General features: G+C 63.3%; 102 protein-coding genes and 1 riboswitch (2 of these 103 running past the window's edge). Of the genes, 62 read left to right on the top strand and 40 right to left on the bottom strand.

Translation table 11 applies throughout. The annotated features are described in order from the left end of the window. Positions 1-42, top strand: the final stretch of a protein-coding gene (locus P0D68_RS16105) for an efflux RND transporter permease subunit (RefSeq protein ID WP_408297615.1). It extends 3,189 nt beyond the left edge of the window; the window shows 42 of its 3,231 coding nt (coding positions 3,190-3,231); its start codon lies beyond the left edge, outside the window; it ends in the stop codon at positions 40-42. 1 nt (position 43) lies between these two features. Beyond that, positions 44-1,504, top strand: coding sequence for an efflux transporter outer membrane subunit (locus P0D68_RS16100; RefSeq protein ID WP_408297617.1), 1,461 nt, complete (start codon positions 44-46; stop codon positions 1,502-1,504). Positions 1,505-1,655: 151 nt separating this feature from the next. Here P0D68_RS16100 and P0D68_RS16095 read toward each other — a convergent pair whose 3' ends face one another. Next, positions 1,656-3,614, bottom strand: a complete 1,959-nt coding sequence (locus P0D68_RS16095; protein WP_408297619.1) for an AI-2E family transporter — start codon at positions 3,612-3,614, stop codon at positions 1,656-1,658. Between the two features lie 137 nt (positions 3,615-3,751). After that, the gene (locus P0D68_RS16090; RefSeq protein WP_408297621.1) at positions 3,752-5,032 is read right to left on the bottom strand and encodes a DUF445 domain-containing protein; all 1,281 of its coding nucleotides are present in this window, start codon (positions 5,030-5,032) and stop codon (positions 3,752-3,754) included. 204 nt (positions 5,033-5,236) lie between these two features. Between P0D68_RS16090 and P0D68_RS16085 the strand changes: the two genes are divergently transcribed. The 5 genes from P0D68_RS16085 to P0D68_RS16065 all read left to right on the top strand — a co-directional run bounded on the left by P0D68_RS16085 (position 5,237) and on the right by P0D68_RS16065 (position 10,846). Beyond that, positions 5,237-6,379 (top strand): metallophosphoesterase family protein, encoded by a 1,143-nt coding sequence (locus P0D68_RS16085; protein WP_408297623.1) that lies wholly within the window; start codon positions 5,237-5,239, stop codon positions 6,377-6,379. Beyond that, positions 6,376-9,000, top strand: coding sequence for an AAA family ATPase (locus P0D68_RS16080; protein ID WP_408297625.1), 2,625 nt, complete (start codon positions 6,376-6,378; stop codon positions 8,998-9,000). Before P0D68_RS16085 ends, P0D68_RS16080 begins: the two co-directional genes overlap by 4 nt. Positions 9,001-9,259: 259 nt before the next feature. Further along, positions 9,260-9,736: an Hcp family type VI secretion system effector gene (locus P0D68_RS16075; RefSeq protein ID WP_408186265.1), complete on the top strand. Its 477-nt coding sequence runs from the start codon at positions 9,260-9,262 to the stop codon at positions 9,734-9,736. A gap of 19 nt (positions 9,737-9,755) precedes the next feature. Then, positions 9,756-10,238: a DUF2778 domain-containing protein gene (locus P0D68_RS16070; protein ID WP_408186266.1), complete on the top strand. Its 483-nt coding sequence runs from the start codon at positions 9,756-9,758 to the stop codon at positions 10,236-10,238. Beyond that, positions 10,235-10,846 (top strand): hypothetical protein, encoded by a 612-nt coding sequence (locus P0D68_RS16065; protein ID WP_408297629.1) that lies wholly within the window; start codon positions 10,235-10,237, stop codon positions 10,844-10,846. Before P0D68_RS16070 ends, P0D68_RS16065 begins: the two co-directional genes overlap by 4 nt. A gap of 9 nt (positions 10,847-10,855) precedes the next feature. Here the strand turns inward: P0D68_RS16065 and cobJ are convergent, their stop codons facing one another. Genes cobJ through cobG form a run of 4 tightly spaced genes read right to left on the bottom strand, consistent with a single transcriptional unit; the run spans position 10,856 to position 15,496 of the window. After that, positions 10,856-12,637 carry a precorrin-3B C(17)-methyltransferase gene (gene cobJ, locus P0D68_RS16060; protein WP_408468699.1) on the bottom strand — a complete coding sequence of 594 codons (1,782 nt, stop codon included), beginning with the start codon at positions 12,635-12,637 and terminating at the stop codon, positions 10,856-10,858. Continuing rightward, positions 12,634-13,365, bottom strand: coding sequence for a precorrin-2 C(20)-methyltransferase (locus tag P0D68_RS16055; RefSeq protein WP_091808162.1), 732 nt, complete (start codon positions 13,363-13,365; stop codon positions 12,634-12,636). Before P0D68_RS16055 ends, cobJ begins: the two co-directional genes overlap by 4 nt. Then, positions 13,366-13,992 (bottom strand): precorrin-8X methylmutase, encoded by a 627-nt coding sequence (locus P0D68_RS16050; protein ID WP_408297631.1) that lies wholly within the window; start codon positions 13,990-13,992, stop codon positions 13,366-13,368. Beyond that, entirely contained in the window at positions 13,985-15,496 is a 1,512-nt protein-coding gene (gene cobG / locus P0D68_RS16045; protein WP_408297898.1) for a precorrin-3B synthase, read from the bottom strand. Before cobG ends, P0D68_RS16050 begins: the two co-directional genes overlap by 8 nt. A gap of 52 nt (positions 15,497-15,548) precedes the next feature. Next, positions 15,549-15,727: riboswitch (cobalamin riboswitch) on the bottom strand. A gap of 84 nt (positions 15,728-15,811) precedes the next feature. Here cobG and cbiE point away from each other — a divergent pair. The 4 genes from cbiE to cobM are packed head-to-tail and all read left to right on the top strand — an operon-like array spanning position 15,812 to position 19,659. Next, on the top strand, positions 15,812-17,056 hold the full coding sequence (cbiE, locus tag P0D68_RS16040; protein ID WP_408297633.1) for a precorrin-6y C5,15-methyltransferase (decarboxylating) subunit CbiE: 1,245 nt from the start codon (positions 15,812-15,814) through the stop codon (positions 17,054-17,056). After that, positions 17,056-18,153, top strand: coding sequence for a cobalt-precorrin-5B (C(1))-methyltransferase (locus tag P0D68_RS16035; RefSeq protein ID WP_408297635.1), 1,098 nt, complete (start codon positions 17,056-17,058; stop codon positions 18,151-18,153). The genes cbiE and P0D68_RS16035 overlap by 1 nt, the downstream gene beginning before the upstream one ends. Next, positions 18,150-18,875, top strand: a complete 726-nt coding sequence (locus P0D68_RS16030) for a cobalt-precorrin-6A reductase (protein ID WP_408297637.1) — start codon at positions 18,150-18,152, stop codon at positions 18,873-18,875. Before P0D68_RS16035 ends, P0D68_RS16030 begins: the two co-directional genes overlap by 4 nt. A gap of 58 nt (positions 18,876-18,933) precedes the next feature. After that, positions 18,934-19,659 carry a precorrin-4 C(11)-methyltransferase gene (cobM, locus tag P0D68_RS16025; RefSeq protein ID WP_408187426.1) on the top strand — a complete coding sequence of 242 codons (726 nt, stop codon included), beginning with the start codon at positions 18,934-18,936 and terminating at the stop codon, positions 19,657-19,659. Positions 19,660-19,743: 84 nt separating this feature from the next. Here the strand turns inward: cobM and metE are convergent, their stop codons facing one another. Continuing rightward, a complete protein-coding gene (metE, locus tag P0D68_RS16020; protein ID WP_408297640.1) occupies positions 19,744-22,041 on the bottom strand; it encodes a 5-methyltetrahydropteroyltriglutamate--homocysteine S-methyltransferase in 2,298 nt (765 codons plus the stop codon). A 135-nt stretch (positions 22,042-22,176) separates the two neighbouring features. Here metE and P0D68_RS16015 point away from each other — a divergent pair, with 135 nt between their 5' ends. Next, a complete protein-coding gene (locus P0D68_RS16015; protein WP_408297642.1) occupies positions 22,177-23,109 on the top strand; it encodes a LysR family transcriptional regulator in 933 nt (310 codons plus the stop codon). A gap of 56 nt (positions 23,110-23,165) precedes the next feature. Here the strand turns inward: P0D68_RS16015 and P0D68_RS16010 are convergent, their stop codons facing one another. After that, entirely contained in the window at positions 23,166-24,659 is a 1,494-nt protein-coding gene (locus P0D68_RS16010; protein ID WP_091808183.1) for an MDR family MFS transporter, read from the bottom strand. A 231-nt stretch (positions 24,660-24,890) separates the two neighbouring features. On the opposite strand from P0D68_RS16010, the gene P0D68_RS16005 reads away from it, so the two are divergent. The 3 genes from P0D68_RS16005 (at position 24,891) to P0D68_RS15995 (ending at position 27,170) form a co-directional block, all read left to right on the top strand. After that, entirely contained in the window at positions 24,891-25,151 is a 261-nt protein-coding gene (locus P0D68_RS16005; protein WP_091808185.1) for a DUF1488 family protein, read from the top strand. 354 nt (positions 25,152-25,505) lie between these two features. Further along, positions 25,506-26,657, top strand: coding sequence for a porin (locus P0D68_RS16000; RefSeq protein WP_091808187.1), 1,152 nt, complete (start codon positions 25,506-25,508; stop codon positions 26,655-26,657). A gap of 204 nt (positions 26,658-26,861) precedes the next feature. Further along, positions 26,862-27,170 (top strand): DUF4148 domain-containing protein, encoded by a 309-nt coding sequence (locus P0D68_RS15995; protein ID WP_408187422.1) that lies wholly within the window; start codon positions 26,862-26,864, stop codon positions 27,168-27,170. A 49-nt stretch (positions 27,171-27,219) separates the two neighbouring features. Here P0D68_RS15995 and P0D68_RS15990 read toward each other — a convergent pair whose 3' ends face one another. Further along, positions 27,220-27,390: a hypothetical protein gene (locus tag P0D68_RS15990; RefSeq protein WP_408297645.1), complete on the bottom strand. Its 171-nt coding sequence runs from the start codon at positions 27,388-27,390 to the stop codon at positions 27,220-27,222. Between the two features lie 231 nt (positions 27,391-27,621). Between P0D68_RS15990 and P0D68_RS15985 the strand changes: the two genes are divergently transcribed. The 3 genes from P0D68_RS15985 (at position 27,622) to P0D68_RS15975 (ending at position 30,373) form a co-directional block, all read left to right on the top strand. Then, positions 27,622-28,257 carry a carbonic anhydrase gene (locus P0D68_RS15985; RefSeq protein ID WP_091808191.1) on the top strand — a complete coding sequence of 212 codons (636 nt, stop codon included), beginning with the start codon at positions 27,622-27,624 and terminating at the stop codon, positions 28,255-28,257. Positions 28,258-28,375: 118 nt separating this feature from the next. Then, positions 28,376-29,095 carry a carbonic anhydrase gene (locus tag P0D68_RS15980; protein ID WP_408297647.1) on the top strand — a complete coding sequence of 240 codons (720 nt, stop codon included), beginning with the start codon at positions 28,376-28,378 and terminating at the stop codon, positions 29,093-29,095. A 162-nt stretch (positions 29,096-29,257) separates the two neighbouring features. Continuing rightward, the gene (locus tag P0D68_RS15975) at positions 29,258-30,373 is read left to right on the top strand and encodes an alkene reductase (protein WP_408297649.1); all 1,116 of its coding nucleotides are present in this window, start codon (positions 29,258-29,260) and stop codon (positions 30,371-30,373) included. Between the two features lie 40 nt (positions 30,374-30,413). On the opposite strand, the gene P0D68_RS15970 is transcribed toward P0D68_RS15975, so the two are convergent. Together P0D68_RS15970 and P0D68_RS15965 are read right to left on the bottom strand one after the other, a co-directional pair. Beyond that, entirely contained in the window at positions 30,414-30,995 is a 582-nt protein-coding gene (locus P0D68_RS15970) for an alpha-ketoglutarate-dependent dioxygenase AlkB family protein (protein ID WP_408297651.1), read from the bottom strand. Positions 30,996-31,228: 233 nt separating this feature from the next. Continuing rightward, positions 31,229-33,562, bottom strand: coding sequence for a PA14 domain-containing protein (locus P0D68_RS15965; protein ID WP_408297653.1), 2,334 nt, complete (start codon positions 33,560-33,562; stop codon positions 31,229-31,231). Between the two features lie 804 nt (positions 33,563-34,366). Between P0D68_RS15965 and P0D68_RS15960 the strand changes: the two genes are divergently transcribed. Next, positions 34,367-35,359, top strand: a complete 993-nt coding sequence (locus P0D68_RS15960; protein WP_408297655.1) for a DUF4148 domain-containing protein — start codon at positions 34,367-34,369, stop codon at positions 35,357-35,359. Between the two features lie 63 nt (positions 35,360-35,422). Here the strand turns inward: P0D68_RS15960 and surE are convergent, their stop codons facing one another. From surE to P0D68_RS15945, 3 genes are all read right to left on the bottom strand, one after another. Then, positions 35,423-36,202, bottom strand: a complete 780-nt coding sequence (surE, locus tag P0D68_RS15955) for a 5'/3'-nucleotidase SurE (RefSeq protein WP_408297657.1) — start codon at positions 36,200-36,202, stop codon at positions 35,423-35,425. Positions 36,203-36,350: 148 nt separating this feature from the next. Then, positions 36,351-37,091 carry an LrgB family protein gene (locus P0D68_RS15950; RefSeq protein ID WP_091808206.1) on the bottom strand — a complete coding sequence of 247 codons (741 nt, stop codon included), beginning with the start codon at positions 37,089-37,091 and terminating at the stop codon, positions 36,351-36,353. Beyond that, positions 37,091-37,459 (bottom strand): CidA/LrgA family protein, encoded by a 369-nt coding sequence (locus tag P0D68_RS15945; RefSeq protein ID WP_091809278.1) that lies wholly within the window; start codon positions 37,457-37,459, stop codon positions 37,091-37,093. The genes P0D68_RS15950 and P0D68_RS15945 overlap by 1 nt, the downstream gene beginning before the upstream one ends. Before the next feature lie 196 nt (positions 37,460-37,655). Between P0D68_RS15945 and P0D68_RS15940 the strand changes: the two genes are divergently transcribed. Together P0D68_RS15940 and P0D68_RS15935 are read left to right on the top strand one after the other, a co-directional pair. Next, positions 37,656-38,822, top strand: coding sequence for an epoxide hydrolase family protein (locus tag P0D68_RS15940; protein ID WP_408297659.1), 1,167 nt, complete (start codon positions 37,656-37,658; stop codon positions 38,820-38,822). Between the two features lie 558 nt (positions 38,823-39,380). Then, positions 39,381-40,355, top strand: coding sequence for a hypothetical protein (locus tag P0D68_RS15935; protein WP_408187934.1), 975 nt, complete (start codon positions 39,381-39,383; stop codon positions 40,353-40,355). A gap of 49 nt (positions 40,356-40,404) precedes the next feature. On the opposite strand, the gene P0D68_RS15930 is transcribed toward P0D68_RS15935, so the two are convergent. Further along, positions 40,405-41,490, bottom strand: coding sequence for a TIGR03118 family protein (locus P0D68_RS15930; RefSeq protein ID WP_408297661.1), 1,086 nt, complete (start codon positions 41,488-41,490; stop codon positions 40,405-40,407). A 223-nt stretch (positions 41,491-41,713) separates the two neighbouring features. On the opposite strand from P0D68_RS15930, the gene P0D68_RS15925 reads away from it, so the two are divergent. The 12 genes from P0D68_RS15925 to P0D68_RS15870 all read left to right on the top strand — a co-directional run bounded on the left by P0D68_RS15925 (position 41,714) and on the right by P0D68_RS15870 (position 53,083). Next, positions 41,714-42,328, top strand: a complete 615-nt coding sequence (locus P0D68_RS15925; RefSeq protein ID WP_408297663.1) for an HAD family hydrolase — start codon at positions 41,714-41,716, stop codon at positions 42,326-42,328. A 46-nt stretch (positions 42,329-42,374) separates the two neighbouring features. Further along, positions 42,375-42,710 carry an ArsR/SmtB family transcription factor gene (locus P0D68_RS15920; protein ID WP_408187937.1) on the top strand — a complete coding sequence of 112 codons (336 nt, stop codon included), beginning with the start codon at positions 42,375-42,377 and terminating at the stop codon, positions 42,708-42,710. After that, positions 42,707-43,159, top strand: coding sequence for an SRPBCC family protein (locus P0D68_RS15915; RefSeq protein ID WP_408297665.1), 453 nt, complete (start codon positions 42,707-42,709; stop codon positions 43,157-43,159). The genes P0D68_RS15920 and P0D68_RS15915 overlap by 4 nt, the downstream gene beginning before the upstream one ends. Before the next feature lie 39 nt (positions 43,160-43,198). Then, positions 43,199-43,837 (top strand): glutathione S-transferase family protein, encoded by a 639-nt coding sequence (locus P0D68_RS15910; protein ID WP_408297667.1) that lies wholly within the window; start codon positions 43,199-43,201, stop codon positions 43,835-43,837. Between the two features lie 36 nt (positions 43,838-43,873). Then, on the top strand, positions 43,874-44,083 hold the full coding sequence (locus tag P0D68_RS15905; protein ID WP_408297669.1) for a hypothetical protein: 210 nt from the start codon (positions 43,874-43,876) through the stop codon (positions 44,081-44,083). Positions 44,084-44,213: 130 nt separating this feature from the next. Next, positions 44,214-45,203 (top strand): aldo/keto reductase, encoded by a 990-nt coding sequence (locus tag P0D68_RS15900; RefSeq protein WP_408297671.1) that lies wholly within the window; start codon positions 44,214-44,216, stop codon positions 45,201-45,203. Positions 45,204-45,799: 596 nt separating this feature from the next. Continuing rightward, complete coding sequence (locus tag P0D68_RS15895) at positions 45,800-47,983, top strand: M1 family metallopeptidase (protein WP_408297673.1); 2,184 nt, start codon at positions 45,800-45,802, stop codon at positions 47,981-47,983. A 212-nt stretch (positions 47,984-48,195) separates the two neighbouring features. Continuing rightward, positions 48,196-49,140, top strand: a complete 945-nt coding sequence (locus P0D68_RS15890; protein WP_408297675.1) for a metallophosphoesterase family protein — start codon at positions 48,196-48,198, stop codon at positions 49,138-49,140. 30 nt (positions 49,141-49,170) lie between these two features. Next, positions 49,171-49,515 carry a cupredoxin domain-containing protein gene (locus P0D68_RS15885; protein WP_091808224.1) on the top strand — a complete coding sequence of 115 codons (345 nt, stop codon included), beginning with the start codon at positions 49,171-49,173 and terminating at the stop codon, positions 49,513-49,515. A gap of 690 nt (positions 49,516-50,205) precedes the next feature. Continuing rightward, complete coding sequence (locus P0D68_RS15880; protein ID WP_408468656.1) at positions 50,206-50,880, top strand: hypothetical protein; 675 nt, start codon at positions 50,206-50,208, stop codon at positions 50,878-50,880. Positions 50,881-50,920: 40 nt separating this feature from the next. Continuing rightward, on the top strand, positions 50,921-51,985 hold the full coding sequence (locus tag P0D68_RS15875) for a diguanylate cyclase domain-containing protein (RefSeq protein WP_408297680.1): 1,065 nt from the start codon (positions 50,921-50,923) through the stop codon (positions 51,983-51,985). 231 nt (positions 51,986-52,216) lie between these two features. Then, positions 52,217-53,083, top strand: coding sequence for a phytochelatin synthase family protein (locus tag P0D68_RS15870; RefSeq protein WP_408297682.1), 867 nt, complete (start codon positions 52,217-52,219; stop codon positions 53,081-53,083). Positions 53,084-53,218: 135 nt separating this feature from the next. On the opposite strand, the gene P0D68_RS15865 is transcribed toward P0D68_RS15870, so the two are convergent. The 5 genes from P0D68_RS15865 to P0D68_RS15845 all read right to left on the bottom strand — a co-directional run bounded on the left by P0D68_RS15865 (position 53,219) and on the right by P0D68_RS15845 (position 59,005). Beyond that, complete coding sequence (locus P0D68_RS15865; protein WP_408297684.1) at positions 53,219-54,643, bottom strand: DUF1254 domain-containing protein; 1,425 nt, start codon at positions 54,641-54,643, stop codon at positions 53,219-53,221. Between the two features lie 203 nt (positions 54,644-54,846). After that, positions 54,847-55,290: a VOC family protein gene (locus P0D68_RS15860; RefSeq protein ID WP_091808230.1), complete on the bottom strand. Its 444-nt coding sequence runs from the start codon at positions 55,288-55,290 to the stop codon at positions 54,847-54,849. 126 nt (positions 55,291-55,416) lie between these two features. Then, the gene (glgA, locus tag P0D68_RS15855; RefSeq protein ID WP_408297686.1) at positions 55,417-57,006 is read right to left on the bottom strand and encodes a glycogen synthase GlgA; all 1,590 of its coding nucleotides are present in this window, start codon (positions 57,004-57,006) and stop codon (positions 55,417-55,419) included. Between the two features lie 314 nt (positions 57,007-57,320). Further along, positions 57,321-58,793: a sodium:solute symporter family protein gene (locus P0D68_RS15850; RefSeq protein ID WP_091808232.1), complete on the bottom strand. Its 1,473-nt coding sequence runs from the start codon at positions 58,791-58,793 to the stop codon at positions 57,321-57,323. Further along, positions 58,790-59,005, bottom strand: coding sequence for a DUF3311 domain-containing protein (locus P0D68_RS15845; protein ID WP_091808235.1), 216 nt, complete (start codon positions 59,003-59,005; stop codon positions 58,790-58,792). Before P0D68_RS15845 ends, P0D68_RS15850 begins: the two co-directional genes overlap by 4 nt. A 365-nt stretch (positions 59,006-59,370) precedes the next feature. Here P0D68_RS15845 and P0D68_RS15840 point away from each other — a divergent pair, with 365 nt between their 5' ends. The 3 genes from P0D68_RS15840 to P0D68_RS15830 all read left to right on the top strand — a co-directional run bounded on the left by P0D68_RS15840 (position 59,371) and on the right by P0D68_RS15830 (position 61,830). Next, positions 59,371-60,048 (top strand): MarC family protein, encoded by a 678-nt coding sequence (locus P0D68_RS15840; protein ID WP_091809292.1) that lies wholly within the window; start codon positions 59,371-59,373, stop codon positions 60,046-60,048. Between the two features lie 70 nt (positions 60,049-60,118). Continuing rightward, positions 60,119-60,952, top strand: coding sequence for a class II glutamine amidotransferase (locus P0D68_RS15835; protein ID WP_408297689.1), 834 nt, complete (start codon positions 60,119-60,121; stop codon positions 60,950-60,952). A 17-nt stretch (positions 60,953-60,969) separates the two neighbouring features. Beyond that, positions 60,970-61,830 carry an MBL fold metallo-hydrolase gene (locus P0D68_RS15830; protein ID WP_408297691.1) on the top strand — a complete coding sequence of 287 codons (861 nt, stop codon included), beginning with the start codon at positions 60,970-60,972 and terminating at the stop codon, positions 61,828-61,830. An 18-nt stretch (positions 61,831-61,848) separates the two neighbouring features. Here P0D68_RS15830 and P0D68_RS15825 read toward each other — a convergent pair whose 3' ends face one another. Together P0D68_RS15825 and P0D68_RS15820 are read right to left on the bottom strand one after the other, a co-directional pair. Continuing rightward, a complete protein-coding gene (locus tag P0D68_RS15825; protein ID WP_408297900.1) occupies positions 61,849-63,603 on the bottom strand; it encodes a cobaltochelatase CobT-related protein in 1,755 nt (584 codons plus the stop codon). Between the two features lie 5 nt (positions 63,604-63,608). Further along, the gene (locus P0D68_RS15820) at positions 63,609-64,838 is read right to left on the bottom strand and encodes an AAA family ATPase (RefSeq protein WP_408297693.1); all 1,230 of its coding nucleotides are present in this window, start codon (positions 64,836-64,838) and stop codon (positions 63,609-63,611) included. Between the two features lie 181 nt (positions 64,839-65,019). Here P0D68_RS15820 and P0D68_RS15815 point away from each other — a divergent pair, with 181 nt between their 5' ends. Beyond that, positions 65,020-66,126: a porin gene (locus P0D68_RS15815; RefSeq protein ID WP_494471293.1), complete on the top strand. Its 1,107-nt coding sequence runs from the start codon at positions 65,020-65,022 to the stop codon at positions 66,124-66,126. Between the two features lie 21 nt (positions 66,127-66,147). On the opposite strand, the gene P0D68_RS15810 is transcribed toward P0D68_RS15815, so the two are convergent. Then, complete coding sequence (locus P0D68_RS15810) at positions 66,148-68,511, bottom strand: FdhF/YdeP family oxidoreductase (protein WP_408297695.1); 2,364 nt, start codon at positions 68,509-68,511, stop codon at positions 66,148-66,150. A 79-nt stretch (positions 68,512-68,590) separates the two neighbouring features. Beyond that, a complete protein-coding gene (locus tag P0D68_RS15805) occupies positions 68,591-68,893 on the bottom strand; it encodes a hypothetical protein (protein ID WP_408297697.1) in 303 nt (100 codons plus the stop codon). A 163-nt stretch (positions 68,894-69,056) separates the two neighbouring features. Here P0D68_RS15805 and P0D68_RS15800 point away from each other — a divergent pair, with 163 nt between their 5' ends. Beyond that, positions 69,057-69,302 carry a DUF6723 family protein gene (locus P0D68_RS15800; protein WP_091808250.1) on the top strand — a complete coding sequence of 82 codons (246 nt, stop codon included), beginning with the start codon at positions 69,057-69,059 and terminating at the stop codon, positions 69,300-69,302. A 40-nt stretch (positions 69,303-69,342) separates the two neighbouring features. On the opposite strand, the gene P0D68_RS15795 is transcribed toward P0D68_RS15800, so the two are convergent. Further along, positions 69,343-69,579, bottom strand: coding sequence for a hypothetical protein (locus P0D68_RS15795; protein WP_408297699.1), 237 nt, complete (start codon positions 69,577-69,579; stop codon positions 69,343-69,345). A gap of 156 nt (positions 69,580-69,735) precedes the next feature. Between P0D68_RS15795 and P0D68_RS15790 the strand changes: the two genes are divergently transcribed. The 3 genes from P0D68_RS15790 to tkt all read left to right on the top strand — a co-directional run bounded on the left by P0D68_RS15790 (position 69,736) and on the right by tkt (position 73,135). Beyond that, a complete protein-coding gene (locus tag P0D68_RS15790) occupies positions 69,736-69,996 on the top strand; it encodes a hypothetical protein (RefSeq protein WP_408183951.1) in 261 nt (86 codons plus the stop codon). 239 nt (positions 69,997-70,235) lie between these two features. Continuing rightward, entirely contained in the window at positions 70,236-70,781 is a 546-nt protein-coding gene (locus tag P0D68_RS15785) for a cupin domain-containing protein (protein ID WP_408297701.1), read from the top strand. Between the two features lie 269 nt (positions 70,782-71,050). Then, positions 71,051-73,135 (top strand): transketolase, encoded by a 2,085-nt coding sequence (gene tkt, locus P0D68_RS15780; protein ID WP_408297703.1) that lies wholly within the window; start codon positions 71,051-71,053, stop codon positions 73,133-73,135. Positions 73,136-73,309: 174 nt separating this feature from the next. Here the strand turns inward: tkt and P0D68_RS15775 are convergent, their stop codons facing one another. The 6 genes from P0D68_RS15775 to P0D68_RS15750 all read right to left on the bottom strand — a co-directional run bounded on the left by P0D68_RS15775 (position 73,310) and on the right by P0D68_RS15750 (position 80,310). Beyond that, positions 73,310-74,395: a hypothetical protein gene (locus P0D68_RS15775; RefSeq protein ID WP_091808258.1), complete on the bottom strand. Its 1,086-nt coding sequence runs from the start codon at positions 74,393-74,395 to the stop codon at positions 73,310-73,312. Between the two features lie 234 nt (positions 74,396-74,629). After that, positions 74,630-75,736 carry a cell division protein ZapE gene (gene zapE / locus P0D68_RS15770; protein ID WP_408297707.1) on the bottom strand — a complete coding sequence of 369 codons (1,107 nt, stop codon included), beginning with the start codon at positions 75,734-75,736 and terminating at the stop codon, positions 74,630-74,632. A gap of 127 nt (positions 75,737-75,863) precedes the next feature. Further along, positions 75,864-78,194 carry a PAS domain S-box protein gene (locus tag P0D68_RS15765; protein WP_408297709.1) on the bottom strand — a complete coding sequence of 777 codons (2,331 nt, stop codon included), beginning with the start codon at positions 78,192-78,194 and terminating at the stop codon, positions 75,864-75,866. A 4-nt stretch (positions 78,195-78,198) separates the two neighbouring features. Continuing rightward, positions 78,199-79,002 carry an alpha/beta fold hydrolase gene (locus tag P0D68_RS15760; RefSeq protein ID WP_091808265.1) on the bottom strand — a complete coding sequence of 268 codons (804 nt, stop codon included), beginning with the start codon at positions 79,000-79,002 and terminating at the stop codon, positions 78,199-78,201. 219 nt (positions 79,003-79,221) lie between these two features. Further along, a complete protein-coding gene (locus P0D68_RS15755) occupies positions 79,222-79,380 on the bottom strand; it encodes a hypothetical protein (protein ID WP_408468649.1) in 159 nt (52 codons plus the stop codon). Positions 79,381-79,407: 27 nt separating this feature from the next. Further along, positions 79,408-80,310, bottom strand: a complete 903-nt coding sequence (locus P0D68_RS15750; RefSeq protein WP_408183946.1) for a YihY/virulence factor BrkB family protein — start codon at positions 80,308-80,310, stop codon at positions 79,408-79,410. A gap of 195 nt (positions 80,311-80,505) precedes the next feature. Here P0D68_RS15750 and P0D68_RS15745 point away from each other — a divergent pair, with 195 nt between their 5' ends. The 7 genes from P0D68_RS15745 to P0D68_RS15715 all read left to right on the top strand — a co-directional run bounded on the left by P0D68_RS15745 (position 80,506) and on the right by P0D68_RS15715 (position 89,185). Continuing rightward, positions 80,506-81,666 (top strand): ligase-associated DNA damage response exonuclease, encoded by a 1,161-nt coding sequence (locus P0D68_RS15745; protein WP_408297712.1) that lies wholly within the window; start codon positions 80,506-80,508, stop codon positions 81,664-81,666. After that, on the top strand, positions 81,663-83,339 hold the full coding sequence (locus tag P0D68_RS15740) for an ATP-dependent DNA ligase (RefSeq protein WP_408297714.1): 1,677 nt from the start codon (positions 81,663-81,665) through the stop codon (positions 83,337-83,339). Before P0D68_RS15745 ends, P0D68_RS15740 begins: the two co-directional genes overlap by 4 nt. A 339-nt stretch (positions 83,340-83,678) precedes the next feature. Continuing rightward, positions 83,679-84,137, top strand: a complete 459-nt coding sequence (locus P0D68_RS15735; RefSeq protein WP_091808275.1) for a response regulator — start codon at positions 83,679-83,681, stop codon at positions 84,135-84,137. 212 nt (positions 84,138-84,349) lie between these two features. After that, on the top strand, positions 84,350-85,216 hold the full coding sequence (locus P0D68_RS15730) for an SDR family oxidoreductase (RefSeq protein WP_408297716.1): 867 nt from the start codon (positions 84,350-84,352) through the stop codon (positions 85,214-85,216). A gap of 170 nt (positions 85,217-85,386) precedes the next feature. Continuing rightward, positions 85,387-85,935 carry a (2Fe-2S)-binding protein gene (locus P0D68_RS15725; protein ID WP_408297718.1) on the top strand — a complete coding sequence of 183 codons (549 nt, stop codon included), beginning with the start codon at positions 85,387-85,389 and terminating at the stop codon, positions 85,933-85,935. Continuing rightward, positions 85,932-86,936, top strand: coding sequence for an FAD binding domain-containing protein (locus P0D68_RS15720; RefSeq protein ID WP_408297720.1), 1,005 nt, complete (start codon positions 85,932-85,934; stop codon positions 86,934-86,936). Before P0D68_RS15725 ends, P0D68_RS15720 begins: the two co-directional genes overlap by 4 nt. Further along, complete coding sequence (locus P0D68_RS15715; RefSeq protein WP_408468645.1) at positions 86,933-89,185, top strand: xanthine dehydrogenase family protein molybdopterin-binding subunit; 2,253 nt, start codon at positions 86,933-86,935, stop codon at positions 89,183-89,185. Before P0D68_RS15720 ends, P0D68_RS15715 begins: the two co-directional genes overlap by 4 nt. Before the next feature lie 137 nt (positions 89,186-89,322). Here the strand turns inward: P0D68_RS15715 and P0D68_RS15710 are convergent, their stop codons facing one another. After that, a complete protein-coding gene (locus P0D68_RS15710) occupies positions 89,323-89,727 on the bottom strand; it encodes a PRC-barrel domain-containing protein (RefSeq protein WP_091809299.1) in 405 nt (134 codons plus the stop codon). A gap of 222 nt (positions 89,728-89,949) precedes the next feature. On the opposite strand from P0D68_RS15710, the gene glgX reads away from it, so the two are divergent. The 3 genes from glgX (at position 89,950) to P0D68_RS15695 (ending at position 94,723) form a co-directional block, all read left to right on the top strand. After that, entirely contained in the window at positions 89,950-92,166 is a 2,217-nt protein-coding gene (glgX, locus tag P0D68_RS15705; protein WP_408297724.1) for a glycogen debranching protein GlgX, read from the top strand. Between the two features lie 147 nt (positions 92,167-92,313). Further along, positions 92,314-92,493 carry a DUF2934 domain-containing protein gene (locus P0D68_RS15700; protein WP_091808289.1) on the top strand — a complete coding sequence of 60 codons (180 nt, stop codon included), beginning with the start codon at positions 92,314-92,316 and terminating at the stop codon, positions 92,491-92,493. A gap of 205 nt (positions 92,494-92,698) precedes the next feature. After that, on the top strand, positions 92,699-94,723 hold the full coding sequence (locus P0D68_RS15695; RefSeq protein ID WP_408297726.1) for an AI-2E family transporter: 2,025 nt from the start codon (positions 92,699-92,701) through the stop codon (positions 94,721-94,723). Positions 94,724-94,858: 135 nt separating this feature from the next. Here P0D68_RS15695 and P0D68_RS15690 read toward each other — a convergent pair whose 3' ends face one another. Further along, positions 94,859-95,041 (bottom strand): hypothetical protein, encoded by a 183-nt coding sequence (locus tag P0D68_RS15690; protein WP_408297728.1) that lies wholly within the window; start codon positions 95,039-95,041, stop codon positions 94,859-94,861. Between the two features lie 121 nt (positions 95,042-95,162). Next, on the bottom strand, positions 95,163-96,728 hold the full coding sequence (locus P0D68_RS15685) for an FAD-dependent oxidoreductase (protein WP_408297730.1): 1,566 nt from the start codon (positions 96,726-96,728) through the stop codon (positions 95,163-95,165). Positions 96,729-97,026: 298 nt separating this feature from the next. Between P0D68_RS15685 and P0D68_RS15680 the strand changes: the two genes are divergently transcribed. From P0D68_RS15680 to P0D68_RS15660, 5 genes are all read left to right on the top strand, one after another. Next, a complete protein-coding gene (locus P0D68_RS15680) occupies positions 97,027-99,180 on the top strand; it encodes a hybrid sensor histidine kinase/response regulator family protein (protein ID WP_408297732.1) in 2,154 nt (717 codons plus the stop codon). Between the two features lie 140 nt (positions 99,181-99,320). Then, on the top strand, positions 99,321-99,620 hold the full coding sequence (locus tag P0D68_RS15675; protein WP_408297734.1) for a hypothetical protein: 300 nt from the start codon (positions 99,321-99,323) through the stop codon (positions 99,618-99,620). 333 nt (positions 99,621-99,953) lie between these two features. Then, complete coding sequence (tssF, locus tag P0D68_RS15670; protein ID WP_408297736.1) at positions 99,954-101,843, top strand: type VI secretion system baseplate subunit TssF; 1,890 nt, start codon at positions 99,954-99,956, stop codon at positions 101,841-101,843. After that, a complete protein-coding gene (gene tssG, locus P0D68_RS15665; RefSeq protein ID WP_408297738.1) occupies positions 101,843-102,925 on the top strand; it encodes a type VI secretion system baseplate subunit TssG in 1,083 nt (360 codons plus the stop codon). Before tssF ends, tssG begins: the two co-directional genes overlap by 1 nt. 91 nt (positions 102,926-103,016) lie before the next feature. Beyond that, positions 103,017-104,039 (top strand): alpha/beta hydrolase, encoded by a 1,023-nt coding sequence (locus P0D68_RS15660; RefSeq protein ID WP_408183932.1) that lies wholly within the window; start codon positions 103,017-103,019, stop codon positions 104,037-104,039. A 64-nt stretch (positions 104,040-104,103) separates the two neighbouring features. On the opposite strand, the gene P0D68_RS15655 is transcribed toward P0D68_RS15660, so the two are convergent. From P0D68_RS15655 to P0D68_RS15645, 3 genes are all read right to left on the bottom strand, one after another. After that, positions 104,104-105,123, bottom strand: coding sequence for a class I fructose-bisphosphate aldolase (locus P0D68_RS15655; protein WP_091808302.1), 1,020 nt, complete (start codon positions 105,121-105,123; stop codon positions 104,104-104,106). A 97-nt stretch (positions 105,124-105,220) separates the two neighbouring features. After that, a complete protein-coding gene (locus tag P0D68_RS15650; RefSeq protein WP_091808304.1) occupies positions 105,221-105,640 on the bottom strand; it encodes a secondary thiamine-phosphate synthase enzyme YjbQ in 420 nt (139 codons plus the stop codon). Between the two features lie 121 nt (positions 105,641-105,761). After that, positions 105,762-106,082 (bottom strand): thioredoxin family protein, encoded by a 321-nt coding sequence (locus P0D68_RS15645; protein WP_408297741.1) that lies wholly within the window; start codon positions 106,080-106,082, stop codon positions 105,762-105,764. Positions 106,083-106,323: 241 nt separating this feature from the next. Between P0D68_RS15645 and P0D68_RS15640 the strand changes: the two genes are divergently transcribed. The 4 genes from P0D68_RS15640 (at position 106,324) to P0D68_RS15625 (ending at position 110,221) form a co-directional block, all read left to right on the top strand. Further along, on the top strand, positions 106,324-106,620 hold the full coding sequence (locus P0D68_RS15640; protein ID WP_408183930.1) for a DUF2628 domain-containing protein: 297 nt from the start codon (positions 106,324-106,326) through the stop codon (positions 106,618-106,620). A gap of 174 nt (positions 106,621-106,794) precedes the next feature. Then, positions 106,795-108,117 (top strand): sugar efflux transporter, encoded by a 1,323-nt coding sequence (locus P0D68_RS15635; RefSeq protein WP_091808312.1) that lies wholly within the window; start codon positions 106,795-106,797, stop codon positions 108,115-108,117. 298 nt (positions 108,118-108,415) lie between these two features. Beyond that, positions 108,416-109,513 (top strand): phosphogluconate dehydrogenase (NAD(+)-dependent, decarboxylating), encoded by a 1,098-nt coding sequence (gene gnd, locus P0D68_RS15630; RefSeq protein WP_408183968.1) that lies wholly within the window; start codon positions 108,416-108,418, stop codon positions 109,511-109,513. 15 nt (positions 109,514-109,528) lie between these two features. Next, positions 109,529-110,221: an HAD family hydrolase gene (locus P0D68_RS15625; protein WP_408297743.1), complete on the top strand. Its 693-nt coding sequence runs from the start codon at positions 109,529-109,531 to the stop codon at positions 110,219-110,221. A gap of 151 nt (positions 110,222-110,372) precedes the next feature. Here P0D68_RS15625 and P0D68_RS15620 read toward each other — a convergent pair whose 3' ends face one another. Then, positions 110,373-110,909: an ankyrin repeat domain-containing protein gene (locus tag P0D68_RS15620; RefSeq protein WP_177205172.1), complete on the bottom strand. Its 537-nt coding sequence runs from the start codon at positions 110,907-110,909 to the stop codon at positions 110,373-110,375. A 136-nt stretch (positions 110,910-111,045) separates the two neighbouring features. Next, positions 111,046-111,171, bottom strand: a complete 126-nt coding sequence (locus P0D68_RS15615; protein ID WP_286162203.1) for a hypothetical protein — start codon at positions 111,169-111,171, stop codon at positions 111,046-111,048. Between the two features lie 415 nt (positions 111,172-111,586). Here P0D68_RS15615 and P0D68_RS15610 point away from each other — a divergent pair, with 415 nt between their 5' ends. Both P0D68_RS15610 and P0D68_RS15605 read left to right on the top strand, forming a co-directional pair. Next, entirely contained in the window at positions 111,587-113,980 is a 2,394-nt protein-coding gene (locus P0D68_RS15610) for a phosphoketolase family protein (protein WP_408297746.1), read from the top strand. A 13-nt stretch (positions 113,981-113,993) separates the two neighbouring features. Next, complete coding sequence (locus P0D68_RS15605; protein ID WP_408297748.1) at positions 113,994-115,148, top strand: acetate/propionate family kinase; 1,155 nt, start codon at positions 113,994-113,996, stop codon at positions 115,146-115,148. Between the two features lie 8 nt (positions 115,149-115,156). On the opposite strand, the gene P0D68_RS15600 is transcribed toward P0D68_RS15605, so the two are convergent. Then, positions 115,157-115,343, bottom strand: the 3' portion of a protein-coding gene (locus P0D68_RS15600; RefSeq protein ID WP_091808324.1) for a BON domain-containing protein. It continues 74 nt past the right edge of the window; the window shows 187 of its 261 coding nt (coding positions 75-261); the start codon falls outside the window, past its right edge; its stop codon occupies positions 115,157-115,159.

The following is a 115,343-nucleotide window of genomic DNA, read 5'->3' as shown; positions in this document are numbered from 1 at the left end:
AGATCGACCGGTGTGGACCCCGGCACGAAGCGGGGTCATTGACATGCGTCCAGCCGGTTCAAATGTTTCCTGGGTATCGGCACTCGGGCTTTGCCTGTGTCTGAGCGGGTGCGTGATGGGCCCCGACTATGCGCGGCCGTCAATCGCCACGCCGGCCACCTTCCGTTTTTCGGATGGCGCGCAGGCGAAAATCGTCGATACGGCGTGGTGGGCGCAGTTCAGCGATCCAGTGCTGAACGAACTCATTGCCACGGCGCTCGCGCAGAACAAGGACCTGAAAATCGCAGCCGCCCGCGTCGACGAATTTCGCGGTCAATTCGTCACCACGCGCTCGCAACTGTTTCCGCAGATCAGCGCCGGTTTCAACGCCGGTCGCCAGCATGTCTCGCCGCTTGCGCAGGCGTCGTTGCCGGCGGGTCTTGGCTCGGCCTACAACTCGTTCAATGCCACGTTGCCCATCTCATGGGAGATCGACGTTTTCGGCCGTGTGCGGCGTCAGACCGAAGCCGCGCGCGCGAATCTGCTCGCTAGCGAGGAAGGTCAACGGGCCACCATGCTCACGCTGGTGGCGTCGGTTGCCACGTCCTACATCAATCTGCGCAGCCTGGATCAGCAACTCGAGATTGCAAAGGCAACCGCGGCGAGCCGCGAGAGTTCGGTGAAAGTGTTCGAACTGCGCTTCAAGGGTGGGCAGATTTCGCAGGTCGAACTGGCCCAGAGTCAGTCGGAATACGAAGCGTCGCTGGCGGACATTCCCGCCATCGAGGCGCAGATCGGGCAACAGGAAGACGCGCTTTCGGTATTGCTCGGCCTCAACCCCGGTCCGATTCTTCGCGGCCGTACGCTCGATGAACTCCAGTCTCCCAACGTGCCGGCAGGCTTGCCATCCGCGCTGCTCGAGCGCCGTCCGGACGTGTTGCAGGCCGAGCAGAACCTGATTTCCGCCAACGCGTTGATCGGCGCCGCGCGCGCGCTTTATTTTCCGCAGATTTCGCTCACCGGGCTGCTGGGCTCGTCGAGTACGCAGTTGAGCAGGCTCTTTAGCGGGCCGGCGAACACATGGGCGTTTGCAGGCGCACTGACCCAGCCGATTTTCTCCGCCGGCAGCATTGCCGGGCAGGTCGAGCAGGCCAACGCGCGTCAGCAACAGGCGCTGTATGCGTACCAGAAGGCTGTTCAGTCCGCATTCCAGGAGGTCAGCGACGCGCTTCTCGGCGTCGAGAAGTCACGTGAAAGGCTGAGCGCGCAATCTCGCCAGGTGGACGCGCTGAGCGCCTATGCGAGACTCGCGCGACAACGCTATGAAGGCGGCTACACGAGCTATATGGAAGTTCTCGATGCCGAGCGAAGTCTGTTCAGCGCGCAACTGGCTTATGCGCAGACCCGCAGCAATGAGTACACCTCCCTTGTTACACTTTACAAGGCGCTTGGCGGCGGTTGGGGCGCTGACGCGCTTGCCGGATTGGAGCGGGACCGAGCGGCTCTACAAGGCGACACAAGATAGTCGTCGAGCGATTCGGGTTCGTGGCTAGCAGGTGGCGGGGTACAACGTGCAGACTGGCCGGGCAGGTCCGCGGTCGGATCACGAGCTAAGGCTTGCGCGCACGCGTACCCGCGCGGCCGCGCTGGTCGCGCGCGTGGTTGCCGGCGTGCGATCAATCCGCTCCGCCCACGTGCAAAGGGTGGCGCGCATGCTGCAAGGTGGACGCCGCGAGGCATTCCTCGATCATCGCGCGGAAGGTGGGCGCCGCGTGCGAAGCGCCGGTCGCGCCCGACTCGGGGCCGCCCTCCGGTGCGCCGCCCACGCCGAGCACGAGCGTCGCGCGAGGGCGCCATTCCCGCGTGCGTCGCAGCATATTGCGCAAGTACGGCGGCGATTCCGGCGCGTCGAGCGAGACGATGCAGATGACCGACGCATCCTTGAAACTCGGCTCGTCGGCGCGCGCGCTCCGGTAGCCCGAGTGCGTGGCCATCATCGGCGCGAGATTCTGGCGGCCGAGCAATTGCACGGCGATCGCGGTTGTCACTTCGTCGAATGAACCGCGACCGGGCACGCATAGCACGGACGTTTTTTCGGCTGCGCGGGGCATTGGCGGATGGGCCGAAACAGGGCTGCCGTGCCGCTCGGAAAGATCGGCCGAAGCCGAGGCCGACGCGTGCAGCGCGCTCGCGGCGTCGGCGGCTTCGGTGCGCGCCAGGCGGTCCGGCAAGCCGTCCGCGATCTCCAGGTTTTCGACGATGTCCACCAGCGCGTCGTTGACGCGCTGCAACTGGTCCGGCATCAGCACGCCGCGCATCGCATCATTGCGGGCGAGCTTGAGGCCTTCGAGCACGACTGTGTCGTAGTAGTCGATCAGCGACATCTCGCGCAGCAACCGCTCCGCCTGCACGATGGCCTCGTGCGGATCGTCCGCCAGCAAACGCTGATAGAAGTTCTGCGCGGGTGTGAGCGCGGGTTGATCGCCGAGCAGCACCGTGAGGAAGTTCAGCCGGTCCGCGTAGCGCCCCATCGTGACCACGCACAACGTGAGCGGGGTCGACAGGACGAGGCCGATCGGCCCCCACAGCCAGCTCCAGAAAATCGCCGCGACCACCACCGCGAGCGGCGACAGCCCGGAGCGGTGGCCGTACAGCAGAGGCTCGGCGATCTGCCCGGCCACCAGGTCGACCACGATGAACAGAATCAGCGTATAGACCGCCATGGTCCATTGCGGCTGAATCGCGGCAGCAAGGAAGACCGCGAGAATCGCGGCGATCCAGATGCCGATATACGGCACGAAGCGCAGCAAGGCGGCGATCACGCCAAACAGCAGCGCACCCGGCACGCCGATAATCGCGAGCCCAATGGCGATCACCCCGCCCGCGCTGAGGTTCACGCCCAGTTGCGCGACGAAGTAGCGGCTTAGGCGCACGGCGGCGTCGTTGATCGCGGTCGTGGTACGGTGAAGATCGCGCGAACCGAACAGGCTGATCAAACGGTCGCGCAGATCCTCGCGTTGCAGCAGGATAAATATCGTCACGACCAGCACGATAAAGGTCGTCTCGATCGGCGCGATGGCCGGCGACAACGCGCGTTGCGCGAGCTGCATCGGCGTGGGCGCAGGCTCATGCACTTCCACCGGCTGCGGCACGGCGGGCGCGTTGCGCGCCGCGCGTCCGGTGGGGCGCGGCGGGTTCGGTTTGGACGGGGCCACACGCTGCAGTGCGACGGCGGCGCGGCTCATCAGCGAATCGGCGCGGCCGACGGTCTTTTCCTGAACCGTTTCAATCTTCTGCTCGATCGCCACCTGATACTGCGGCAAGTCGCCCGCGAGTTGCACCAGCTGCGCGCCGATCAGCGCGCCGACCGCGAGCAGGCTCGCCAATGCGAATAGCACGGCAATGAAAATGGAGGGCAATTGCCCCATGTGCAGACGCCGCAACATTTGCACGAGCGGCGCGAGCAGGAAGCTGAGCAGCACAGACAGCGTAATCGGGATCAACACCGCGCGGCCGAAGTACAGCCCGCACACCACCACCACGCCGGTGATCACCGAAGCGAGGCCATGCAGGCTGGGCGTGCCCGGCGGGTAAACGCGGTTCGGCCGCCCATTTGGCGGTAACGAGATTTTCATGAGCACACGTTCCGATTCAGAAGCGCTGTTGTTCTTATGCTGATCGCTCGCGGACAAACTGATGGCGTCCGGGCAATGCGCTGGAGCAAGTCATATGCCTGGATTGTAGGCGCTTTGACGCCTCACGGGTCTATCGCCTATCGCAAGTGCAGGCGCAGCAGCTCGAACAGTTGCGAGCTCCCATACAGCAGCAGGCCGATAAAGCCGCCGACAATCGTCCCGTTAATCCGTATGTATTGCAGATCCTTTCCGATGTTCAGTTCGATCTGCCGTGACATGTCGCGCGAGTCCCAGTTCTTGACCGTATCGCTGATATGCCGCGTAAGGAATTGCGCAAAGTCCGGCGCCATGGTGCGCGCCGCTTCTTCGAGGTGGTCGTTGAGCGACTGGCGCAACGCCGGATCGTGCGCGAGTTCGCGTCCGACCCATTGACCCATCGCCATCACACGCGCATGCAAGGCCGAGTCGCTGCTTTGCAGATCGCGCTTGAGCCACGCGCGCAATTCGCCCCACATGTCTTTTACATACGAACTGAGCGCGTCGCCTTCCACAAGGTAGCGTTTCAGTTCCTCGCCTTTTTGCAGGAAGGCGGGATCGGTCTTGAGCTTGTCGATCAGTTTGTGCGCGGCGTCATCGAACTTCTCGCGAAGCTGGTGCGTCGGGTTTTCGCTGATCTGTTCGAGCATGCGGTTGACCGCGTTGGCAAGCGCTTCCGCGCCTTTCTCGCTGAGCCATGCCGAAGGCAGGATCATCTCCATCTTCGGGTATTCGCTCTTCACCCAATCGACGATGCGCTCGGCGATGAACTCGCGCGCCTGCGGCTCGCGCAGCAGCCCGATGACCTGTTCGATACCGGCGTCGAGCAGTTCCTGGTGGCGGCCGTCCTTGGTGAGCGTGTCGAGAATGGCGCCCATCGACTGCGACAGGTCCACCTTGGCCAGCACGTCGCGCAGCGCGTCCTTGATGAAGACCTGAATGCGCACGTCGTCGGTCAATTCCAGAATGCCGCTGGTCAGTTTGACGACGTAGTCGCCTAACCGCGCGGTATTGGCCGGCTGCGTGAGCCAGCCGGTAATGCTTTGCGCCGGGTCGTGTTTCTGGATCAGCCCGACCAGCGAAGGCACATCCAGAAACTTGTCCTTCACGAAGACCGCGAGGTTGTCGGCGATCTTGTGCTTGTTCCTCGGAATGATCGCGGTATGGGCGGAGACGAGCGGGATCGGCACGCGGCGAAACAGGGCGGCCACGGCGAACCAGTCGGCGAGCGCGCCGACCATCGCGGCCTCGGCGATCGCCTTGATGCCGTCCACCCAGACGCCGCGCGGCATGAACGCGGTGACCACGAAAACGCAGGCGGCCGCGAGCAACAGGAGTAAGGGTGTGCGCTTGGCTTTTTTCAGTTCGATGGCTTTGTTCATCGGCGGCAGGGCAGCGGGTTCGGGGCGATTGAAATCATGCGGCGCGCTTCACGCGCGTCCAGAACCGCGAGTGTAGCGCCGCCCGCCAGCCCATGTACCAACCGGCTGGGACTATCTTTAGCGCGCCGGCACGGTAACATCTACGGCTAGGCTGCGCGGGCTCGCCCGGCGAGGCAGATTGCAATTGAATGGAATGGAGGCACAGTGATCAGGTTTCTGCACACCGCGGACTGGCAGATAGGCACGCAATTCGGCCAGTTCGAGCCGGACGAGGCGGCGCACCTTGCCGAAGCGCGCTTCGAGACCGTGCGCAGGATCGCCGCCGAAGCCGCCGCGCGCAAAGTCGACGCCGTGCTCGTGGCCGGCGACGTATTCGATCTGCAAACGGTCTCGGACACGGTGATTCGCCGTCTGTTCGGCGCGCTGCAAGGCTTCACCGGACCGTGGATCATGTTGCCGGGCAATCACGACGCCGCGCTCGTCGAGAGCGTATGGACGCGTGCCCAGCGCCTGAACTGCATCGCGCCGAATGTGCGCGTGGTGCTCGAACCGGGCGTGGTGTTGCTGGACGACTGCCGGTGCGCGTTGCTGTGCGCGCCGCTGACGCAACGCATCACCTACGACGACACCACCGGTTTCTTCGATACCACGCAGACGCCACCCGGCTATCACCGCGTCGGGCTCGCGCACGGCAGCGTGAGCGGGATTCTGCAGGAGGGCATCGACTCGTCCAATCCGATCGCGCCGACGCGTGCCGCGAGCGCCCGTCTGGACTATCTGGCGCTCGGCGACTGGCACGGTCATCTGCGCGTCGACGAGCGCACGTGGTATGCCGGCACACACGAGCAGGACCGCTTCCGGGCCAATGATCCGGGCTTCATGCTCGATGTCACGCTGGCTGAGCCGGGCGCGTCGCCGGTGGTCGAGCCGGTGCGGGTCGGACAATATCAATGGCATCGCTGGGACGAAACCATCGCCGTGCCGACCGATGTGGATGCGCTAAAGGCACGCCTCGCCACCCTGGGCAGTCACGATGTGCTGCGCGTTGCAGTCGCCGGCACGGCCGCGCTCGCCGATGCCGAAGCGCTTCACGTCGCGGTGGAAGAAGCGCGCGCCCGCGTGCGGGCCTTGCGCGTCGATCTGAGCGGCCTGCAAGTGCTGCCCACCGCCGACGACCTCGCCGAACTCGGCGCGCAAAGCGGCTATCTCGCCAAGGTGGTGGCGCGTCTGCGTGGCTTGCAGGAAGACCCGCAGTCCGACCCGCAAGCGGTCAAGCGCGCGGCGGAAGCATTGCTGCTTCTGGCGCGTTTCCAACGTGAACTGCCGCGCGAAGCGAGGTCCGCATGAAGCTGCAAAGTATCGCGATCCAGGAATTCAAGCAGTTCACCGGGCGGCTCGTCATCGACGATCTGCAGCCCGGTCTCAATCTTTTCGTCGGCCCGAACGAGGCCGGTAAGAGCACGATTGCCGAAGCCGTACGCGCCGTGTTTCTGGAGCGCTACAAGGCCTCGCATCTGAAAGACCTGTTGCCGTGGGGCAAGGCGAGCGGACAGCCGTCGGTCGAAGTGAGTTTCGAGCTTGACGGCGCGGCATGCCGGCTGTCGAAGCAGTTCGTCACGCGGCAGCGCTGCGAACTCAAGATCGGCCAGAGCGTGTTCGGCGAGGATGAAGCTGAAGACAAGCTCGCGGCCTTGCTGGGTTTTTCGCGCGCCGCGCGTGGACCGCTGAAGGCAGAGAATGCGGGCGTTCCTGGTTTATTGTGGGTGCAGCAAGGCGGCACGCAGGAAGTGCGCGATTCCACCAGTCACGCCGCTCAGTATTTGCGCGATGCGCTGTCGCAACTCTCGGGCGGCAGCGAATCCGCCGGTGAGGACGCGCTGATCGCCGCCGTGCAGCGCGAGCTTCGGCAACTGCTCACCGCGCGCACGCAGAAGTCCACCGGGCCGCTCGCCGAAGCCGAACAAACCCTCGCCCGGCTGATCGAAGAGCGCGATGAGCTGGAGCAGCAGCGTCAACAGTTCGAGGAGAACATCGCGCGGCTTGCCGCGCAGCAGGAAGCCTTCGACGACACGCAGCGCAAGCGCCCCTGGGAGCTTCACGAGCAGAAAGCCTTGCAGGCGCAGCAGCGCGCCGATGCCGCGGCTGAACTCGAACGCAACCTGCAAGGGCTCGCGCAAGCGCTCAAGGCGAGTGAGGCCGAACTGGCGCTGCCGTTGCAACAGGAGCAGAACGCACTCGAACTGGAAGCCGCCGTCGCGCGCGAGCGGCAGCAACTCGACGCGCTGCGGGCGAGCGTGGCGGCGGTGCAAGCCGAGCACGCACAAGCCGCGGCCAGCGTGGCGCAATTCGAGCAGGCTTTCGCCGATGCGAACCGCGCGCTGGAGTTGGCCAATGCGGCAGTGACGGTGGCCGATCTGCGCAGCCAGATTGAGCTCTATCGGGCCGAGAGCGAGCGGCTCGAAGCGTCGATCGCCGCTGCCGCCAAAGCTAACGACGCAATGCTGGAGGCTGCGCGCGTCGCGGCCACGCTCGAAATCGACGAGGCGAAACTGAAACGGCTCGCTGCGCTCGGCAGCGAGTTGAGCGTGCTGCGCGCGCGCACCGAAGCCGCGATGACGCGCATCGAATACCGCCTGCACGGCGCGATGACCGTTGACGATAAACCGGTGAGCGGTGAAGGCGTGCTACGTCTGGACGGGGAGAAGCGGATCGGCCTCGGCTCGCTCGGCGAATTGCGGGTAGTGCCGGGTGTCTCCGATCTGCCTGCGCGATTGTCCGAACTCGCGTCGCTCGAAGCGCAACATGCGCAGTTGTTGCAGGCGCTCGGTGTGGCGTCGCTCGGCGAGGGCGAATCGCGGCATGAACAGTGGAAGGCGCTGGTCGCCCAGCAGAAAAGCCAGGCGAAGATTCTTGAGGTGCACGCGCCGCAGGGCATCGAGGCACTGCGCGCGGCGGCGGCAACGGCTGCGGCGCGCATGCAGGCGGCCAATGAGCGGCTGGCGAGTCTGCCCGACGTCTCGACCGCGGCGCCGCTCGACGAGGCTCGCCGCAACGCCGAAATCGCACGCGACGCGTTGGAGGCTGCGCGAAAAGTGTTGACGCAGGCGGCCGAAAAAAGATCGACCGGCATGGCCAATGCGGAATCACTTGCGGCTCAGTTGCAGCGGAAGGATGCGCAATTGAGCGACGAAACTTTCCGTCGGAGCCGCGAACAGTGGCAGACGAAAATCGTCGAACAGCGCGTGCAGGTCGAGTCGTTGCGCAAGCAGCGCGAAGGGCGTGAGCGCGAGCTGGAAGCCGCGCGCCTCGATGATCCGGCGGCGGAGGCGAAGCGCTATCGCGCGTCGGCGGAACTCGCGCGCAGCGAGCAGAACGAGCGGCAAGTGCGGATCGCGGGCTTGCGCAGCCAACTGGAGACCGTGGGCGCGTCGGGGCTTGGAGAGCGTCTGGCGGTGCTCAAGGCCAAAGTCGAACAGGCCACGCGGCGCCGGGACGAACTCAGCTTGCGCGCGAGCGCGTTGAGTCTGCTCGACGAAGTGCTGGTGGACGAACGCGACGCCGCAGTCGCGCAATTGCGCGCGCCGTTGACCGAACGGCTCGGGCATTATCTGAAGCGGATTTTCCCGCAGTCGACGATCGCGCTCGGCGACGATTTGAGTCCCGCCACGCTGGATCGCTTTGGCCGTGCGGACACGCTCGATGCGCTGAGCTTCGGCACGCGCGAACAGCTCGGCATTCTGACGCGGCTTGCCTATGCGGATTTGCTGAAGGCATCGGGCCGGCCGACCTTGTTGATGCTCGACGACGCGGCCGTGCATACCGACGCCGCGCGACGCGACGCCATCAAGCGCGCGCTGATCGACGCGGCCACGCGGCATCAGATTCTGGTGTTCACTTGTCATCCTGAGCTGTGGGACGATCTCGGCGTGAGGCAGCGGGCGATTGATGATCTGAAGGTGGCGGCCTAGCTGCCGCGCCACGCAAGCACGGTGTCAGCGATCACCGCGCAAGGCCGCATGAATTGCCACATGCGGCCGATGAATACTCACGCAGATTTGCAGAAAGATCCGATCTCCATCGATAGACATTTCCCCTGAAACTATTGATTCGAGTCTTCGCTGCGGTGTGAGCCTTCCGCCAGGATTGGTTACCCCTGCTTGTGCCGAATGCGTGCGCATGTCCGCGTGACGACCGTCTGAACAGTCGCACGGATCACGGGGATCGCTCATGGCGCAGGATACCTTCATCAAGATTGACGGCATCGACGGCGAATCGCAGGACGCGTCGCATCTGAACGAAATCGACGTTATTGGTTGGCGTTGGAAGGTTTCGCAGGCCTCGACCATGATGTCGGGTTCCGGCGGCGGCGCGGGAAAGGCTACCGTTTCAGACCTGGAGTTCACTCACAAGCTCGACCGCGCGAGTCCGAATCTGACCAGGTTCTGTTTCACGGGCAAGCATATTAATCAGGTGCGGTTGACCGTGCGCAAGGCCGGGGGACTGCCATTCGAATACCTGAAGATCACGATGCACGACGTGGTCATTACACAGGTCGAACCGATCGGCGGTGGCGATGAATGCCACGAAGAGGTTCATCTTTCTTTTTCGACAATGAAGCATGAGTACTTCGTGCAGAACGCGCTGGGGGGAAGCGGCGGTGCGGTGACCGCGACGCTTTATATCAAGAACAACACTGCAAATTGACGGGGCAGGGGCAGAGGAAATGCCGGTCAAGTGTACTTTTGTTCTTAATGGGAAGAACACTTCCACCTTCACGTGCGAGGGAACCGTGCCAGTTACTGCATTTTCTGGAACCGGTCGAGGGCGGGATAATCCTGACGAAACGGCCGTGGAAAACGTTGGGCCGATTCCCAAAGGGACCTACTATCTCGTCGATCGTCAGTCAGGCGGTTACATGGGCTTGATATACGACTGGTGGAACGCGCAGGGTGTTAGCTCTACCGATCGTCGAAAATGGTTCATGCTCTGGAATCCGGCAACGGGGGACACGACTAACATCAATGGCATCAAGCGCGGTAACTTCCGGTTGCATCCAGTCGGGCGCCTCGGGCTGAGTCACGGATGTATCACGATCGCGAGCCCTAATGAATTCGATCGACTTCAGATATTCATTCGTTCGCGAGGACAGACGATGCCCGTGCCGGGGTCTGCCTTGAGGGCCTATGGAACCGTTGACGTCAAATGAACAAGCGCTCACTCATCAACATTGCGACTTACACCGCTTTGATAGTGATGTCCGCGATTGCTGGTTTGCGGACCACGTATCTTATCGACATGCTCCCAATGGAAATGCCTGAGAGCGTGGAAGCATTTATCCGATTCTGGCTGTCCTGCACCGGCACTGAATATCTGGGAAATCCAGACGATATGGAGGTGCTTGCGTTCCTGCTCTATTGGGCGGTCGCCACATTGCTGATTGCAGTGGCACTAATTGGATTCAAACGGTGGCTGTCTCGCTATCTCATTGCCAGAAAGAGTGGTGAAGCGATACCTAAGATGCCTTTGTCCGTAACGCTCGTGGCATGTTCATTTGCGCTTCTCGTCATGAGTAATATTGGTTGGCAACTGTCGAGTCCGCTTACGAGATACCCCCTTCATATACCCGCTCCAGTCAAGGCAGTAGTCAAATTCTACCTATCAGCCACAGGCCAAGGCGCCGGGTCAGATCTCGACGAGAACTTGATTTTGTACGTCATGGACCTTTATTGGGCAATAGCTACCCTGTGCATCGGCGTACCGGTCGTTCTTTGCTGTCTGGCGATACGTCGGTTCATGCGCAGAAAAACCTTATAGCGCACACGTTCACTCATACCAGCGCGGCGTATAAACCCACTCGCCGCCTTCGTCCGCGTTGCCGAACCTGCGTGTCGTGGACGACCCCACGATTACCATCGTGCGCATGTCCACATCAGACGAACGCAGTTCGCCCAGCGTGATCGTCCTCAGCGTGCTACCAGGCCGACCAATGTCCCGGCCCAGCACTACCTGTGTTTGCGCACCCCGATATTCCCGCACGATGTCCAGCGCTTTATCCAGTTGCCAGGGCCGTGCGCGCGAGATCGGGTTGTAGAACGCCGTCACCAGGTCCGCTTCGGCCGCGTGCCTAAGGCGCTTTTCGATGATCGCCCAGGGCTTCAGGTTGTCGGACAGCGACAGCATGCAGAAGTCGTGGCCCAACGGCGCACCGGCTTGCGCCGCCGTTGCCATCGCCGCCGATACGCCCGGCACGATCGATAGCTCGACCGCCGCCCAGTCCGTGTTCTGCGAGGCCTCTAACACTTCTAGCACCGCCGCGGCCATCGCGAATACGCCGGGGTCGCCCGAGGACACCATCACCACCGCGCGTCCTTCGCTCGCCAACTCGAAGGCATGTCGCGCGCGCTGCAGTTCCTCGCGGTTGTCCGTGCCATGCACGCGTTGGTCGGCGCGCAACGGGCCGGCCATTTTCACGTAAGTGTCGTAGCCGAGGATATCGGTGGCTTCATTGAGCGCCGTGCGCGCGGCGGGCACCATCAGGTCGGCGCTGCCGGGGCCGAGGCCGATCACGGTCAGGCGGCCACGCACTCGGCCGATCGTGTCCGGATCGATGGCGAGCGGCGCCAACGCAAGCGCGACACCTGCCGTCGAATCGTTGTGCAGCGTTTCGTAGGGAATGCGCAGCGCGGCATGCAGCAGGTTGCCCGGCGGTTCGCCATCTTCGGGACGCGTCAGCGCGAAGCGCAACGGCACATTCAGGTTCGCCGCGGCCTCGGCCAGCGCCGGATCGCCCATGCACTCAGACGAGGCTAGTAACGCCGCGAGGGACAGCGGCGCGAGACCATGCGTATCGAGTGCCTCCTGCACGCGGGCCACAATCCCGGCACTGGCACTGGCACTGGCACCCGCACCCGCACCCGCACCCGCACCCGCACCCGCACCCGCACCCGCGCCCGCGCCCGCGCCCGCGCCCATCACCGCCGCGACCACACTTCGCGGATGAATCACCAACTCATCCTCGCGCCCGTCCCACGCACGCGGCGTTACGCGAATCGCGAGGCGCGCCGAGTCGGAGCGGGGCAGTTGCGCGTCATCGAGCCACGGCGCGTCGCCTTCGATACGCGTGCTTTCGCCAGCCAGCAGATCCGACACGAAGCGTTTTCCTTGCCCGACGTCGGCGAGCGTATAACCATCAGGCGGATTGAGCACGCAGGTGCCAAAACGCAATTCGCCGCTCGTCGTGATGGCAGGCGGCACGGCTAACATCGCGGCCATCTCGCGCGCCATCACGTTGACGCCGGCGAGACCGCCGAGCAGCGGGACGACCGCGCTGCCGTCTTCGGCAACGGCCAGCACCGGCGGCTCGACGCCCTTGTTCGCCAACAACGGCGCGACGCAGCGAATCACGATACCCGCCGCGCACAACGCGACGATCGGCGTGCCGCGCGCATACAGTTCCCGCAAATGCGCGCCGAGTTCGCTGTAAGCCACGTCCGCCTCGACACGTCCGCGCAAGCCGTGCACCCGGCTATCCGCATACAGCGCCTGAATGCGTCGCGCTGTCGCCAACGCGCCCGCGCCGAGAATCACGATCGCGGGCGCGTTCATCCTTGCCATTTTTCCCCCGGCACCACGAGCAACGAAAAATACGGCGACGCCATCGGATCCACGTCGGCGAGCGCAACGATGCGTTGATTGCCCATCGTCGCGCGTTCGACGTAGAGCGCGCGGTCCGCGAGGCCGAGTTCGCCCAGCACGCGCCGCACCTTGTCGAAGTTGCGGCCGAGTTTCATCACGACGGCGGCGTCGGCATCGGCGAGACGCCGGCGCAATTCGTCTTCGGGCAGGACGCCCGAGAGCACCGACAAACTCTGATTGCGGTACACGAGCGGCGAACCGAGCACCGCCGCGCCGCCGAGCATCGAGCACACGCCGGGCACGACTTCGCTCTCGTAGCGCGCCGCGAGCCGGTCGTGCAAATACATGTACGAGCCGTAGAAGAACGGATCGCCTTCGCAGATCACGGCGACGTCACGACCCGCGTCGAGATGCGCGGCGACGATTTCGGCGGCGGTGTCGTAGAAATCGGCGATGATCGCTTCGTAGGAAAGCGGCGGTTCGAGCGCTTCCGTAGTGACGGGATAAACCAGCGGCAGATGCTGCTGCGCGTCGTGTAAATGCGCTTCGATAATGCTGAACGCGTTGCCTTTCTTCCCCTTCGCGACGAAGTACGCGACCACCGGCGCCGCCTTCAGCAAACGCAGTGCTTTCAGCGTGATGAGTTCCGGGTCGCCGGGGCCGACGCCAAGTCCGAACAAACGTCCTTGCACGGTCATTTATTCGACCTCCGTTGCCAGCGCGTTCACGGCGGCCGCCGCCATGGCGCTGCCGCCGCGACGGCCGTGCACGATCACATAGGGCACACCGCGACTGTTTTCCGCGAGCATGACTTTCGATTCGGCCGCGCCGACAAAGCCCACCGGAAAGCCTAGGATCAGGGCAGGCCTGGGCGCGCCCGCGTCGAGCATATCGAGCAGATGAAACAGCGCGGTCGGCGCATTGCCGATCACGACGACGCTACCCGCCAGATGCGGCCGCCACAATTCGAGCGCGGCCGCGGAACGCGTATTGCCGAGTTCGCGTGCGAGCGACGGCACGTCCGAGTGCGTGAGCGTGCAGATGACCTCGTTGTGGGCCGGCAACCGCGCACGCGTGATTCCTTGCGCGACCATGCCGGCATCGCACAGGATCGGCGCGCCTTGCGCGAGCGCCGCACGGCCCGCCGTGCCCGCGCCTTTGGAGAACTTCAGGTCGTCGATCACATCGACCATGCCGCACGCGTGGATCACGCGCACCGCGAGTTTTTCGAGGTCGGCGGGAATGCGCGACAAGTCGGCCTCCGCGCGGATCGTCGCGAAGGATTGGCGATAGATCTCCTGACCGTCGCGAATGTAATCAAGCATCGGTGTTACTCCGGGCCAGGCGTTCGAACATGTCGGCGGCCTGGTCGATCGTCAGTTGGCGCGCGACGCACTGGCCGAAACCGGGCCGTCCGTCGCGTCGATAAAAGTCGTAGAGGCCGGGCGCCGCCGCTAGCAGCGTGTACGGCGCGCAATGCGCCGCGGCGCACGAGCGGGAGCAGCCGCTCAGATGCACATCGACGCCGTCAGGCAGGCGGGCGGCGAGGCGCAGCGCGTCGGCCTTGGTGTCGGCGAGGCTCTTCGCACAGCCGCTCGATCCGGCGCAGGCAATCAGGCGCGTGATGGCTTGCGCGGGATCGGTGGCGAGGCCGAGCGTGGTCAAGCCGGATAGCACAGCGGGAACCGCGTGCGTTGCGATGTCGGGCAGCAGCACGCTTTGCCAGGGTGTGAAACGCAGTGTGCCGTTGCCGTGCTGCTGGGAAAGCGCGGCGAGGGCGCGCAGGGCGCCGGCGTCGAGGCGTCCGAGCGGCGGCTGGCCGCCGACGTACCAGGCTCCGGGCACCCGTTGAGGGTGGACGCCGAGGCGGAGGCTCGCATCGGCGGGCGCGGCTCGACGCCAGTGGGCCAGCGATGCGTCTCGCGTCAGCGGAAAATGGACGTACCGTTGAGCGTGATGCAAGAGCGCGTCGGCGCAATGGCCGGCTAGCAGGTGACGCATGCGCGTGGCGTCGGCGGGGGCGAGTTCGAGGAAGGTGAGCAGCAGCGCGCGCACCAGAGCGGGGACCTGTGAAGGCAGAACCGCGGCCAGTGCAGCCGTGCTGTGCGCACCGGGTTTTGCAGCAAGATCCGGCGAACCGGTATCGTCGTACTGCGTTGGCGAGCCCGCACACGCACTCGCGGGCGGACAACCCGCCAGCCCGAATACGAATCGCACGCCGTCCGACTCCTGCGACGCCGCCAGCCAGACATCGTGCGGATGATCCACTCTCGCGAGCCGTTCACCGCCGTCCAGCAGCAGCGCGAATTTCGGCGACAGCGCCGCGAAACGGGTTTCGCTTTGCAGCATCGAAAGCAAATCGGCGCACAGCGGGCGCGTGTCGAACAGGGCTGACGGATCGCGTCCGGCAGCGGGGCTGATCATCACGTTGCGCACGTCGTCGGCGGCGATTGCCGCTGGTGTGTCCGGTGCCTTCGCCGCGCCGCTCGACGGCCTCGGCCCGAGCCCGGCAGCCACGAGCGCCGCAATCAACGCCGCTTCGTCACCCGGCTTGACCCCACGCACCTGCAGATTTGCCCGATTGGTCAGCTCGATTGCCCCGGCAGCGTGGCGTGCGCAGGCATCCGCGATCGCGCGCGCCTGCGCCGCGCTCAACTCGCCGCCAGGCAGTTTGATGCGGCAAAGCCCGCCGTCGCGGGCGGCCACGATGCGCAGCAGCCCCGGACACGCCGAGGGCCGCGGCGTCGCGGCCGCGTCGGAGACAATGGTGGAAGGCGAAGCATGATTCAAGACGGACACCGGTTTAGCGTCGCGCGACGGCCCGAGCATGCCGTGAAGCGGCATGGCTGCGGCATCGGTACACCCCGCCCGATGTTGGCTGGCACGAACAGTCTCGCCGGCAGGTCTCCTGGCTGGCAGGTCATGGGCCGCCGCTGCCTTCCCGGTAGAACCAGTGGCGTGGAGCGCAGGCGGACTCGCTGCATACAGTTGCGGGGGCAGCCACAGTGGCACTGTGTTCCCTCTTCGGCCCCGAAGGGCACCGGCGGCTGTATTATGCCTTTTTTCGAACAGCACAACGAGGCTGGGCGCTTTGATCGGCGCGGTACAGCGGACTATTTGAAGACACAGAATGAGGATGGGTGCATGCCGGCGTGGCTGACGGTGGTGGGCATAGGCGACGACGGTTTCGCCGGTTTGGGAAGGCCCGCGCGGCGTGCTTTGCTGGAAGCGTCGGTGGTCTACGGCGGCGAACGTCATCTGGCGATGCTGCCCGCGCGGCTCGCCGCGCGCCGTGCCGCGTGGCCGCGTCCGTTCGATCTCGCGCCTTTGCTGGCTGAGCGTGGCGGCGCAGTGTGCGTGCTGGCGAGCGGCGATCCGATGCTGTTCGGCGTGGGCGCGACGCTCGCGCGACAGTTGCCGGCAGGAGAGTTGCGCGTGCTGCCCGCGCCGTCATCGTTGTCGCTGGCCGCTGCGCGCCTCGGCTGGCCGTTGCAGGACGTCGCGACGGTGTCGCTGGTGGGCCGGCCGTTGGCGACGTTGAACGCGCATCTGCACGACGGCGCGCGCGTGTTCGTGCTGAGCGCGGACGGTCGCACGCCCGCCGCGCTCGCGGAGTTGCTCAACGCCCGCGGTTTCGGTGCGACCCGTATGAGCGTGCTGGAACACCTGGGCGGCGAGTTGGAGCGGCGCATCGACGGCCGGGCGGATCAATGGCCGGCGGGTGAGATGGCCGCGCTGAATCTGATCGCGCTCGACTGCCGTGCCACCGAGGGCGCGCCGCGTTTGCCGCTGACCTGCGGTTTGCCCGACGACGCCTTTCGCCACGACGGCCAGTTGACCAAGCGCGATGTGCGCGCGATCACGCTCGCGCGTCTCGCGCCGGCGCCCGGCGAATTGCTGTGGGACGTGGGCGCGGGCAGCGGCTCGATCGGCATTGAATGGATGCGCGCGCATCCGACGTGCCGGGCGATCGCAATTGAAGGGCATGCGGAGCGTCAGCGCTTCATCGAACATAATCGCGATGCGTTGGGCGTGCCGACCCTGCAACTCGTCGCGGGCCGCGCGCCTGCCGCGTTGCAAGGGCTGCCGGGGCCGGATGCCGTGTTCATCGGCGGCGGTGCGACGGTGCCGGGTGTGCTCGAAGCGTGCTGGGCCGGTCTGCGTGAGGGCGGCCGGCTGGTCGCCAACGCGGTCACGTTGCAAGGCGAAGCGGCGCTGGCGGCATGGCGCGAGCGGCACGGCGGCACGTTGACGCGGATCGCGCTCGCGGACGCGCAACCGCTCGGCGGGTTCGATACGTGGCGGCAGGCGCTGCCAATCACGCTGCTGGATGTGACCAAACCGGCCGAAGGTGCTGTGAGGAACCCCGACTCACCCCAAGAACCCTGATGCGCGAAGAAACGCCCGAACAACCCGCGCCGCTGCGTAGCGGCTACACGACCGGCAGTTGCGCCACCGCGACGTCGCTGGCGGCGGCGCGTCTGCTGCTCGCGGGCGTGGCCAGCGACGTCGCGGAGATCGTATTGCCCAAGGGCCAGCATGTGCCGATGCCGCTGGTGTTCTGCCGCCTGATCGACGATGGCGCCGGCGGCGCCGAAGCCGGCACCATCAAGGACGCCGGCGACGATCCCGACGTCACGCATGGCGCGCTCGTATTCGCGCGCGTGCGCCTCGTCGCCACGCCGGGCGTGACGTTTCGCGCGGGGCCGGGCGTCGGCACGGTGACGCGTGCGGGACTGACGCTGCCGGTTGGCGAACCGGCGATCAACCCCGTGCCGCGCAGAATGATGACCGAGCATCTGGCCGAACTCGCGGCGGAGCATGCCTATGGCGGCGGCTTCGAGGTCACGATCGGCGTGGAAGGCGGCGAAGCGCTCGCGCTGAAAACGATGAACCCGCGTCTCGGCATTCTCGGCGGTCTGTCGATCCTCGGCACCACCGGCATCGTGCGGCCGTTTTCGTGCTCGGCGTATATCGCGTCGATCCATCAGGGCATCGATGTAGCGCGCGCCAACGGCTACACGCATCTTGCCGCCTGCACCGGCAACGCCAGCGAGGACGCGATGCGCGCGCACTACGGTCTGCCGGATATCGCGCTGATCGAAATGGGCGACTTCGTCGGTGCGGTGCTCAAGCATATGAAGCGCGCGCCGGTCGAGCGTCTGAGCGTGTGCGGCGGCTTCGGCAAACTCAGCAAACTGGCGGCGGGGCATCTCGATCTGCATAGCCGTCATTCGAGCATCGATCTTGAACGGCTCGCGCAGTGGGCGGCCGAACACGGCGCCGACGCCGCGCTTCAGGCGGCGATTCGCGCGGCCAATACGAGCCAGCAGGCGGTTGCATTGGCGCGTGAGCAGCAGGTGCCGCTCGGCGATATCGTCTGCCGGCATGCGCTGGCCGTGGCGCGCGATATCGTGCCGCCGCAGGTCCACGTGGAAATGTTCGCGATCGACCGCCAGGGCAACCTGATCGGAGCCGCGCAATGAAGCGGATTCTGCTGCTCGGCGGCACCGGCGACGCGTTGCGGATCGCTCGCGAACTCAACGATCCCGTCCACGTGTACAGTCTCGCCGGCCTTGGCAAGGTGCCGGGCGATCTCTCGTGCTCGGTGCGCGTGGGCGGTTTCGGCGGCAGCGAGGGCCTGGCGCGTTACATCGACAGTGAGGGCATTGGCCTCGTGCTCGACGCGACGCATCCGTATGCCGCGCAAATCAGCGCGAATGCGGCACAGGCGAGCCGCGTCGCGCGTGTGCCGTATTGGGCGCTGCGCCGTCCGGCCTGGCAGCCGCAAGCCGGCGACGATTGGCGCATGGTCGGTGACTGGGCCGCGCTCGCGGATGCGCTTGCGCCGTTCAGGAAGCCGCTCTTCACGCTCGGCCGCGAACCGCTTGCGCATCTCGACGAGATTCCCCCGCATCAGTTCTGGACCGTGCGTTGTCTCGATTCGCACGAGGACACGGCGCGTGCGCGCATTATCGCGGCGCGCGGCCCATTCACGCTCGAAGGCGAACGCGCGCTGTTCGCCCTGCAAGCCTTCGACGTGGTGGTGAGTAAAAACAGCGGCGGCAACGCGACCGAGGCAAAACTCGAAGTCGCGCGTGAGCGGGGTTTGCCGGTCGTGATGTTGCGCCGGCCCGAGTTGCCGGCGGCGGATCGGGAGTTCGAGCGCATAGCCGACCTGCTCGAAGCGCTGCAAGCGGCGCATTGAGCTTCCGCCTGAATCGCGCATGCCTGCCATGCCGCGCTAACGAATCATGGAGTAATGAATGACGGTGTTTTTTATCGGCGCCGGTCCGGGCGACCCGGAACTGATCACGGTGAAAGGGCAGCGGCTCGTGCGCAGTTGCCCGGTGATCCTGTACGCGGGTTCCCTCGTGCCGGCCGCGGTGCTCGAAGGTCATGCGGCCGCGCAGGTCGTCAACACCGCCGAACTCGATCTCGATCAGATCGTCGCGCTGCTCGCGGCGGCGCACGCCAAAGGCCAGGACGTGGCGCGCGTGCATTCGGGCGATCCGTCGTTGTACGGCGCGATCGGCGAACAGATCCGCAGACTGCGCGAATTGCATATCCCCTATGAGATCGTGCCGGGCGTGACCGCCACGGCCGCCTGCGCGGCGGCGCTGGGCTGCGAACTCACGCTGCCCGATGTTTCGCAGACGCTGATTCTCACGCGCTTCGCGAACAAAACCAGCATGCCGGAAGGCGAACAGCTCGCTGACCTTGCGCGGCACCGCGCGACGATGGCGATTCATCTCGGCGTGCGGCATCTTGCGCGCATCGTCGATGAATTGCGGCCGCATTACGGCGGCGCGTGTCCGGTCGCGGTGATCTATCGCGCGAGCTGGCCGGACGAGGAGAAGATCACCGGCACGCTCGACGATATCGTCGGCAAAGTGCAGTCGAGTTCCATCGAGCGGACCGCGCTGATTCTGGTCGGCCAGGTGCTCGCCGCCGAAGGCTTCGCGGACTCGACGCTGTACGCGAAAGACTGAACCGCCGAACGTGGAAACGCCCATTAGCGCGGCACGATACCGCGCGCGAATGGGCGTTCGACGCTGGTTCAACGACCGATCACATCACGCAGGCCATTCTTCCGGCTGCTTCGTCGCCGCGAGCTTCGCGCGCAACGCCCTGGCGGCCCGCACCATATTCGCGAGCGCGGCTTCCGTTTCCGGCCAGCCGCGCGTCTTCAACCCGCAATCGGGATTGACCCACAGGCGCTCGGCCGGAATCACTTCGCATGCACGTTCCAGCAGACGTTGCATCGCGTCCGCACCCGGCACGCGCGGCGAGTGGATGTCGTAGACACCCGGGCCGATTTCGTTCGGATACGCGAAGGCGCCGAAGCCGTCGAGCAGTTCCATCGCCGAGCGCGAGGTCTCGATGGTGATCACGTCGGCGTCCATTGCGGCGATCGAGGGCAGAATGTCGTTGAACTCCGAATAGCACATGTGCGTATGAATCTGCGTCTGATCGGCGACGCCCGCGGCCGAAATGCGGAACACACGCGTGGCCCAGTCCAGATACGCGGCCCAATCGGCGCGGCGCAGCGGCAAGCCTTCGCGAAAAGCCGGTTCGTCGATCTGGATGATGCGAATGCCGGCCTTTTCCAGATCCACGACCTCGTCGCGGATCGCGAGCGCGAGTTGCAGCGCGGTGGTCGAGCGTGGCTGGTCGTCGCGCACGAACGACCATTGCAGCATCGTCACAGGGCCGGTCAGCATGCCTTTCATCAGGCGCTGCGTGAGTGATTGCGCGTAGCGCGTGGTCTCGACCGTCATCGGTTCGGGACGGTAGACGTCGCCGTAGATGATCGGCGGCTTTACGCAGCGAGAGCCGTAGCTCTGCACCCAGCCGTTTTCCGTGAACGCATAGCCCCACAACTGTTCGCCGAAATATTCGACCATGTCGTTGCGCTCGGCTTCGCCGTGCACCAGCACGTCGAGGCCCAGTTCTTCCTGTTTGCGCACGGCGATCTCGATCTCGGCGCGCATGCGTTGCAGATAGTCGAGCGCGCGCAGTTCGCCGCGTTTGTAGGCGGCACGGGCCTGGCGGATCGTCGGCGTTTGCGGGAACGAGCCGATCGTGGTGGTCGGCAGGAGCGGCAGGCCGAGCGCTTCGCGCTGCACGCGGTTGCGTTCGGCGAACGGGCTTTGCCGTTGCGCCATCGCGCTGCTCACCGCGGCCACGCGTTTTTGCACGAGTGCGTTGACCACCGCGCTGGAGTGGCGGCGTGCTTCGAGCGCGCGGTCAGCGGCGGCAAGCATTGCTTCGGCCGCGGCGGGATCGCGTAAGGCAAGGGCGAGCGTGGCGACTTCAGCCAGTTTTTCGGTGGCGAAGGCGAGCCACGATTTCAGATCGGCGTCGAGTTTCTTCTCCGCGTCGAGCGCAACCGGCACATGCAGCAACGAGCACGACGGCGCGATCCACAAGCGTTCACCGAATTCGGCATGCAGGCTCTGCAGCGATTCGACGATCTCGCCGAGATCCGCGCGCCAGATATTGCGGCTGTCGATTACGCCTGCCGACAGCACCGCATGCGCTGGCAATGCCGCACGCCACGCGTCGAGCTGTTGCGGGGCGCGGACCAGGTCCAGATGCACGCCGCCAATAGGCAGCGCGGCCACCCGCGGCGCGTGTTCCGCAGCGCTTTCGAAGTACGTGGCGAGCAGCAGCTTCACGCCCGACGCGCCGAGCACGTCATACGCGGCGGAAAACGCTTCGAGCCATTGTGCGGGCAGATCGACGCACAGCGCCGGCTCGTCGATCTGCACCCACTCGATACCGCGCTGCTTGAGCTTGTCCAGCAGGCGGCTGTAGCGGATCACGAGCTTCGGCAGCAACGACAAACGGTCGAAGCCGGCAACATGGCTCTTGGACAGCCACAGGTAAGTGATCGGCCCGATCAGCACCGGCTTGACCGGCAGATTGTGCGCGAGCGCTTCGTCGATCTCCTCGAACAGCCATTCGACGCCGCCGTCGAAGCGCGTCTGCGGCCCGAGTTCGGGCACGAGGTAGTGGTAGTTCGTATCGAACCATTTGGTCATTTCCATTGCCGGTTGCGCGGCGTTGCCACGCGCTAGCTCGTAGTACTGGGCGAGCGACAGCGCCTTCGGCTCGAAGCCGAAGCGCTGCGGCAATGCGCCGAGCAACGCGCTCATGGTGAGCATCTGGTCGTAGTACGCAAAATCGCCGACGGTGACGAAATCGAGTCCGGCATCCCGCTGCAATTGCCAATGACGGGCGCGCAATTCGCGCGCGACGCCGCGCAGATGCTGGTCGTCGGATTCGCCGCGCCAGAACGATTCCTGCGCGAATTTCAGTTCGCGCTGTGCGCCAATGCGAGGAAAGCCGGGAATGTGCGTGCGGGCCATGTGAAATCCTTTTGTGCGTTGTATGAATTGGCGTCCAGTGTGAAAGTCGCGCTATGATTCATCAAGCGACATGTTTTCACCAATGTATGAGCCAAATTCATATCCACACTGATTCGTTCTACGCGGAGCCGTCTCATGCTTGAGCTTCGCCACTTGCGTTCGCTGATCGCCATTGCCGATTCGGGCAAGCTGGTGGCGGCCGCCGAGCGTGTCCATCTGAGCCAGTCCGCGCTGTCTCATCAGATTCGCGATATCGAGGCGCATTACGAGGTGTCGCTGTTCGAGCGCACCAAGCAGGGTCTGCGTTTTACCGCCGCCGGCGAGCGGCTGCTGGCGCTTGGCCGCGAGACCATCGCGGCGGTGAGCGCGGCGGAACGCGATCTCGTGCGCCTGAAGGGCGACACGCGCGGCGAGTTGCGCATCGTGCTGGAATGCCACACCTGCTTCGACTGGCTGATGCCGGTGATGGACGAATTCCGCCGGCGTTGGCCGGAAGTCGAAGTGGATCTCGTCGCCGGTTTTCATGCGGACCCGCTGCGTCTGCTGAGCGACGGCAAAGCCGACGTGGTGATCGGCTCGAAACCGGCCACGCGGCGCAGCCTGCATATCGCGCCGCTGTTCCGCTTCGAGATTCTGGTGGTGATGGCCAACGAGCACCGGCTACGCAACAAGCGTCGCGTGGTGGCGGACGACCTGCGCGACGAAACGCTGATTACCTATCCGGTGCCCGAGGCGCGCATCGACCTGATCCGTGAAGTGCTGGAGCCGGCCGGCATCAAACTCGAACGGCGCACGGCGGAACTGACTATCGCCGTCATGCAACTGGTGGCGAGCCGCCGCGGCATCGCGGCGCTGCCGAACTGGGGCGTGAAGAACTACGTCGACCACGATTATGTGCTGGCCAAACGGGTCGGCGCGCAGGGGCTGTGGAGCGAGTTGTACGCGGTGGCCGCGAAAGGCTTCGCGAACCGGCCTTATTTCGATGATTTCGTCACGATCGTGCGCGATACCTGCGCGGCGCAACTCGATGGTATCGAGTTGCTGACGGTGGAGGGGCAGGCGGGCTGATAGGTGCCGCCGTGTCCAGCGGAGCGTCATGAACCCGATCCAAACGGAAGCGCATGTCAGTCCTCCAGCGGCGAGAACGCCTCGAGCGGCACCTTCTTTTCCGTCCCGATGCTGATGGCGGGCACGAATGCGAGCAGCACGACCACGAAGATCCCGATCACGAAGATCGAGAGAAAGGTCAGGTGCAGCGACTGATGCAGCACCATGCGGATCATCTCGCTGTTGCCGAGACTGGCGGCCTGATTTTGCAGCAGCGCTTTCAACTGATCCGACGTGACCACGGCGACTCCTTTCGCGTGGCTCAATCCGAAGTTGAGCACCGCGCCGAACAGCGTCGCGCCTAACGTACTGCCGAGATTGCGCGAGAACAGATTCGACGCGGTGGCGCTGCCGCGTTCTTCCATTCTGACGATCTCCTGAATCAGCACCAGCGAACTGACGCTCGAGGTGCCCATGCCGAAGCCCATGATGAGCGAGGCGAACGCGGCGACGAGCGGCGAGCCGCCGGGCGACAGAAACAGCAGCAATACCGCCCCGAGCGGAATGGACGCGCTGCCGCCGATCAGAATGCGCCGCAAGCCGAGGCGCTGAAACGACTTCGCCGCGAACGTGGCGCCGGCGGGCCAGCCCACCATCATCATCGTCAGCGCGAGGCCGGCGATCACCGGCGAGCGATGCAGCACGCCCTGCACGTACATCGGCAGAAACGTGGTGGCGCCCATCAGGATCATGCCGGACAGCAAGGTTGCGCCGTTGCAGGCGGCAATCGGCCGGCGGCTCCACAGCGCGAAGGAAATCATCGGCTCGGCCGCGCGGCGTTCCTGCCACACGAACAGCAGCACGCACAGCACGAAGACGCCGCCTGCCAGCGCGGCGCGCGGCACCATGTCGTCGCCGGCGTAGGTCAGCGCCATCATGAGCGCGGCGATCGCCGCCATGAACAGCGCCGCGCCACCGAAGTCGATCGACGGGCGCGCATGCCGTTCCGATTCGCGCAGGAACGCGATGAAGCCCGCCGCGGAGGCGAGGCCGATCGGCACGTTCATCCAGAAGATCCATGCCCACGACATGTTGTGAATGATGAAACCGCCCACCATCGGACCCACCACCGCCGAAATGGCCCAGACGCTCGCGAGGTAGCCCTGCACCTTGCCGCGTTCGCGCGCGGGATAGAGGTCGGCGACGATGGTCAGCGTGACCGGCTGGATCGCCCCGGCGCCGACGCCCTGAATCAGGCGGAACGCGATCATGGCCGGCATCGACCATGCGAAGCCGGCCAGCACCGAACCGATCAGAAAGATCGCGATACCGGCCAGTACGACCGGCTTGCGGCCGTACAGATCGGCGAGTTTGCCGAACACCACGGTCATCGCGGTCTGCGTGAGCAGGAACGACGAGAAGACCCAGCTATACAGATGCAGATCGCCGAGTTGCGCGACGATCTGCGGCATGGCGGTGGAAACGATGGTGGCTTCGATGGCGACCATCGCCATGGACGCCATGACGGCGGCAATGACGAGTGCACGCGACGATTGAGGGTTGCGGGACATGGGCCGGAAGTTAGTATTAGGATGTTAGTCACGTCGGGCAGCGTGGCCATGAATCGGCCACACAGGTTGGCACACGCCGCGACGCTTCAGCACGGCCGCACGAGGACGGCAGGTGTCGAGTATGCACCCTGGCGGGAATATGCGCTTGAGCCTGGCGGCCCGGTAAAACCACGCCGCCTTGGCACAGCGTTTGCGCGATTGATGGTTTCTTTCGACACATGGAGGGTCATTATGAGGATCGAATTCACCGGACGCCGCGAAGTGGTGGCAGCGGCGCGCGTCGCCTTCGAAGCCAATGTCGACGGGGCAGACGTCTGGTGCAGCGTGTCGCTGGATGCGCTGAACGACCATTTCGGCAACGACGGTCCGTCGGCCCACAACCTCGTCAATACCTTCGAGGCGAATCGCGCGCGGATTGAAAACGCTACACGGCGCGTGCTGGAGAAAAACGGCGGACAGTCCGTGGAACTCGAAACCGGCGACTTCAACTGAGGCCTTGCCGGCCAGGTGTCTGATTGACGGCGAGTCCGGTGCACAGGCCGGGCTCGCCAGCCAGATTGGCGGTAACCGTCTGGTCTCTGATCATCCATGCCATGGTTCAGCCAGCCGCGCACGGCTGTTGTTACCTTGCAACCCTTTCATTGCGCGCAACTCCAACCTGCGCGCGTCTTGAGCGTTCAAACACCCGTCCGGGCGCGGCGCGTCTCGATTGCTGCATTTAGATGACGGATTCTTAGAGATTTCGTAAAGGTCTGCTCCAGAGCGTGAACGTTCGTTTTGGCCGTTCGCGTTTCTATACTCGCGTCGCTGTTCAACATGACATTCCAGCTACGCAGGAGCATTGACGTGAAAAAGATTTCCGCCGCAGTCGCGGCATTCGTGGGCCTCGCCGCCACCGCCGCGCACGCGCAAAGTTCGGTCACGCTGTATGGCCTCATCGACGCAGGCGTGATGTACACCAATAACGTGAAGAAGGGCGGCTCGCAAGGTGCGCTGGTGCAGGCGACGAGCGGCAATATCAACGGCAGCCGCTTTGGCTTGCGCGGTGCCGAGGATCTCGGCGGCGGCCTGCAGGCGATCTTCGTGCTCGAAAACGGCTACAACGTGCAGAACGGCAAGCTCGGCCAGAACGGCCGCATGTTTGGGCGTCAGGCGTATGTCGGCCTGAGCAACAAGGAGTACGGCGCGGTCACGCTCGGCCGGCAGTACGACTCGCTGGTCGACTTCGTCGCGCCGCTTTCGGGCACGGCGGGCACCTTCGGCGATACCGGTTTCGCTCACCCGTTCGACAACGACAATCTGAACCACTCGGTACGGATGAGCAATGCCGTGAAGTACATGAGCGCCAACTATGCCGGCCTGAAGTTCGGCGGCCTGTACGCGTTTTCGAACAACACCGATTTCGCGATCAATCGTGCCTACAGCGCGGGCGTGAGTTATGCCAACGGCCCGTTCAAGGCTGCCGCGGGCTACTTGCAGATCAATGGTTCGAACTCGACCACCAACACGGGTGGCGCGGTCGATCTCGGCGAGTCCACGGCCAACGGCACGGGCGGCTTCCGGCTCGGCGCCGATGTGCAGCGTACGGCCGGCGCCGCGTTGAGCTACGGCTTCGGCCCGGTGACGGCCGGCTTTGTCTACACGCATAGCCAGTTCCAGAACACGGCGTCGTTCGGCGCGACGCACGGCTCGATGCGCTTCGACAACTACGAAGTGAACGGCAAGTACGCCGTCACCCCGGCGGTGACGCTCGGTGCGGCTTACACCTACACGGACGCGCACGTGGGCGGCACGTCGACCTACGGCTCCGATCCGAAATGGAATCAGGTGAACCTGCAGGCCGTCTATGCGCTGTCGACGCGCACCGACGTCTACGCCGAAGCGATGTACCAGCACGTCAGCGGCACGGGCTACACCGCGTTCATCAATACGGCCGGCGGCGCGTCTTCGACGGGCAACCAGGTCGTGGGCACCGTGGGCCTGCGCGCACGCTTCTGAGCGTGACGATCGTCCGGCCGCGTACCGCGTGATATCGCTCGATATCGCGCGCCGCGCGGCCGGCGATTTCTCCAGATTCAACAACAATCCCTTCGGTGGACGGCCGTTATTCTACGAGGATACGGCTCCTATATTGAGTTCAGCGCTTGCGCGGAGAGTGATTCGAAGCGCCGCTCATCATCAATTATCGGAGGTAGTTTCATCATGAAGTCCCTGATCAAGGCCGTCGTTATCGTTGCCTCGCTGGCCGCTTCGGCCGCGGTTTTTGCCCAATCGAATTCCGGCCTCACACGCGCACAGGTGCGCGCCGAACTGGTTCAGCTCGAACAGGTCGGCTATCACGTCGGCGACGGCGACGAAGCCCATTACCCCGACGCGATTCAGGCCGCGGAAGCCCGCGTCGCCGCGCGAAGTGGTGGCAACAGCGGTTACGGTGGCAGCGTGGCGGGTGCGTCGCAAAGCGGCCGTCCGGCGGTATCCGCAACCGACTGGAACGCCATGTACAGCCGTTGATGCGACCGGCTCGCTCCAGTCGTGCGGTGAGGCGCAACGAGGTTCGATATCACGGGCTGCGTTGCGCTGATGCGTTGTACGGGTGTGTGACGATGCGCACGAGTCCGCCCGCCGATCGACGCATGAGCGCAACGCTGCGCGCCTCGGGTAGGGTTGGAAAGGACTCTTCCAGCGTGGCGTATATATCCGCTTCGGCAGCGCCGGTAAAGTAGTCATGCACGCACGGTTCCCGGTGTGCGAGCGAGAGAGTTTGCCCCGGCTGGAGACAGCTGGGGCTTTTTTATTTGGCGAGGCGGATGAAGGCAGGATGGCGGCGGCACATCGTTGCCGCTCGTGCATGGGTGGTCGACCAGTACCCGGCTGCGGTATAGTCGCGCGAATAGGCCGCCTGCAGTGATCTCGCCGCTCGTCGAGGGCACTGCAGGCTTATTCTTCGATCTTGGAGAACACCGTGCAGGAAATCATCGAGGGTTTGATCCGCTTTCAACGCGAAGTCTTTCCGCAGCAGAGCGCCTTGTTCAAACGTTTGTCGGCGGCGCAAAGTCCCAGCGTGCTTTTCGTGACGTGCTCGGACAGCCGCGTCGTACCGGAACTGCTCACGCAGACAGAGCCCGGATCGCTTTTCGTGATCCGCAATGCGGGCAACATCGTGCCGTCTTATGGTCCGGAGCCGGGCGGCGTTTCGGCCACCGTCGAGTATGCAGTGGCCGTGCTGGGCGTTCGCGATATCGTGATTTGCGGCCACTCCAATTGCGGCGCGATGACGGCGATCTCCACCTGCACGAATCTGGACCATCTGCCGGCCGTGGCAAGCTGGCTGCGTCACGCGGATGCGGCCAAAGCCATCAACGCATCGCGCACCTATCATTCGGATGCGGAGTGCCTGGAGGCGTTGGTCAAAGACAACGTGATCGCACAGCTCGCGAACATTCGTACGCATCCTTCGGTGGCCGTCGGACTCGCGAACAAGAAGCTGAATCTGCACGGCTGGATCTTCGACATCAAAAGCGGTGTGATGCTCGCGCTCGACGGGCGCACCGGCGAGTTCTTGCCGCTGGTGGACAACCCGGACATCTACGCCGTGTAACTTGAAGTTTGAACCTGTGAGGCGCACGATGAGACGTTGCCCGTGCGCCACCAGGCTTTCACGATTCAGACCCATTCGGATGGTGCCGCTGCATTGCGCGTGACATAGGAGGCGAGCCATGTGCGAGCGTCATCTGTCTTCTCCTGCGCGGCGGAACTTGCTGCTGGCCGGTGCGTCGTCGATCACGTTGGCAGGCTTGTCGCGACGCGATGCGAGGGCGGCGCAGCCGGCCGTCGGCAACGCACCGAATTCGATTCCACCTGCGCAAGCGCTCGACCGGCTCATGCAGGGCAACGCCCGCTACGCCGCGAATACCTCTTCCAACAAGGACTATTCCGCTGGCCGCGCGGCACGCGTCTCGGCGCAATATCCGATTGCCGCTATCGTCGGATGCGCGGACTCGCGTGTCGCGCCGGAGTTGGCTTTCGATCAGGGCCCGGGAGATCTGTTTGTGGTGCGCGTAGCGGGCAACTTCGTCAACGACGATATTCTCGCGAGCCTCGAGTACGGCGTCGAATTCCTCGGCGTGCCGCTCATCATGGTGCTTGGACACACGCAGTGTGGCGCGGTGGGCGCCGCGGTCAAGGTGCTTCAGGAGGGCGCCCGGCTGCCCGGCCACCTTCCGGAACTGGTCCGCGCAATCAGGCCGGCCGTGCGGATCGCGCAGGCGGAGCATGGCGCCGATCTCGTTGCGCAAGCCACGATCGAGAACGTGAGGTTGAACACCAACCGGCTGACTGTGTCCAAACCGCTCATCGGGCCGTATGTGAAGAGCGGGAAGGTCAAGGTGGTCGGCGGCATTTACGATCTGGCAACAGGCAAGATCGCGCTGGTCTGACGCGCCGCGGTCCGCATCTTGCTGCCTCTGCTCCTTGTGCCTGTTGATTAGCTTTCGTCTGGCAAGCCAATTCCGGCGCCAAATTCAGGAAGCCCGACACGAAAGCCCGGCAGGACTGCCGGGCGGCCTTGCCATGTTTTGCCTCTACTTCCAGGGAGTGCCATGTCCACTGATTCCGCGCGTATCGATAGTTACCTGTTCGAACCCGTCAAGCTGGGACCGCTGCAATTGCCCAATCGCATCGTGATGGCGCCGCTCACGCGCAGCCGCGCAAAAGAGGGCGATGTGCCGAGCGAACTCGCCATCGAGTACTACGCGCAACGCGCGTCGGCGGGGCTGATCATTGCGGAGGCGACGCAGATTTCGCCGCAAGGCAAAGGCTATGTGTTCACGCCCGGCATCTATACCGACGCCCAGGTGCAGGCATGGAAGCGCATTACCGACGCGGTGCATGAGAAAGGCGGGCATATCTTCCTGCAACTGTGGCACGTGGGCCGCATTTCCCATCCGTCCTTGCAGCCGGGCAACGCGTTGCCGGTAGCGCCCTCGGCGATCAAGCCGGAAGGCCAGGCTTATACCGACGAAGGCTTCGTGCCGCTCGTCACCCCTCGTGCGCTCGAAACGTCGGAAATAGCGGGCATCGTCGAGCAATATCGGGTCGCTGCGCAAAACGCGAAGGCCGCCGGTTTCGACGGCGTGGAGATTCACGCGGCAAACGGCTACCTGCTCGACCAGTTCCTGCGCGACAAGACCAACCGGCGTACCGACCAATACGGCGGCTCAATCGCAAATCGAGCGCGTTTCCTGCTCGAAGTGGCCGATGCGGTGACGGGCGTGTGGGGCGGCGAGCAGGTGGGCGTGCGGATTTCACCCCTCAGCAGTTTCGGCGATATTGCCGACAGCAATCCCGAGCCGCTTTTCAAACATGTCGTGCAGCAGCTCAATGCGCGCAAGCTGGTGTATCTGCACGTGATCGAGGGCGACACAGGCGGCTCGCGCGAAGTGCCCGGCGGCTTCGATCTGCAGGTTCTGCGCGAGGCGTTCGACGGCCTCTTCATGGCCAACAACGGCTACGACATGGAGCTCGCGCAACGAACGCTCAAGGCGAAGCGGGCGGACCTGATCGCCTTCGGGCGGCCGTTCATCTCCAATCCCGACCTGGTGGCCCGTCTCAAGAGCGGCGCACCGTTGAACGAGCCCGATCAAGGCACGCTGTATGGCGGCGGCGCCGAAGGGTATATCGACTACCCGACAATCGAGCAGGAGGCGCAACGCTGAGTGGATGAGCCGCGCTCGCCCTGCGCTCGCCCCTCGCCGGTTAGCCGGCGAAGCAGCGAAATGCGAGGCTGATGCGCGGGCCGGTCACGTCCGCGAGCTTGGGAATGCCATGCTCATGCGTGAATTGCGACGCATAGCTCATGACGAGGCAACTGCCGGGCTCCAGTTCGATATGTACGATCCGGCCGGAACCTGCCTTCGGGCGGATCGTCATGCGGCGGCTCGCGCCTAGCGAGACGATGGCGATCGGCTGGGCGGCCACGAGCTTGTCTGTCTTGTCGCTATGAAGCGCGACGCTGTCGCTGCCGTCGCGATAGAGGTTGAGTCCGACGCGATTGAACGGCGCACCCAAGAGCGCGCGAACGGCCTCGAAGGCTTCGCCCAGCGGCGCGGGCAGATCACCGGCTTCGCGCGCGAAGGTGGCAAGCAGGCGGGGTACGGCGACCTCGCGGTCGTACATCATGCGCTGCTGGCTGAGCCAGCCGATGTTCTTCAGTGCCTCCTGGAACCACTGCTGCGCCGTGGCGGCGGGAATCGACTCGGGCAAATAGCGAATTCCGCCTTCCTCGTCATGAACGAGGGAGACAGGCTCGGGCGCGAACAGGGCTTGCTGGGACACCATGGTTCCGGGATTGGCGGGCAACCGCCGCACGATCAGGAGGAGACGGGCGGTCAGGGCAAGTCATTATACTGTGTTTTTATACAGTATTTTGATCTGCCGCGGCCGCCCGGCTAAAACATGGCGGACTGCACCCGTTTTCCTGTCTTCAGCGCGCCAACCGGACACGCCGCTGCGCTGCACCGGCCGACCGGCGGTGTTTCATCCGCTGCCGGCCGGCTGACTCAGGACCTCTTTCAGTTCGACGTCACGAGCGGATCGGACGGCACGATCCGCAGTGCGCCAGGATTGCTCGCCGCCGGATTCGACCACAGCAGATGCATGCTCGCCGCTCCCGTGCCGTGCACGTATTCGACCTTGATCGACGCGCGCTGCTTCGCGGCGAGCCAGGTCTTGCCGCTCACGGTTGATTGCGTCGCAGTCTTCTTGTCGATGATCTTCACGCCGTTGATCCACAGGCGCGCCACGTTGTCGCTGTCGATCGAGAACGTGTAGAGCCCGTCCTGCGCCGCCTGGATTGCCCCGGACCAACGCACCCCGTAGTTCGTGGCGTTGATGCCCGCGGAAGCGTCAGGCGAATCGGTGCCGCGCTCGGTGTTCAGGTCGAAGTCGATCAATGGCGTGATCGAGGTTTTGACGGGCGCGCTCGCGAAGGTCGGGTCGTTGTAGTAGCCGACCTGCAGCACCGGCAGCTTCACGTTGAAACCACCTGTCAACGCCTGAGTCTCCGAGGTCTGCCACGGATGGCCGTCCGGATAGATCGTCCCCTGGAAGGGTGTGGCCGGTTCGACCGTGGCGGGCGCGCCCGGCACCTGGCCCCAGTGGAAGCGCGTGTTGGTGCGGCCGATCATCAACTCCCACACGATAAAGCCCGTGCTGCCGCCGTAGTTCGAGACGATGCCGGGCATGGTTTGACCGGTGGTGCCAGCAAAGCCCCGTTGCAGCGTTTCGGAATTCAAGGCGCTGACATTGCTGCCGTTCACCGGACCCGTGTACGGGTTGCCGTACGGATGGAACGCATAGAAGTCGGAGAAGTACGTGCCTTCGTCCTCCTGGACCTGCGGTGCGTTGATCGGCTGAGTAGCGCCTGCGTTCAGGATGGCGATGCGCGCGTCGTTCATCAGCACCGCGCGCGTTTCCTGCAATGCACCATTGCCGCTGCAACCCGGCTCGTTCATCGTTTCCCAGAAGATGATGCGTGGGTCATTGCGATGCGGCGCGACGAAGTCGGTGATGTAGCTCGCCAGACTCGCCTTGTACGTGATGGCGGAGTTGGCCGCCGTCGGCTGGAAATACGCCTGTTCCACCGGCGTGCCGGGCGACTGAACCCATTGGCTGTTGTGCACGCCCCAGACCGGCGCCGGTTGCGGGCCGTATTGCGGCGTGGGGTTCCAGCAGTCGTCGTAGAAGATCGGCGAGACCTTGATGCCATGACGCGCGGCGATTTTCAGCAGGTTCTCGAACTTGCTCAGGAACGCCACACGATCGTTCGCCCACACGAGATAGTGCAGGTAGACCGCAATCGTGTTCATGCCGTAGGTCTGCGCATACGTCAATTCGCGGTTGACGATCTCCGGATCGTAGTTCTGCCAGAAGTCGATTGCGTTCACCGCATTGGACGGCGTGTAGACCGCGCCGACCACCTTGGAGAAGTCGTAGCTCGGCGACTTCACGGTCGGGTACGTGCGGATCGTCATGTTGCTGAACGTCGCGCCGACGCCGAAACGTCGCAGCCCGAAGCTGCCCGACTGGAACACGGCGGGCAGGGCGTTGGTGGCGTCGTTCACGCTGATCACGCGCTGCTGGTCGAGGTCGACGGTGATGGCCGTGCCGCTCGTCGTGACCTTCAGATGGTGCGTGCTGCCGCCCACGATCGTACTGAGCGGATACGCGATGAAGTTGGTCCAGTTGTTGTTCTGACGGCCAACCACCAACGAATGTGTGCCCGTGTCGAGGCCGATGTAGTAGCCGGTCAGGCTGTCGGGACCGCCGGCTGTCGGATTCGTGGTGCGCACGATAAAGCCCGCGTTCGCGGCGCCGCTGCCGACCGGCGCGCTGACCGTCACGTCCGCTTCGTAAGACGCGGTGGCATAGGTGCTGGCGAGCGCCACTGTTTTGTCGCCCGCGCCAGTGCCGTTGGTGGGCGGCGCGGGGATGGTGGTGGTGGAGTTGTTGGCGCCGGGGCCCCAGCCTTGCGTCGATCCCGGTGCGAGGTAGTTCGTGAAGTCGCCGAACGAGAGCGTGGTGGTCGAAACCGGCGCGGGCGGCGCCGGCGGCGTGTAGGGCGGAAGGTTGAGCGTGGGGTCGGCGATCACGAGCGGCGGGGTCGTTGTCTTCATGCCGACCGGAATGGCCTTCGCGGCCCTGAATTCGCTTTCGACGTTGGCCGTGTCGGCCAGCGCCGCGGCCGAGGCCGCCGAAGCGCCCGACGCGGCTGAGGCCGCTGTGGCCGCTGTGGCATCGATCGCCGTTGCCTGCTTGTTCGCCGAGGCCGTCGCGTTCGGCGAACCGTCATTGCCACCGCAAGCGCCCAGCATGGCGAGCGCCGCAAGCACAAGGTAATTGCGCACCTGTATCTCCTGATGTCCCCGCTTAATTGATGGTCATAATTATTATTGAGTTTTGATAGAGTCAATAGCAGAGGCGTTGTTGGCCTCGTTGTCGCCTACGGATGCGGAAATCGATATGAATAATATTATTAATTCCGCAGACCTGTATCAGTACTTCCCCCGGATTGTTCGGCGGCGAAGATCGCGCTAAGCGAAGTCAGGAAGGGCGGGTATGCGGATCGGGTCGCTGTCGTGTTCGTGGTCGATCCTTGACGAGGACGCAGTCATGATCCGTTTTTCATCGACGCTGGCGGCGCAGTCGGCACGCTCGCCGTACAACCACGCGGGCACCGGACGGGCGGCCCTGTTTGGCTATATGGAGTAGGGCGAGACGATCGGCGCCAGGTCGATGTTCGGCATCGCGCTGATTGTCGGCAGTTCGATTGCCGGCGCGACACGCGGCACGCAGGGAGAGAGAGGAGTCGCGCATATAGCAGGTCTCACACTAGCCCGCCGCAAACGCTACGATTCTGTATCGTTTCGCAGTTCCAGTAATCATCCTAAGAAAGCAGCGCAACCAGTCCTTTTAGGCCAACAGAATAGGCGCCATCGGACAATTCGACGTCCGAAGCATATAAATAGAAAATGGACGCATCCAGTTCGCGCGCGCTTTCGTAGGTGCCTTATTCGGCCGGACCTTGCGGCCGCGAATTTGCGGTCGTCGCGGCGGCACTGCGTGCACGATCGCCGCTACCCTCTGATGATTTCGGGCGCATTTGCAAAACTCGCAACCGCGCACGCTCCACGACTGGAAGGGGGCATCCCATGCATAGCGAACCCAGGAAGATCGTTCTTACAGGACTCGTCGTCAGCGCTGTTGCAATCGCGGCATATGTCTCGCATGCGGCCAAACCGTGGCTGTCGACGGACGAATTCGACACGGCGCGCAATGAAGCGCCAGTTCATCAAACGCGCGGCGACACCACCAGTGGTGCGGTGATATCCGGACCGGCTGCTGCTCGCAGCGATGCAACGAGCGCGACGGGCACGACCGGCACCACCGCCACGAGCCTGCAGGCGGCGCGCGACAGTCTGCAACGCAACGATCTTGCCGGCGCGCAGGCGCAACTGGACGCGGCTCGTTCCGCACATCAGGACGATGCTCAGGTGCGCGCACTGCAAAGAGAAGTGCAGGCGCGTGCCGATAATGCGCAGCACGCAACGACGGTAGACCGTGTCGAGAAGACGCTGCAACCTGCTTCGAAGGCGGCACGAACGTCGTCGTCATCGATAAGACACGGCCGGTCGCGCGATATCCGAGTTGCCTCCCGCGAAGCAACCCATTACGCGTCGAATCATGTCAGGAGTCAGGCGGCGCTGGACAAACTGGTGGCAGGCCTCGACAGCCGTAGCGCGCCGAACGCGAGGGCGGTGGTCACCGGTGGACCGCCTGCGGTCGGCCAACCGTCGACTCCAGCTGCAGCGCTGAATGCGCCGCCGAGCTTGATCAGCGCGCCCGTTGCCGCGCCGGCACTATCTATCCAACCCGCGCCGCAAGCGCCGCTGGAGGTACCCACAGCACCAGCGCGCCCGCAAGCCGAACTGACGGCGCAAACCACGGTGCTGTCAACGCCGGTGGTCCAGTCCACGTCTGCGGGCAACGCGGTGCTGAAAACGGACGGCGGCCCGAAAACGCGTGCACAGGTGCGCGCGGAGATCGAGCGTGCCCGTGAGAACGGCAGCCTTCCCGCGTTCGGCAATCCCGATCCCGCGGGTCCAGGTGGCGCGCCGAGCATCACCGGCGCGCCACGTCCGTAAGGCCAGGGAGACGGACGATTGGCCATGCGCTGAACCGCTGACTATCGGCCATATATTGAAGGGCTAACTCAACGAAGCCGCGAGCCGCGCGAAGATGGGCTCGTCGGTGCGGTCGAAGGCGAGCGGCGTGACCGACACGCGTCCTGACGCCACCACGGCCGTTTCGCTGTCGGGATCGTTCGCGCGTGCGCCCCGTTGAAAGCGCAACCAGTGATAGGCCATGCCGCGTGGATCGACTTGCGGCAACACGTCGATATCTTCGACGAGCCCGACGCCCTGGCGGGTCGGCGTGAGTGGGCCGGCGTGGGCCGCGTCGACATCGGGGAAGTTGATGTTCAGGCAGGTGGGCGCGGCATGCTCAATGGCGAGCAACTGGCGGATCACGCCGGGCGCGAGCGCGCGAGCCGTGTCCCAGCGCACGTTGTCGCGGTTGCTGAAGGTCTGGCTCAGTGCGAACGACGGCAACCCCAGCAGCAGCCCCGTCATGGCGGCGCCGACAGTGCCCGAGAACATCGTTTCCACGCCGAGATTGCCGCCGCGATTGATGCCGGAAAGAATCAGCGTGGGCGGCGCGTCGCGCATCAGGTGGCGTACGCCCATCACGACGCAATCGCCGGGCGTGCCCGCCACGCCGAAACGTCGCTCGCCCTGGCGGCTCACCCGTAGCGGCGAATGCAGGCTAATCGAATGCGACGTGCCGCTCTGATCGTGCTCCGGTGCGACCACCCAGACTTCGTGCGCAAGCTCGGCAGCGACCGCTTCGAGTACGGCGAGGCCGGGCGCGTCGATACCGTCGTCGTTCGTCAACAGCACGCGCGGCACTTTGGATTCATAGGCAGACATCGCAGCAAACTCCGTTCAGTCGGTGAGGGAAGCCGTCATTATCCAGCCAACGGCAGGTGCATGCCAGGAGGCGGCCGGCGAGCCTTGCAGCCAGTCGGCGGTTTCAGCATCATTTAACCGGCCAGTCAGCATTCAGTCGCTCAGCGACTCACCCAATCACCCACCGCGCCGCGAGCGGCATCAACACCGGCACCACGAACGCGGTGAACACGCCGTTGAGCCCCATGCCCAGGCCGGCGAACGCGCCCATTTCCTCGCTCACCTGAAAAGCGCGCGCCGTGCCGATGCCATGCGACGCGATACCCAGCGCGAAACCACGCACCTCGGGTTCCGCGATACGCAGGGCGTTGAGAATGGCGCGCGCGAACACGGCGCCGAATACGCCGGTCGAAATGACGAGCACGGCCGTCAACGAGGGAATGCCGCCGATCTCGGAAGCGACCGCCATCGCGATCGGCGTGGTCGCCGATTTCGGCGCAAGCGACGCGATCGTTTGATGCGACGCGCCGAACAGCGCAGCCACGCCGACCGCCGAAACGATGGCCGTCAATGACCCGGCGACGAGCCCGCCGATCAGCGGCAATGCGGAGCGGCGCAGTTTCGGCCACTGCCGGTAGAGTGGCAGCGCGAGCGCCACCGTCGCGGGACCGAGCAGGAAGTGGACGAATTGCGCGCCTTCAAAGTAGGTCGCGTAGGGCGTGCGCGTCACTTCGAGCAGCGCGACCAGCAGCGCCACCGCGATCAGCACGGGATTGGCAAGCGGATTGAAGCGCGCCTTCGCATAGATGGCCTGGGCGATGAGGTAGGCGATCAGCGTGATCGTCAGCCCGAGCAAGGGAGTCGCGGCGAGATAGACCCAGATGGCGCCGAGCTTCGGAATGGCGGTCATTACACGGCCTCCGTAACGGATGGATCGCGGCGCTGGCGGCGCATCAGCGCGCGCGTGACGAGCGCCGCCACGGCAATGGCGAGAGACGTGCTGATTGCAATGGAGACGATCACCGCGACGGCGTCGCCACGAATCCGGCTCGCCGACACCATGATGCCGACGCCCGCCGGAACGAACAGTAAGGACAGATGGCGCAGTAATTCGAGCGCGGTCGGCTCGATCGCATCGGCGGATTGCGGGCGCAGCATGAGGAAGCCGAATAACAGCAGCATGCCGATCACGGGCCCGGGCACCGGTATGTGGAACACATACGAAACACCTTCGCCGAGGCACTGGAAGGTGAGCAGAACAGCGAGCGCTCCAAGCATGGCAGTCTCCAGGACGCAAAACAGAAAATGCGCCATTGTGTACCATGCAGTTTGCCCTGTGCTCGCTCGATGACTCAATGCCGTGACTCAGCAGGCTAACTCAGCCTCCTCGCTGTCGTCACTGAACGGCGTGTGCGAAGTTCGTTGTCGAGTCAGGCGAGCACGCTAACCTTGCCGCTGCGCCGGACGACTTGCCATGCAGATAGAACCGTTTCAGATTGCCATTGCGGATCATGACGTCGATGATCTTCGTCAGCGTATTCGCGCGACCCGCTGGGCGCCGGCAACGCCGTCGCCAGCCTGGCAGCAGGGCATCGACGCGACGTGGCTGCGCGAACTGGCCGCGTATTGGGCCGGGCATTTCGATTGGCGCGCGGCCGAGCGCGGCTTGAATCGGCAGCCCCAGTTTTTCGCCAATGTACAGGGTCAGCGCGTGCATTTCGTGCACCGGCGCGGCGTGGGTCCAGCGCCTTATCCGCTGGTGATCACGCATGGCTGGCCCGGATCATTCATGGAGTTCCATGCGTTGCTCGACCGCTTGTGCGACCCGGCCGCGTTCGGTGGCGATTCCGCCGACGCCTTCGATGTCGTCGTGCCTTCGCTGCCCGGCTTCACGTTCTCGCAGGCGCCCGCTCAGCCTGGCATGTCCGCGTTCCAGGTGGCGGACGTGTGGGCGTCGCTGATGCACGGCCTCGGTTACGAGCGCTTCGGCGCGCAAGGCGGCGATCTGGGCGCCGGCGTGTCGATCGCGCTTGCCGCGCGGCATCCGCAGGTCGTGGACGGCATTCATCTCAACTTCCTGCCGAGTTCGTATGAGCCGGCCATCGGCGCGGCGCAGATGCCGCTCACGGCGGCAGAGGAAAGATTCTTGCGGGAGAAGAACGAATGGGCCGCGCTCGAAGGCGGCTATGCGCACATGCACAGCACCAAACCACAGACGCTGGCAGCCTCGCTCAATGATTCGCCTGTGGGACTGGCGGCATGGATCGCAGAGAAGTTTCGCGCATGGAGCGATTGCGAAGGCGACGTCGAGAGTATTTTTTCGAAGGACGAACTGCTCACTAACATCTCGCTCTACTGGCACACCCAATGTATCGGCACGGCGATTCAGATGTACTGGGAAAACCGTCTGCAGCCGATGCGCTTCGCCGAAGGACAACGTGTTGTGCCGCCGGTCGGCTTTGCGCATTTTCCGAAGGAGATCAATCATCCACCGCGCAGTTGGCTCGAAAGAACTTTCAATGTCGTGCAATGGACCGACATGCCGGCGGGCGGGCACTTCGCAGCGATGGAGAAACCCGATTTGCTTGCCGCCGACATTCGCCAGTTCTTCAGGCCGCTGCGGCAGCCGCAACATCGCTAGGTTGATTGCGACTGCGCTGGCGCCGCAAAGCGGTGTTTGTCTAGACAACACATTGCTGCCGAGCTATTGAGGCGCCTGTTTTCTTTTTCGATAAAACGCGAAGCGGAGGCGGGCACGCCGGAATCAGGCAATCATCGGACTTTAGCCTCGCAAGCGGCCCGCGGCGGCAATCCGAAAAAACGCGTGTGCGGGTTGCTAACAAGTAAGTTATTCGCGGACGCTCAATCATGCATCTGCAATTATTGCGAGAAGCCCATGGTCCATGTGGACCTCGGCGGCTCACGCGTCGCGTCTCTCTGCTTTTTGGCGGAAAGGCAATGCAAGGACGTGAAACGATAGTTCAAACGTGATATCTGCGCCCCGGCTCATCCGACTCCATCGCCGCAGATCAACGTACCCGGTTCGAATATGACGCCGAGATGGCACGAATCGCGGTTTCCGATACTGCACACCTTGCGGGGCTGTTACACCTCAAGGCAAGAACATGTAGATCATCTTCGGACAGCAACGGCGGGGCGCCAGAAGGCGATCTGTCGCTCGCGCATGGTGAGGAACAACGTGAATCTTTTTCCTTGCACTCTCGTTTATGTGGATGTCGATGCGGAGCCGGGGCCCAACTCGACGAATCGCGATCCGCTCTCGTACGTAAGCCAGGCGATCTGCCTGAATAACAGCTTACGGCGCGTGGGCATGCCGACCCTGACCATCATGACCAACGCGCCGGTGCTCGTCGCGCGCCGTCTGGAAAGTATGCCGGCGGCGAACCGGCCGGCAGTAGCGACACTTACGGCGACGATCGATCTGCCGAAGAACACGCCGTTCTACGCCGCGCATTTCAAACTCGATCTGATGGATCAGGTCGCGGCGACTCTACCCGCCGACACGATGATGCTATTGCTCGACGCCGACATGGTGGCCCTGCTGCCGCTCGCGCCCGACCTGATCGAGCGATGCGCGCAAGCCGGCCTCGGCGTATTCGACATTTCGGATCAGGTCTTTCCGGCCTACGGCAGCGAGCGTGTGGTCGCGGATCTGGAAATCGTCGCTGACCGGCGGCTCAAAAATCCTCGCTGGTATGGCGGCGAGTTCATGCTTGCGACGCCGGCTTCGCTGCGCCGGCTCGTGCCGCGCGCGCGAGCCAGTTACGCACGCTACCTCAGTGAAAGCGCGCGTCTGAGGCATCACGGCGACGAAGCGTTCATCTCGGCCGCGCTCAATGCGCTGGGCGACGAAGGGCAGGTGCTGATCGAGGTCGGCGCATATCAGGCGGTAGGTCGTCATTGGCCAGGCAACAACTATCGAGACGTGCGGTGGTTTCGCTGCTGCTCGTTCGTCCATTTGCCGGGTGGCAAGGCGTTGCTCGAAAAGGAAGGGCGTTTCGACGATTTCGTGCCGGACCGTTTCTGGCGCCACATGCGCGTCGCGCATGTGCGTGGCCGCGTGCGCCATGCCCTGAAGCGGATCGCGAGGATGCTGAGCGTAGGGCGGCTCGCGTCGTTGTCCGCGTATGCATTGCGCAGCGTGAAGAGCTAGCCGCGTCGCTTACCTATGCGCCGCGGCAAGCGCTCCCGCGCGCCGCTCGTCACATTTTCACGTCGATGCGTCCATAAACCCCGTTCGCTTCGTCATTCGGACCGGCCGCGAAAAACAGCGTATTGACCGGCTGATTGCTGAGCCCGTTACCGAACGCGATGCCCCACAGACCGTGCTGGACGAACGCGCTTCCGTCAGGCAGATTGATCGCGCCAAGCGATTGACCACTGACCGGATCGAAGGCGTTGATCGTGCCGTCGCCGAAGTTCCCAACCAGCACGTCGCCGCTAAACCGTCCAAAATTGGCTGGCGCCTGCGTGATTCCCCACGGCGCATTCAGCGCGCCCGCCGAAGCGAAACGCTGCAGCAGGTTGCCTGCCGTATCGAAGATATCGACGAAACCGAGGCCGGCGCCGTCGAGGTTGTCGTGCGCCTCTGCGTCCTGCTTGGCGTAGGTCACGAAGAGCTTCGCGCCGATTGCCTGAATACCGAACGGCGCAAAGCCTGCCGGTATCGACGCATCCTGAAACTTGCCCGACGTTGCAACCTTCGTGAAGCTTCTGTCGAATACGTCGATTCTGTTGTTGTGAAAGTCGGTGGCGTAGAGAAAGTTGGCGCCGCCGTTGCTGGCCAGCGCCAGACCTTTGTAGACCGCGCCGCTGCTGCCGCTGTCGAACACGACGAATGCAGCGGTCGGGGCGACCGTCGGAGCCCACGCCGTAATCGTGCCGCCTTCGCCAGCAAAGATGAAAGCGCCCACGCCGGACTTGCCGCCTTGCGTCACGACGAAGTCCGTCGTGCCATTGAAGACGATGCCGGTTGGATTCGCCGGCCCGTTTGTTCCGTTCGGAATGCTGACGACTAGAGACTGTGGCGTGCCGTTGCCATCGTAAAGCGTCGCGCGCGAGGTGGCGTTGTCCGCGACCCAGACGAAACCCTTCGGATTAAACGCAACGCCCCACGCGTTTTTCAGGTTAGGGTCGGTATGCGCTGCCGCGACTGCGCCGTCCGATACGAGCGCCGTCGATGTATACGACTGCATACTGACCGAGTTGGAACCGCCGCATGCCGCGACGAGACTCACCAACGCCACGCCGCTCACGGCGACGCCCAATGCCTTAAGCACAGATTTCATGGCCACACCTCTCTGTTCTGACCGATGGTCATTGCGCTTATTGAACGCGCGGTGTTGCAGCTTTATTCCTGTGGCGGAAAAGTTTTTTTTGGCCTGTCCCGGCGAGGGTTCGTTGCAGGCATTGGCGGTTTTGTCGAGGCACAATGGAAAGAGGCGACCGTTCGGCGTCATTGCGCCGTGTGGTCTCTCCGTTCCTGAAACGTTTCGACGTGAGGCCGATAGCATGACCGCATCCATCACGCTGGTTCTGTTCGACATGGAAGGTGTTCTGTCCTATTACGACCGTGACGTGCGGGCTGAACATCTGGCGGCGTGCGTGGGGTGTACGCCGCAAGCCGTGCGTCACGCGATCTGGGGTTCGGGCCTCGAAGCGCGTGCGGATGCAGGCGAGATCGGCGATGACGAGTATTTGCGCGAGTTAGGCATTCTGTTGAATCACCCGATCAGCCGCGACGACTGGCTTGCTGCCCGTCACGCGTCGATTACGCCGAACGAGGACGCGCTCGCGCTGGCCGCGAAAGTCGCCGAACGCAGCCGCATCGCGGTGCTGACGAACAATTGCCGGTTGTTGACCGATAACATTGGGTATCTCAATCCCCCGGTGGCGCGGCTGTTCGGCTCGCATGTCTATTCATCGGCGTTGTACGGTGCCGCGAAACCCGCACCGCAGACCTATTTGCGTTGCGTCGATCAGCTTGGCGTACCACCGGCCGAAACGCTGTTCGTCGATGACACGGACGCCAACGTGAACGGCGCGATCGATGCGGGACTGCAGGGTCACAGGTTTGTCGGTGTCGACGCTCTGTCACACGAGTTGCAAACGCGTGGATTGATCTAGCCAAAACGACCTTGACTCCGCGCGTTCAGCGCCTATAGTTCACCATATGGTGAAGTCTCCAGTCAGTCAACTTGATCGTACGTTTTCCGCCCTCGTGGACCCCACGCGGCGGGCCATCCTCGCGCGTCTCGAGCGCGAGCCCGGTCTGTCGGTCACGGAAATCGCGCGTCCGTTGCCGCTCAAACTGCCCGCCGTCATGAAGCACCTCGACGTGCTGAGCGACGCGGGTCTGGTGGCGCGCACGAAGCATGGCCGAACTGTCACGGTGGAACTGGTCCCCGGGCCGATGGAAGAGGCGATGGCGTGGTTGCGGCGCTATGAACGCTTCTGGTCCGCGAGCCTCGACCGGCTTGCCGATTTTGTGGAGGGTGACGAGGAATGATCGAGGAAAAGCCCAGCCTGACCCTCGTGCGGCGCATCAAGGCACCGCCCGAAAAAGTCTACGCGGCATGGACGCGGCCGGAGTTGATGGCGCGTTGGTGGGGGCCCGACGCCGGACCGGTGTTGAGTGCCGAAGCGGACCCTCGCGTGGGCGGTCGCTTTCGCGTGGTGTTCCAGACGCTGGATGGCGAAACGCACGACTGCCGCGGTGAGTACCAGGAAGTCGAAGCAGACCGCAAACTCGTATTCACATGGGAGTGGGTGACGCTGCCCGAACGCCGGTCGCTGGTCACGATCAGGTTTCGCCCGATTGAAGAAGGCACCGAACTGAATTTCACGCACGCGCAGTTCTTCGACGAAGCCGCGCGCGACGGTCATCGCACCGGCTGGAGCGGTGCATTCGAGAAGCTGGAAGCACTGTTCGCCGAGCTGGAAAACGCGGGCGAATAAAGCACATTCCGGGCAAGTCAACGCATATCGAGGTCCACCATGAAGCTCTACTATGCTGAAACGCTGTCTCCCAGAAAAGCCTGCGCAATGGCTGGGTACTTAGGGTTGCCAATCGAATACGTCTTTGTCGATCTGCGCAATGGCGAGCAGACGAGGCCCGCCTATCTGGCGATCAATCCGAACGGCAAGGTGCCGTGTCTCGTCGACGGCGATAAAAGTATTTGGGAATCCGATGCGATTATCTGTCACCTTGCGCAGCGCGCCGAATCCAGACTGTGGCCGCGCGACGCACAGCAGCAGATCGAAATCACGCGCTGGTTCAGCTGGAACAATCAGCATCTATACCGGCACGCGGGTTCGCTTTATTTCGAGTATCTGATCAAGCCGTGGGTCGGACTCGGCGCGCCCGAGCCTTCGAAGGTCGCTGAAGCTCAGGGGTTTTTTCGCAAACATGCCGCCGTGCTAAACCAGCATCTGAAGGGGCGCGAGTGGCTGCTGGGTGATGACATGTCGGTCGCGGATTTCTCCGTTGGCGTCACGCTGCCGTACGCAAAAAGCGCTGCGATGCCGCTTGACGAGTTTCCGGAAGTGCAGCGCTGGCACGATCAGTTGAACGCGATCGATGCATGGCGCAATCCGTTTCCGGCGCGGCCAGAGCGCGCCACAGCGAATGCTTAAGGAGGCGTCATGTGCTGCGCGATAGTTGCCCTCACAATGATCTTGCTGTCCAGCTGGCAAAGCGTGTCGGGTTCGCTCGCCGGTCGAGGCGGGCGGCTGCGCCGGATCGCGATCGTGGTCGTCGCGATCGGCGCCGCAGCGGGGTCCGCCATGGCGGCGGATCAGTTCGCGGCGGCAGGTCGTGGCGAGTCGTCTTTTATGGCGCGGCTTGGCAGCATGCCGATCTGCGGTCGCTTCATCCGCTAGCGGGGTGTTGCGCACGATCGCGCAAGTAGAACACATTGCGGCTGCGCCGCATTAGCCGGCGCTCAACGTGCCATGCCGATTTGCCGTATCGTACAGAGTCACTGTATTGCGCGCGAATGGAGGGCACGTCATGGCACTTTCGTCGAAAGACGCTGCAAGGCTTTCCGGCAGACGCCGTTTTCTGCACACAGCGAGTAGCACGGCAATCGGCCTGTCGGCTTCGCTTACTTTGCCGAGGCTGGCCCCGGCGCAAACGCCAGATCAATCTCAAACCGAATCCACGACGCCGTTGCCGCGCATGGCGCAACGCGTGATTCCCGCGACAGGCGAGCGACTGCCTGTGGTCGGCTGCGGCACATGGCGTACCTTCGATGTCGGCAACGATCCCGCCGCTCGCGCACAACTTGCCGGCGTTCTGCGCATTCTGTTCGAGGCCGGCGGTTCGACGATCGATTCTTCGCCGATGTACGGTTCTTCGGAAGCGGTCGCCGGTGCGTTGCTCACGCAACTCGACGCGCACAATAAAGCCTTCGTCGCCACCAAAGTCTGGACCGAAGGACGCGAAGCGGGCATCGAGCAAATGGAAGAATCATTGCGCCGCTTTCAGCAACCGCGCATCGACCTGATGCAGGTGCATAACCTGCTGGACTGGCGCACGCAACTCGCCACATTGCGCGACTGGAAAGCGCGCGGCCGGATTCGCTATATCGGCATTACGCACTACACGTCTAGCGCATTCGATGAAGTGGCGGCCGTCATGCGCAACGAAAAGCCCGACTTCGTACAGGTCAACTACGCGGCGGACGACCGCGCCGCAGAGACGCGCATCTTGCCGCTTGCGGCGGAGTTCGGCATTGGCGTGGTGATCAATCAGCCCTTCGGCGGTGGCGGCCTGCTTGCACGCGTCAGCAAAACGCCGCTGCCTGGGTGGGCGGCGGAAATCGGCTGCACGAGTTGGGCGCAGATTCTGCTGAAGTTCGTGCTCGCGCAGCCGGCGGTGACGGTGGTGATTCCAGGCACCGGGCGTCCGCAATACATGGCAGACAATGTCAGGGCCGGTTCGGGCCCATTACCCGACAAGGCCATGTGCGCGCGAATCGTAGCGGCGGTGAACGGCTAGCGCATTGCCGCTTGCGCATTATTCGCGCCGAATCCTTTTCTGAACTCTCCAGCTAGTTCAAATTAAAACCTCGCCGCAGGTTATTCACCTGCACGGTCGCGCCATAACATAATCCGAAGAAAATAAAAATAAGCTTTCCCGTAGTTGCAGGCGATATTGCGAGTCTTAGAGGATTAACTCGACCTCATTGCCGAAGCCATTCGGCTCGCATACGCATTGCCCGTCTTAAAGAAAGTTTGTGAAAGGAAGTTGACACGGGAACGTTTGCCAAACTAGGCTACGCACTGTCGTCAAAAACTGATCGCGGATTTCGCTATCTGCCCGGAGACGCAGGTAAGCCGCCGCTTTGCCGGTCAGTTAAACGATTGAATGAAAGCCGACAAAAACGGCCGAAGCTGTCTTTGTGAAAGCATTGTAATAAACGCGTAGCGCGATTTGAAAATCAGCCACAAGTGCTGAGGCGCCAACACGTCCATATATTCTCGCTAGCAATTCGGTGCTAGTGCGGGAGACCTTTTTCTCTGAAAAACAGAGAAAACAAGCTGAACCACTCAACGCACTTTCTTTATACCGATATTGTCAGTCGAGGATTAATAATGCGTATAAATTTCCGATTGCAGATGCAGTGCCTCGCACTCGCCGGAATTGCGGTTCTGGCGGGATGCGGCGGCAGCGACGGCTCGTCGTCGTTGGCGAGCAAATCCGGGCAGACACCCGCAACCGCGCCGGCTGCCTCCGAGGTGGCGCTGACCCCGCCCGCCGCGCCGGTCGTTGCGGACACATCGATCAACAAGACGGTGCCGCCGGTCGAATTGCCCGACACGGTTACGCCGATCAACTACAAGCTCTGGTTCCGGCCGAACCCCGCGCTGTCTTCGTTCGATGGCCGGGCCGACGTACAGATCAAGGTGCAGAAGGCGGTCAACGCGATCACCATCGCCGGGCACCGGGTCAAGTTCACGAATGGCACGATCACGCTTCAGCCGGGCAACATTGCGTTGATCGCCACGCCGCAGGACGACGGCGATTTCTACCAGCTTCGCCCCGTGAGCGGGCAGATCGCCGCCGGCAACTACTCGCTGCATATGGAGTGGAGCGGCATCATCAACTTCAAGACTTACGACGATCCGGTCGCGAAGACCGGCGGCAGTTGCGGCGATGATCCCTATCCGGGTTGCTCCGCGGCGGAAGGCGTGTTCCGCGTCGATCTGAAGTCAACGGATGGCACCACGAGCGGCGCGATTCTCACGCAAGGCGAATCGAACCTGGCGCGCCAATGGTTCCCCGGCTGGGACGAGCCGGCCTTCCGGCCGACCTACGAGGTGAGCGCGGAAGTGCCGCAAAACTGGAACGTGGTCTCGAACGCGGCGGAGAAGCCCGCGGTCAACGTGGATGCAGGCTACAAGCTGGTGTCGTTCGAAAAGACGCCGCCCATGCCGTCGTATCTGCTGTTTTTCGGCGGCGGCCAGTTCGACATTCTCGAGGACGACTTCACAAGCCCGCTGCCCGACGGCAAAGGTCTGCATCTGCGCATCTTCACACCGCCCGGCATGCGCGATTGGGCCAAACCGGCCATGCAGCAAACCAAGCAGGCGCTCGATTACTACTATCGCTACACCGGCATTCCGTTGCCGCTCACCAAGTTCGACACGATCGCGGCCAACGACGCGTTCAAGGAGCAGAAGGACCTGAACTTCGGCGGCATGGAGAACTGGGGCGCGATTCTCGAATTCGCCGACGATATTCTGCCGGCGCCCGGCACCACCATGTCCGATTACGGCGTGACGGTGCTCACGCACGAAGCCGCGCACCAATGGTTCGGCGACCTCGTCACGCTCGATTGGTGGGACGACGTCTGGCTCAACGAATCGTTCGCGACCTTCTTCGAGAACAAGACCAAGGTGCGCTTCTTCCCGGAGCGCTTCAGCTGGGTCGACGACGTGAAGAACAAATACGCCGTGATCAATGCGGATCTGAAGTCCACCGCGTTCCCGGTGCAGCCGAACTTCAACGGCTGGGCCTCGAACGACTTCGTGCTGAGCGCGAGCGCCTTCACGTACGACAAGGGTGGTCACGTGCTGAAGATGCTGGAGAACTATCTCGGCGAAGAAGTCATGCGCAAGGGCCTGCAGTCGTACCTCGCCGACTATTCGCTCGGCAACGTCACGCCGAAGCGTCTGTGGGACGAACTGGCGAAGGTTAGCGGTCAGCCGATGGTGGCGATCGGCGACAGCTTCGTGCGGCAGACCGGCGTGCCTCTGATTTCGCTCGATACGCAATGCGATCTGACGACCAATCAGACCGTGGTCACGCTGAAACAGGCGCCGTTCCCGAACCAGAATCAGTATCCGGGTACGCAGTGGACCATTCCGCTGACGCTCGCGTACGGTGACGGGCTGGCTTCACGCAAGACGCTGGCAATGAAGGACACGCAAACCCAGGTGCGTCTGAACGGCTGTTCCGCGGTGCTCGCCGATCCGAGCGGTCTCGACTACTACGTGACCAACTACAGCAACAATGCATGGAGCCAGCTGCTGGCGCAGGGCAATGCGCTGAAGGATCCGGTGCTGCTGACCAGTCTGCAACTCGAGGCGAAGCTGCTCGTGAAAAACGGTCTGGCGGATCCGTCGCGCGCCACGAGTATCGGCTCGCTGAGTCCGGCGGCCGCGCCGCTTGCGCATCAGTTGATGATGGCAACGCCGACGACGCAGTCGCTGCGTCCGACGATCCGCTATCAAGGCAAGTTGCGGCAGAAGCCACAGGCGCAGCAAGCTCAGTAAGCAGAAGGTCAGAGTAGCGCAGCGGCCCGCCTCGCCATGCAGCGAGGCGGGCCGCTTTTTCGTTGCAGCTGTGCCGACTGACAAAAAAGACCTGCGCGATGGATTACCCCGGGAATAAAACCGGGGCCGGTCCAGTCATGCCTGACGAACCGATCCGCAAGGGCCGCCGGATAATCCGCGGCCCGTCTGCGACTCTTTATCGTGAGGTCAACATGTCGTCAGATCATTCGTTCGACGCGTCGCGTCGCGGCGCGCTGAAGTGTCTTGCATTCGGTGGCCTGGGCACCGTATTCGTTTTGTCCGGCGGGATACTGACGCCGGTGGAACTGGCGCTCGCCGCCGACCAGAAATCGTCCGCGGCCGGCTCGGGCGTGCCGCTTTTCCTGCAGATCAGCGACTCGCACATCGGCTTTAACAAGGAAGCCAACCCGGACGTGGCGGGCACGCTGAAGCAGACCATCGAGTACGTGAACGCGATGCCGGTCAAGCCCGCGCTGACCATCCATACCGGCGATATCACGCACCTTTCCAAACCTGCGGAGTTCGATCTCGCGGCCCAGTTGATGTCCGGTCTGAAGATCACCGAGCTGCATACCGTGCCAGGCGAGCACGACGTGACGGACGGCCCGGGAACGGAATACTTCAGCCGGTTCGGCAAGCCCTCGGACAACAAGGGCTATTACAGCTTCGACCACCAGGGCGTGCACTTCGTCGGCCTCGTCAACGTCATGCATTTCAAGCCGAACGGCCTGGGCGGTCTGGGTGACGAACAACTCGAGTGGCTCGAAAACGATCTGAAGGGGCGTTCGTCCAGCACACCGATCGTCGTGTTCGCGCACATGCCGATGTGGACGATCTACGAGCCGTGGGGCTGGGGCACCGGCGATGCCGGCCAGGCGATGACCTATCTGAAGCGCTTCGGCTCGGTGACGGTGCTGAACGGCCACATTCATCAGATCGTGTCGAAAGTGGAGGGCAACATCACCTTCCATACGGCGCGCTCGACGGCCTATCCGCAGCCGACGGCCGGCAACGGAACCGGCCCCGGACCTTTGACGGTGGCTAGCGACCAGCTCCCGAAAATGCTTGGGGTCACCAGCATCAAAGTCACGCGGCATCCGCTCAAGGCGACGCTGAACGACACGACACTGGTTTGATCGTCACTTTCTTCTTGCAGGAGATCAGTTATGCAAACTAAAAACATTCGCCGCGTTTTTCTCGTAATGGCTGCCAGTTCGGCATTGTTTGCGGCATTGTCGGGGTTCTCGGTGGCGCGGGCGGAAACGCCGAACGCGGTCGTCATCAAGAACTTCATGTTCTCGCCGATGGAACTGACGGTCAAAGCCGGCTCGACTGTGACCTGGAAAAACCTCGACGGCGAACCGCATACCGTCGTGAACGACGCGGGCATGTTTCGCTCCGCCGCGCTCGATCAGAACGACACTTACCAGTTCAAGTTCGACAAGCCAGGCGTGTACAAGGTGTTTTGCGGCATCCACCCGAATATGAAGGAAACGATTACCGTGCAGTAAGCGCCGAAATGGTAGAGATCCCGGCGCGGCGTACGCCGTGGCGAACGGCAAGATGCGACGACCCGGGTCTCCACACGCAGTCTCCACACTCAAATAACAGTAGCCGCCTCGCGCCGAAACCGAGCTTCCAGACGCCAGCGCGAGCGCCGTCGGCAGGCGCGCGACACGAGGTGATGACCGGTGCTCGTGGAGGCGGGATGCGGCGTTCTCCGCGCCGATCAAGGCAAGCCACGCGCGCCGCGATTCGATCTGATCCCGCGCGAGTGCAGGCGGTGCTTGTCATTGTTTGCAGCCAATGGCCGGATATCGGGAATGGCACTTGCGTTTAAGACATGAGACGTCAAGCGCGAGCAAGCCATTGCGCCTGAGCGTGGCTGTCGCATCACCCCACAGCCGTCCGTTCGATGCCCGCCGCGTGCGGCTTGCACGGCCTGCAGACGCACCTTGCGAAGGCTGCCGACACCGCGCTCGACTACCAGCGTCGTAGAAGTTTTACCTGTTTCTCCGACGCAACCCTGCCTCGCCAAGACGCCGTTTAAAGCGCAGCATTGCCGTGTTGTTCTCGTGCGTTGAGGGGGGCTCAATTCGTCGAGCGGCTTTGCCTCGATCTGCAAAATCGTGTGAATAAAGCCTGCCGACAGATCAGACATAAGGATTTCGGAGAGTACTGCGATGTTCAATGATCCCAACTTGCCCCACTCTCTGGCCGCCGGCCTGGATGTCGGCGGCCGAATGAACGGTTTGCCACTTTCCGCTGCGCCGCCGCGGTTCGGACGCTTCGCCATGTGCGTGGCTGTGGCCAGCGCGCTCGCGATCGGCGTGATGGGTACGGTGGCGTACGGTGTCTGGTTCAATCACGATCAGAAGGCCTACACCGAAGCAATGGCCGGCGCACGGCAAGCGCTCGGTAGCGGCGCATCCGGGAGTGCGGCAGTGGTTGCACGAACCAACGGCGCGACATCGTTGCCGTCAGCGGCGGCGGAAAGCAGCCCGACGGTGACGGCAGCGCCAACCGCCGACGATCCGGAAGCGGGCGGGCAGTTAGCCACCTTCTCTGGTGAGGTCAAGCGGCATTCGCCACCGACGGTCCAGACAAACTTCGTGACAGATGCGGCGCCCGACGCGCCTGCTTCCCCTGCCAGCGCGGCCCGACGTTCGGCAAGCGTCGGCACGCCAGCCGTGCAGCAAGCGGCCCCGTCGCGAGCGGGTAAAGATGGTCGTGCAACGCCGCAGGAGCGCCGTACGACCTTGGCGAACGCGAAGCATAAAGACAACGCGTTCACCCGCATCGGGCTCTTTTTTCGTCGAGTGAACTATCGGCAGCATGGCAACGCAAATCGGCAAGACATCTATTCCCATCCCTGAGCGACGCCGTGGCGCTCGCGTTGGTGCGGCAGGCGCCGTCATGACCCGGTTCAGGCGGGCGCCCGCCATGTTGGCCGGCGCCTCGCTGGTCTGTCTGCTGGCTGGTCTTCTGTATCTCGCCTCGCAGATCAGAACGATCTTCTCCGATCAGTTGAAGCAGGAATACGCCGGGCTCGTGCTCGAAGCGGCAGGGCGCGCGGACAGTGCGCGCGCCATGGTCGAGGTATGGCGGCAACGCCCCGGTGATCGCGAGGCGCAAGCGCAGGGTTACCGGCAGGCACGCGCCGAACTCGCCGATCGCCTCGGGGCGCTCGCGGCATTGGTGAACGCCAGCCCGTCTGCCGCGCCGCACATGCCCGGCTCAGCGTTGATGGCTGACGCCAGTCTGAGTGAGACCGAAGCGCTGCTTGCCACGGTCTCCGCGTATTGGCGGACACAGCGCGATGCCGATGGCGCGGACATACGGCTGCGGATCGCCCACGTCGCGAACGTGCTGATCGCGCTGGCCGCGCTGCTGTTCTGTTTGTTGCTCACCGCGCTCGGCATGTACGCCAAACGCAATCGTCAACTGGTGGGCGAGTCGTACGAATTCGAGTACGCCGCGTTGCACGATCCGCTCACCACGCTGCCGAACCGGCGCCAGCTGTTCGCCGTGCTCGACGATGCAGCGGCGAACCATCAGGCAGGACCGGCGCCTCGCAAAATCGCCGTGCTGTATGTGGATCTGGATGGTTTCAAGCAGGTCAACGACTCGCATGGCCACCGTGCCGGCGACGAATTCCTGATCGCGGTATCGCGGCGTTTTCGCGAGTCGGTGCGCAAACGCGATGTTGTCGCGCGCATTGGCGGCGACGAATTCGCGGTACTGATACACGAATTCTCCACGGCCGACGAACTGGCCGAGGTTGCCCGGCGGCTGATTGCGTGCGTGGTGGCGACCGATGAGCAGATGGGACTCGGGCTGGTGCGCGCGAGTATCGGCATTGCCAGCTTTCCCGACCTCGTCGGCGATTACCAGCGTCTCGTCGCCGCGGCGGACGAGGCGATGTACCGCGTCAAGCGCAGCGGCAAAAACGGTTACGCTTTCACGGCGAAAGCTGACTGAGCGCACGCTCGGCGCGTGTGTGCATGTTTGCATGTGCGCATCCTCGGTGCGGAGCAGGGTTGTGCCTCTTCAGCTTCACTTTCCGCCCCTGCATTCGAATACCCCTACGCGATGACCTCGCGCACGCTGAGCTTTGTTTCGTGTTACAAAAACGAGGCTCGACGACGTGTGCATGATTCATGCGCCGGCGCGATCGTGGTCGATGCGAATTCGGTCCCAGCGGAAAGATCCATGTCCAGATATTCAATGATGCGCGCCGTAGGGCGCTTGAAGCAGCCGGAGTGGGGCGTCGCCATTCTGGTCGCTGCCTTGGCTGCCTGCGCGCCGGTGCCTCCCGCGCCTGTTCAACCCGTCGCTCAACCGGCTGTCATTCAACCGGCCGCACAGCCCGGCAATCAGCCCGGCAATCAGCTCGGCGCTCAGGCTACAGCACGCACGGCCGCAGGGTCGCTGCCGGTCCCGCCAAACCTGGTTGCGCTGGCGCAGCCGGCCGGTCAGAAACGATTGACGGGTGCAGCGTCCAACCAGTCATACTGGCCGCTCTCGCAGTATTTCGAAACCCAGCGTAACGAAGCCTATTGCTCCGTGGCCACGTCGGTCATGGCGCTCAACGCATTGGGCATCCGCCGGCCCGAGACGACGCAATACCCGGATTTTCCGTTCTTCTCGCAGGACGATTTTTTCCGCGCAATCGATCCGCAGGTCGCCAACGCCGCGCAGGTGTCGAGGGAGGGCATGACGCTCGACCAGCTCAGCACGGCCCTCACTGCATTTCCGGTCGCGGTCAGGAAATATCACGCCGCAGACCTGTCGCTCGGTCAGTTCCGCGATATCGTGCGCGCGACTACGGCGCACAACGACCGCTTCGTGCTGTTGAATTTCCGGCGCATGGAAATCGGCGAAGCGGGTGGCGGACACTGGTCGCCGCTCGGCGCTTACGATTCGGCGAGCGACAGCGCGTTGCTGCTCGATGTGGCGCGCTACAAATATCCGGCCGTCTGGGTGCCGGTCGTGCAGTTGTACGCAGCGGCGCTGGCGGTGGATAGCGTGAGCGGACTGTCGCGCGGCATCGTGATTATCGGCAAGCGGCAGAATTAGAAGCGGGTTGCCGATGCATCGAGAAGACTTCGACGTGACGCGTTCAGTGCGAGCCATTCATGGCTCGCACCAGGCACCTGGCACCAGGCATTAGACAGCAAGCAACACGCAGCACGCAGCACACACGCGCCAAACCTATTTCACCCGCTTCACCACCGGTGTCTTCCACTTGCCGTCCAGCAGCACCGGTTTGGGCCAGTAGAAGCGCATGGTGATCATGAACGGTCCATCCGGCGCCGGCAGCCAGTTGGCCTCTTTGCCCTTGCCCGGCGACTTCGCCTGAATATAGATCGTCAGGCCGCCATCGCGATCCTTCCTGAGTTGCGGCAGCATGGGCGAATTGATCAGATAGCGATCGATCGGATTCTTCACGAGCAACTGACTGGGCAGCGCGTACGTGGTCACCGACCAGAACGCATTCACGGGCGGCAATTGTCCCTTCGGAAACCGCAGCACGTAGCGACGCTGACTGCCGTCGAGGGGCTGGCCGGCCGAATCCTTGTCGAGCACCGGATACAACGCCTCCTCGCGCGAGTTCGCGCCGATGCCGACCTGGGTGCCGGTGGCGCGCGCCACGTAGTCGTTCTTCAGATACTCGCGCGAGCCGAATAGCGTGTCGGTCTTGCCGCCGAGTGAAGCGCGCCTGTCGTCGATCGCCTTCTGACCATCCTGCATGCCGGCCTGAAAGGCCGCTTTCTGCTCGGGCGAGAGCGCGTTGACATCGAACCGTTTGCCGGGCACGACGCCGATCTGTGCAAAGCGGCTGCGCAGCCCCGCTTCGTCCGGATTGACCGGCGCGAATTGCAGCACGAAGGCAAGTTCATTGAAGAACTCGAGCGATGTCCGCGCGGTGGCCGGTGCGATCGGCTTGATCCACTGCACTGGCGGCGCGGTGGGTGCGGGTTTGCTGCCGGTGAACGCCGACAGCGTTTGCACCTTGTAGCCCGCCTGAATCTGCTTGACGTTGTCGAGGTCGTCGGGATTGAACAATTGCGTGCGCCCGACCACGTTCACGAGATCGGTCTCGGAACGGATGACCTGCGTGATGCCATTGGGCGTCTGCCCGTTCCAGCGTGGTCCCGCGATCAGGAACGTGCCGCCGTTGTTGCCCGTCGTGCGGCTGCCGATATACGCGAAGTTGAAGGTGTAGAGGTCCATCAACTGGAACACGAAGTAGCGCTTCGGGTCCATCGGCGGGACGGTGATCACCACCGGTTCCGCGCGCAGGTCGAGGCCGGCGAACGAGTAAGGTGTATCGGAGTTGGGTGTGACGAAGGCGGTGTCGTCCGGCGTGAAGACGCGCGAGATGTTCAGGATGGAATTGAACGGGCCTTTGTATTGCGGGTTGGTGGAGTCCACCGAAAACGCATACATGATGCCGTATGAATCGACCATTGGCGTGCCGTAGAGATAGGCGTCTTTGGCGATCGAGCGGATGTCGGCGCTGCTGGCGGTGACCGGGGCGACAGGGGCTCTGGCGAAGTCGTTGGTGGGCGCCGTCTGGCAGGCGGCGAGGGCGATGGCCAATAGCGCGGCAGCGATAGTTCGTGTTCTGTACATTGCGACCCTTGCGAAGGCGCCGTGCAAGACGGCAGCGTGATCATTCGGACAGCGCGGGATAACAGAGGCAACAGAGGCAACAGCAAACCGGACTCGCAGTGCAGACGTTCTGCACGCCGCAGCTTGCCTAATGCCGGGGCAAGCTGTCAAGCGGCTTTCGGCAGGCTGGGTGGACAAAGTGTGGGAGCGCGAAAGGCCGCGCGTCATGACGTCATGCGTGGCGAATCGTCCGTATGCGCAGAAGAAGCCGGTGACGTGTCGACCCATGAACTGTTCTGCAAAACGATCCGATAGCCATCCGGATCTTCGAAAGTTTTGCCCTGACGGTCCCAATAGGGATTCTCAGATTCGCAGGCCATTGCGCCGAGCGCTTCGAGCCGTTCGACGGCCGCACACCATGCATCGCGCTCAGGCAGATAGAGCACGAGAAGGTGCTCGGTGGTCGGCGCCCGGTCCACGGTCACGCCGTGTTGATGCGTGAACTCGATGTGCCAGGGGCAGCCTCGCCGTCCCACGATGACGCCATCGAAGCCCGCGTGATTCTCGAAGCGCGCGAGGACTTCGAAGTCCAGCCCGCGGGTGTAGAAATCGGTGACCTTATGCAGATCGTTAGTGGGGCGGGCGACCCGGAGAACGGGCGAATGCATCGGCGACTCCACGAAACATGGGCAGGCCGCATAGCATAACGTGTCAGTTGCGGCGCGTAGCCGATAACCTTAGCCGGGTGCCTCAAACCGATTACGAAACTTGATTACGAATCCCCCATCACGCCACTACGCGCTGCGCGCCATCTCGCCGAGGCCCGCATTGAAGTCTTCCCTGCGGCCACCCGCAGCGGCGGCCGCCCGAGCCCGAACCGCAGTCTTGCGAATCCGCGTGTCGCGCAGCGCCGGACGTGCATCCACCAGATCCGCGTACAGCGCGAGATAGTTCGAAGTCGACGTGTCCCAACCGAAGTCGCGGCTCATCGCGTTACGCTGCAACACGTGCCACGACGACGGCTCCACGAACGCGGACAGCGCGCGGCCCAGTGCATGCATGACGTCGTCCGGGCCTTCGCCGTCGAACAGGAAGCCGGTTGCCTTGCTGTCGCCGCGAGGATCGTACGGCAGATAATCGACGATCGTATCGGCCAGGCCGCCGACACGCGACGCCACCGGAATCGTGCCATAGCGCATCGCGTAGAGCTGCGTGAGTCCGCAGGGTTCGAAGCGGCTGCCATGCAGCAGAATGTCCGCGCCCGCATGCAGCATGTGCGCGCGCCGCTCGTCATAGCCGATCTGCACGCCGACGCGCCCCGGCCATGCCGCCGCGATGTCCTGCAGTGCCTGTTCGATACCATGCTCGCCCTGACCGAGAATCGCGAACTGCAAGCGCGGATGCCGTTCGAGCAGCGCCGGCAGCGTATGCACGACGACATCGGCGAGCTTCTGTTCGGTAAGTCGGCTGCCGATCGCGACCAGCGGCGCGAACGGATCGCGCGTGAGACCGAACGCCTGTTGCAGTTCACGCTTGCAGGCCTGCTTGCCGGCGGTGTCGTCGACGGAATAGGGGCGGGCGATGTGTTTGTCGGTGGCGGGATTCCAGACCGTGGTGTCGATGCCGTTGACGATACCCGACAGCTTGCCGGCCTGCGCCTGCAATACGCCTTCCATGCCGTGGCCGAAACGCGGCGTCAGGATTTCGCGTGCATAGCGGCGGCTCACGGTGGTGACGCGATCGGCATGCACAATGCCGGCTTTCATCATACTGAGCGAGCCGTAGAACTCGATGCTGCGTTCGTCCGACAGCGCGGGCGCCAGCAATTCGGGCGGCACGCCGATCCAGCCGCCCATGGCGAGCAGATGGTTGCCCTGGAACGCGAGGTTGTGAATCGTGAACACGCTTTTCGCGGCAACGCCCGCGAGCCGCAGGTAAAGGGGCGTGAGTCCTGCATGCCAATCGTGCGCGTGCACGATGTCGGGGCGCTTCACGTTGCGCACGCCACGCGCCACCCGCGCGGCCGCTGCCGCGAGCGAGGCGAAGCGGGTCAGGTTGTCCAGGTAGTCGCGTCCCTGCGGATCGCGGTACAGGCCTTCGCGCGCGAACAGGTGATCCATCTGCAGAAGCAGCACCGGTATGCCGGTGTCGGGCATCTGGCCGCGCAGGAGCCGTGCGTCGCCGCCGGGCAAGCCCGTCATGCGCGCGACCGGCGCGACCTCGACGGCGCGTTCGAGCGCGGCCGGATAGGCGGGCATCAGGATCGAGACATCGACGCCGGCATCGCGCAGGGCGGCGGCGTATGCGCTGACCATGTCGCCGAGTCCGCCGGATTTGGCGAGCGGCAGGGCTTCAGAAGCGACGAGAAGAACGTTGAGCGGCAAAGCGGCCCCCAAGGACGGGATTTGTGCACTTGCACAGTGCGGTGAGATGCGTTGAGGTGTCCTTTCAGCAAGGGGTGTGCCTGATGTTCAGGTCGTTATTCTGGCTACGCGCAAGATTTGTGTTGCAGTGCGGCCGAGCGGTTCTTTGGCTGCGGGCGCCTACTTAAATGTCTTGACCGTGCGCCGCACCGCAATGCGTTTTTTCATTCGTGTGTAGATTTGACGTTCTGTTTCTCGACGCAGGCGCGAGGCTTGAAATGAAAAGGGGCTGTCGCCGAAGCGACAGCCCCTTTCGACAACTGCCGGAAAAAGTCTTAATGCACCGGCGCGTGGGTCTGCTCGACCGGCCGCGGCTGCGTCATCGCGCTCACCGCCGCGAACACGATGATATTCACCGCCAGCGCGAGGAACCCGATATTGACGTCCTTCAGCGCGTCGGGCAGGAACGGCATCAACTGACCGACGCTCAGGTGCATGGTCGTCGTCACGGCCACCACCGCCACTCCCGCCAGAATCCCGCAAAACGCGCCCTGTTTGGTCGCGCGGTTATGCGGACGCAGGCTGCAGATCACCGCGGGGAATAGCTGGGTAACGAAGCTGTAACCCATCAGCAGCAACGCCACGATGGTTTCGCCGCCTTGCAGCGTGAAGCCGACCGCCACCAGCGCCACGACCGGCACGAGCACACGCGCGAGCGTCGCCACCGTGGCGTCCGACGCGTTGCGGTTCACCATGCCGCGATACACGTCGTTGGCGAGCAGCGTGGACGCGGAGGTGAGGATCATCGAGCCGGGCACCAGCGCGGTCAGAATCCCGGCCGCGCCGATCACGCCGACGAACCACGGGTCGAAGGTCTGCAACGACAGGCGGAACAACGACAGGTCGATGTCGCCGCCCTTCAGACCCGGCACCTTCAGGGTCGCCGCAAAGCCCACGAAGAACACGAACAGCAGAATCAACTGGTACAGCGGCAGCACCATCGCGTTACGGCGGAAGATGCGCTCGTCCTTCGCGGTGAAGATCGAACCGAACGTATGCGGCCACATGAAGAAGCCGAGCGCCGTGAGCAATACCGTCGACTGGAACCACGTCACGCTCGAACCCTTGGCCGGGAAGGTCAGGAAGCCGGGGCGCGCGGCGTCGATCGCGTGGAACATCTCGCCGAAGCCGCCGTAATAGTGCAGCGGCAAATAGATGCCGAGGAACAACACAATGGCCAGAATCAGCAGATCCTTCACCACCGAATTCCACGCCGAACCGCGCACGCCCGAAACGATCACATAAGCGGTCACGACGCACGCGCCGATCCACACGGCCGCCGTCGACGAAATCGCCCCGTACGAGGCCGTCGCCACGATAATGCCGAGCCCCTTCAGCTGCAGCACGAGGTAGGGAATCAGCGCGGCCACGCCGACCAATGCGACCAGCGTGCCGAGCGCCGGGCTTTCGTATTTGCGCGTGAAGAAGTGCGGCTGCGAGACGAGCCGGTGTTTTTTCGCATAACGCCAGATGGGCGGCAACATCCAGTACGAAAGGATGTACGCGAGCGTGCCGTAGGCCAGAATGTAATAGACCGGCGCGCCCTTGCCATATGCAAAGCCACTGCCGCCGAGGAAGGTGAAGGTCGTATAGATTTCGCCTGCCATCAGCAGGAACACGAAGGCCGTGCCGAAGCTGCGGCCACCCACGGTCCATTGTTCGAGACTCATGTCGTGGCCGCGCTTGGCGCGCACGCCCAGGTAAAGCGCAAACAGCGTAATCGCCGCAATGATGATGAGTGCGCTCATGAGCTGGCCTCCTCGCCATCCACGGCGAGCTGACGGTTGGACGGGTCCAGACGGTAGATGATCGCCATGATGATCGAACTGAGCACCACCCACATGACGATCCAGGCCAGCACGAACGGCATGCCGAGCATCAGCGGCTCGACACGATTTACAAACGGGACACCGAGCAGAATGCCGATGAACGGCAGCGCGGCGAGTACACGAAGCAACATGGGGGCAACTCCTCGAACTGGTAAGTACGTCTCGTTGAAAGTGCGGCTTCGCTGGGGACTGTATGCCTGATGCTTTGGTCGCGTAAAGCAGGTCAAAAAAGTGTAGGCTTTCTGAAAGTTGCGGGCGCACCTTCATAGGTGCCGGTTGCTGCGTTGCAAGGCGGCTAGCGCAGCGTGGCGCGCCGCGGCACACACTCCGGCGCCAGGCTTTTTTACGATCCTGGTTGGCGCGCCGCGATATGATCTCGCCACGCAACGCAAGCGTCATCGGAATCGCCGGAGAGACTCCGGTTTCATCAACATGGCGCGGCGCGCCCGGGTACACAGACGGGCTACCCGAGCCGCCGCTCGACACGGAAACGCATATGGTCGAAAGTCTGATCCCGGACATTCTGTTTGGCTTTACCGGGCTGATCAGCATCATCAACCCGATCGGCATTGCTTTCGTCTTCCTCGACCGGACTGCTTCGTTGAGCACGGAAGAGCGCACGTTGCTGGCCCGCAAGATCGCCATCAACGTGGTGTGTGTGCTGCTGGTGGCGTTCTTCATCGGAACGCCGATCCTGCATTTCTTCGGCATCTCCATGCAGGCGCTGCGCATTGGTGGCGGCCTCGCCGTCGCCGTGGGCGGCTGGCAGATGCTCAACGCGCCCGACACGCAACCAGGCGAGCAGCCGGCAGTCAAACGGGTGGACGCGGACAACGCAATGTCGAAGGCGTTTTTCCCCTTTACCATTCCGTTGACCACCGGGCCGGGCTCGATCGCCACCGCCATTGCACTCACCGCTAACCGCACGCATAAGCTCTCGGAGTTCGTGATTTCGAGCATTGCGTCGGTCGTGATCTCGCTCGCGGTGGCCGTCACGGTGTATCTGGTCTATAGCCGCGCGGTAATTTTCGCCAAGTATCTCGGCGTGGAAGGCACCAAGGTCGCCATGCGTGTATCTTCCTTTTTGCTGCTGTGCATCGGCGTGCAGATCATGCTGACCGGCTTCTCCGAATTCCTGATTCCGATTGCGACACTGCAACCGGTGGTCAAATAGACGCATCCCCGGCGGCCTGCTGTTCCATCCGGCACCGGGGGCGCTCACGCACCCGACAGGAGAACACTCCATGTGCCGTTGGCTTGCTTATACGGGCAACCCGCTTCAACTGGAAACGGTGCTGTTCAACGCCAAACACTCCTTGATCGACCAGAGCCTGCATTCGCGGCTTGGCTACACCACGACCAATGGCGACGGCTTCGGCATCGGCTGGTACGGCGATCCGACGGATATTCCGTTTCGCTACCGCTGCATCCAGCCGGCGTGGAGCGATCGCAATCTGCGCGAAGCCGCGCGGGCGATCCGCGCACCGCTGTTCGTCGCGCATGTGCGTTCGGCAACGGATACGCCTTCGCAGGAAACCAACTGTCATCCATTCCGTCACGGCCGGTGGCTCTTCGCGCACAATGGTCTGATCCGCAACTATCCGGCCGTGCGCCGCGATCTGATGGTGAAGATCGACCCCGATCTGTTTCCGTCAATCGAAGGTTCGACCGATTCCGAGGTGATGTTTTTTCTCGCGCTGACCTTCGGTCTGGAACTGGCGCCGGTCATCGCGCTAGAGCGGATGGTCGCCTTCGTCGAGCAAACCGGCCGCGAGCACGGCGTGGATGAACCGCTGAACATGACGGTGTGCGTCACCGACGGCGAGCAGATCGTAGCCGTGCGCTATTCGAGCGAAAGGCAGTCACGCTCGCTTTTTCACAGCAGCTCGTTCCGTCATCTGCACGAGCTGTATCCCGACGATCCGCGCATTGCGGCGGTCGGCGAGAATGCGTTTCTGGTGTTGTCCGAACCGCTTGCGGACTTGCCGGGCTGGTGGGAAGAGATTCCCGAAAGCACGGTAGTGGTGGCGCGCGGCGGCGAGATCGAACAGTATCCGTTCAAGCCGCAAGCGGCGTGAGCGTCGAGGAGCCGACCATGACGCCTCAGATCGAAGCGTTTTACGATGCCGCCACCGGCACCTTCACCTATGTCGTCTACGCGTCCGAAGGCTCGGCGTGCGCGGTGATCGATCCGGTGCTCGACTACGATCCGAAGTCGGGCGGCACGTCGACGGAGTCGGCGGAGCGCGTCATCGCGTTCGTCAACGCGCGTGAGCTGCGTGTCCAGTGGCTGCTCGAAACGCACGCGCATGCCGATCACCTGTCGGCCGCGCAGTATCTGAAGGAAGCTTTGGGCGGCGAGATTGCCATTGGCGAGAGCATTCGCATCGTGCAGAGCACATTCAGGCGCATCTTCAATCTCGGCGAGGACGTGCCTGCCGACGGCCGCCAGTTCGACCATCTGTTCCAGCCGGGCGAGACGTTCAGCATCGGCGAGTTGAGCGGGGAGGCGTTGCATGTGCCGGGCCATACGCCGGCGGACATGGCGTACCGGATCGGCGATGCCGTGTTCGTGGGCGACACGCTGTTCATGCCGGACGTCGGCTCGGCGCGCTGCGACTTTCCCGGCGGCGATGCCCATACGCTGTACGAATCCGTCCGCGGGCTGCTCGCGCTGCCGCCCGACACGCGGCTGTGCATGTGTCACGACTATCCGCCGCCGTCACGCGGGCCGCAATGGCAGACCACGGTGGCTGAACAGCGGCGCGGCAATATTCATTTGCACGACGGCGTGAGCGTGGCGGAGTTCGTGGCGATGCGCACCGCGCGCGACCGCACGCTCGGCATGCCGACGCTGATTCTGCCGGCCATCCAGGTCAATATCCGCGCGGGCAGCTTGCCGGAGCCGGAAGACAACGGCGTGCGGTACCTGAAGATTCCGCTGAACGCGTTTTGAGCCGCGTGGGCGCCGGCGTTACCGCGTGAGCAGCATCGAACTGAGTACGGAGAACACCGTCGCGGGCAGTTCGGCAAGGCGGCTCACTACCACGTTGTGCGGATAGAAGTCCTCGACCGCGTCGGTCAGTACGCCGATTCCGACCAGTTCGATACCGCGCTTGCCGATGGCCGCGACGCGCTCGCGCAAATCGCTGCGCAACACCTGCGGATCGCCGTCGCCGGTGGATGGGTAGCCATCGGAAAACACCATCAGAATGCGCCGTTCGGCCTGGTGATCGGCAAGCCGTGTCGCGGCCCAGGCCAGCGCCTCGCCGTCCGGATTCTCGTGCCCGCAGTCGATGGCGGCGATCCCGCTCATATCGGTCGCGCCGAAGCGTTTATAGACTTTCAGATCGAGCCGTTCGACGAAACGGTTATAGCGCCGTAGGTCCGCGCCGGTTGCCCGCTGCCGCTCATAGAGCTGCTTCATCGGCGCGGATTCGACCGAACAATAGCCGAGTACTTCGCAGTCGAACGACAACTGCGTCAGTGCATCGCACAAGGCTGCCGCGCACTGGCGCGCGAGTTCGATCTTGCGCCCGGCCATCGAGCCGCTGCGGTCGATCAGCAGCGTCACGGCCACATCGCGTCCTTTGGCGGGCCGCTGCGTGCGAAACGGCGTGCGGTAGCCGGGCGAGGTCGCGAGCTTCGCCAATGCGGTGCGATCGATCTCGCCGCGCTCCTGCTCGCGGCGCCAGCGCGTGCGTTCGTCGGCGCTCAGCGCGCGTTCGAGCTTTTCCTTGAGCGGCGCGGTGTCCGCGCGCGCTTGCGTGCGTAGTTCGCGCCACGCGGCGCTGTCGCCCTGGCCCGTGAGATCGCGGATATCGTCGAATTCGGTGGCGAGCGGAATCGACAGCCGGGCTCGTGACGCGTCCGCTATCGAGCCGGCTGCTTCGCCTTCGGAACGCTCGGAGGGCTGCTGCGCGTCCGCGAGCGATTGACCCATGCCGACCGCGTTGTCCGCCTGCGCGCCACTGCTTCGATCGGACGGCGGCGAGGTCGCGTTGTTCTGATCGGGCCGCGTGGTTTCGTCATCGTCGCGCGGTGCGGACGACGACGCGGCCGTTTCCGTATCGATGTCTTCGAGCGGATCCGCGGTGAACGCCATGCTGTTCGCCTCGCCTGCGGACAGCGCGCGCACGCGAGCCACGAGTGCCTGCGCCGCAGCAATGCTCTGCGCGGTCGAACGGCTCGCGCGCGCCTCCTGCAGCAGATCCTGCGCGGCATGCAAGGCGGCGAGCAGCGACTGGCTCGCTTCGTTCCGCGTGGGCGGCTCGTCCCACAACGCACGCTCCACCAGCCAGACCAGCCGGTCGCGCCAATGCAGCTTTGGCCAGCGTTGCCGCACGCGCTCGGCGGCATGCAGGCGCAACCTGCCGATGAACCAGCGCGCGCCCGGATATTCGTCGAGCAATTGCCCGCACACGCGGCGGTCTTCGACAACTTGCGCGAGAGTCGCGACGATGCCCGCGGGCAGCGCGTCGAGCTGCGCGAGCGACGCATGCTTGGCGCGCGCGACCAGCAGGTCGAGATAGCCGATCAGCACATCGCGCTCGACCTCGCCATTCAACTCGTAGTCGGGAATCACGATGCGGCCTGGCTCGACGCGCGGACCATCCGGACTGAACGCGACCGTCACGCCGTACTGACCGGTCAGCACGCGGGCGACCTTGCTGAGTGTGGATTCGAATGCGAAGCCGCGCGTGTCGCGCGGATTGCGCGTGGCGTGCATGGTGTTCAAGCGTCGGCGGCCGGCGCGATGTGATGACGGATGATGCCGCGAATCAACGCGGCGTCTTCCGGGCTCACCTTCGCGTAAATTGCCGGACCGGCGGCGCGTTCGGGGTCGCCCGTGCGCAGCATCAGTTCGGCCCAGTCGAGCAGGCGCCGGGTGGAGAACGCACTCGACAGGTCTTCGCGGGCGAACGCCGCGCGGCAGTCGGCGGCGATCGCGGCGAGGGTGGTGGCGAGCGCGCGCGTCATGTGCGGGGCGAGCGTGGCCATCAGTACGTCGGTTTCTTCAGCGGGTGACAGATAGTCGAGCAGATAGACGCGCCAGCGATCCAGAAACGCCTCGTTCATCAGATTGGCGCCCTGATACAGATGCCGGAACTGACTCATTGCGCCGACCGCATTCGCCGTGGCGAACAGCCGGAAGCCCGGATGCGGCGCGACGATCTCGTTGCCTTTCTCCTTCAGCACGAGGCGGCCGTGCGGTTCGAGCACGGCGGTGAGGGCGGCGAGAATGGACGGCTCGGCAAAATCGATTTCGTCGACGATCAGCCAGAGTCCTTCGCGCATGGCCGTGGGCAGTACGCCGTCCACCCAGATCGTCTCACCGCCCTTGACCGTCCAGAAACCGACAAAGTCGCCAACGGTGGTCTGCCCGTTCATGTTGGAGCGCAGCACGCCGTGATGCGAACGCGCCGCGACCTGTTCGATCAGGCTGGTCTTGCCCGCGCCGGTATGGCCGATCAGCATCACGCGCCGGTTCTCGACAATGTCCTCGACAATGTCGTTAAAGCGCTCGGAGAACAGATAGGCCGGGTTCAGGCGCGGCACGAGCGGATTGCCCACGCCGCAGGGCACATCCACACGACCGATGCGCACGGTCTCGCCGGTGCCTTCGACCTGCCGGTGTTTTGCCGCCGCGGTCCGTGCCGCGGCGCGCTGCAATTCCGGCATGAAGGCGACGCGCCCGGCCGCGGATTGCTCGCTTGCGGCATTGTCCGTCTCGATCGCGAAGCCTTCGCGGCGCCATTTCTTGAGCTTCGCGCGCAGATTTTCCGCATCGACAACGAGATCGATATCGACCGCGCCAGGTTCGCCGCCGTTGTCCACGCCATGTTCGAGGCGATAGTTTTCCGGCCGGTCTGCCACACTGACGCGCCACCATTCCGCACCGCCTTCCGTTGCGCGTTGGTAGAGGCCAAGATTTTCGTCTTCGGTCAGTTCGGGCGCGTTCATGGCAAAGGTTGAATAGTCAATGACGAATAGTGCGTTGCGATTTGGCTGACGCCGAATGACCGACTATCTTATCTTGAGCGGCTTTCGAACTGCCAATTGCATTCCAGGCTGGCCGGCAGCTTCGAAACATTCGCAGTCCGCTTTGCCCCACATCGCGACAGGACAAATCGAAGGCAAAACAATGAGACTACATACAAAACTCATGGCTGCGCTGGCCGTGGCAAGTCCGCTGGCATATGGCCAAACGAGTGTGACGCTATATGGCCGCCTCGACGCGGGCCTCGAATATCTGGATCACATCAACAACGGCGCGGGCGGCAGTTCAAGCCGCTGGAGCGCGGAAGGAGGCGATTGGGGCACCAGTATGCTCGGCCTCAAAGGCAATGAAGACCTGGGCGGCGGCCTGAATGCGATCTTCAACCTCGAAACCGGCTTGCAGGTCATGAACGGTACGACAAGCGGCGGGCGGCTCTGGTCACGGCGCGCGTTCGCGGGTTTGAAGAGCGAACAGTGGGGCACGTTGCAGGCCGGCCGTAATCTGTTTATCGACAGCGACGGCGTGTGGGAATTCGACCCGTTCGTGCAGCAGGCGTTTTCGTCGGCCTCGCTCGTGCGCGGGCGCAACTGGCAGCAGACGAGCAACAACGTCGAGTATCACAGCCCGGTGTTCTGGGGTTTCGACGTGCAGGCGCAATATGCGTTCGGCAACCAGCCAGGCGCGTTCAATAGCGGCGCGGTGGGCGAGTTCGGCCGCTCGGACGGCATCATGCTGACGTACCACTCGCCGCTCTTCGACGTGCGCGGCATCTACGACGAACTGCGTGACGTCAACGGCCACTTCAGCAACATCTTCCAGGCGTCGCGCGAATATTTCGTGGGCGCGAACGTGCGCCTCGACTCGCTGAAACTGCAGGGCGCCTACACGCATTACTCAGCACCCGATTCGCCGGCCGGCGTGGCCGACACCGCGGACCACTACTGGCTCGGCGCCACTTACACCTTCCAGCCCCGCTGGGCCGTGACGGCGGGCGGATTCTACGTGAAGGTCGGCGACGGATCGGGCGACGCCGCGCACGATCCGTCCGGCCACGCGATGATGTACGTGCTCGGCACCACCTACAACCTGTCGAAGCGCACCTTCCTGTATGGCACGGTGGGTTACGTGCACAACGGCAGCAACTCGAATTTTTCGCTCGAAGCTTCGCCTCGCGATGCGGTTGGCAACACGAGTCCGCTCGTCGGCGAATCGCAAACCGGCGCTTATGTCGGGATGCTGCATCAGTTCTGAGGTCTGTCTGCTTGCGCCGCGTCAGGCGGCGGCTTCGGTCACGAGGGTGGATTTGCGCAGCCGCACCGGGATCGACTTGGAAGCCGGCACCTGACTCGTTTTCGCATGATGCGAGAGCGGAATCAAGCGGTTGCATTCCGGGTAATAGCCCATGATGCAGCCACGCGGAATGTCGAACGCATGGACGTACATGCCGTCGATCTCGCGCGAGATGCCGTCGTTCGAGTCGGTGGAGATACATACCGATTCGCCTTCCGCAAAGCCGAGCCGTGTCATGTCGTCCTGATGCATGAGCAACACCTCACGGCTGCCTTGCACGCCGCGGAAGCGGTCGTCGAGACCGTACACGGTCGTGTTGAACTGGCTGTCGCCGCGGGTCGTCATCAGGCGCAGCACGTCGGGGCCGCGCGACGGCATATCCGCGTCTTCGTCGAGCGTATCGGGCACGATGAAGTTGGCCTTGCCGTTTTCCGTGTTCCATTTGCGCTCGCACGCCGCAAGCGGCCGATGAAACCCGCCTGGCTGCCTGAAGCGCTGATTGAAGCCCTTGAACTGATCCGGATAGGTGCGCTCGATCGCCTCGCGCACCAGTGCATAGTCATCTACCCACGCATCCCAGTCGAGATTCGGATTGCGCGGCAACAGCGCCTTGGCGATGCCCGCGACAATCGCCGGCTCGGACAGCAACATGTCGCCGGCCGGCTCGGCCATTCCATGCGAACCGTGTACGCAGGCCGTGCTGTCTTCCACGCTGACCCATTGCTCGCCGCTCGCCTGGCGGTCTATCTCGATGCGCCCGAGACACGGCAGCAGATAGGCGACCTCGCCATGCAACAGATGGCTGCGATTCAGTTTGGTGGCGATCTGCACCGTGAGCCGCAGCCGTTGCCAGGCGGGGTCCATGACAAGATGATCGGGAATCGCCACCTGGAAATTGCCCCCTAAGCCGATAAAGGCTTTGACCTTGCCGTCGAGCACGCCGCGACAGGCTTCGACGGTGCTCATGCCTTTGTCGCGCGGCGGCTCGAAGCCATACAGGTCCTTCAGTGTGTCGAGCGGCGCGAGTTCAGGCTTCTCCGTGATGCCGACCGTGCGCTGTCCCTGCACGTTCGAGTGGCCGCGAATCGGACAGATGCCGGCGCCGGGCCGGCCGATATTGCCGCGTAAAAGCAGCAGGTTCGACAACATCTGCACGTTATGCACGCCGTTGCGGTGTTGCGTGATGCCCATGCCGTATAAGACCATCGACGCATTCGCCTGCGCGTAAACACGCGCCACGCTTTCGAGCGCGGCGCGGCTGAGTTGCGAGCGCTGCTCGATCTCTTCCCATGAGGTCGCGCGCATGGCGTCGGCGAAGGCTTCGAAACCGAGTGTGTGTTCGGCAATGAACGCCGCGTCGAGAACGCGTGGCGCCGCGTTGCGTTGCGCGTCGTCGTCCCATTCGATCAGCAGCTTGCACAGTCCGGCAATTGCCGCCGCGTCGCCGCCGATCTTGACCTGATGGTATTGCGTGCTGATCTGCGTGTCGGCCGGGGTCAGCATGTCGAGCGGCGACTGCGGGTTCGCAAAATTAACCAGCCCGCGCTCCTTCAGTGGATTGAAGGTGATGATCTCCACGCCGCGTTTGCGCGCGTCCTGCAGTTGATGCAACATGCGCGGCGCGTTGGTGCCCGTGTTATGGCCAAAAAACAGCATGCAGTCGGTGTGGGTGAAGTCTTCGAGTTGCACCGTCCCGACCGGCACGCCGATCGTCTTCGGCAAGCCGACCGAGGTGCTTTCGTGACACATGTTCGAGCTGTCGGGCAAATTGTTGGTGCCGTAGAGCCGGGCAAGCAACGCATACATGTAGGACGCTTCCAGCGAGGCGCGGCCGGACGCATAAAATACGGCCTCGTTCGGGTGAATGGCTTGCAGTTCCCTCGCGATTTCGGCGAACGCGTGTTCCCAGGTGGTCTGCACATAGCGGTCGCTTGTGGCATCCCAACGCATCGGTGCGGTCAGCCGCCCGCGCGATTCGAGTTCGAGACCGCTCCATGCGCGCAGTTCGTTCAGTGTATGCGTGGCGAAAAAGTCGGCTTCGACGCGTTTGCTGGTGATTTCCCATGCGGTCGCCTTCGCGCCGTTTTCGCAGAACTCGAACAGGTTCGGGTCCGCCGGTTTGGCCCATGAGCAGCTTACGCACGCGAAGCCGTCCGCCTTGTTCTGTTGCGCCAGGATGCGACTCCCGTTCAACGTGACGTGTTCCTGCACGAGAATCGACGCGACCGCTTTCACCGAGCCCCAGCCGCCTGCCGCGTTGCGGTATTCCTTGATCGGCGCGCTGTCGGGCGTGCAATCCGCTTCCGCGTTGTCGGGTGCTGTTCCGGCGATCTCATCCGTACTCATGCTGGGCCTCCTCGGCGTAGGCGGCCGCTCCTCGAAGACCGGCTCGCAGGAGGAGGACCGCAATTACCGGACCAGCGAATTAATTTGCGCTTACAACGATCTTCTGAGGCTGGAAGAAGGTGGTGGCGACCGGCGGCGGTTTGACTGGCGGATCGCCTTCGGGCGCACGTGTCGGATCGTTCGGCGGCACATCGTCGGGCGGCGGCGACGGGTCGGGATCGCTGGTGGGGAGCGGGACATCGGGATCGACCGCGGGTGGCGTCGGCGTATGCAGATGCAAGGTCGGTCTGCGTCGTGTGCTGAACAGAATCATTGTTGTCTCCGTGACGGCGAGGCTGATGTTGACAAACCCCGTTTGCAAACCGCCATCTGCAATCCGCATGCCACTCGCCTTCGTTTCCCCAAATGTTTCCCCCAATTCAGGCCCTGACCGAGTGGAACGGCTATTGCTCGGTCAAGACATGCGCGCGGCGCCGAGCGGCGACACTCGCCGTCATATCACATCGAACACGACGCACTGAAGTGCAGGGATAAGGGAAAGACAAATGGCGCGACATAAGGCCGACGTGGCTGACGACGACTTCGAGATTTACGCCAGCTATCACGGAACAGGCGATGGCCGTTACGTAGGTGGACTGAAGGTAGTCAGAAAGGCGGACAGAAAGATCCTGTTTCCATTCGATGGTGCGCCGGAGATCGGGCCATACGCGACCGCCGACGAGGCGCGGCGCGCCGCGATCGACTATGGTCGGGAGATTGTCGCCGCGGATCGCGCGGCCCCTGAAAAGTGACGAGGGCGGCGTGAGCGCGCCGCCCGCAAAACGCAACGGCTCAGGGCATGCCGCCGAGCGATGGAGAAATCGTGCTGCCCCGACCGGGATCGTCGGGATGTTCGTCGGGCACCGTCGGTCGGACGGATAACGGCGGATGGGTGCGGTAGCAACTATCGATCGAAGTATCGGCGAGGCAGCGCTGGAATGCGTCCGCGTCGTTCTTTTGGGCGAATGTGTAAAGGGTTCGCTCGACTTGCACTTCCGTTTCGGACAGGCGAATGGTCGTCATCGTCATGAGGATCTCCTTTTTACAAATGGTGGTCCGGACCTCCACTTGAAACGCCGCAACCGACGTGCCCACCGTGGTTCGAGTGCGCTTTCCGCACAGTCGGCGGAGAGGGACCGGATGTTGCTGCAATGACGATATACCCGACAACATGAGGAGGGCGTCATGCAGGACAGCAAACCCCAGGATAGCTCCGCCGAACACAGTGCCGAGGCGGTGAAACAGCGTAACAAGCCGAGCGGCACGCACTATGTCGAACCCAGCCCGCTGGGCATCGAGCCCGTCGAGCAGACCGGCGTGGACAAGCAGACTAATCCGCCGCGCTCCAGCGAGAGCCCCGCGCAAACCGCCGAGGTGCCCCTGGGCACAGGCTCCCATGCCGAGCCGCCGGGAGGGGGCGGACGCGAGTCGCAGCGCAAGAACTGACGCGCCACGTGCTGCTTCGACACGCGGTGGTGTCGTACATGCAAATCCCACCAGGGGAGGATTCACTTCATATGTTTGAAAAATTCGTTCACCGACACGGTCACGCGCGCAAAGCGGCTCAAAGAATCGCGCGCGCGCAGGCGGGCGCGCTTTATGCGGCGCTGAAAAGATCGCCGGGGCCGACGCGCGCGCCGGATTCCGCGCAACATCGTGAGCATCGGGGCGCAAAGGAGCATGCCATGCACAACGATTCGCTGCATGGATTCGATGCGGCTCAAACGGAGTACGAAGCCTTCATGCTGAAGCCGCATGATTGGGTGCCGAATAACCGCAAGCTGCCGGTCGTGATCTACCGGCGTGCGCTCATGCCGGACAGCGGCGACCTCGGTGCCGCATTCGAAATCCTGTTCGAACGCAACGCATGGCCGACGCAATGGCGCGATGGCATCTTCGACTACCATCATTTCCACGCTACCGCGCACGAAATTCTGGGCGTGACGGACGGGTCCGCGCAAGTGATCGTAGGCGGACCGGGCGGCACGGTGGTGACGCTGTCCGCCGGCGACGCGATCCTGCTGCCGGCCGGCACCGGCCATTGCCTCCAATCGTTCGCGCGGCACTTCCGGGTGGTGGCCGGTTATCCCGAGGGGCAGCAATGGGATATCCGCCGCGAGGCGCTCACGCCGGACGAACTGGCGGCCATGGAGGCGTTGCCTTTTCCGTCGCTGGATCCGATTGACGGCGAACACGGCCCGCTGGTGGAGCATTGGCTGCATGCAGCCTGAGGCGGTCGCTTCTTTTTGACTTGTAGCCGCGACGTTCCGAACGATTCTGTAGCGCAAGCCCTCTGAAAGAAAATCCGCTGCTTCCTTCCAACAGCAACCCTGTACATGCGGCATGTCACGCTCCGTGCAGGTTTGCGCGCATTGGCGCATCATCGTCGAGTCTCGCAGCGGTTCCTCATGCGTTCTGCCACATCAACACGGTTCGCCGGGTTCGCCGACGCAGGCAGTGCGTCCCGGTCGTCTCTTTCACGCCGAACAAGGAGTGTCCCATGCAAAACGATCCCGCCCTCGATCAGCTGTGTATCAACACGATTCGCACGCTGTCGATGGACGCTGTGCAAAAGGCCAATTCCGGTCACCCCGGCACGCCCATGGCATTGGCACCCGTTGCCTATCACCTGTGGCAAAACCATCTGCGTTACGACCCGGACGAGCCGCTGTGGCCGAATCGCGATCGCTTCGTGCTCTCGGTCGGGCATGCATCGATGCTGTTGTATTCGCTGTTGCACCTCGCGAACGTCAAGGCCGTGGATGACGACGGCAAGCCTACTAACGGACCCGCTGTGTCGCTCGACGATATCGAGCATTTCCGTCAATTGGGCAGCAAGACGCCGGGCCACCCGGAATACCGGATGACGACCGGCGTCGAGACCACCACCGGCCCGCTCGGGCAAGGGCTCGGCAACAGCGTCGGCATGGCGATGGCGGCACGCTGGTACGAGAGCCACTTCAACCAACCGGATGCGCCGCTGTTCGACTATCGGGTCTACGCGCTGTGTGGCGACGGCGACATGATGGAAGGCATCTCGCACGAGGCGGCTTCGCTCGCGGGACATCTCAAGCTGTCCAATCTGATCTGGATCTATGACAGCAACCGCGTCACGATCGAGGGCCATACGGACCTCGCCTATAGCGACGACGTGGAGAGCCGCTTTCGCGGCTACAACTGGCACACGCTGCATGTGAACGACGCGAACGACGCCGCCGCGCTCGAAGCAGCGTTCGTCGAAGCGAAAAGCATCACCGACAGGCCGACTCTGATCGTGGTGCACAGCATGATCGGCTGGGGCGCGCCGCATAAGCAGGACACTTCGGCGGCGCACGGCGAACCGCTCGGCGTCGAGGAAGTGGCGCTCGCCAAAAAGGCGTACGGCTGGCCCGAGGATAAATTTTTCTATGTGCCGGACGGCGTGCACGAACGCTTCGCTGCGGGCTTCGGTGCGCGAGGCAAGGCGGCGCGCGAAGACTGGCAGGCGAAGTACGAGGCTTACAACAAAAAGCACCCGGAACTGGCGCGTGAATTCGCCCAGATCGAAGCGCACGAATTGCCGGCAGGTTGGGACAGCGACATTCCCACCTTCGACGCGGACCCGAAGGGTGTCGCTTCACGCGATTCGTCGGGCAAGGCGCTCAACGCGATTGCCGCGCGCGTTCCATGGATGATCGGCGGCGCGGCCGACCTCGCGCCTTCCACCAAAACCAATCTGAAGTTCGAGGGCGCGGGCAGCTTCGAACACGACAATTACGGCGGCTGCAACCTGCATTTCGGCATTCGCGAACACGCGATGGGCGCGGCGGTGAACGGCCTCGCGCTGTCGAATCTGCGGCCGTTCGGCTCGACCTTCCTGATTTTCAGCGACTATATGAAGCCGCCAATCCGCCTCTCGGCGATCATGGAAGTGCCGGCTATCTACGTGTTCACGCACGATTCGATCGGCGTGGGCGAAGATGGTCCGACGCATCAGCCGATCGAGCAGCTAGCGTCGCTGCGCGGCGTGCCGGGGCTGACCGTGCTGCGTCCGGGCGACGCCAACGAAGTGGCCGAGGCGTGGCGTGCAGCACTTGCCGATCCGCGGCGGCCTTCGTGCATCGTCGTGTCGCGTCAGCCGCTGCCCACGCTGGACCGCAGCCGCTATGCGGCCGCGAGCGGCACGCAGAAGGGCGCCTACGTGCTGGCCGATGCCGCCGACGGACAGAAGCCGCAAGTGATCCTGATGGCGACCGGCAGCGAACTCTCGGTTTGCGTCGACGTGTACGAGAAACTCAAGAGCGAGGGCATCGCGGCGCGTGTCGTGTCGATGCCGTCGTGGGATATCTTCGAGCGTCAGGACGAGGCGTATCAGGATTCGGTGTTGCCGCCGGACGTGGACGCGCGCGTGGCGGTCGAACAGGCTGCCTCGCTGGGCTGGGACCGCTATGTGGGGCGTCTCGGCGCGCAGGTGGTGATGCATACGTTCGGCGCTTCCGCGCCGCTTGCCGAGCTGAAGAAGAAGTTCGGCTTCACGCCGGAGCATGTGTATGAAGCGGCGAAGCAGCAGATCGAGCGGGTGAAGTCCAAGCGCAGCCAGGAGTAGCGCGCGTGCGGCGTGCGCGATAAACACCGGCGGAGTGAGTCAGCTCATACCCGCCGGTTTTTCATTTGCAGCCTGGCTTCGCGCGCTGACATCGCCGCGGCATCAAGTGCGACACCAATCGCGACATGAATCGCGACATGAATCGCGACACCAACCCGCACACCAGACGCGGAATCAATTCGCCGGAATCGTCACCACCGGCGCTTTGCTGCTCGTGTCGGCTTCCGCCAGCGCCATCAGATTCTGCACCACCGTGAAGGCGTATTTCGAATCGAAGTCGTTGCGATCGACCCAATACGTGGACGGGCCATACGCGATCATCACATACGCGTTGTCAGGCGGCGTCTTACCCGAATGCACGATGATGGTCGGCCGCGTCTCACCGCCGATCAGTCCCACGGTCGGTTTGGTCGAGCCGTCGCTGATACGTTCAACGGGCACCTGCACCTGGGCGCCGAGATCGGTCAGGATGCCGAGCACGGAGCGCGTCACCATCGGAATCTTGTCGCCCTTCTGCGAGGCCGACGAGGGGCCGTAGACGATTTCATACGTGCGCGTGTTCGACGACAGATGCAGCAGCTTGCGCACGCGCGCCAGATCGGCCGCCGTGGCCGGCGACTCGCCGCTGGTGGTCGCGCCCATGACCAGATATACGCCCATCGCGCCGTTCTTGCCGTCCGCCTGGCGTGACTCGACGTTCAACTCGCCCGCCAGTTGCAGGCGCCGCAGCGCTTGCAGCAATTCGAAGAAACCCGGCGCGCCCGCGCTGTTCTCGCCGCCGAGCGCATTGCCGTTCTGCAAGCCGCCCACCGACTGCGCGGTGATGCGCAACAGCAGATCGATCGGAATGCCGCCTTCGGCGAGCGGCAATACCAGCGACGGCGCGAGCGGCCGGATATACGCGGAGGCGAATGCTTCGCCGGTGGTCGGCGTGAACGTGAAGGTCGGATGATTCGAGTATGACACGCTGCCCGTAGCAAGCGCGTAGTTCGGCTGGCTGCCCGAGCCGACGTTGGCGGTGGCGCCGCCGGTCGCGTCGAACGTATAGGCCGCGATGATGCTGCTGACAGTCAGGAACGCGGGTGCGTCGCCGTATCGGAGACCGACCACGGCGGCGAGAATCTCGCGTTTCTTTGCGTCGCCGAGGGCGCGCGCATAGTCGACCTGGTCGGCTTTCAGGCGGGACGGTCCGATGTGTACGCAGGCTGAAGTGAGGCAGGCCGCGCATAATGCCGCGGCGACAGAAGCGGTTCTGATCATAACGGCGAGGAGGGGCGGAAGACTATCCGCTGAAGAATGGGCCCGTAACGGCGTTAGCAGGACCTATTCCCGTATTGCGGCGCAAGGGCGCCGATCGCCATTTCGTCGTATGAATCAGCAGTGTATTCGCCCGGATTGAGCGAGAGCGGCAGTGCGCAGGAATTGCTATTGCGTTGCAATATTTGCAGAAGCCCGTGCCTAATTACGCGCGGTTCAAACCACCTGACGGGCGCATTACACGGAATCGTCTACTGCGTCTTCGGGCATGTCCGCCGACACCTCGCTGGCGTTCTCGAGCGTGCTGCGATAAGCGCGCGATTGCATTTCGGCAAGACGGCTCAACGTGCGTGACAGATCATGTGCCCCTTCCAGGCCGCTGAGCGCCGCCACCATCGGCTCATCGGATGCGATGAACAGGGCGCGCTTGCGGTCGTAGAAGATATCGACCAGCCAGACCAGCCGTTGCAGCGTGTGGGGGTGAGTCAGCGATTCGGTGCGCAGATTGTCGAGAATCAGACCGTGCCATTGCTCGGCAAGCTCCAGGTAGTCGAGATGCGAACGGCTCGCCACGCACAGATTCTCGAAGTCTGCCCATAGCAAAGCCGCGCCCGCTGCGCGCGCGGCGAGCGGCCTGCCAGCCGCGCTCAACGTGACCGGACTCGGCGCCGCGCTGCCTTCGTAGTGCACGAAAATCCGGCGCAGCGCTTCGTGGGTGGCGGAATCGAGCGGCGCAAAGAAACGCGGAACGTCCGCTTCTTCTCCGCCGAAACGATAGTCGCGCGCGCCGTCGAAATGAATCACGGTGAAGCAGCGTTTGATCTGCTCGATGGTCGGCAGAAAACGCTCGTGAAACTCCGGGTCGGCGAGCAGGGCGTCCGGCGCGTAGTTCGAGGTGAGTACGATGCGGGTGCCGAGGCCGATTGCGGTATCGAGAAAGCGGCCCATCAGAAACGCGTCGGCGATATCGTGCACGTGGAATTCGTCGAAACACAGCAGCTCGCTACCATCGAGCCATTGTCGCGAGACCGAGCCGAGCCGGTCGTCGCCGCGTGGCTCGTTCACGAGCCGCCGGTTCATCTCACGCAGAAATTCGTGGAAATGCAGACGCCGCTTTCGGCCGTTCGCCAGTTCAAACACGGTATCGACCACCAGACTCTTGCCGCGCCCCGGCAATCCGTAGCAGTACACGCCTTGATGGTTCGGTGCGGCGCCAGATGATCTCGCGGCCCGGCCGTTAGCGCCGAGCAGGGAGGCGAGCGCTGCGATCGCTTGACGCTGGCTCGCATCGGGCACGATGCCGTGCGCGGCCAACGTGCGCGTGACCTGAGCTTCGTCAAACATGGGCAAGCGTGCCGGTGTGCAGCGAGTGGCTGCAAAAGCGTACAGCGGCGAATGGCGTAGCGAGGTGCGCGAGCATAAAGGGGCGGGTGGCGGAAATCGCGTCAGTTTAACAAGCCGCGCGCACCGCTCATACCCGCTGCCGGCTCAGCACCCGGTGCAATTCCCGTGGATCGACCGGTTTGGTGAAGTGATGGTCGAAGCCCGCCTCCACGGCGGTTTGCTTGTCCTGTTGCTGGCCCCAACCCGTGACGGCGATCAGCAGGATGCCGGCGTCCTCATGATCGCGGCGAATCCGCCGCGCCACTTCATAGCCGTTCAATCGCGGCAAGCCGATATCCAGAATCACCGCCTGCGGGGCAAAGGCGTCGATCAGTTCGAGACCGGCAATGCCGTCGCCGGCGGTGCGCACTTCGTGGCCTTCGAGTTCGAGCACCATCGCAAGGCTTTCGGCGGCGTCCGCGTTGTCGTCGACGACCAGCACGCGCAGGCCGGCCGTATGCGGCGCCTCGGGCGGCGCGCTGTCGGCCGGCAGCGAGGCGGCTTTCGTCAGCGGCAGCCGGATCACGAACTCGCTGCCGGTGCCGGGGCCGTCGCTGAAGGCCGCGACCGTGCCGCCGTGCAGTTCCGCGAGGCCGCGCACCAGTGCGAGACCAATGCCGAGCCCGCCTTGCGAGCGGTCCAAAGCCGGCGCGAGTTGCGAGAACATTTCGAACACGCTGTCCAGATGCTCGCGTGGAATGCCGATACCGGAATCGCGCACGACGATCACCGCTTCGTCGCCTTCACGCTCCGCTGCGAGCGAGATGCTGCCGCCAGGCGGCGTGTACTTGGCCGCGTTGTTCAGCAGATTCAGGATCATCTGCGAGAGGCGCGTGGGATCGGCGATCAGATAAAGCGGCTCGCGGGGCAGCGTCACGCTCAAATGATGGGATGAGGCCTGCACGGTCGGCCGCGCCGCTTCCATGGCCGATTGCATCGCGCGCGCCAGTTCGAGCCGTTGCTTGCGCAACTCCAGCTTGCCCTGGGTGATGCGCGAGACTTCCAGCAGGTCGTCGACCAGATGCGTCATGTGTTGCAGTTGCCGGTCGAACACGTCGCGCGACCAGTTCAGTTGCGGATCGGCGAACTCCTTCAAACGCAAAATCTCGAGGACGTTGCGCATGGGCGCAAGCGGATTGCGCAGTTCATGCGCGAGTGTGGCGAGGAATTCATCCTTGCGGCGATCGGCTTTGGAGAGTTCGAGATTCAGCCGCGTGAGCTGATGTTCCGCGCGCCGGCGCTCGGTAATGTCGCGATTGATGCTGACCGCGCCGTAGATGTCGCCACGCGCGTTCGCGAGCGGCTTGACCACGGTTTCGCAGACGCCGCGCGAACCGTCGCGCCGCACGAAGGGCAACTCGCCGCGCCACGTGCCTTCGGCGGCCAGCGCCGCCAGCGTTTCCCGGCGAATGTTCAAGGCATCTTCCGGCGGCAGGAAGAGCGCGACCGGCTTGCCGAGAATCTCGCGCATGCGATAACCGAGCATGCGCTCGCCGCCCACGTTGAAGTCGGTGATATTGCCGCGCAGATCGGTGATCACGATCGCGTCACTCAGGTGCTCGAAGATCGCGGCCTGGCGCAGCAGCACGGTCTGCGCTTCCTTGCGTTCGGTAATGTCGATGCCGAGGCCGTAGATCATCAGCGGCTCGCCGTGCCGGTCGTAGGCGGCGCGCCCGCGCCCTTCCATCCAGCACCAGTCGCCGCTCGCATGCAGGAAGCGGAATTCGGCGACGTAATCGTCGCCGGCTTCCACCGCATGGTCCACCGCCTCGTTCAGCGCGAGCAGATCGCCTGGATGAATCAGTTCGAAAAAGCCGCCGGGCGTATTGGCAAAACGTCCTTCGGCGTAGCCCGCGAGCGCTTCCAGTTCGCGGCTCCACCAGAACCTGCCGGACTTCGGCTCGTGCGACCACGCGCCCATGCGCGCGCCGCGCATGGCGAGACTCAGCACGTCGCGGCTTTCCTGCAACTCTTTTTGCGCGAGCTGATGCGCGGCCACGGAGGCCTCGGCGTTGCGCCGTGCGAGCAGCAACTCCTGCTCGTACTTATGGCGATCGGCGACGATCAGCACGGCCACTTCGAGGTAGGTCAGCTCGCCATGACGGCGGCGCACCGCGTTGAGCAGCATGGGCAGCATGTGGCCGTCGCGATGCATCATGTTCAGCTTGACCTCGGCCACCGAACCCTGCATTTGCAGGAGCGGCGCCCAATGCGTCTGATAGAACACCTTGCCGCCCGTGCTCAGCAGATCCTGGATCTGCCGCGCGCCGGCAAGCTCGTGGGCCTCGTAGCCGAGCCAGCCGCAGAAGGTCGCGTTGACGCGCAGGATGCGGCCGTTGTGGTCGGTGACGAGCAGGCCGCAGGCGGCGTGCTCGAACAACGCATCGCCGGAGGGCAGCGGGTAGTCCGTGCTTTGCATCGCGTTACAGGCTCATCGGCCCGAGAAAGGCGCGCATGGCAGCCGCGCTCGCCTGAGGCGAACTCAGGTGCGGACAATGGCCGATGTTTTCGATCAGCTGCAGCGAACTGCCGGGCAGCATGCGGTGCATGTATTCGCCGACCTCGCGCGGCGCGATGATGTCGTCGCTACATTGCAGAATCAGCGTGGGCGTGACGGCGCGCGGCAGGATGTCGCGATGGTCGGAGAGAAAGGTCACGCGCGCGAATTGCCGCGCGATCTCGGGATCCGCGCGGCAGAAGCTGTTGGTCAGTTCGACGCCGAGTTCCGGCTGCTCCGGCGCGCCCATGATGGCCGGCGCCACGGTACTCGACCAGCCGAGGTAGTTGCTCTCCAGCGTGCGCAGCAGGTCCTCGATATCTTCGCGAGAGAAGCCGCCCACGTAGTCGCCGTCGTTCACATAGCAGGGCGACGGGCTGACCATGATATGCGCGCGGAAGAGTTGCGGCGCCTGGAGGCTCGCGATGAGGCCGATCATCGCGCTCACGGAGTGGCCGACGAACACCACCGGAGCCTCGGCGACTTCGCGAATGATCTCGATCAGGTCGCTCGCGTATCCGTGCAGCGAGTCGTACTTGTCGATGTCGTACGCGGCGAGGTCGGACGAGCCACTGCCGACGTGGTCGAACAGCACGATCCGGTATTCGTCATGAAACGACGGCGCGAGATAGCGCCACATGCTCTGATCGCACCCGAAGCCGTGCGCCATCACCATGGTCCGTGTGCCGCGGCCGGAAATCTGTATGTTGTTGCGCTGGGTGATGCTCATGGTCTGTTCCCGAAGCCTGCCGGATGAAAGCGGCGATCACGCCGGGCGCGCCTCAGCCGGTATTCAGCAGAATGTTACCCGAGTCTTGCCCGAGCGTTGCCGCGAAGCCGTGTATCGGTGGTGTCAGGCGTGGGCGGCATGTGGGACTCGGAGTGAGAGGTCTTGCGTCTGACGCAGCGACCATCGTTTGGTTCCGGCGCGCATGTGATCCGCGAGCGGTCAATCCCGTATGATGCAATCGGCATTGGCATTGGCATTGGCATTGGCATTGGCATTGGCATTGGCATTGGCATTGGCATTGGCATTGGCATTGGCATTGGCATTGGCATTGGCATTGGCATTGGCATTGGCACGGCGGAAAGTGGCGGGCAGACGCACGCCGCAGGCTTTCCATTCGCGTGTCCGTCAACCGGTCTCGATCTTCGGCTGCGGCGCCTCAGGTGACTCGGTTCCGAATCGTTCGTATTGCGAAATCACCTGTGCGCCGAATAGCAGCAATGTCGCGAGCCACTCCAGGCTGAACAGGATCACGATCGCCATGGTCAGCGATCCATATACCACGCTGACTTGCGAGAGCGTGGCGAAATACCAGACCAGCACATGCCGGGTGATCTCCCACAGCGCGGCGGCAACTATGCCGCCGAACAGCGCATGTTTGAGCGAAGGGCGTCCGACCGGCATCACCATATAGATCGAAGTCAGCACGAAAATCTCGCCCGCGAGGCCGAGCAGATACAGCACGACGCGAGAGAGTCCTTGCAATGAAACGTGCAGCCCGAACAAATCGATGCCTTCGGCGCCGATCGCCTCGAGACCGCTCGACACGAAGGTGACGATCAGCAAGCCCACGCCGAGAAACAGGATGTAGCAATACGGCAGCATGGCCGAGAGCAGGAAGTGCCGTCGCCGCACCACTACGCGGTGAACGAAAATCAGCGACATGGCGTTCTCCAGAACGGTGAAGGCGAGCGAGCTGAAGAAGATCATGGTGAGCAGCAGCACCCAGCCGATCACCGCGCGATGCGCGAGAAAATTGGCCAGTTCGCGCACGAGCGCATTCGATTGACCCGGCACCAGCCATTGCAACAGATGCGCGAGCGCCGCCAGTAAAACATGTTGCGGCACGACGCGCGACAGGGCGATCACGATCAGGATCATCAGTGGCACGATCGACAGCAACGCGTAATACGCGACTGCGCCGGCGAGCAGCAAACCCTGGTTTGCACGAAACGCCTTCAAGGTTTGCAGCAGGAAAGTACCGGGATGTTTTGCCACATACAACGCGTGATCGTCGATGATGGTTTGCATGGGACCTCTCAGCGCGCGTTGCGAACTCTGCGGGCATGCAGACTTTGTCGACGCGCTTGCCTTGTCACTTAAGCAAGTATGCGGCCATACTGGATAACGCTGTCGTTCGGATGCGCCGACCCGGCAAAGTGCGCCGGGAATGCAGTTTGCTTGGCGGCTGTGGCGACGTTGCATCAACCTGCTTCAGGACCCAACTTGAACCTAGCCTCTGACCACGCGGACAGCGCGGACCTGGTGGTTGCGCGGCCCGAGGGACTGTACTGTCCACCCGGCGACTTTTATATCGACCCGTGGCGCCCTGTCGAACGCGCCGTGATCACGCATGCGCATTCCGATCACGCGCGCTTCGGGCATCGCCACTATCTTGCGTCGCGAGCCGGGGCGAACGTGCTGATGTCGCGTTTGCCCGGCATTTCGCTGCAAACCCTGGCTTATGGCGAGCGTCTCGATCTCAACGGCACAACCGTCTCGCTGCATCCCGCCGGGCACGTGCTGGGCTCGGCGCAAGTGCGGATCGAACACCGAGGGCGCGTTTGGGTCGCATCGGGCGACTACAAGCTCGACCCCGACCCGACTTGCGACGCTTTTGAACCGGTACGGTGCGACACCTTCATTACCGAGTCGACCTTCGGCCTGCCGATCTATCGATGGGACGCGCCGCAAACCGTATTCGATGGCATCGATTCGTGGTGGCGTCACAACGCTGCGGAAGGACGCGCGTCGGTCCTGTTCTGCTATTCGTTTGGCAAGGCGCAGCGCGTGCTGGCGAGCGTCGACGCGGGCATTGGTCCGATCTTCTGTCACGGCGCGGTCGAGCCGCTCAATCGCGCGTATCGGCAAGCCGGGGTCAGCTTGCCGCCGGTGCGTCCAGTCAGTGAGATACCGGTCAAGGACAAGGCCGTGTTCCGGCAAGCGTTGATCGTTGCGCCGCCGTCCGCGCAGGGCAGCGCGTGGCTCAAGCGCTTCGGCGACTACAGCGACGCGTTCGCTTCGGGATGGATGCGGTTGCGAGGCGCGCGCCGCAGGCGTGGTGTCGACCGCGGTTTCGTACTGTCGGACCACGCGGATTGGCCCAGCCTGCAAACGGCTATTCAGGCGACTGGCGCCGCACGCGTAATCGTGACCCACGGGTCCGTCGAGCCGATGGTGCGCTGGTTGCGGGAACAGGGCCTCGAAGCGGGCGCGTTTGAAACGCAGTACGGCGACGATACGGTCGAAGCGGACGCCGCGGGTGCGGATGAAACAGCCGCTACAGGTAACGTAAAACTTCCACTCGATCAGATGGGCGAGCAGGACGAGTCCGCCGATAACGCCGCCACGCTCGCTGATCCCGTCAACCCGGCGAGTAGCGCATGAAACGCTTCGCGGCCCTCTATACCGCGCTCGACGCGACCACCTCGACGCACGACAAACTCGAGGCGCTTACCAGTTACTTTGCCGTGGCCGAGCCGGAAGATGCGGCGTGGGCATCGTATTTCCTCGCTGGCGGTAAGCCGCGCCAATCGGTGCCCACGCGTCTTCTGAGCGAGATCGCCCGCGAGCGCGCCGGTCTGCCGGCATGGTTATTCGAGGAGTCGTATCACGCCGTGGGCGATCTGGCGGAGACCATCGCGCATATTCTGCCGCCCGCGCAGCGCACCTCCGAACTGGGTCTCACGCAATGGATCGAGCAGCGCATTCTGACGTTGCGTGGGGCGGCGCCGGAAGAGTTGCGCACGCGTTTGCTCAGCTATTGGGACGAACTCGATTGGGGTGGCCGCTTTCTGCTGACGAAACTGATTGGCGGCGGGTTTCGCGTCGGCGTGGCGCGGCAACTGGTGGTGAGGGCGCTTGCGGAAGTGGCGGGCGTTGATCATAAGCGGATTGCGCAACGTATGGTCGGTTGGACCGACTCGCAACAGAAGCCCGACGCCGCGCGCTATCTGCGTTTGATCGCACCCGAAGCAACGGGTGACGATGCGCAAGCCGGCGAGCCCCAGCATGACAGCGATCTCGGGCTGCCGTATCCGTTCTTCCTGGCCCATCCGTTGCAGGCTGATCCGGCCACGCTTGGCGATCCCTCGCAATGGCAGGTCGAATGGAAATGGGACGGCATTCGCGCGCAGCTCGTCAAACGCGGCGGACGCGTCTGGCTGTGGTCACGCGGCGAAGATCTGATCACGGACCGGTTCCCCGAAGTCGCGGCGCTAGGTGAGGCCTTGCCAGACGGCTTCGTGATCGATGGGGAGATCCTCGCGTGGGAACCGGGCGCAAGCGCGCCATTGCCATTCGCGCGCTTGCAACCCCGTATTGCCCGCAAAACGCTGACGAAAAAAATCCTCGCCGATTCTCCCGCCACGCTTCTTGCTTACGATCTGCTCGAAGCGCACGGCACGGATTTGCGCATGACGCCGCTTGCCGCGCGGCGAGTCCAACTGGATGCGCTCGCAACCGCCATGGAAGGCACGCTCGCGCGTGATCTGCTGCGCGTGTCGCCGCTCGTGCGCGCGCCTGACTGGCATGCGCTGGCGGCGTTGCGTGATGAGAGCCGTGCGCGTGGCGTGGAAGGTCTGATGGTGAAGGAGCGCGAGTCGATGTACGGTGTGGGCCGGACCAAGGCCTCCGGCACATGGTGGAAATGGAAAATCGATCCTTATGCGGTAGATGCCGTCCTGGTTTACGCGCAGCGTGGCCATGGCCGCCGTGCCAGTCTCTACACCGATTTCACATTCGCGATATGGGACGAAGCGGACGGTGTACGCACGCTCGTACCGTTCGCCAAGGCGTATTCCGGACTGACTGACGAAGAAATGCGTCAGGTGGATGCAATTGTGCGAAAGACCACGATCGAGAAATTCGGTCCTGTGCGGAGCGTGACGCCCACGCTGGTATTCGAAATCGGCTTCGAGGGCATTCAGGCGAGCCCGCGTCACAAATCCGGCGTGGCCGTGCGGTTTCCGCGCATGCTGCGCTGGCGCACCGACAAACATATCGACGACGCCGATACGCTCGCCATGCTTAAAGGCTTCATCGACGATTCCTCGGGATAAACCCGCTGAGTAGAAATCCCTAAAGCGTGCAAGTAGCCGCCGCCTCGTGCACGCGCCAAGCGCGGCCCGCACAGCCGTTGTGCGTCTGATCGACGCACAGGCGTCATCTACCGCGAAATTCGCGCTGTCTCCTGGTATTAAATCCATGAGCGGTGATTTATGGCGTGAGCTATGGTGGTGAGGTAAAGCGTATGCGGCGGCCCGTTGAGCGCCGTGCAACGCACACCGAAACCTTCGTCCGGCGCACGATGGATTTTGTCCGTACGTCGGGAGCGAATCTTGCGCGCGTGTTCCGAAGTGCCTGCGAGTAGCGCATGGAAGAATGCCAGGGAGAAGAGGGTGACGTTCGACGACCGTATGGATGAAAACGACGACGTGGTCGTGTGGAGGCCGATCCAGTACGCGATGGCCTCGCACCGGCGTGTGCTCGTGGTGGACGATTACCGCGAAGCGGCTGAGGCATTGCAGATGTTGCTCACCGCCGACGGCTTCGAGTGCCGCGCGCTCGAGGACCCGCTTGCGGTCTGCGAGATGGCGCGCGAATGGCAGCCATTCGCGGTGGTGCTCGACATCAAGATGCCGGGGCTCGACGGACTTGAGCTGGCTCGCCGCCTGCGCGCCCATGCTTCGACTTCCCATATGCTGCTGGTGGCATGTACCGCGTTTGCCTCGCGTGACGACCGGGCCCGCGCCAAAGCGGCCGGTTTCGACGCACATTGCGCCAAGCCGCTGACGCCCGAGCGTTTGTTGCGCGTACTGGAATCAGCCGCTGCACTGCACGAGGCCGGACGACCGTAAAGGCTGCGTGCGCTTTGAAAAAAATCCCATACCGTCGATCATGCTATTGCCGAAAGATTGAATCAGGAGCAGGGGAAGCAGATCAAATTCTCCTTCCAGCATGACGAAGCTGTCGAACCCACGATAGAACACGGGTCCACGGGTTGCTGATTGCGTTGCCATGCGGTGTGTATTCACACATTGCGCAATCTCATCGCAACCGGAGGTCCGTCATGAGCGACACGCAACGTCCTGCACCACCTTTCCCCAACCAGCAACAGACCCACACGCCAGGGCTCACCGCGCCGATGCAACCGCAACCCGACCACGGCGAGCGGTCCTATCGAGGCTCGGGACGTCTCGCGGGCAAAGCGGCGATAGTCACCGGCGGCGACAGCGGGATCGGCCGCGCCGTTGCCATCGCATTCGCGCGCGAAGGCGCCGACGTGCTCATTTCGTATCTGAACGAGGACGACGACGCGCGCGAGACCGCGCGTTGGGTCGAGGAGGCGGGCCGCAAAGCCGTCTTGCTGCCAGGTGACATCACGAAGCCCGCGCATTGCAATACGATCGTCGATCGGGCTATCGAGGCTTTTGGCCGGCTGGACATTCTTGTCAATAACGCCGCCTACCAGATGAGCTATCCGTCGCTCGATGCGATCAGCGACGAAGAGTGGGACAAGACCTTCGATACCAACATCGGCGCGATGTTCAGGATCACGCGGGCCGCGGTCAAACATATGAAACCCGGTGCCGCGATCATCAATACCACGTCGATCAACGCGGATCATCCTAATCCGGGTTTGATCGCGTATGCGACGACCAAGGGCGCGATTCAGAACTTCACGGGTGGCCTTGCGCAACTGCTGGCGGAGAAGGGCATCCGTGCAAACTGCGTGGCGCCCGGACCGATCTGGACGCCGCTGATTCCTTCCACCATGCCGCCGGAGAAGGTCGAGAAGTTCGGCGAACAGGTGCCGATGAAGCGGCCCGGTCAGCCCGCCGAACTTGCGGCGGCCTACGTGATGCTCGCCTCCGATGAAGCCAGCTATATCTCCGGCGCAACTATCGCGGTCACCGGCGGATCGCCGATCATTTAGGTCGATCGAATTAATCCGGCAGCACTGCGTTTCCTTTGTTCGACGATAGCTTCGTTCGCCAGCACGACGCAGACGCGGCGCGAGCGCGGGCCGACGTGCCGCGGTGGCACGTCGCTTGCGCAACCCCGCTGTATCGCTTAGCGACCTATCGTCAGGAGAAGGAGAAACCCATGGATACCCCAATCGCGGACTCGGCGCTCGATCTCGCGCCGAGCGAAGTCGAGCGCGTGCCCGTCACGTTCGAAATCAACGGCAAAACCCGGCATTTCGAAGTGGAAGCATGGACCACGCTGCTCGATCTGCTGCGCGAACATTGTCATCTGAGCGGCACAAAAAAAGGCTGCGATCATGGGCAATGCGGCGCCTGCACGGCAATCGTCGATGGCCAGCGGATCAATACCTGTCTTGCGCTCGCGGCCGTGCGCGACGGCGCTTCGATCACGGCGATCGAAGGCCTCGCCGATGGCGACACGCTGCATGTCATGCAGCAGGCGTTCATCGACCACGATGCGTTTCAATGCGGCTACTGCACGCCGGGGCAGATCTGCTCGGCCGTCGCCATGCTCGACGAGTGCCACGTGAAGTGTGCCGACGACGTGCGCGAATTGATGAGCGGCAACCTGTGCCGCTGCGGCGCTTACACGAATATCGTGGCGGCGATTCTCGACGCCGCTGACTTGCCGAACAAGCAGCGCACCGGCGAGGGAGCGCACTCATGAACCGCTTTTCTTATACCCGCGCAAGCGCGGTGCCTCAGGCAATCGATCAGCATCGCGCCGATGCGACGGCGGCGTTCATTGCGGGCGGCACGAACCTGGTCGACTTGCTGCGCGAAGACGTGACGCATCCTGCGGTGCTGGTCGATATCAACCGTTTGCCGCTCAGGCAGATCGAGACGACGGAATCAGGCGGACTCAAGATTGGAGCATTGGTAACCAATAGCGCGGTTGCGTACGACCGCGCGGTGGCCGCGCGCTATCCGCTGCTGGCCAAAGCCATTCTGGCCGGTGCGTCCGCGCAGATCCGCAATGTGGCGACAGTCGGCGGCAATCTGCTGCAACGCACGCGCTGCCATTATTTCTACGACGCCGGCACACCCTGCAACAAACGCGAACCGGGAACGGGCTGCCCGGCGCTGGAAGGCGTGAACCGTATTCATGCCATTCTCGGCGCAAGCGATCAGTGCATCGCCGTGCATCCGTCGGACATGTGTGTGGCGCTTGCAGCGCTCGATGCCAGCGTGCATCTCGCCGGTAAGGACGGTACGCGTACGTTGCCATTTGCAGACTTTCATCGCCTTCCCGGCGACACGCCGAACATCGACTCGAATCTGCGCGACGATGAATTGATCACGGCGATCGAGTTGCCGAAGCAGGGCTTCGCCACCCATCACGCTTACGTGAAAGTGCGCGACCGGGCCTCGTATGCGTTCGCGTTGGTGTCGGCCGCAGTGGGCTTGGAAATCGACGGCGACACGATCGTGAACGCGCATTGCGCGCTCGGCGGCGTGGCGCACAAACCGTGGCGCGATACCGTTGCGGAAGATGGCTTGCGCGGCAAGCGCCTCGATGCCGCCACCATGCGCGATTTCGCCGCCATGCTATTACGCGGCGCCCACGGCTATCGGGATAACACGTTCAAGATCGAACTGGCGGCACGCGTCGTCGTGCGCGCGTTCGAATTGGCGACGCAACGTTCGTTTGAGGAGACCGCACCATGAACCGCGTCGAATCATTGCCGGCCGCACGGGCGACCGGGGTGCCGCACAACCGCGTGGACGGGAGATTGAAAGTCACCGGCGCGGCGCACTATGCCGCTGATTTCACGGCTGAAGGTCTCACTTATGGTTTCGTCGTGTCGAGCACCATTGCGACAGGCCGTATCGTGTCGATCGATTCATCCGCCGCGTTGGCGTTGCCGGGCGTGCTGCTGGTGCTGACTCATCAGAATCGCCCGGCATTGCCGTTCGAAGACAAAGCGTACAAGGATAGGGTCGCACCAGGTGGCAGTCCGTTCAGGCCGCTATGGGACGATCGCGTCTGGTACAGCGGACAACCTGTCGCTCTGGCCATTGCCGAGTCGCTGGAACTGGCGCGCTATGCGGCGTCGCTCGTGAAAGTCCGTTATGAAGCCACGCCGCATCAAACCGATTTGAGCGAGGCGGTGATGAGCGCTGTGCCGCCTTCGACTGAAAAAGGCGGCTTCGAACCACCGCCGCCTGCTCGCGGCGACGCGGACACGGCGCTGGCGAGCGCCGTCGCGCGCGTAGATACGTTCTACAGCACGCCCGCGGAATATCACAATCCGATGGAAATGCATGGATGCACCGTGGTGCCGGACGCGCAAGGGCGCCTGACCGTGTATGAAAAGACTCAGGGCGTCGGCAATACCAAGTCGTATCTCACCAATCTGTTTGGCCTGAAAGACGACGAGGTGCAGGTGATCGCGCCGTTCGTCGGCGGTGCTTTCGGCTCGGGGCTGAGGCCGCACTATCATCTTGCGCTCGCGGTCATGGCAGCGCGCGAACTGAAGCGGCCTGTCCGGCTCACGTTGACACGTCAGCAGATGTTCACGTTTGCCCACCGCCCGCAATCCATCCAGCGCGTCGCACTCGGTGCGGGCGCCGACGGCAGGTTGCAGTCGGTGATTCACGAAGCGGTGTCGGAGACCTCGCAATACGAAGACTACTGCGACGTAGTCGTCAATTGGGCGGGGCAACTGTATCAGTGCGACAACGTCACGATGGGCTACAAGGTCGCGCGAATCGATGTGCCGACGCCAGCGGACACACGTGCGCCAGGCGCGGCACAAGGGCTTTTCCCGCTCGAAATGGCCATGGACGAACTGGCCGAAGCCTTGCAGATGGATCCACTCGATCTGCGTTTGCTCAATTACGCCGAGCGTGACGCCAACAAGAACTTGCCTTTTTCCAGTAAAGCATTGCGCGAGTGCTTTCGCGAAGGCGCGGCGCGCTTCGGCTGGGACAAACGGCCGCTTGCGCCGCGAGCCCGGCGCGAAGGTCATGAACTGATCGGCTGGGGCATGGCGGCTGGGGTGTGGGACGCCATGCAGAACGAGGCGTCCGCGCGCGCGGTGATGACGCGCGACGGCCAGGTGAAAGTCTCGAGTTCGACCGCGGATATCGGCACCGGCACCTACACGGTGATGTGCCAGATCGCCGCGGATGCGCTCGGCGTTTCGATTCACGACGTCAAATTCGAACTCGGTGACACACGCTTGCCGAAGGCGCCGATTGAAGGCGGCTCGTGGACGGTGTCGTCAGTGGGCTGCGCGGTGGATGTCGCCTGCAAGCGGCTACACAACCGGCTCGTCGAACTGGCGCGGCAACATGGCGGCGCGCGTTTCTCGAGCGTTGCACGCGAAGACATCCGCCGCGTGGGTGAGCGTCTCGTTTGCGGCACCGGTGCAGACGATGCGATCACTATCGACGCGCTGTTTATCCGCGCCGGCGTCGACGAACTCGACGAGCAGGCCAGCGTGCAACCGCATGAAAAGCAAAAGGCGTATTCGATGGGCACGCATTCCGCCGTATTTGCCGAAGTGCGCGTGGACGAAACGCTCGGCACGGTGCGAGTGTCGCGCGTGGTCAGCGCGATCGCCGCGGGGCGAATCATGAATCCAAAGACGGCGGCCAGCCAGATTGCCGGTGGCGTGGTGTGGGGCATCAGCATGGCGCTGCACGAGCATGGTCAGTTCGACCATACACTCGGGCGGCAAATGAATCACAACTTCTCCGAATACCATGTGCCGGTCAATGCCGACATCCACGACATTGACGTGTTGTTCGTTGAAGAACACGACGATATCGTCAATCCGTTGGGGGCGAAAGGCGTGGGAGAAATCGGCGTTGTGGGTGTGGCCGCCGCGGTGAGCAATGCAGTCTGGCACGCAACCGGCAAGCGGGTGAGGGCGCTGCCGATTACGCTGGATAAGCTGTTAGGAGGCTGACGCGCGCGAGGCGCAGAAGTCTTCGCCAGACGGCTCGCGCCCTCGCGTGGGCCCGGTGGAGGGCGGCATTTTCACCGTCCCCCGCCGGGCGCGCCGACTCGTCAATAGCCGCGACGTTGCAGCAAATGCCTGAAGCCTCAATCCGGCGCGTACTTGAATTCAGGCAGCGTTTCAAGCGACTTTTTCGTGGCTTCCGGCAGGACTACACGACGGTTGTTGATCTGCAAATCGTTGAACGGAACGGCGACGAGATGTTTGCCCATGCCCAGAAAGCCGCCTACCGACAGGATTGCGTATGTGCCGCGATCTCCGCTCGGCGACACGATCAGGTCGTCCAGGGTGCCGATCGTGTCCTTGTTCTTGTTATAGACATCGGCGCCGCTTAGCTTGGAGGCACGATAGCCGCTGGCAAGCTGGACCACGTCCGTGCGCTTTTCCGTGATCGCTTGCGGCGCGCCTTGAGCGTAGGCGTTGCCATATGACGCGAATGTGGCGAGCAGCAATGCTGTGGCGGCGAGCGGTTTGAGTAGTGTTTTCTTCATGACGAACTTCTCCCTGATATGGTCTGGCGCTTTGCGGTGCATTGCGGTGAGCGCCATGTGGGCTTCGATTGTGCGAGCCTGCCCTGATAGCTGCAAAATTTGTGCCGCACAGGCTCGTTGCCGTTGCGATCGTGTCAGGTCCGTAATTTGCTATTTCAGCGGGCTTGCTGTTCACTGCTTAAAACATGCGCGTCAGCGCCTCTTGCTTCCACAGGAACCCCTATGTCATCCCAAGCCAACTACTCGACGCGTATCGCGGAAGGCACGCCTTTTCCGCTCGGCGCGACATGGAACGGAAGCGGCGTCAACTTTGCGCTGTTCTCGGCGCACGCCACCAAGGTTGAACTTTGCCTGTTCGATGAAACCGGCGAAAACGAAATCGAACGCATCGAATTGCCGGAATACACCGACGAGGTTTGGCATGTGTTCGTGCCGAATCTAAAACCGGGCGCCGTCTACGGCTATCGCGTGCATGGTCCTTATGAACCCGAGAAGGGACATCGTTTCAATCCGAACAAACTTCTGCTTGATCCGTATGCGAAAGCACACATTGGCGAGTTGAAGTGGGCGCCGGAAATCTTCGGCTATACGCTGGATTCCGAAGAAGGCGATCTCTCTTTCGATGAGCGCGACAGCGCGCCCTTCGTGCCGAAGTGCAAGGTGGTCGACGCCAATTTCTCGTGGAGTCATCCCGAGCGCAATGCGTTGCCGTGGGAACGCGTGATTTTTTACGAAGCCCATGTGCGCGGATTTACCAAACGGCATCCCGAAGTGCCCGAAAATCTGCGCGGCACGTTCGCCGGACTCGGGCAACAGGTCGTACTGGACTACATCCGGAGTCTCGGCGTGACATCGGTCGAATTGATGCCGGTGCAGACTTTTGTCAACGACAGTTATCTGCTCGAAAAGGGCCTGACCAACTACTGGGGCTACAACACCATCGGCTTCTTCGCGGCCGATCCGCGTTTCTTTGCGTCGTCGATCGATTCGGTGGGCGAGTTCAAGGAAATGGTGGACCGCTTTCACAACAACAATCTCGAAGTCATTCTCGACGTGGTGTACAACCACACGGCCGAAGGCAACGAGCGTGGGCCGACGATCTCTTTCAAGGGAATCGACAACGCGTCGTACTATCGGTTGATGCCCGATGAGCCGCGCTATTACATCAACGACACCGGCACCGGCAACACGCTGAACCTGTCGCATCCGCGCGTGCTGCAAATGGTGACCGACAGCCTGCGCTACTGGGTGACGGAAATGAAGGTGGACGGTTTCCGTTTCGACCTCGCCACGATTCTCGGCCGCGAACTGCACGGCTTTGACGAGGGCGGCGGTTTCCTCGACAGTTGCCGGCAGGACCCGGTGCTGTCGAGCGTGCGGCTCGTGGCCGAGCCGTGGGATTGCGGCCCTGGCGGCTATCAGGTCGGCGGCTTTCCGCCCGGCTGGGCCGAGTGGAACGACCGCTTTCGTGACACCGTGCGTGAATACTGGAAAGGCGACGAGGGCAAGGTCCCCGATCTCGCTACGCGTCTCACCGGTTCCGGCGACAAGTTTAACCATCGCGGCCGCCGCCCGTGGGCGAGCGTAAACTTCATTGCCGCGCACGACGGCTTCACGCTCAACGATCTCGTCTCATACAACGACAAACACAATGAGGCCAACGGCGAGGACAACAAGGACGGCCACTCAGATAACAAGTCCTGGAACATGGGCGTGGAAGGTCCGACCGACGACCCGGAGATTCGTCAACAACGCGAGCGCCAGAAACGCAATCTGCTGGCCACGCTGCTGCTCTCGCAAGGCACGCCGATGATTCTTGCCGGCGATGAATTCGGCCGCACGCAGAAGGGCAACAATAACGCCTACTGTCAGGACAACGAGATCAGCTGGGTTGATTGGGAAGCGATCGACGACGACGGCCGTGCGCTGACGGAGTTCGTCAAGAATCTGACCACGCTGCGGCACCGTCTGCCGGTTTTGCGGCGCGGTCGCTTTCTCACCGGTGAATACAACGAGGCTCTGGAGGTCACGGACGCGCGCTGGCTTTCGCCCGACGGCACCGATCTTTCGCAGGAGCAGTGGGACGATCCCTCCATGCGCTGTTTTGGCCTTGTAATCGACGGCCGCGCGCAGGCGAGCGGGATTCGCCGGCCGGCGTCGGACGCGACTTTGCTACTGGTGCTGAACGCGCATCACGATGTCGTCAATTTCACGCTGCCGGACATTCCCGAGGGCGATCGGTGGACTTGCCTGCTCGACACCAACATGCCGGTGCGCGCGGAATTGCCTCATTTCGCCGCCGGCGACGCGTATCAGGTGACCGGCCGCTCGCTGCTGCTGCTTGCGCTCGAAGCGCCGAGCCGCGCCACACAGCGTGTATTCGATCGCCTGGAAGAGCAACTCACCACCGACGAAACCGAACCCCCTGCACAGGATTGACGAACCGTTACGAAGGCCTCCAACGGGCTGGCGCCGGCGGGTATAGCGCTTGCTCGTTTCCCGATGACTGCGCGTCCGCTGCCTTCAGCGGCGGGCGCGCAAGTTAGCCGATACCGGCATTCGTCAGGTCTAACTGAGGGTGATCAAATGGAACAGGAACAAACCTCTCAAGAGGAACAGATTCGCACGCGCGCTTATTACCTGTGGGAACAGTCAGGTGATCAGAAGGGCACGCCTGACGAGTATTGGGAGCAGGCACGCGCTGAAATAGAAAAAGAGGCGCCGCCGACGGAAAGTGGTCCCGTGGGTGAGAAGCCTGCGAATTAGATGCGCTGTCAGGCAGATATCGAGCGAGCACGGCATTGAAGAAAAGGTGGCCAGACGGTTGGCCGCAAAGTGAAGTGCAGCTACGAGTTGCATCGTCGACGCCCGCGCGGCCCGCTGCCGCGATGCCGTCGGCGTGCGCAATCTGGATGAGCTGCCACGCCTGACGAGAACGGGAACGTAACGGAGCCGAACAGAGCATTCGCCAATGAAGGACATTCCCGACCCGCGTGGCGTGAGGCCTGCCGCCCGCATTCAGGCGCCACCCGCTGCCTTCGGCCTTGACAGCCTGATTGCGCTTGCCGTGGGCGTGACGGTGGTCGCGTGCCTGTACTTTGCGAGCGCGGTGCTGATTCCAATCACGCTCGCGATCCTGCTCAGCTTCCTCGTCGCCCCGTTGGCAGACGCGCTGACGCGATTGCGGCTCGGCCATGTGGCCTCCGTATTCGCCGCAGTGGTGATTTCGGTGTCGCTGATCGGTTTGCTCGGCGCGGTGATCGCCACCCAACTCACCGATCTTGCAGCCGGCATGCCGCGCTATCAGGCGACCGTCGAGCACAAGATGGAAACCGCGCACAATCTGACCATCGGCAAACTGAACCGTTTCGCCAGCGCGGCCGGTCAGGCCCTGCAGCGGGCGACGATCGAACCGCCGCAACCGGCGCCGCAGCGCAATGCCGCTTCGTCCGGCGCGGCCCAATCGACTGCCAATGTTCCCGCCGCGGTCCCGGTCGAGGTGCGCGAACCGGTGCCGACACCGTTCGAACTCGCGCGGCGCGTGCTGTCGCCGGCCATCAGCCCGCTCGAAACGGCGTTTATCGTGTTCGTCGTGATGGTGGTGATCCTTCTGCAACGCGATGACCTGCGCGACCGTGCGATTCGCCTGTTCGGCTCGCGCGATCTGCATCGCACCACCACGGTAATGGACGAAGCCGCGCGGCGGCTAAGCCGTTATTTCGTTTCGCAACTCGGGCTGAATGCGGGAGTCGGCGTCGTCATCGGCACGGGGCTGTTTCTGATCGGCGTACCGAGTCCGATTCTGTGGGGCATTCTCGCGGCCTTGCTGCGGCTCGTGCCCTATGTCGGCATCTGGATTTCAGCGACGCTCGCCACCGCGCTCGCCGCCGCCGTCAGTCCGGGTTGGGCGATGGCGATCTGGTCGCTGGCCCTGTTCGTCACCGTGGAATTGCTGGTGGGACAGATCGTCGAGCCGCTGCTGTACGGCCGCAGCACGGGGCTCTCGCCTTTTTCAGTCGTGGTCGCCGCGATTTTCTGGAGCTGGATCTGGGGGCCGATAGGGCTGATTCTGTCGACACCGTTGACGCTGTGTCTGCTCGTGCTCGGCCGGCATGTGCGCAGGCTGGAGTTTCTCGACGTGTTGCTCGGCGACCAGCCCGCGCTGACGCCCATCGAAAACTTCTACCAGCGAGCGCTCGCGGGTGATCCCGACGAAGCGATCGAGCAGGCCGAGGCCTTGTTGCGCGAACGTTCATTGTCGGCGTACTACGACGAGGTCGCGATCAAAGGTTTGCAGCTCGCGGCGAACGACGTGGTGCGCGGCAGCGTGACGGCCACGCAGCTTGCGCGAATCGAGTCGACCACGAACGATCTCGTGGATGGCCTCGACGGCTATGAGGATCGCGAGCCGGCGACAACGCCGGTCGCGGAAGAAAACTGGAGCGCGGCGGGGCCGGTCGCGCCTTCGGATTCGGACGCAGCACAAGCTGAAGCTGCAAGCAAGCGTATCGCTTCTTCCGTGCATGTAGACGCCGGCACGTCGAACCAGCCGCCGCTAGCCGCCAGCAATCGTGTGCTGTGCATTCCCGGACGCGGCCCGCTCGACCCGTTGGCGACGACGATCCTGTTGCAGTTGCTGGCCAAGCACGGGTTCACGTCACGGGCGCTGCCGCACGATGCCGCGTCGCGAGCATCGATCGATAGTCTCGATGCAGACGATGTCGGCATTGTCTGCATTCTCTATCTGCAGATCGACGGTATTCCGTCACATTTGCGCTACCTGGTCAGACGCATTCGTGCGCGTCTGCCGAACGTGTCGATTGTGGTCGGACTGTGGGCGCCGCAGGATACGGAGAAATGGAGCGCGGATCTGCAAACCGCGATGGGAGCGGAGTGTTACGCCACTTCACTGCAGGAAGTTCTGGCGGCTTGCAAGCGCGTCGAGATGGACCGGTCCCATGTCGAAGAAACATTGCCTGTGGTGGTCAACGGTTAGTACGGGGGCGATTGGCCAGCGCATCATTGCGTTGCGATAACTGTCCCCATCGTCCAGAAGGATTGCAGTTGTGTAGGGCGAAAAAAATCGCCCGTCCGCAGTGCGTCCGGGCGATTCGTATCCGGCCAACAACGTTTAATGGCCAGCGGGTTTCTTCGCTGCCGACTTGTCTTTCGAAGTAGCCTCCTTGTCGGGGACGATCTTCGTGGTGCCGCCCGTGGAGGGCGGGTCGCTCGCGGGGAAGCTGTCTTCGACCTCGCGGTCGATCTGCTTTTCGCTCTTGTTCGAGTGCGGGTGCTTTTCCTTCTGTTCTGTCATGGTGCTTCTCCTTCAGGTCATTGAGTCATCATCGAGTCGGCGTGGCCAGCCACGCGGGCCGATCCGGGTGTTGCCTTACGTCGCGCTATCGTTCTGCGCGGGTCGTTAGTGTTTGAATTGTTCATTGCGCGACGCACGATGCGTCGCTGATTATCGCCAGCGCATCCGCGCGCGACACGCCTCGCGCCATGGCATCGATCAGGCGAGCGGTCTGCGCTTCGCGTTCGCAGGCCAGCGCCGCGATCACCCTGGCGTCCTTCACGTATAGCGCGACGAATTGCTGCTGATCCAGGTCGCCGTCAATCACGATCTCGTCCCACTCGTTCGCATGGCCGAGATATTCGAAGCGTTTGCCGAAGTGATAGGTCCAGAAATACGGCACGCCGGCGTAGCGATGGCGTGCTCCGCACATGTTTTCCGCGGCAATGCGCGCATGCTGCTGTGCGACGCGCCAGTGTTCGATGCGCAACGGTTCCTCGTCATCATGCAACGGAAACGCTGCGATATCCCCCGCCGCATACAGGCCGGGCGCGGCTTGCATGCCGGCGTTGACGATCACGCCGCCGTCTTTCTGCAGCGGCAGTCCTTCGACAAAACCGGTGGCCGGCGCGACGCCCGTGCCCAACAAGACGAGATCGGCCGAGATGGCGTCGCCATTCTCGAGCATGACCTCGTGGACGTCGCCTTCCTCGCCTTCGAGCGAGGCGACCTTCGCCTCAAGACGGAACACCACGCCATGTCTCTCGTGAAGCTCGCGGAACATGACGCCGGCGCGCTCGCCAAACTGCTTCGCGAACGGCACTTTCTCCGGCGAGATAACGGTGACCGGCGCACCGCGTTTGCGCAGCGCGGAAGCCGTTTCGAGTCCGATGAAACTGCTGCCGAGAATCGCCACCTGAGTTTGCCCGGCATCGTCGCCGATTGCATCGACGAGTGCGGCGGCGTCGTCGAGACTGCGCAGCACGTGCACGCCGCCGAGTTCGACGCCCGGAATCGCGGGTAACTTCGGTACGCTGCCGGTGGCGAGCAAGGCGGTGTCGTAAGTCAGCTCGCCGCCGGTTTCGAAATGAATCGTGCGGCCGGGCACATCGAGCCGTGCGACGTTGCCAACGATCCGCTCCACGTCATGCCGCTCGAACCAGTCTTGCGGTAGAAGCGGCGGCACGTCGGCGGCCGGCATTTCACCGGACGGCACGAATTTGCTCAACGCCGTGCGGTCGTAGGGCGCATGCGGCTCTGCTCCGATCAGCGTCAGATGGCCTCTAAAGCCGCATTCGCGCAGGGCTGCGCAAGCCGCGGCACCTGCCGCGCCCGCGCCGATTACAACGTAGTGCGGTTTTAGGTCACTTGCGTTGCGCACGGGTTGCGGTAATTTTTCCGGCGTCACCATTACATCGTCGCCGGCGACGACCACGGGATAGCGGTCGAGCGCGACCAGAGCGGGCGGTTCAAGCACGTTGCCCGTGGCGACGTCGAACGTTGCCTTGTGCCACGGGCAGATAATCCGGCCGTGGCACAGCGCGCCTTCTTCCAGCGGTGCGCCGGCGTGCGGGCAATCGGCGGAATAGGCGTGCACGGTATCGCCGTCGCGCACCAGCAGGATCGCTTCGCCATCCACGACGAAGCGTTCGGCGCGGTCCGATCGCAATTGCGATAGCTGGGCGACGCGTCGGGCAATCGTGGGCATGGCGGGCTCCTCACGGACGATGAAACGTGACGGCGCAGGCGGCGCGCAATGCGCAACGGCGCGCGTATTGCAGCGCGCCTTTCATCCTGCTGAATTCCCGTGGTGCAGCAATCCACGTGCCCAACTGTTTGCATCTGTTCAAGCGCCTGTTCCACGGCTGCCGCGCTATGGAGAACGCCTGAAGTGCGGTAAATTCCGGGGAAGGGAAATAGCGCACGACCGAGCGCACGACCGCGCGCGGCACATCGCGTGGCGTACTTTCCTTCACCCATCTTGTCCTTTCACGGAGAGCTTGACCGTGCAGCGTGCGGAACGTGTCGCAGTCGATGTCCCGATGCCCTCGCGCAATTTCGCGGCGACGCGGCGCATGCTTCTGATCGTGCTCGCGGTCTCGATTGTGTTTCCTCTGATCTGCCTCGCGGGCTACGGCTACTTCGACTACCAGCGCCGGATCGCCGATTCCGACGACATGATCGAGCGGCTCGCACGTGTTGCCGAGGAACAGGCGGTGAAGGTGCTCGACCTCAATCAGCAGATGTCCTCACGCATCGTGGAGTTGCTCGGCAACGAGGACGAAACGCAGATTCGCGCACGCGAAGCCATGCTGCATGATCGTCTGCGTGAAATCGGCGGCGACTTTCCGCAGGTGTCGTCCATTTACCTGCTCGGCGCGAAAGGTGATCTGCTCGTGTCGAGCCGCGTATTTCCGGCCCCCGCCATCTCGATCGGACAGCGTGAAGACTTCCTGTCCGCCAAGGCGATGCGTCCGCAGCAGTATTTTTCGCTGCCGATGTTCGGGCCACTGTCGCAAACCAACGTGTTCACCACCGCGACGGGGCGCTCGGACGCTGATGGCCGCTTCCTCGGCGTAGTATCGGTCGCGCTGCGCAACGAGTACTTTTCGCGCTTCTATCGTGAACTGACGAATGGCGATTCGTCGCTGGCGATGGGCCTGTATCGGCAGGACGGCAATCTACTGGTGCGCTATCCGCCCTGGCCGGCGGGCGCGAAGCCCACTCCGCAAAGCAAATTCACGCAGGCGTTGCGTGACAAACAATTGTTCGGCCACGTCCGTTTGAACTCGACCGTGGACGGCGTCGAGCGCCTGTTGGCATTTCGCCGCGTGGGCGACTATCCGCTCTATGTGATGAGCGCGTACGCGACCTCGTCGATCGGTGCGGCATGGCGGCAGCATTTCATTCTGATCGCGGCGCTGACGGCCGTGCCCTGTGTCGCCATCTGGCTGCTGGTGCTTTACTCGCTGCGTCAACTGGAAGGCGAGCGCCGCGCGTGGGAACGCTGGCAGGGCGAAGTGGCGATGCGTCTTTCAGCCGAAGCGTCGAGCCGGCAACTGCAACGCATGGGCGCGCTCGGCAATCTCGTGGCGAATGTCGCGCACGATTTCAACAATCTGCTGATGGTGGTCTCCGCCAACACGGAACTCGCACGGCTCAAACGCTTCAACCAGGTGGAGAAAGAAGTGCTCGCGGTGGAGCGCGCCACCGCCACGGCCGAATCGCTCACACGCCGCCTTCTGAGTGTGGCGCGCAAGCAGCCGCTCAAACAGGAGCCGCTCGATCTCGCCACATGGTTGCCCGCAGCCGCGCCGCTGATCGACGCGGCGCTCGGCGACAATGTGGAACTGGCGCTGAACATGGTCGACAGCGTCTGGCAGGTGCTGGCCGATCCGACCGACCTCGAATACGCGATCATGAACCTGGCCGTCAACGCGCGCGACGCGATGCCGCGCGGCGGACGCTTCGTGATTCGTTGTCAGAACAACCGGCTGGTCGGCAGCGACACCTTGCTGCCCGACGGCGAGTATGTGCTGATTGCCTGTTCCGACGACGGCGAAGGCATGCCCGAAGCCGTCGCGCGGCGCGCGTTCGAACCGCTCTTTACCACCAAGCTGCGCGGCTCGGGCACCGGTCTCGGGCTCGCGCAGGTGCTTTCCATGTGCGAACAGGCCGGCGGCACGGCAAAGATCGAAAGCGTGCCGGGCAGCGGCACGACGGTCAGGTTATATCTGCCGCGATATCGCGAACGTCAGAAGGCGACGGCGACGCAAATCGAAACGGCGCAGGCGGCGGTGCCCGCGCCGAGCGGCGTGGTGCTTCTGGTGGAGGACAACGAGGACGTCGCGGCGGGTGTGGCGGCGGTGCTGGAAACCTTCGGCTGCGAGGTACGCCATGAACCGACCGCCGATCAGGCGCTCGACCTGCTCACGGGCGGCGCGCGCTTCGAGCTCGTGCTCTCCGATATCCAGATGCCGGGCAAGCTCAACGGCATCGACCTCGCGGAGAAAGTGCGCAGCGCGTGGCCGTCGCAGAAGATCGCCTTGATGACCGGCTACGCCGACGAACTCGAACGCGCGCGGCGGCTAGGCGTGGCGATTCTCGCCAAGCCATTCAATATCGACGAATTGCACGCGCTCGTAGTTTGCGAACCGTAAGCTCGCAGGCCGTAACGCGTGGCGTTGCGTGTTGGAAGCATTTCATGACTCGCGGCACAGCCCTTGCTGAAAAGAGGACGAGGTATGCGTGTCGGGCTGGAGCCGGCGCAACCCGCTTCTTTTTCGAACCGGAGAATGTCATGAACATCGGAAACAAAACCCGCAACGTGTTGCTCATCTCGACCTTGCTCGCCGCTTCTTCGCTCGCCATGGCGCAGGGCGCGGGTGGCGGCGGTGGTGGCCCGGCTGGCAACGATCCGAATGCCGGCACCACGGCCGGCGCGACCCGCGAAGGTGGAGACATGCAGGCATCGGGCGCGACGGCGCATTCCAAGTCGACCAAAAAGCATCACACGAAGTCCTCGAAGGCGAGCAAGCCTGCAACCGACTCTACCAATATGCCGGGTGCGGATGCCAGCAGCGATACAAAGGGGCAGTGACGAAAAGGCCTGACGCGGCGAACAACGCTGAGTCAGGCTTTACGCTTTCTTCCTCGGTACGTAGGGGACAACCCGCTCACAGTTCACTCGGTAATCCTCATGAAAGTTAACCTTCCATAACGATTTCAGTTATGTGGATGTGCCCCGCCGACACGCCCCCCTGAGTAGTTGGCGATTATTTCCCCGTGACGCTGATTGAACGCTTTCCAGTGCCGGGTAAAAATGCGGCAGTCGCTGATTGGACGTACATCGGGATTCACATGCGGACAGACGTTTCGCGCGACGCACGTGCCGTGTCAGCGAGTCCGCCACAAGAACAACACCAAATCGCCGATGGATCCTCGACTGCTGGATTACTACAATCAGGAGCTGATTTACATGCGTGAGCTTGCTCCCGAGTTCGCGCAGGCTCATCCCAGGATCGCCCAACGCCTCGGCATGAAGGCGGGCGATGTGACCGACCCCTACGTCGAACGTCTGATCGAGTCGTTCTGTTTGATGGCGGCGCGCATGCAGATCAAGCTCGACGCGGAGTTTCCGCGTTTCACCGGGCATCTGCTCGACGTGCTATATCCAAACTACGTCGCGCCCACGCCTTCCATGGCCGTTGCGCGTTTCCTACCGGGGCGCAAGTACGTCAACGCGGCCGAAGGCTTTCGGGTGCCGCGTGGTTCGACTCTCAGATCGCGTATGCCTCACGGCGAAAATACGGTTTGCCGCTTCCAGAGTAGTCAGGACGTCATGCTCTATCCGCTCGAAATCGTCGAGGCGCGCTTGACCGGCGTTCCGCCGGACATGCCCGCGCTCGAACGTTATCTGCCGGCCAATACCGAGGTGCGCGGAGCGCTGCGACTGCGATTGCGCACGCTCAACGGAATGGACATTGCCTGTCTGCGGCACCTGGACAGGCTGCCCGTTTATCTGACGGGCGACGAGCAGATTGCATCGCATCTCTTCGAATTGCTGCACACGGCGAGCGTAGCGTCGATTACGGGCGCGCCTCGCGAATTCGGCGTGGCGGGTGGGCTGCTTTCAGTGGTCTCGGGCGACGCCGTGGTGCATGAAGGCCTTGATCCCGATCAGGGGCTGTTGCCGCTTTCCTGGTCGAAATTTCACGGCCACAACCTGTTGCAGGAGTATTTCGCGTGTCCGGCCCGCTTCTACTTTTTCACGCTGACTGGACTCGAGGCGGGTTTTCGCAGAACAAAGGGCGACGAAGTCGAGATTGTCGTGCTACTCGACCGAGCGCCCCAGCGGCTCTCGAATCTGGTCGATGCGTCACGTTTCGCGCTCTTCTGCACACCGGTGATCAATCTGTTTCCAATGCGCATGGACAATATCGCGTTGAATAGCGCGCAAACCGAGTTCAGGGTGATTCCGGCTCGCGCTGCTCCATTGGACTACGAAGTGTTCTCCATCCAATCCCTCACAGCGCAGGCAACGACGGAATCCGCCGAGTTCGAGTTCCGCCCGCTATATCAGTCACTCAATAACGACGAAGATAATTACGGGCGCTACTTTTCAACGCGCCGCGAACGCCGTTTGATTTCCGATTCGGCGCGTCGCTATGGTAGCCGCACGCAGTACATCGGCACGGAGGTGTACGTGTCGCTCGTGGATCAGCACAAGGCGCCGTATCGCGAAGAGATTCGCTACCTCTCGGTGGCCGCGCTCGCCACCAACCGGGATTTGGCGAGCCTCGTCCCACGTGACGGCGTGAATGATCTGGAACTGGATGACAGCGGGCCGGTAGAGAGCATTGGCCTGATTCGCGGGCCCACGGCGCCCAAAGCGCCTTATGCCGAGCGCGAAATGGCATGGCGATTGATTCGCCAGCTCAACTTCAATTATTTGCCGCTCGACGATCTCGATCACCGCGCCGGCGCCCAGGGTTTGCGCGATCTGTTGCGGCTATTCGTGACAGATGAGACGACGGACCAGCGCCGCCAGGTGGAGAGTCTCGTCGGCGTAAAAACGCGGCCTGTCACACGCAAGCTGAAGGGCAACGGCATGCTGGTATTCGGTCGCGGCGTGGCGTGCGAACTGACGGTCGACGAAACCGGTTTTTCGGGGACCAGCCCGTATCTGTTCGGGCTGATTCTCGAACACTATCTCGCGCGCCGCGCGTCCATCAATTCGTTCACGCAGACTGAACTGCATTCGATGCAGCGCGGTCGCGTCGCGCGCTGGCCGGTGCGTATGGACACGCGCGGAGTGCTCTGATGGAGCGCGTTTCTTTCGGGGCGATCACGCATCGCACGTTACTCTCGCCGGCGCTGATCGGGCATTTGCAGGCCGAACCGTGGCGCTTCGGATTTCTCGCGCTGCTGCGTCGCATTGGCGCCGACAAGCGGATCGATCCGGTCGGAACGGCGTCACGCCCGCAGGCTGAGCCGTTTCGTCTCGGGCAGCAACCCAGCCTGTGTTTCGCGCCGCGCGAGATCGCGAGCGTAGACGAAGCCGACGGACGGTTGAAGGTGCGCCTGTTCGGACTCGGTATGCTCGGGCCGAACGGACCGTTGCCGATTCACGTGACCGAAATCGCGCGTGACCGCGAACAGAGCCGCAACGACGCCACGCTCGTCAATTTTCTCGATATCTTCCATCATCGCTATCTGACGCTGCTTTATCGGGCCTGGGCATCCGCGCAAGCTGCCGCGGGACTCGATCGCGCTGACAATGAGCGCTTTTCGTTCTATGTGGCGAGCCTGACGGGCCAGGACATCCGCGAGATCGGTCACGGCGCGTTGCCCGCGCATGCACGGCTCGCGGCTTCGGCGCACCTCGTGCGGGAGGCGCGCAATCCCGACGGGCTGCGCATGACGCTAGAGCGCTACTTCGGCGTTCCGGTCGAGATCGAGGAATCCGTGTTCAGCTGGATCGATGTCGATGCAGAAGAGCACAGCTATCTGGGCAAGCCGGGCGCCGCTTCGACCATGACGGTGGGCGCGTTGCTGGGCGAACAGGTGCCCGACTGTCAGCACACCTTTCGCATTGTCGTCGGTCCGCTCGATATCGCCGCGTACCTGCGCTTCACGCCGCGAGGCGCTGATTTGCCGAAGCTCGTCGAATGGGTCAGGACGTTTGTCGGCTTCGAGTTCGAGTGGGAGCTCGAGTTGCGTCTCGAACCGCAGAGCGCGCCGCCGGCCATTTTAGGCGGCCCGCAGCAACTCGGCTGGTCGGGCTGGCTCGGCCATGCACCACACGACGACCGCCTCACCTGCGTACGCTTCAAACCGGAGCGCTATGCGGCGCAATTCTTTAGCCGTTTCGCGCCGCCATGCGTGAATATGCGACAGGTATAGCGCTTGCTCGAATCTCACGGCATGCACGGGGGTCGAGCGCGGTGTTCACAGCTTCGATGGATCCGTGAAATCTTCCATCAGGAGCATCGCCATGACACTCGGTGACACCATTAAAGGCATGGTCGGCATGGATCCCACGGGTCATGCCGATCCCGACATGAAAGCCGTGCTCGACGCGCTCAGGAGTTTGAACCCCAAGCCAATCGAGGATTGCACCGTAGCCGAAGCGCGCCAGCAACCCACGCCCGCCGATGCCGTGACAAAGCTGCTGAACGACCCTGCGTTCAGCGCGCGTCCCGCGCTGGAGCTGGAGGCCGTGCGCACCGAGGACATCATGATTCCCGGCGCAGCGGGCAGCAATCTCGCGCGCGTGTACACACCGCAAGGCGAGGGGCCTTTCCCGCTGATTCTGTATTTTCATGGCGGCGGCTGGGTGATCGCCGATCTCGATACCTACGACGCCACGCCGCGTTCCATGGCCGCGCAAAGCCGGGCGATCGTGGTTTCCGCGCACTACCGGCAGGCGCCCGAGCACAGGCTGCCGGCCGCCCACGAAGACGCGTTTGCGGCGTGGCGCTGGCTCGTGGACAATGCGGCGAGCCTCGGCGGGGACCCCGGCAAGATCGCGGTAATGGGTGAGAGCGCCGGCGCCAATCTCGCGATCAATGTTTCGATTCGCGCACGCGACACGGGCACGCGCATGCCGATGCACCAGGCGTTGATCTATCCGGTGGCGAGCAACAACATCGTGTCGATCTCTTATGAAGAGAATCGCAACGCCCGGCCCTTGAACAAGCCGATGATGCTGTGGTTCCTGCATAACGTGATCAATAGCGAGAGCGATCTCACGAGTCCGTTGATCGACGTGGTGAGCGCCGATCTGTCACGCTTGCCGCCGGCTGTCGTTGTCACGGCGGGCATCGATCCGCTGCGCTCGGACGGTGAGAAACTCGTGCAGAAGCTGCACGGCGCGGGCGTGCCCGTCGAGCATCGCAATTACCGTGGCGCGACTCACGAGTTCTTCGGCATGGCGGCCGTGGTGCAGGCGGCGCGCGACGCGCAGGCCTTCGTGTCGCTCGCGCAGCGCCAGGCATTCGGCGGGGCGCCGCTTTGACGCGCTGGCGCGGTCCGCTGCTCTCGACCGATCTCGGCGCGCAACGGACCGTGCGGCGTTCACGCTAGCTCTTTTCCTGCGCGGCCTCGTACTTGCCCAGCGCGGCAGCGCTGTTCAGGCGCGCGCGTTTGAGCAGCGCCTGCTGTGCCTGCTCGACGTGGCTCGCCTCGCCCCTCCAGGCTTGCAGCGGCGGTTCCTGCAACGCGCGGCCATAGGAAAAGCTCAAATTCCACGGCAGCGCGCCGAGACGATTCATGGCGTCGAGATTCGCGGTCGCTTCTTCCGGCGACTGGCCGCCGGACAGAAATACGATACCCGGCACCGCCGACGGCACGGTGCGCTTGAGCACCCGCACGGTATGAGCGGCAATATCGGCGCTCGACGACTGTTGCGCGTGTTCCGAGCCGGCGATCACCATGCTCGGCTTGAGCAGAATATGTTCGAGGACCACGCGATGCCGGTGCAACGCATGGAATACCTCGTGCAGCACGGCCTCCGTGACCTCGGCGCTGCGCTCGATGGTGTGCTCGCCGTCCATCAGCACTTCGGGCTCGACGATCGGCACGATGCCCGCTTCCTGCGAGATCGCCGCGTAGCGTGCCAGCGAATCCGCATTCGCCTCGATGGCCAAGCGGCTCGGCAGGCTCGCCGTGATGTTGTAGACCGCGCGCCACTTGGCGAAACGCGCGCCTTGGCGTTTGTAGTCGGCGAAACGGCGGGCGAGTCCGTCGAGCCCTTCGGTGATTTCGTCGCCCGGGGCGAGCGCGAGCGGAATCTTGCCGAGATCCACCTTGATGCCGGGTACGATGCCGTTTTTCGCGGCGAGTTGCGGGAACGGCGTGCCGTCGTCCGCTTTCTGGCCCAGCGTTTCTTCGTAGAGAATCACGCCGCTCACGAATTCGCCGAGTCCGGGCGTGGTGAGCAGCAGGTTGCGATAGGCGCGGCGATTTTCCTCGCTCGATTCGAGGCCAATCGTCTTGAAGCGTTTGGCGATGGTCGGGCCGCTTTCGTCGGCGGCGAGAAGGCCTTTGCCGGGTTGAACCATCGCCTTGATGGTGGCTTGCAGTTCGCTACGGGTGTCCATGAGGTGTGCTCCCTTTAATCCGGTTCGCGGATGAAATGTTGCAACGAATCTCTGTCAACAACGCATCTTGAAACATACACGGCCGCGGTTCGCGCCGTCATTCACCGAGCAGATGCAGCACGATGTCCCGATGCTGCGTATGACGGCGATGTTCGAACAGATACAAGCCTTGCCAGGTGCCGAGCACCATCTGCCCATGTTCGACCGGCACCGACAATTGCACTTGCGTGAGCGCCGTGCGCAAATGCGCCGGCATGTCGTCGGGGCCTTCGGCGTCGTGTTCGTAACGCTCGGCGTCTTCGGGCGCGAGGCTCGCGAAGTAGCGCTCCAGATCGCGCTGCACCGAAGGGTCGGCGTTTTCCTGAATCAGTAACGAAGCGGACGTATGACGGCAAAAGAGCGTCAGCAGGCCGGTCTCGATGGCTTGCCCGGCGACGAAGCGGCGAGCTTCGTCGGTGAACTCGACGAGCCCGCGGCTACGGGCTTTGACGCTCAGGTGATGGATGGCTTGGCGCATGATAGCTGTGGGTCGGGTCTTGCGTATTCGTTCCTGCGTGGCGTGGGGTAATGCGGCGGCGCATCAGTGGCGGCGCGTGCTGAACGACGCGGTTCGACGTAACTCGACGTTAGAAAGACGTTTAGAGCGACGTGAACGCGTCGGCGATCTGCGCCGCGTTGGCCGGTCGCACCACGCGCGCGACTTCGGCCCCATCGCGCATGAGGATCAGCGTGGGCCACAGCTTGACCTTGAACGAGCGGCCCAGCGGCCGGCCCGGGCCGTCTTCTATCTTCAGGTGCCGGACGTCCGCATGCGCTTCGAGCGCCTTGGCAATCGATGCTTGCGCACCCTGGCAGTAGCCGCACCAGTCCGTGCCGAATTCGACGACGGTGGTGCCCGGCAGGGCATCGAGTTCGACCCGCGAAGGGGCTTTGGAAGAATAGGCTGTCTGCGTGGCCATGCGTGCTCCGAAGCGGTTTAACCTGTGCTGGCGGGGTTGCGCTGCGATGGCGCTCCCTGCGCGTGAATCTGGTAAGAGTAGCAGCTATGCCCGCGATCGTCAGGCAGCGCCGCACCGACCAACGTGCGGCGAAGCACGCGGCAGCGTGAATTTCACGCGGACTCGCACAGTTGCCGGCATGACGTGGTAAACATCGTCGAGGCCGCGAGGCGGCGGCGAATCATCGTGGTCAGGAAAGGATATGGGCGAAAGGATTTATCTGCGGTACCCGGGCAAGGACGAAACCGTCGCGGTCGCCACGGGCTTCAGTTGGGGCGCGTGTCTGCTCGGTTTCATCTGGGCGTTGTCGAAGAAAATGTGGTTTGCCGCGTTCGTCATGCTGGCGGTCAATCTTCTGCTGTTCTGCTCGGGCTTGTGGGGCGAAACCGCCGACCTGATCGGATTGGCGCTGTCGGTGCTGTTCGGCATGGCCTGCGGCTTCTATGGCAATCAGTGGCACCGCTGGACGCTGGAAAAGCGCGGCTACGTCGTGCTGTAACCGGTGCCGCATCCTGCGGACTGCGACCGGCGAATGTGCTTCGCAATTTTGGGACGCGGTGACGCGGGTTTACGCGCCCGCAAGCTAAGCCGATAATGCCCCGGTCGTTCCGGCCACGAAGTTTGCGGCGCGCATAGCGCGTGGCAGGCTCGCTTTCCCTGATCCTCCGCCCCCGTGTTGAAAACCTCACGTTTTTTCGACCTGCTACGCATCCCCGGCTTCAAGCCGCTCGCCGCCGCGACTCTGATGCTCGGTGTGGCGATGTCGTTCACCGCTCCCTATCTTTCCCTGTTCGGCGTCGAGCGCGCGGGCATGACGCCGTTCAGGCTCGGCGTCTTCATGACGCTGATCGCGGCGAGCGGGGTGCTCGCCAGCACCTTCGCGGGCCGCTGGAGCGACGCGAGCGGACGGCACCGGCCCTTGCTGCTGGCGGCGCTGGTGGCGGCGGCGCTGGGTTATCTGTGTTTATGCGTCGTGCGTGACTACCGGTTGCTGCTGGTGGTCGGGATCGTCTTTATCGGCGCGGGCGGCTCGGCTATTTCCATGGTCTTTTCGTTCAGCCGCGCGGCCTTGCCGGTAGCCGATCCGGCGGAGCGCGTGTTCGCCAGCGCGACCTTGCGGACGATTCTCTCGGCAGCGTGGGTGTTCGGGCCGTCGGTGGGCGCGCTGGTGCTCGCCGCCAGCAGCTTCTACGGGCTCTTTCTATTCGCCGCCGCCAGTTTCGGTGCCTGCGCGGCCATTGTCTGGCGCATGCGGGAGCCGCAGGGTCATCTGGGCGATCACACGGTGGAAGACACGGCGTCCGAACCTTCCGCTTCGATTACCGTGCCGCCGCTTACCGCACCCGGCGAGGACGCACACGAGGACCTGCCCGGCGTCGCCTCGGCCAACGACATCCGCCGCGCGGTTGCCGCGCTCACGTTGCTCGGCCTTGCCGCGAACGCGACCATGATCGTGCTGCCGCTCTATATCGTGCACGGTCTGAACGGCACGCATCTGGACGTGTCGATCATGCTCGGCCTCGGCGCTCTGATGGAGATTCCGATGATGCTCGCGCTCGGCGCGAAGTCGTCGGCGTTGCACAAGCCGAACTGGCTCGGCGCGTGTGCTGCGGTGCACGCGGTGTATTTCGCCGGCATGGCACTGGCGGGCAATGTCCATGTGCTGATTCCAATGCAGATGCTCAACGCGTTCGTCGTCGCGGTGACCTCGTGTCTGGGCATGACGTACGTGCAGGATCTGATGCCCCACGCGCCCGGCCGCGCCACCGCGCTCTTCTTCAACGCGGCGCGGGTCGGCTCGATTCTCTCGGGCGTGTTGTCCGGTTTGCTGGTGCAGGCGTTCGGCTATCGCGGCACGTTTATGTTCTGCGGCTTGCTGGCGTTATGCGCGCTCGTGCTCTTCGCCGTGCCGGGCGATCGCTATCCGGTGATGTGGCAGGCCGTAAAGCGTTTTGTGCGTTCGCAATACGGCAAACTTCAGGCAAGGCGGCAATAGAAGCTCAAGCCCGTTCGAGTCCCCGCCCGCGAGGCCGAAGTGTAAGAGGTCCGTCAGCCGAATCGAAGCCTGCGCGAGCGGGATGCCGCGCAGCCACTCATGTCAGGAACTTTACGCCGCGCAAAGCCTCTGCAAAGAAGCGTATCGTCTTTCGATACATACGGTGGCGCAGCTTCGCAGCACGAGACAAACGCGCGGCTGCAGCGCGTTTGGCGCACGCAGGAAAACACCACTAAAGTAAGCGTAGTCGTGCGCGATCGTTCGCGCCGCCACTGGAACACGCAGCGAAATCACAAACATTGCCGCAGTCCAAAGAAGCAAATCGAGCAGCGCAACGAGGCACTTTCCGGAGCGAGATATGCAGCTAGGCATGATTGGATTGGGACGCATGGGCGCCGACATGGTGCGGCGTCTGACGAAGGGCGGTCAGCAATGCATCGCTTACGACGTGCAGCCGGCGGCGGTGGAGAAGCTGAAACAGGACGGCGTGGCGGGCGCGGCGTCGCTGGAGGATCTGATCGCGCAACTCGAGAAGCCCCGCGCCGTATGGCTGATGGTGCCGGCGGCGGTGGTCGATATGACGCTGGAGAAACTCGTGCCTTTGCTGGAGCCTGGCGACATCGTGATCGACGGCGGTAATTCCTACTATCACGACGACATTCGCCGCAGCGCTGAGTTGGCCAAACGCCAGCTTCACTATGTGGACGTCGGCACGAGTGGCGGCGTGGCGGGCCGCGAGCGCGGCTACTGTCTGATGATCGGCGGCGAACCGGAGGTCGTGAAGCGGCTCGAACCGATTTTCTCGACCCTCGCGCCGGGCGCGGGCGCCGCGCCGGCTACACCGGGCCGCGTCAGCGGCGCGAGCACCGCGGAGCAGGGCTTTCTGCACTGCGGGCCGCACGGCGCGGGGCACTTTGTCAAGATGGTTCACAACGGCATCGAGTACGGCATGATGGCCGCCTACGCCGAGGGGCTGAACATTCTGCGCCACGCGGACGCCGGCAAGCACGCGCGCGAGGCCGACGCCGAAACGTCACCGCTGCGGCGTCCCGAGTTGTATCAGTACGATCTGAATCTCGCCGACGTCACCGAGGTCTGGCGGCGCGGCAGCGTGATTGGTTCATGGCTGCTCGATCTGATCGCCGGCTCGCTGGTCAGCGACGCCGATCTGCAGAACTACGCAGGGCGCGTATCCGATTCGGGCGAGGGGCGCTGGACGGTGGCGGCCGCCATCGACGAAGGCGTGCCCACGCCGGTGCTGAGCGCCGCGCTGTTCGCGCGCTTCAGTTCGCGCGGCGAAGCGGATTTTGCGAACCGGGTGCTTTCGGCGATGCGGCATGATTTCGGCGGCCACGTCGAGAAAGCGGCCACGCCGTCCGATGGGCCGAAAGGCTGATTCCAGGGAGCCGCGATGCAAGCCACTACTGCTACGCCGCACGACGTCGTGTTTCTGTTCGATTGCGATAACACTCTGCTGGACAACGACCTTGTGCTGGCCGATCTGCGCGCGCACATGATGCGGGAGTTCGGCGCGCAGAACGCCGCGCGATACTGGGAAATCTTCGAGACGCTGCGCACGGAACTCGGTTACGCCGACTACCTGGGCGCGCTGCAGCGCTATCGCCTTGAGCGGCCGCGCGACACGCGGCTCCTGCTCATGTCCTCGTTCCTGATCGACTATCCGTTTGCGAGCCGTCTGTATCCGGGCGCGCTGAATGTGCTGCGGCATCTGAGCGCACATGGTCCCACGGTTATGCTCTCCGACGGCGACGTGGTGTTCCAGCCGCGCAAGATCGAGCGCTCCGGGCTATGGGATGAGGTCGAAGGGCGGGTGCTGATCTACATCCACAAAGAGTTGATGCTCGATCAGGTGATGGAGTGTTATCCCGCCCGCCACTATGTGATGGTCGACGACAAGCTGCGGATTCTGGCAGCCATGAAAAGGGCGTGGGGCGCGAAACTGACCACGGTATTTCCCCGCCAGGGGCACTATGCGCTCGACCCGAAAGAGATCGCCAGCAATCCGCCGGCGGACGTGACCGTCGAGCGAATCGGTGAGCTGGTGGATATCGACGTGGAGTGGCTGTTGGCGGAGAAAGGCTAGGTCGGTCGTGGCGCTTGCGAGACTGGGTGGATCATTCCCGCTCACAGAGATGTAACAAGCGCCGCAAGCCAACGCCGCTCCAGCGCAAGAACCGAGTTTCTTCAAGCCTCACCGCGGTTCAAGAGCCAGGTTCCTTCAAACGCGCTGCGTCTCAGGAACCAAGCTCCTTCAAACGCGCTTGCGCATCGCCGGCGCCCATACGGCCGGCTGCGTCCATGGCCGTTACGCCATTCGCATCGCGCGCTTTCGGATCAGCGCCGTGCGCAATCAGCAATTCCATGATCGCCGTGCGATTGAACATCGCGGCGATCATCAACGCGGTGCGTCCGTCCGGCGACGCGCCTTCCACATCCGCACCATGCGCGAGCAAGGTTTCGATCACCGTGTCGAAGCCCTTGAAAGCCGCGCCTGCTATCGGCGTCTGCCCGTTGTCGTTGCGCAGATTCGGATCGGCGCCGCGTTCGAGCAGCGTGCGCACGGCTTCGACGTGACCGTGGTAACTGGCCAGCATGACGAGGCTGTCGCCCTTGTCGTTACGCAAATTCGGCGGTACGCCTTTTTCGATCACCGCCGCGAGCATCGCGGCATCGCCGCGCCGCGCGAGGTCGAAGACCTGCTGCGCCAGTTCGAGCAATTCCGGGTCGATCGGCTGGCCGGCGGGCGGGGAAGTATCAGCGTGGTCCGTCAATGGCATCTCCTTGCAGTAAAGCCGGGCGTCGCACGTCTCGCGAACGCATGAGTGCGCACGGGTGTCCATAAGATGGCGCCGGCAAGATTCTCTCAGGATACACATCTTGCGCCGGCCACGCCCGCGTCAGCGGTGCTCAGCCGTGCCCGAACAGCTTGACCAGCAAGCCGAACACACCGATCAGAACAGCGACACCCGCGAACAGCAGCACGAATGTGATAACGAGGATCAACGGTGCTTTCCAGCGGCTGGGTGTCGGCATGATCGAGTGGTCAGGTAAGGAGGGTCGGCAAAGCGGGATGCGCAGATGCGCTCCGCCGCCGTGCGTACAAGATCACGAGGATAAACGCATTCCCTTAATATGCGCTTACGTCTGGCGTAAGCGGCGTGATGCTGAGTGCCTGCGATATTGCGGACATGTAGTTGGCTCAAGCCGGAGGCGATTGCATCGAACCATGCCGCGCGCTTCCTGTCACACTGCGTGACGTGAACGGGCTCGCCGCCTGAAAAGCGGCATGGATTCCCGCTGCAATGAGGTTTGGCCTCTACGCTTTCGTTATGTCATCTGCGTGACAGGATGGCCGGGTGCGCTGATTTCTGCGCGCCCGCCGCATCACGACCATCACCGCCGTCGCACCCGCTAACCCGCCTGACCGTCCTTTTCAAGGAGTGACGCCGTGGCTGAAGCAACTTCCCGTCCTACACCGCCGCAAGTTCTAGACGCCGATACGTTGCGCAACATGGATCGCTACTGGCGCGCCTGCAACTACCTCTCGGCCGGCATGATCTATCTGCGTGACAATCCGCTGCTGCGCGAACCGCTGAAGCCCGAACACATCAAGAACCGTTTGCTGGGCCATTGGGGTTCGGACCCGGGGCAGAGTTTCCTGTTGGTGCATCTTAACCGGCTGATCAGGAAGCTCGATCTGAATGTCATCTACGTGGCGGGTCCCGGTCACGGTGCGCCGGCCACGCTCGCGCATTGCTATCTGGAAGGGCATTACTCGGAAATCTATCCGGACCGCAGCGAAGACGAAGCCGGCATGCAGCGCTTTTTCCGGCAGTTCTCGTTTCCCGGCGGCATCGGTTCGCATTGCACGCCCGAGACGCCCGGCTCGATTCACGAAGGCGGCGAACTCGGCTATAGCCTCTCGCACGGCTACGGCGCCGCGTTCGACAACCCCGATCTGATCGTCACCGTCATGATCGGCGACGGCGAAGCGGAAACCGGGCCGCTTGCCACCTCGTGGCACTCGAACAAATTCCTCAATCCGATCCGTGATGGCGCGGTGTTGCCGGTACTGCATCTGAACGGCTACAAGATCGCCAATCCGACCATTCTCGCGCGCATTCCCCGCGAAGAGCTGGAAGCCTTGCTGACCGGCTACGGCCACAAGCCGTATTTCGTCGAAGGCGACGATCCCGCCGTCATGCATCAACAGATGGCGGCTACGCTCGAACAGTGCATCGGAGAAATCCGCGCGATCCAGCAGCATGCACGCGAGAGCAACGACGCGTCGCGGCCACGCTGGCCGATGATCGTGCTGCGTTCGCCCAAAGGCTGGACCGGCCCGAAGGAAGTCGACGGCCACAAGGTCGAAGGCTCGTGGCGCGCGCATCAGGTGCCCGTGCTCGATCCGGTGACCAATGGCAAGAGTCTGAAGCTGGTGGAAAGCTGGTTGCGCAGTTACGAGCCCGAGTCGCTGTTCGACGAAGCGGGGCGCCTCGTGCCGGAGTTGCGCGAGCTCGCCCCGAAGGGCGCGCGCCGGATCAGCGCGAATCCGCATGCGAACGGCGGCCTGTTATGCAAGACGCTCGACATGCCGGCGTTTCGCGATTTCGCGGCCGCGGTGAAGAAACCGGGTGGCTCGTATCTATCGCCGACCGAGGTGCTCGGCAAGTTCCTGTGCGAAGTGATGCGCCGGAACATGACGAACTTTCGTGTGTTCGGCCCCGACGAAACCGCGAGCAACAAGCTGACCGCGATCTATGAAGCGTCCGCGAAAACCTGGCTCGCGCAGACCGTCCCGAGCGACGCGGACGGCGGCGAACTCTCGGTGGACGGCCGCGTGATGGAAATGCTCAGCGAACACACGCTCGAAGGCTGGTTCGAAGGCTATGTGCTGACCGGCCGGCACGGCCTGTTCGCCACCTACGAAGCGTTCGTGCACGTGATCGATTCCATGTTCAACCAGCACGCCAAGTGGCTGGAGAAGGCGAAACGCGATCTCGGCTGGCGCCAGCCAGTGCCGTCGATCAACCTGCTGATCACCTCGCTCGTGTGGCGGCAGGATCACAACGGCTTTACGCACCAGGACCCCGGTTTTCTCGATGTCGTTACGAACAAGAGCCCGGACGTGGTGCGTATCTATCTGCCGCCTGACGCGAACTGCCTGTTAAGCGTCGCCGATCATTGCTTGCGTTCGCGCGATTACGTCAACGTGATCGTCGCGGACAAGCAGCCGCATTTGCAGTATCTCGACATGGACTCGGCGGTCACGCATTGCACCAAGGGTATCGGCATCTGGGACTGGGCGTCGACGGATCAGGGCGTCGAGCCCGACGTGGTGATGGCCTGCGCGGGCGACATCGCGACCATGGAGGCGCTCGCCGCCGTGCAGATTCTGAAGGAGCAGTTCACCGACCTGAAGATCCGCTTTGTCAACGTGGTCGATCTGTTCCGGTTGATGCCGGAGCACGCGCATCCGCACGGTTTGTCCGACCGCGATTTCGATTCGTTGTTTACCGCGACCAAACCGGTGATTTTCAATTTCCACTCGTATGCGTCGCTGGTTCACAAGCTGACTTATAACCGCACGAACCACGACAACCTGCATGTGCATGGTTATCACGAGAAGGGCAACATCAACACGCCGCTCGAACTGGCGATCATCAACCAGGTCGACCGCTTTTCGCTCGCGATCGACGTGATCGATCGCGTGCCGAAACTGCGCGGTGTCGGCGACCATGCGAAGGAATGGTTGCGTGGCCAGATCATCGAACATCTGGCGTATGCGCACGCTGAGGGCATCGACCGGGAAGAGATCCGCAACTGGACGTGGAAAGGCTAAGCGAGGCATGACCATGCGCACTCCAGACCGTGCTGACGATCAAACGATTCTGGTGTTGAACAGCGGTTCGTCGTCGCTGAAGTTCGGCTTGTTCAGGTACGCCGGTGGCGACGAATCGCTCCTGCTGGAAGGCAGCGCGGAGGGCATTGGACGCAGCGACGGCAGTTTGCGGATCAAGGCGCCCGACGGCCGTGTACTGCTGCAGCAGGAGCACGAACTGGAATCGCAGACCGACGCGCTGCAAAAGCTCGCGCAGGTGCTTGCGCAACAGCATCATGCGCGGCCTTCGGCGGTAGGGCATCGGGTGGTGCATGGCGGACCGCATTTGCGCATGCATCAGCGGATTAGCGCCGACGTGCGGCGTCAATTGCAGGACGCCGTGCACTTTGCGCCGCTGCACATTCCCCCGGCACTTGCGTTGATCGACGAGGCCGAGAAAATTTTCGACGATGCACAGCATTTCGCCTGTTTCGATACGGCGTTTCACGCCACGCTGCCGCCGCGCGCGGCACAACTCGCGTTGCCGCGCCGTTATGTGGAGGCCGGCGTGATGCGCTACGGTTTTCACGGGCTGTCTTATGAATCACTGGTGACGCGGCTCGGCGCCGACTTGCCGGCGCGCGCGGTGTTCGCGCATCTCGGCAACGGTTCGAGCGTGTGCGCGTTGCGCGACGGCCAGTCGATCGATACGTCGATGGGCCTGACGCCGACCGGCGGCGTGCCGATGGGCACACGCAGCGGCGATCTCGACCCGGGTGTGCTGCTGTATCTGATGCGCGTGGAGAAGCTCGATGCCGGCGCGTTGGAGACGCTGCTCAATCGCGAAAGCGGTCTTGCCGGCTACGCGGATGGCGAGAGCGATATGCAGGCGTTGGAAAAACGCGCTGCGGCGGGCGATGCGAATGCGTCGCTCGCGATCGATGCCTTTGGCACTGCGGTGCGCAAGACGATCGGCGGCTATGCGGCGTTGCTGGGCGGAATCGATTTGCTGGTGTTTACCGGCGGCATTGGCGAGCACAGCGAGGCGATTCGCACGCGCGTCTGCGACGGACTGGCTTTCATGGGACTAACCGAAGGCGATCCGGCGGGCAAGGTGAAGGCGATTCACACCGAGGAGGAAAAGCAGATCGCGCGGCATTGCCGCGCGCTGTTACGTCAGGCAACCTAGGGCTGACTTCATTCGGGCTTGATGACAGTGTGATCCAGAACGCCTGTTACACCGAACAGGCGCGTCACGTCTTCGAGTGCAGCGGTGCGTTGCTGGTCGCGCTGCAACTCGCCATGCAGCGTGATACGGCCGCGCGAGACTTGGACCTTCACGGCATGGTCGGGAACCGCGGCGTCCCAGGCGAGACGCCGCGTC

Source organism: Paraburkholderia sp. RL17-380-BIE-A (assembly GCF_046028085.1).
GTDB lineage: Bacteria > Pseudomonadota > Gammaproteobacteria > Burkholderiales > Burkholderiaceae > Paraburkholderia.
This window is presented reverse-complemented; position numbering and strand designations above follow the sequence as displayed.

Excerpts from the sequence above, each read along its gene's own strand:
- P0D68_RS16100 (WP_408297617.1), top strand. The coding sequence starts at position 44 with ATGCGTCCAGCCGGTTCAAATGTTTCCTGGGTATCGGCACTCGGGCTT.
- P0D68_RS16095 (WP_408297619.1), bottom strand. The coding sequence starts at position 3,614 with ATGAAAATCTCGTTACCGCCAAATGGGCGGCCGAACCGCGTTTACCCG.
- P0D68_RS16090 (WP_408297621.1), bottom strand. The coding sequence starts at position 5,032 with ATGAACAAAGCCATCGAACTGAAAAAAGCCAAGCGCACACCCTTACTC.
- P0D68_RS16080 (WP_408297625.1), top strand. The coding sequence starts at position 6,376 with ATGAAGCTGCAAAGTATCGCGATCCAGGAATTCAAGCAGTTCACCGGG.
- P0D68_RS16075 (WP_408186265.1), top strand. The coding sequence starts at position 9,260 with ATGGCGCAGGATACCTTCATCAAGATTGACGGCATCGACGGCGAATCG.
- P0D68_RS16070 (WP_408186266.1), top strand. The coding sequence starts at position 9,756 with ATGCCGGTCAAGTGTACTTTTGTTCTTAATGGGAAGAACACTTCCACC.
- P0D68_RS16065 (WP_408297629.1), top strand. The coding sequence starts at position 10,235 with ATGAACAAGCGCTCACTCATCAACATTGCGACTTACACCGCTTTGATA.
- cobJ (WP_408468699.1), bottom strand. The coding sequence starts at position 12,637 with ATGAACGCGCCCGCGATCGTGATTCTCGGCGCGGGCGCGTTGGCGACA.
- P0D68_RS16055 (WP_091808162.1), bottom strand. The coding sequence starts at position 13,365 with ATGACCGTGCAAGGACGTTTGTTCGGACTTGGCGTCGGCCCCGGCGAC.
- P0D68_RS16050 (WP_408297631.1), bottom strand. The coding sequence starts at position 13,992 with ATGCTTGATTACATTCGCGACGGTCAGGAGATCTATCGCCAATCCTTC.
- cobG (WP_408297898.1), bottom strand. The coding sequence starts at position 15,496 with ATGCTCGGGCCGTCGCGCGACGCTAAACCGGTGTCCGTCTTGAATCAT.
- cbiE (WP_408297633.1), top strand. The coding sequence starts at position 15,812 with ATGCCGGCGTGGCTGACGGTGGTGGGCATAGGCGACGACGGTTTCGCC.
- P0D68_RS16035 (WP_408297635.1), top strand. The coding sequence starts at position 17,056 with ATGCGCGAAGAAACGCCCGAACAACCCGCGCCGCTGCGTAGCGGCTAC.
- P0D68_RS16030 (WP_408297637.1), top strand. The coding sequence starts at position 18,150 with ATGAAGCGGATTCTGCTGCTCGGCGGCACCGGCGACGCGTTGCGGATC.
- cobM (WP_408187426.1), top strand. The coding sequence starts at position 18,934 with ATGACGGTGTTTTTTATCGGCGCCGGTCCGGGCGACCCGGAACTGATC.
- metE (WP_408297640.1), bottom strand. The coding sequence starts at position 22,041 with ATGGCCCGCACGCACATTCCCGGCTTTCCTCGCATTGGCGCACAGCGC.
- P0D68_RS16015 (WP_408297642.1), top strand. The coding sequence starts at position 22,177 with ATGCTTGAGCTTCGCCACTTGCGTTCGCTGATCGCCATTGCCGATTCG.
- P0D68_RS16010 (WP_091808183.1), bottom strand. The coding sequence starts at position 24,659 with ATGTCCCGCAACCCTCAATCGTCGCGTGCACTCGTCATTGCCGCCGTC.
- P0D68_RS16005 (WP_091808185.1), top strand. The coding sequence starts at position 24,891 with ATGAGGATCGAATTCACCGGACGCCGCGAAGTGGTGGCAGCGGCGCGC.
- P0D68_RS15995 (WP_408187422.1), top strand. The coding sequence starts at position 26,862 with ATGAAGTCCCTGATCAAGGCCGTCGTTATCGTTGCCTCGCTGGCCGCT.
- P0D68_RS15980 (WP_408297647.1), top strand. The coding sequence starts at position 28,376 with ATGTGCGAGCGTCATCTGTCTTCTCCTGCGCGGCGGAACTTGCTGCTG.
- P0D68_RS15975 (WP_408297649.1), top strand. The coding sequence starts at position 29,258 with ATGTCCACTGATTCCGCGCGTATCGATAGTTACCTGTTCGAACCCGTC.
- P0D68_RS15970 (WP_408297651.1), bottom strand. The coding sequence starts at position 30,995 with ATGGTGTCCCAGCAAGCCCTGTTCGCGCCCGAGCCTGTCTCCCTCGTT.
- P0D68_RS15960 (WP_408297655.1), top strand. The coding sequence starts at position 34,367 with ATGCATAGCGAACCCAGGAAGATCGTTCTTACAGGACTCGTCGTCAGC.
- surE (WP_408297657.1), bottom strand. The coding sequence starts at position 36,202 with ATGTCTGCCTATGAATCCAAAGTGCCGCGCGTGCTGTTGACGAACGAC.
- P0D68_RS15950 (WP_091808206.1), bottom strand. The coding sequence starts at position 37,091 with ATGACCGCCATTCCGAAGCTCGGCGCCATCTGGGTCTATCTCGCCGCG.
- P0D68_RS15945 (WP_091809278.1), bottom strand. The coding sequence starts at position 37,459 with ATGCTTGGAGCGCTCGCTGTTCTGCTCACCTTCCAGTGCCTCGGCGAA.
- P0D68_RS15940 (WP_408297659.1), top strand. The coding sequence starts at position 37,656 with ATGCAGATAGAACCGTTTCAGATTGCCATTGCGGATCATGACGTCGAT.
- P0D68_RS15930 (WP_408297661.1), bottom strand. The coding sequence starts at position 41,490 with ATGAAATCTGTGCTTAAGGCATTGGGCGTCGCCGTGAGCGGCGTGGCG.
- P0D68_RS15925 (WP_408297663.1), top strand. The coding sequence starts at position 41,714 with ATGACCGCATCCATCACGCTGGTTCTGTTCGACATGGAAGGTGTTCTG.
- P0D68_RS15920 (WP_408187937.1), top strand. The coding sequence starts at position 42,375 with ATGGTGAAGTCTCCAGTCAGTCAACTTGATCGTACGTTTTCCGCCCTC.
- P0D68_RS15915 (WP_408297665.1), top strand. The coding sequence starts at position 42,707 with ATGATCGAGGAAAAGCCCAGCCTGACCCTCGTGCGGCGCATCAAGGCA.
- P0D68_RS15910 (WP_408297667.1), top strand. The coding sequence starts at position 43,199 with ATGAAGCTCTACTATGCTGAAACGCTGTCTCCCAGAAAAGCCTGCGCA.
- P0D68_RS15905 (WP_408297669.1), top strand. The coding sequence starts at position 43,874 with ATGATCTTGCTGTCCAGCTGGCAAAGCGTGTCGGGTTCGCTCGCCGGT.
- P0D68_RS15900 (WP_408297671.1), top strand. The coding sequence starts at position 44,214 with ATGGCACTTTCGTCGAAAGACGCTGCAAGGCTTTCCGGCAGACGCCGT.
- P0D68_RS15895 (WP_408297673.1), top strand. The coding sequence starts at position 45,800 with ATGCGTATAAATTTCCGATTGCAGATGCAGTGCCTCGCACTCGCCGGA.
- P0D68_RS15890 (WP_408297675.1), top strand. The coding sequence starts at position 48,196 with ATGTCGTCAGATCATTCGTTCGACGCGTCGCGTCGCGGCGCGCTGAAG.
- P0D68_RS15885 (WP_091808224.1), top strand. The coding sequence starts at position 49,171 with ATGCAAACTAAAAACATTCGCCGCGTTTTTCTCGTAATGGCTGCCAGT.
- P0D68_RS15875 (WP_408297680.1), top strand. The coding sequence starts at position 50,921 with ATGACCCGGTTCAGGCGGGCGCCCGCCATGTTGGCCGGCGCCTCGCTG.
- P0D68_RS15870 (WP_408297682.1), top strand. The coding sequence starts at position 52,217 with ATGTCCAGATATTCAATGATGCGCGCCGTAGGGCGCTTGAAGCAGCCG.
- P0D68_RS15865 (WP_408297684.1), bottom strand. The coding sequence starts at position 54,643 with ATGTACAGAACACGAACTATCGCTGCCGCGCTATTGGCCATCGCCCTC.
- P0D68_RS15860 (WP_091808230.1), bottom strand. The coding sequence starts at position 55,290 with ATGCATTCGCCCGTTCTCCGGGTCGCCCGCCCCACTAACGATCTGCAT.
- P0D68_RS15850 (WP_091808232.1), bottom strand. The coding sequence starts at position 58,793 with ATGAGCGCACTCATCATCATTGCGGCGATTACGCTGTTTGCGCTTTAC.
- P0D68_RS15845 (WP_091808235.1), bottom strand. The coding sequence starts at position 59,005 with ATGTTGCTTCGTGTACTCGCCGCGCTGCCGTTCATCGGCATTCTGCTC.
- P0D68_RS15840 (WP_091809292.1), top strand. The coding sequence starts at position 59,371 with ATGGTCGAAAGTCTGATCCCGGACATTCTGTTTGGCTTTACCGGGCTG.
- P0D68_RS15835 (WP_408297689.1), top strand. The coding sequence starts at position 60,119 with ATGTGCCGTTGGCTTGCTTATACGGGCAACCCGCTTCAACTGGAAACG.
- P0D68_RS15830 (WP_408297691.1), top strand. The coding sequence starts at position 60,970 with ATGACGCCTCAGATCGAAGCGTTTTACGATGCCGCCACCGGCACCTTC.
- P0D68_RS15825 (WP_408297900.1), bottom strand. The coding sequence starts at position 63,603 with ATGCACGCCACGCGCAATCCGCGCGACACGCGCGGCTTCGCATTCGAA.
- P0D68_RS15820 (WP_408297693.1), bottom strand. The coding sequence starts at position 64,838 with ATGAACGCGCCCGAACTGACCGAAGACGAAAATCTTGGCCTCTACCAA.
- P0D68_RS15815 (WP_494471293.1), top strand. The coding sequence starts at position 65,020 with ATGAGACTACATACAAAACTCATGGCTGCGCTGGCCGTGGCAAGTCCG.
- P0D68_RS15810 (WP_408297695.1), bottom strand. The coding sequence starts at position 68,511 with ATGAGTACGGATGAGATCGCCGGAACAGCACCCGACAACGCGGAAGCG.
- P0D68_RS15805 (WP_408297697.1), bottom strand. The coding sequence starts at position 68,893 with ATGCGGATTGCAGATGGCGGTTTGCAAACGGGGTTTGTCAACATCAGC.
- P0D68_RS15800 (WP_091808250.1), top strand. The coding sequence starts at position 69,057 with ATGGCGCGACATAAGGCCGACGTGGCTGACGACGACTTCGAGATTTAC.
- P0D68_RS15795 (WP_408297699.1), bottom strand. The coding sequence starts at position 69,579 with ATGACGATGACGACCATTCGCCTGTCCGAAACGGAAGTGCAAGTCGAG.
- P0D68_RS15790 (WP_408183951.1), top strand. The coding sequence starts at position 69,736 with ATGCAGGACAGCAAACCCCAGGATAGCTCCGCCGAACACAGTGCCGAG.
- P0D68_RS15785 (WP_408297701.1), top strand. The coding sequence starts at position 70,236 with ATGCACAACGATTCGCTGCATGGATTCGATGCGGCTCAAACGGAGTAC.
- tkt (WP_408297703.1), top strand. The coding sequence starts at position 71,051 with ATGCAAAACGATCCCGCCCTCGATCAGCTGTGTATCAACACGATTCGC.
- P0D68_RS15775 (WP_091808258.1), bottom strand. The coding sequence starts at position 74,395 with ATGATCAGAACCGCTTCTGTCGCCGCGGCATTATGCGCGGCCTGCCTC.
- zapE (WP_408297707.1), bottom strand. The coding sequence starts at position 75,736 with ATGTTTGACGAAGCTCAGGTCACGCGCACGTTGGCCGCGCACGGCATC.
- P0D68_RS15765 (WP_408297709.1), bottom strand. The coding sequence starts at position 78,194 with ATGCAAAGCACGGACTACCCGCTGCCCTCCGGCGATGCGTTGTTCGAG.
- P0D68_RS15760 (WP_091808265.1), bottom strand. The coding sequence starts at position 79,002 with ATGAGCATCACCCAGCGCAACAACATACAGATTTCCGGCCGCGGCACA.
- P0D68_RS15750 (WP_408183946.1), bottom strand. The coding sequence starts at position 80,310 with ATGCAAACCATCATCGACGATCACGCGTTGTATGTGGCAAAACATCCC.
- P0D68_RS15740 (WP_408297714.1), top strand. The coding sequence starts at position 81,663 with ATGAAACGCTTCGCGGCCCTCTATACCGCGCTCGACGCGACCACCTCG.
- P0D68_RS15730 (WP_408297716.1), top strand. The coding sequence starts at position 84,350 with ATGAGCGACACGCAACGTCCTGCACCACCTTTCCCCAACCAGCAACAG.
- P0D68_RS15725 (WP_408297718.1), top strand. The coding sequence starts at position 85,387 with ATGGATACCCCAATCGCGGACTCGGCGCTCGATCTCGCGCCGAGCGAA.
- P0D68_RS15720 (WP_408297720.1), top strand. The coding sequence starts at position 85,932 with ATGAACCGCTTTTCTTATACCCGCGCAAGCGCGGTGCCTCAGGCAATC.
- P0D68_RS15715 (WP_408468645.1), top strand. The coding sequence starts at position 86,933 with ATGAACCGCGTCGAATCATTGCCGGCCGCACGGGCGACCGGGGTGCCG.
- P0D68_RS15710 (WP_091809299.1), bottom strand. The coding sequence starts at position 89,727 with ATGAAGAAAACACTACTCAAACCGCTCGCCGCCACAGCATTGCTGCTC.
- glgX (WP_408297724.1), top strand. The coding sequence starts at position 89,950 with ATGTCATCCCAAGCCAACTACTCGACGCGTATCGCGGAAGGCACGCCT.
- P0D68_RS15700 (WP_091808289.1), top strand. The coding sequence starts at position 92,314 with ATGGAACAGGAACAAACCTCTCAAGAGGAACAGATTCGCACGCGCGCT.
- P0D68_RS15695 (WP_408297726.1), top strand. The coding sequence starts at position 92,699 with ATGAAGGACATTCCCGACCCGCGTGGCGTGAGGCCTGCCGCCCGCATT.
- P0D68_RS15690 (WP_408297728.1), bottom strand. The coding sequence starts at position 95,041 with ATGACAGAACAGAAGGAAAAGCACCCGCACTCGAACAAGAGCGAAAAG.
- P0D68_RS15685 (WP_408297730.1), bottom strand. The coding sequence starts at position 96,728 with ATGCCCACGATTGCCCGACGCGTCGCCCAGCTATCGCAATTGCGATCG.
- P0D68_RS15675 (WP_408297734.1), top strand. The coding sequence starts at position 99,321 with ATGAACATCGGAAACAAAACCCGCAACGTGTTGCTCATCTCGACCTTG.
- tssF (WP_408297736.1), top strand. The coding sequence starts at position 99,954 with ATGGATCCTCGACTGCTGGATTACTACAATCAGGAGCTGATTTACATG.
- tssG (WP_408297738.1), top strand. The coding sequence starts at position 101,843 with ATGGAGCGCGTTTCTTTCGGGGCGATCACGCATCGCACGTTACTCTCG.
- P0D68_RS15660 (WP_408183932.1), top strand. The coding sequence starts at position 103,017 with ATGACACTCGGTGACACCATTAAAGGCATGGTCGGCATGGATCCCACG.
- P0D68_RS15655 (WP_091808302.1), bottom strand. The coding sequence starts at position 105,123 with ATGGACACCCGTAGCGAACTGCAAGCCACCATCAAGGCGATGGTTCAA.
- P0D68_RS15650 (WP_091808304.1), bottom strand. The coding sequence starts at position 105,640 with ATGCGCCAAGCCATCCATCACCTGAGCGTCAAAGCCCGTAGCCGCGGG.
- P0D68_RS15645 (WP_408297741.1), bottom strand. The coding sequence starts at position 106,082 with ATGGCCACGCAGACAGCCTATTCTTCCAAAGCCCCTTCGCGGGTCGAA.
- P0D68_RS15640 (WP_408183930.1), top strand. The coding sequence starts at position 106,324 with ATGGGCGAAAGGATTTATCTGCGGTACCCGGGCAAGGACGAAACCGTC.
- P0D68_RS15625 (WP_408297743.1), top strand. The coding sequence starts at position 109,529 with ATGCAAGCCACTACTGCTACGCCGCACGACGTCGTGTTTCTGTTCGAT.
- P0D68_RS15615 (WP_286162203.1), bottom strand. The coding sequence starts at position 111,171 with ATGCCGACACCCAGCCGCTGGAAAGCACCGTTGATCCTCGTTATCACA.
- P0D68_RS15605 (WP_408297748.1), top strand. The coding sequence starts at position 113,994 with ATGCGCACTCCAGACCGTGCTGACGATCAAACGATTCTGGTGTTGAAC.